This window comes from Microbacterium sp. IO18 (assembly GCF_049099505.1).
GTDB lineage: Bacteria > Actinomycetota > Actinomycetes > Actinomycetales > Microbacteriaceae > Microbacterium > Microbacterium aurugineum.
Genome location: NZ_JBMJAF010000002.1, coordinates 666,693 through 778,806, shown reverse-complemented (window position 1 = coordinate 778,806; position 112,114 = coordinate 666,693). Strand labels below are relative to the sequence as shown.

General features: G+C 69.1%; 107 protein-coding genes and 1 tRNA gene (1 of these 108 running past the window's edge). 63 read left to right on the top strand and 45 right to left on the bottom strand.

The features are described from left to right. Positions 1–594: the 5' portion of a carbohydrate ABC transporter permease gene (locus tag ACLF6J_RS15505; RefSeq protein WP_134352305.1), read on the bottom strand. It extends 306 nt beyond the left edge of the window; 594 of the gene's 900 nt are visible here — the first part of the coding sequence; the start codon lies at positions 592–594; its stop codon lies off the left edge, out of view. Between the two features lie 328 nt (positions 595–922). Here ACLF6J_RS15505 and ACLF6J_RS15500 point away from each other — a divergent pair, with 328 nt between their 5' ends. Then, complete coding sequence (locus ACLF6J_RS15500; protein WP_134352304.1) at positions 923–2,434, top strand: alpha-N-arabinofuranosidase; 1,512 nt, start codon at positions 923–925, stop codon at positions 2,432–2,434. A gap of 46 nt (positions 2,435–2,480) precedes the next feature. Here the strand turns inward: ACLF6J_RS15500 and ACLF6J_RS15495 are convergent, their stop codons facing one another. Further along, positions 2,481–3,065 (bottom strand): antibiotic biosynthesis monooxygenase, encoded by a 585-nt coding sequence (locus tag ACLF6J_RS15495; RefSeq protein ID WP_134352303.1) that lies wholly within the window; start codon positions 3,063–3,065, stop codon positions 2,481–2,483. A 475-nt stretch (positions 3,066–3,540) separates the two neighbouring features. On the opposite strand from ACLF6J_RS15495, the gene ACLF6J_RS15490 reads away from it, so the two are divergent. From ACLF6J_RS15490 to ACLF6J_RS15475, 4 genes are all read left to right on the top strand, one after another. After that, positions 3,541–5,043: a CoA-acylating methylmalonate-semialdehyde dehydrogenase gene (locus ACLF6J_RS15490; RefSeq protein ID WP_131493969.1), complete on the top strand. Its 1,503-nt coding sequence runs from the start codon at positions 3,541–3,543 to the stop codon at positions 5,041–5,043. A gap of 39 nt (positions 5,044–5,082) precedes the next feature. Next, positions 5,083–6,288: an acyl-CoA dehydrogenase family protein gene (locus ACLF6J_RS15485; RefSeq protein ID WP_134352302.1), complete on the top strand. Its 1,206-nt coding sequence runs from the start codon at positions 5,083–5,085 to the stop codon at positions 6,286–6,288. Further along, positions 6,285–7,172 (top strand): 3-hydroxyisobutyrate dehydrogenase, encoded by an 888-nt coding sequence (mmsB, locus tag ACLF6J_RS15480; RefSeq protein ID WP_134352301.1) that lies wholly within the window; start codon positions 6,285–6,287, stop codon positions 7,170–7,172. Before ACLF6J_RS15485 ends, mmsB begins: the two co-directional genes overlap by 4 nt. A 109-nt stretch (positions 7,173–7,281) precedes the next feature. Further along, positions 7,282–8,058, top strand: a complete 777-nt coding sequence (locus ACLF6J_RS15475; RefSeq protein WP_131493975.1) for an enoyl-CoA hydratase-related protein — start codon at positions 7,282–7,284, stop codon at positions 8,056–8,058. 96 nt (positions 8,059–8,154) lie between these two features. On the opposite strand, the gene ACLF6J_RS15470 is transcribed toward ACLF6J_RS15475, so the two are convergent. From ACLF6J_RS15470 to ACLF6J_RS15460, 3 genes are read right to left on the bottom strand one after another with little or no spacing between them, the layout of a single operon-like run. Further along, on the bottom strand, positions 8,155–8,598 hold the full coding sequence (locus ACLF6J_RS15470) for a YdeI/OmpD-associated family protein (protein WP_134352300.1): 444 nt from the start codon (positions 8,596–8,598) through the stop codon (positions 8,155–8,157). Then, a complete protein-coding gene (locus ACLF6J_RS15465; RefSeq protein WP_134352299.1) occupies positions 8,595–9,065 on the bottom strand; it encodes an SRPBCC family protein in 471 nt (156 codons plus the stop codon). The genes ACLF6J_RS15470 and ACLF6J_RS15465 overlap by 4 nt, the downstream gene beginning before the upstream one ends. A 1-nt stretch (position 9,066) precedes the next feature. Then, positions 9,067–9,603 carry a MarR family winged helix-turn-helix transcriptional regulator gene (locus ACLF6J_RS15460; protein ID WP_047522251.1) on the bottom strand — a complete coding sequence of 179 codons (537 nt, stop codon included), beginning with the start codon at positions 9,601–9,603 and terminating at the stop codon, positions 9,067–9,069. A gap of 176 nt (positions 9,604–9,779) precedes the next feature. Between ACLF6J_RS15460 and ACLF6J_RS15455 the strand changes: the two genes are divergently transcribed. Genes ACLF6J_RS15455 through ACLF6J_RS15440 form a run of 4 tightly spaced genes read left to right on the top strand, consistent with a single transcriptional unit; the run spans position 9,780 to position 14,393 of the window. Next, positions 9,780–10,556, top strand: a complete 777-nt coding sequence (locus ACLF6J_RS15455; RefSeq protein ID WP_134352298.1) for an electron transfer flavoprotein subunit beta/FixA family protein — start codon at positions 9,780–9,782, stop codon at positions 10,554–10,556. Between the two features lies 1 nt (position 10,557). After that, entirely contained in the window at positions 10,558–11,529 is a 972-nt protein-coding gene (locus ACLF6J_RS15450) for an electron transfer flavoprotein subunit alpha/FixB family protein (RefSeq protein WP_131493985.1), read from the top strand. A gap of 2 nt (positions 11,530–11,531) precedes the next feature. Next, positions 11,532–13,193, top strand: coding sequence for a cytochrome b/b6 domain-containing protein (locus ACLF6J_RS15445; protein WP_134352297.1), 1,662 nt, complete (start codon positions 11,532–11,534; stop codon positions 13,191–13,193). Positions 13,194–13,241: 48 nt separating this feature from the next. Continuing rightward, a complete protein-coding gene (locus ACLF6J_RS15440) occupies positions 13,242–14,393 on the top strand; it encodes an acetyl-CoA C-acetyltransferase (protein ID WP_131493986.1) in 1,152 nt (383 codons plus the stop codon). A 78-nt stretch (positions 14,394–14,471) separates the two neighbouring features. On the opposite strand, the gene ACLF6J_RS15435 is transcribed toward ACLF6J_RS15440, so the two are convergent. Beyond that, the gene (locus ACLF6J_RS15435) at positions 14,472–14,981 is read right to left on the bottom strand and encodes a GNAT family N-acetyltransferase (RefSeq protein WP_165875492.1); all 510 of its coding nucleotides are present in this window, start codon (positions 14,979–14,981) and stop codon (positions 14,472–14,474) included. A 131-nt stretch (positions 14,982–15,112) separates the two neighbouring features. Here ACLF6J_RS15435 and ACLF6J_RS15430 point away from each other — a divergent pair, with 131 nt between their 5' ends. The 10 genes from ACLF6J_RS15430 to rocD all read left to right on the top strand — a co-directional run bounded on the left by ACLF6J_RS15430 (position 15,113) and on the right by rocD (position 26,992). Next, on the top strand, positions 15,113–15,673 hold the full coding sequence (locus tag ACLF6J_RS15430; protein WP_047523568.1) for an acyl-CoA thioesterase: 561 nt from the start codon (positions 15,113–15,115) through the stop codon (positions 15,671–15,673). A 172-nt stretch (positions 15,674–15,845) separates the two neighbouring features. After that, positions 15,846–17,399: a Re/Si-specific NAD(P)(+) transhydrogenase subunit alpha gene (locus ACLF6J_RS15425; RefSeq protein WP_131493990.1), complete on the top strand. Its 1,554-nt coding sequence runs from the start codon at positions 15,846–15,848 to the stop codon at positions 17,397–17,399. Beyond that, on the top strand, positions 17,396–18,793 hold the full coding sequence (gene pntB, locus ACLF6J_RS15420; protein WP_131493992.1) for a Re/Si-specific NAD(P)(+) transhydrogenase subunit beta: 1,398 nt from the start codon (positions 17,396–17,398) through the stop codon (positions 18,791–18,793). The genes ACLF6J_RS15425 and pntB overlap by 4 nt, the downstream gene beginning before the upstream one ends. 104 nt (positions 18,794–18,897) lie before the next feature. Further along, on the top strand, positions 18,898–22,548 hold the full coding sequence (locus ACLF6J_RS15415) for a bifunctional proline dehydrogenase/L-glutamate gamma-semialdehyde dehydrogenase (protein ID WP_134352295.1): 3,651 nt from the start codon (positions 18,898–18,900) through the stop codon (positions 22,546–22,548). Between the two features lie 90 nt (positions 22,549–22,638). Continuing rightward, positions 22,639–22,971, top strand: coding sequence for a hypothetical protein (locus tag ACLF6J_RS15410; RefSeq protein ID WP_134352294.1), 333 nt, complete (start codon positions 22,639–22,641; stop codon positions 22,969–22,971). 118 nt (positions 22,972–23,089) lie between these two features. Then, entirely contained in the window at positions 23,090–23,524 is a 435-nt protein-coding gene (locus ACLF6J_RS15405; protein ID WP_134352293.1) for a hypothetical protein, read from the top strand. Then, positions 23,524–23,754 (top strand): helix-turn-helix transcriptional regulator, encoded by a 231-nt coding sequence (locus ACLF6J_RS15400; protein WP_047520335.1) that lies wholly within the window; start codon positions 23,524–23,526, stop codon positions 23,752–23,754. Before ACLF6J_RS15405 ends, ACLF6J_RS15400 begins: the two co-directional genes overlap by 1 nt. Beyond that, a complete protein-coding gene (locus ACLF6J_RS15395; RefSeq protein ID WP_134352292.1) occupies positions 23,751–24,746 on the top strand; it encodes an NAD(P)-dependent alcohol dehydrogenase in 996 nt (331 codons plus the stop codon). The genes ACLF6J_RS15400 and ACLF6J_RS15395 overlap by 4 nt, the downstream gene beginning before the upstream one ends. 168 nt (positions 24,747–24,914) lie before the next feature. Next, positions 24,915–25,793 (top strand): dimethylargininase, encoded by an 879-nt coding sequence (ddaH, locus tag ACLF6J_RS15390; protein WP_134352291.1) that lies wholly within the window; start codon positions 24,915–24,917, stop codon positions 25,791–25,793. Then, positions 25,790–26,992: an ornithine--oxo-acid transaminase gene (gene rocD / locus ACLF6J_RS15385; protein ID WP_134352290.1), complete on the top strand. Its 1,203-nt coding sequence runs from the start codon at positions 25,790–25,792 to the stop codon at positions 26,990–26,992. The genes ddaH and rocD overlap by 4 nt, the downstream gene beginning before the upstream one ends. A 13-nt stretch (positions 26,993–27,005) precedes the next feature. Here the strand turns inward: rocD and ACLF6J_RS15380 are convergent, their stop codons facing one another. The 3 genes from ACLF6J_RS15380 to ACLF6J_RS15370 form a co-directional block, all read right to left on the bottom strand. Beyond that, complete coding sequence (locus tag ACLF6J_RS15380; protein ID WP_047520327.1) at positions 27,006–27,293, bottom strand: hypothetical protein; 288 nt, start codon at positions 27,291–27,293, stop codon at positions 27,006–27,008. Between the two features lie 62 nt (positions 27,294–27,355). Then, positions 27,356–28,690, bottom strand: coding sequence for an MFS transporter (locus ACLF6J_RS15375; RefSeq protein WP_052193302.1), 1,335 nt, complete (start codon positions 28,688–28,690; stop codon positions 27,356–27,358). Positions 28,691–28,695: 5 nt separating this feature from the next. Beyond that, positions 28,696–29,136 carry a MarR family winged helix-turn-helix transcriptional regulator gene (locus tag ACLF6J_RS15370; protein ID WP_134352289.1) on the bottom strand — a complete coding sequence of 147 codons (441 nt, stop codon included), beginning with the start codon at positions 29,134–29,136 and terminating at the stop codon, positions 28,696–28,698. A 64-nt stretch (positions 29,137–29,200) separates the two neighbouring features. On the opposite strand from ACLF6J_RS15370, the gene ACLF6J_RS15365 reads away from it, so the two are divergent. The 4 genes from ACLF6J_RS15365 to ACLF6J_RS15350 all read left to right on the top strand — a co-directional run bounded on the left by ACLF6J_RS15365 (position 29,201) and on the right by ACLF6J_RS15350 (position 32,987). Then, a complete protein-coding gene (locus ACLF6J_RS15365) occupies positions 29,201–29,938 on the top strand; it encodes a copper homeostasis protein CutC (RefSeq protein ID WP_134352288.1) in 738 nt (245 codons plus the stop codon). A gap of 35 nt (positions 29,939–29,973) precedes the next feature. After that, the gene (locus tag ACLF6J_RS15360) at positions 29,974–30,825 is read left to right on the top strand and encodes an alpha/beta fold hydrolase (protein ID WP_131494368.1); all 852 of its coding nucleotides are present in this window, start codon (positions 29,974–29,976) and stop codon (positions 30,823–30,825) included. A gap of 114 nt (positions 30,826–30,939) precedes the next feature. Further along, positions 30,940–31,989 (top strand): lipoate--protein ligase family protein, encoded by a 1,050-nt coding sequence (locus ACLF6J_RS15355; RefSeq protein WP_131494363.1) that lies wholly within the window; start codon positions 30,940–30,942, stop codon positions 31,987–31,989. Then, positions 31,968–32,987, top strand: coding sequence for a DNA-methyltransferase (locus tag ACLF6J_RS15350; RefSeq protein WP_134352287.1), 1,020 nt, complete (start codon positions 31,968–31,970; stop codon positions 32,985–32,987). The genes ACLF6J_RS15355 and ACLF6J_RS15350 overlap by 22 nt, the downstream gene beginning before the upstream one ends. Here ACLF6J_RS15350 and ACLF6J_RS15345 read toward each other — a convergent pair. Then, on the bottom strand, positions 32,973–33,542 hold the full coding sequence (locus ACLF6J_RS15345; protein WP_134352286.1) for a TetR/AcrR family transcriptional regulator: 570 nt from the start codon (positions 33,540–33,542) through the stop codon (positions 32,973–32,975). The two genes, ACLF6J_RS15350 and ACLF6J_RS15345, sit on opposite strands and share 15 nt — an antisense overlap. Positions 33,543–33,690: 148 nt before the next feature. On the opposite strand from ACLF6J_RS15345, the gene ACLF6J_RS15340 reads away from it, so the two are divergent. Both ACLF6J_RS15340 and ACLF6J_RS15335 read left to right on the top strand, forming a co-directional pair. Then, on the top strand, positions 33,691–34,998 hold the full coding sequence (locus ACLF6J_RS15340) for an MFS transporter (protein WP_134352285.1): 1,308 nt from the start codon (positions 33,691–33,693) through the stop codon (positions 34,996–34,998). 29 nt (positions 34,999–35,027) lie between these two features. Continuing rightward, on the top strand, positions 35,028–36,530 hold the full coding sequence (locus ACLF6J_RS15335) for a carboxylesterase/lipase family protein (RefSeq protein WP_134352284.1): 1,503 nt from the start codon (positions 35,028–35,030) through the stop codon (positions 36,528–36,530). Positions 36,531–36,552: 22 nt separating this feature from the next. Here the strand turns inward: ACLF6J_RS15335 and ACLF6J_RS15330 are convergent, their stop codons facing one another. Genes ACLF6J_RS15330 through ACLF6J_RS15320 form a run of 3 tightly spaced genes read right to left on the bottom strand, consistent with a single transcriptional unit; the run spans position 36,553 to position 38,796 of the window. Further along, on the bottom strand, positions 36,553–36,900 hold the full coding sequence (locus ACLF6J_RS15330; protein ID WP_134352283.1) for a cupin domain-containing protein: 348 nt from the start codon (positions 36,898–36,900) through the stop codon (positions 36,553–36,555). Continuing rightward, entirely contained in the window at positions 36,897–38,300 is a 1,404-nt protein-coding gene (locus ACLF6J_RS15325; protein ID WP_134352282.1) for an NAD(P)/FAD-dependent oxidoreductase, read from the bottom strand. The genes ACLF6J_RS15330 and ACLF6J_RS15325 overlap by 4 nt, the downstream gene beginning before the upstream one ends. A gap of 28 nt (positions 38,301–38,328) precedes the next feature. After that, positions 38,329–38,796, bottom strand: a complete 468-nt coding sequence (locus tag ACLF6J_RS15320; RefSeq protein WP_047520308.1) for an Lrp/AsnC family transcriptional regulator — start codon at positions 38,794–38,796, stop codon at positions 38,329–38,331. A 99-nt stretch (positions 38,797–38,895) separates the two neighbouring features. Here ACLF6J_RS15320 and ACLF6J_RS15315 point away from each other — a divergent pair, with 99 nt between their 5' ends. After that, positions 38,896–40,347, top strand: coding sequence for a gamma-aminobutyraldehyde dehydrogenase (locus ACLF6J_RS15315; RefSeq protein ID WP_134352281.1), 1,452 nt, complete (start codon positions 38,896–38,898; stop codon positions 40,345–40,347). 27 nt (positions 40,348–40,374) lie between these two features. Here ACLF6J_RS15315 and ACLF6J_RS15310 read toward each other — a convergent pair whose 3' ends face one another. Continuing rightward, positions 40,375–40,899: a GNAT family N-acetyltransferase gene (locus tag ACLF6J_RS15310; protein WP_134352280.1), complete on the bottom strand. Its 525-nt coding sequence runs from the start codon at positions 40,897–40,899 to the stop codon at positions 40,375–40,377. A 50-nt stretch (positions 40,900–40,949) separates the two neighbouring features. Next, positions 40,950–41,642 (bottom strand): M23 family metallopeptidase, encoded by a 693-nt coding sequence (locus tag ACLF6J_RS15305; protein ID WP_244093517.1) that lies wholly within the window; start codon positions 41,640–41,642, stop codon positions 40,950–40,952. A gap of 553 nt (positions 41,643–42,195) precedes the next feature. Between ACLF6J_RS15305 and ACLF6J_RS15300 the strand changes: the two genes are divergently transcribed. From ACLF6J_RS15300 to ACLF6J_RS15290, 3 genes are read left to right on the top strand one after another with little or no spacing between them, the layout of a single operon-like run. Then, positions 42,196–43,344, top strand: coding sequence for an ROK family transcriptional regulator (locus ACLF6J_RS15300; RefSeq protein ID WP_134352278.1), 1,149 nt, complete (start codon positions 42,196–42,198; stop codon positions 43,342–43,344). A 44-nt stretch (positions 43,345–43,388) separates the two neighbouring features. Beyond that, positions 43,389–44,318, top strand: a complete 930-nt coding sequence (locus ACLF6J_RS15295) for a polysaccharide deacetylase family protein (RefSeq protein WP_131494353.1) — start codon at positions 43,389–43,391, stop codon at positions 44,316–44,318. Beyond that, positions 44,315–45,640 carry an MFS transporter gene (locus ACLF6J_RS15290; protein WP_134352277.1) on the top strand — a complete coding sequence of 442 codons (1,326 nt, stop codon included), beginning with the start codon at positions 44,315–44,317 and terminating at the stop codon, positions 45,638–45,640. Before ACLF6J_RS15295 ends, ACLF6J_RS15290 begins: the two co-directional genes overlap by 4 nt. Positions 45,641–45,643: 3 nt before the next feature. On the opposite strand, the gene galE is transcribed toward ACLF6J_RS15290, so the two are convergent. The 3 genes from galE to galT are packed head-to-tail and all read right to left on the bottom strand — an operon-like array spanning position 45,644 to position 49,066. Next, positions 45,644–46,624 carry a UDP-glucose 4-epimerase GalE gene (galE, locus tag ACLF6J_RS15285; protein ID WP_131494351.1) on the bottom strand — a complete coding sequence of 327 codons (981 nt, stop codon included), beginning with the start codon at positions 46,622–46,624 and terminating at the stop codon, positions 45,644–45,646. A 49-nt stretch (positions 46,625–46,673) separates the two neighbouring features. Next, positions 46,674–47,867 carry a galactokinase gene (gene galK / locus ACLF6J_RS15280; protein ID WP_134352276.1) on the bottom strand — a complete coding sequence of 398 codons (1,194 nt, stop codon included), beginning with the start codon at positions 47,865–47,867 and terminating at the stop codon, positions 46,674–46,676. Then, on the bottom strand, positions 47,864–49,066 hold the full coding sequence (galT, locus tag ACLF6J_RS15275) for a galactose-1-phosphate uridylyltransferase (RefSeq protein ID WP_134352275.1): 1,203 nt from the start codon (positions 49,064–49,066) through the stop codon (positions 47,864–47,866). The genes galK and galT overlap by 4 nt, the downstream gene beginning before the upstream one ends. 142 nt (positions 49,067–49,208) lie before the next feature. On the opposite strand from galT, the gene ACLF6J_RS15270 reads away from it, so the two are divergent. The 6 genes from ACLF6J_RS15270 (at position 49,209) to ACLF6J_RS15245 (ending at position 56,094) form a co-directional block, all read left to right on the top strand. Next, positions 49,209–50,165 carry a LacI family DNA-binding transcriptional regulator gene (locus tag ACLF6J_RS15270; RefSeq protein ID WP_134353895.1) on the top strand — a complete coding sequence of 319 codons (957 nt, stop codon included), beginning with the start codon at positions 49,209–49,211 and terminating at the stop codon, positions 50,163–50,165. Positions 50,166–50,502: 337 nt separating this feature from the next. Continuing rightward, positions 50,503–51,666, top strand: coding sequence for a Gfo/Idh/MocA family protein (locus tag ACLF6J_RS15265; protein WP_134352274.1), 1,164 nt, complete (start codon positions 50,503–50,505; stop codon positions 51,664–51,666). Between the two features lie 8 nt (positions 51,667–51,674). Further along, a complete protein-coding gene (locus ACLF6J_RS15260; RefSeq protein ID WP_134352273.1) occupies positions 51,675–52,856 on the top strand; it encodes a dihydrodipicolinate synthase family protein in 1,182 nt (393 codons plus the stop codon). Continuing rightward, on the top strand, positions 52,853–53,731 hold the full coding sequence (locus ACLF6J_RS15255; protein ID WP_134352272.1) for a sugar phosphate isomerase/epimerase family protein: 879 nt from the start codon (positions 52,853–52,855) through the stop codon (positions 53,729–53,731). The genes ACLF6J_RS15260 and ACLF6J_RS15255 overlap by 4 nt, the downstream gene beginning before the upstream one ends. Before the next feature lie 186 nt (positions 53,732–53,917). After that, on the top strand, positions 53,918–54,988 hold the full coding sequence (locus ACLF6J_RS15250) for a LacI family DNA-binding transcriptional regulator (protein ID WP_081996904.1): 1,071 nt from the start codon (positions 53,918–53,920) through the stop codon (positions 54,986–54,988). Next, positions 54,985–56,094, top strand: coding sequence for a glycerate kinase (locus ACLF6J_RS15245; RefSeq protein WP_134352271.1), 1,110 nt, complete (start codon positions 54,985–54,987; stop codon positions 56,092–56,094). The genes ACLF6J_RS15250 and ACLF6J_RS15245 overlap by 4 nt, the downstream gene beginning before the upstream one ends. Before the next feature lie 17 nt (positions 56,095–56,111). On the opposite strand, the gene pgm is transcribed toward ACLF6J_RS15245, so the two are convergent. Then, a complete protein-coding gene (gene pgm, locus ACLF6J_RS15240) occupies positions 56,112–57,755 on the bottom strand; it encodes a phosphoglucomutase (alpha-D-glucose-1,6-bisphosphate-dependent) (protein WP_134352270.1) in 1,644 nt (547 codons plus the stop codon). A gap of 45 nt (positions 57,756–57,800) precedes the next feature. Between pgm and pheA the strand changes: the two genes are divergently transcribed. After that, positions 57,801–58,784 (top strand): prephenate dehydratase, encoded by a 984-nt coding sequence (gene pheA, locus ACLF6J_RS15235; RefSeq protein ID WP_134352269.1) that lies wholly within the window; start codon positions 57,801–57,803, stop codon positions 58,782–58,784. 101 nt (positions 58,785–58,885) lie between these two features. On the opposite strand, the gene ACLF6J_RS15230 is transcribed toward pheA, so the two are convergent. The 3 genes from ACLF6J_RS15230 to ACLF6J_RS15220 form a co-directional block, all read right to left on the bottom strand. Further along, positions 58,886–59,095, bottom strand: coding sequence for a hypothetical protein (locus ACLF6J_RS15230; protein ID WP_047520283.1), 210 nt, complete (start codon positions 59,093–59,095; stop codon positions 58,886–58,888). Positions 59,096–59,245: 150 nt separating this feature from the next. Next, a complete protein-coding gene (locus tag ACLF6J_RS15225) occupies positions 59,246–60,166 on the bottom strand; it encodes an endonuclease domain-containing protein (protein ID WP_134352268.1) in 921 nt (306 codons plus the stop codon). Between the two features lie 214 nt (positions 60,167–60,380). Next, on the bottom strand, positions 60,381–61,418 hold the full coding sequence (locus ACLF6J_RS15220) for an LLM class flavin-dependent oxidoreductase (RefSeq protein ID WP_134352267.1): 1,038 nt from the start codon (positions 61,416–61,418) through the stop codon (positions 60,381–60,383). A 54-nt stretch (positions 61,419–61,472) separates the two neighbouring features. Between ACLF6J_RS15220 and ACLF6J_RS15215 the strand changes: the two genes are divergently transcribed. Then, positions 61,473–63,203 carry a cation:proton antiporter gene (locus ACLF6J_RS15215; RefSeq protein ID WP_134352266.1) on the top strand — a complete coding sequence of 577 codons (1,731 nt, stop codon included), beginning with the start codon at positions 61,473–61,475 and terminating at the stop codon, positions 63,201–63,203. A 66-nt stretch (positions 63,204–63,269) separates the two neighbouring features. On the opposite strand, the gene ACLF6J_RS15210 is transcribed toward ACLF6J_RS15215, so the two are convergent. From ACLF6J_RS15210 to ACLF6J_RS15185, 6 genes are all read right to left on the bottom strand, one after another. Next, on the bottom strand, positions 63,270–64,709 hold the full coding sequence (locus tag ACLF6J_RS15210; protein ID WP_208526480.1) for a dicarboxylate/amino acid:cation symporter: 1,440 nt from the start codon (positions 64,707–64,709) through the stop codon (positions 63,270–63,272). A 125-nt stretch (positions 64,710–64,834) separates the two neighbouring features. Further along, positions 64,835–65,287, bottom strand: a complete 453-nt coding sequence (locus ACLF6J_RS15205; RefSeq protein ID WP_134352265.1) for a TA system VapC family ribonuclease toxin — start codon at positions 65,285–65,287, stop codon at positions 64,835–64,837. Next, complete coding sequence (locus ACLF6J_RS15200) at positions 65,284–65,529, bottom strand: CopG family transcriptional regulator (protein WP_134352264.1); 246 nt, start codon at positions 65,527–65,529, stop codon at positions 65,284–65,286. The genes ACLF6J_RS15205 and ACLF6J_RS15200 overlap by 4 nt, the downstream gene beginning before the upstream one ends. A 39-nt stretch (positions 65,530–65,568) precedes the next feature. Beyond that, on the bottom strand, positions 65,569–65,805 hold the full coding sequence (locus ACLF6J_RS15195; protein WP_134352263.1) for a helix-turn-helix domain-containing protein: 237 nt from the start codon (positions 65,803–65,805) through the stop codon (positions 65,569–65,571). Next, the gene (locus tag ACLF6J_RS15190) at positions 65,802–66,440 is read right to left on the bottom strand and encodes a hypothetical protein (protein WP_134352262.1); all 639 of its coding nucleotides are present in this window, start codon (positions 66,438–66,440) and stop codon (positions 65,802–65,804) included. Before ACLF6J_RS15190 ends, ACLF6J_RS15195 begins: the two co-directional genes overlap by 4 nt. After that, positions 66,440–67,063 (bottom strand): hypothetical protein, encoded by a 624-nt coding sequence (locus ACLF6J_RS15185; protein WP_134352261.1) that lies wholly within the window; start codon positions 67,061–67,063, stop codon positions 66,440–66,442. The genes ACLF6J_RS15190 and ACLF6J_RS15185 overlap by 1 nt, the downstream gene beginning before the upstream one ends. A 176-nt stretch (positions 67,064–67,239) precedes the next feature. Between ACLF6J_RS15185 and ACLF6J_RS15180 the strand changes: the two genes are divergently transcribed. The 4 genes from ACLF6J_RS15180 to ACLF6J_RS15165 all read left to right on the top strand — a co-directional run bounded on the left by ACLF6J_RS15180 (position 67,240) and on the right by ACLF6J_RS15165 (position 71,913). Continuing rightward, the gene (locus ACLF6J_RS15180; protein ID WP_047520266.1) at positions 67,240–69,771 is read left to right on the top strand and encodes an ATP-dependent Clp protease ATP-binding subunit; all 2,532 of its coding nucleotides are present in this window, start codon (positions 67,240–67,242) and stop codon (positions 69,769–69,771) included. Between the two features lie 177 nt (positions 69,772–69,948). Continuing rightward, the gene (locus ACLF6J_RS15175) at positions 69,949–70,449 is read left to right on the top strand and encodes an amino-acid N-acetyltransferase (protein WP_047520264.1); all 501 of its coding nucleotides are present in this window, start codon (positions 69,949–69,951) and stop codon (positions 70,447–70,449) included. Between the two features lie 70 nt (positions 70,450–70,519). After that, the gene (locus ACLF6J_RS15170) at positions 70,520–71,164 is read left to right on the top strand and encodes a hypothetical protein (RefSeq protein ID WP_131492236.1); all 645 of its coding nucleotides are present in this window, start codon (positions 70,520–70,522) and stop codon (positions 71,162–71,164) included. Positions 71,165–71,502: 338 nt separating this feature from the next. Continuing rightward, a complete protein-coding gene (locus tag ACLF6J_RS15165) occupies positions 71,503–71,913 on the top strand; it encodes a dehydrogenase (protein WP_134352260.1) in 411 nt (136 codons plus the stop codon). Between the two features lie 57 nt (positions 71,914–71,970). Here the strand turns inward: ACLF6J_RS15165 and radA are convergent, their stop codons facing one another. Continuing rightward, complete coding sequence (radA, locus tag ACLF6J_RS15160; protein ID WP_134352259.1) at positions 71,971–73,338, bottom strand: DNA repair protein RadA; 1,368 nt, start codon at positions 73,336–73,338, stop codon at positions 71,971–71,973. 101 nt (positions 73,339–73,439) lie between these two features. Between radA and ACLF6J_RS15155 the strand changes: the two genes are divergently transcribed. From ACLF6J_RS15155 to cydC, 5 genes are read left to right on the top strand one after another with little or no spacing between them, the layout of a single operon-like run. Continuing rightward, positions 73,440–74,114 (top strand): helix-turn-helix domain-containing protein, encoded by a 675-nt coding sequence (locus ACLF6J_RS15155; RefSeq protein WP_047520253.1) that lies wholly within the window; start codon positions 73,440–73,442, stop codon positions 74,112–74,114. Next, on the top strand, positions 74,101–75,516 hold the full coding sequence (locus ACLF6J_RS15150) for a cytochrome ubiquinol oxidase subunit I (protein ID WP_134352258.1): 1,416 nt from the start codon (positions 74,101–74,103) through the stop codon (positions 75,514–75,516). Before ACLF6J_RS15155 ends, ACLF6J_RS15150 begins: the two co-directional genes overlap by 14 nt. 13 nt (positions 75,517–75,529) lie before the next feature. Then, positions 75,530–76,558, top strand: coding sequence for a cytochrome d ubiquinol oxidase subunit II (cydB, locus tag ACLF6J_RS15145; protein WP_047520250.1), 1,029 nt, complete (start codon positions 75,530–75,532; stop codon positions 76,556–76,558). Then, entirely contained in the window at positions 76,555–78,213 is a 1,659-nt protein-coding gene (gene cydD / locus ACLF6J_RS15140) for a thiol reductant ABC exporter subunit CydD (protein ID WP_134352257.1), read from the top strand. The genes cydB and cydD overlap by 4 nt, the downstream gene beginning before the upstream one ends. After that, a complete protein-coding gene (cydC, locus tag ACLF6J_RS15135) occupies positions 78,210–79,877 on the top strand; it encodes a thiol reductant ABC exporter subunit CydC (RefSeq protein ID WP_134352256.1) in 1,668 nt (555 codons plus the stop codon). The genes cydD and cydC overlap by 4 nt, the downstream gene beginning before the upstream one ends. 18 nt (positions 79,878–79,895) lie before the next feature. On the opposite strand, the gene ACLF6J_RS15130 is transcribed toward cydC, so the two are convergent. Beyond that, positions 79,896–80,672, bottom strand: a complete 777-nt coding sequence (locus ACLF6J_RS15130; RefSeq protein ID WP_131492242.1) for a hypothetical protein — start codon at positions 80,670–80,672, stop codon at positions 79,896–79,898. Between the two features lie 132 nt (positions 80,673–80,804). Between ACLF6J_RS15130 and ACLF6J_RS15125 the strand changes: the two genes are divergently transcribed. Together ACLF6J_RS15125 and ACLF6J_RS15120 are read left to right on the top strand one after the other, a co-directional pair. Then, complete coding sequence (locus ACLF6J_RS15125) at positions 80,805–81,851, top strand: hypothetical protein (RefSeq protein ID WP_134352255.1); 1,047 nt, start codon at positions 80,805–80,807, stop codon at positions 81,849–81,851. A gap of 54 nt (positions 81,852–81,905) precedes the next feature. After that, a tRNA-Ser gene (locus tag ACLF6J_RS15120) sits at positions 81,906–81,996 on the top strand. A 425-nt stretch (positions 81,997–82,421) separates the two neighbouring features. Here the strand turns inward: ACLF6J_RS15120 and ACLF6J_RS15115 are convergent. The 12 genes from ACLF6J_RS15115 to ACLF6J_RS15060 all read right to left on the bottom strand — a co-directional run bounded on the left by ACLF6J_RS15115 (position 82,422) and on the right by ACLF6J_RS15060 (position 95,617). After that, on the bottom strand, positions 82,422–83,510 hold the full coding sequence (locus ACLF6J_RS15115) for a zinc-binding dehydrogenase (RefSeq protein WP_134352254.1): 1,089 nt from the start codon (positions 83,508–83,510) through the stop codon (positions 82,422–82,424). Continuing rightward, complete coding sequence (locus tag ACLF6J_RS15110) at positions 83,507–84,178, bottom strand: TetR/AcrR family transcriptional regulator (RefSeq protein WP_166804661.1); 672 nt, start codon at positions 84,176–84,178, stop codon at positions 83,507–83,509. The genes ACLF6J_RS15115 and ACLF6J_RS15110 overlap by 4 nt, the downstream gene beginning before the upstream one ends. Before the next feature lie 94 nt (positions 84,179–84,272). Beyond that, entirely contained in the window at positions 84,273–84,776 is a 504-nt protein-coding gene (locus ACLF6J_RS15105; protein WP_134352252.1) for a DUF3237 domain-containing protein, read from the bottom strand. After that, the gene (locus ACLF6J_RS15100) at positions 84,773–86,017 is read right to left on the bottom strand and encodes a flavin-dependent oxidoreductase (RefSeq protein ID WP_134352251.1); all 1,245 of its coding nucleotides are present in this window, start codon (positions 86,015–86,017) and stop codon (positions 84,773–84,775) included. The genes ACLF6J_RS15105 and ACLF6J_RS15100 overlap by 4 nt, the downstream gene beginning before the upstream one ends. A gap of 55 nt (positions 86,018–86,072) precedes the next feature. Further along, positions 86,073–87,695: an amidohydrolase gene (locus ACLF6J_RS15095; protein WP_134352250.1), complete on the bottom strand. Its 1,623-nt coding sequence runs from the start codon at positions 87,693–87,695 to the stop codon at positions 86,073–86,075. Between the two features lie 58 nt (positions 87,696–87,753). Then, entirely contained in the window at positions 87,754–88,221 is a 468-nt protein-coding gene (locus tag ACLF6J_RS15090; protein WP_134352249.1) for a DUF3237 domain-containing protein, read from the bottom strand. Beyond that, positions 88,218–89,924, bottom strand: coding sequence for a nickel ABC transporter ATP-binding protein NikE (nikE, locus tag ACLF6J_RS15085; RefSeq protein ID WP_134352248.1), 1,707 nt, complete (start codon positions 89,922–89,924; stop codon positions 88,218–88,220). Before nikE ends, ACLF6J_RS15090 begins: the two co-directional genes overlap by 4 nt. Then, positions 89,921–90,784: an ABC transporter permease gene (locus ACLF6J_RS15080; RefSeq protein WP_134352247.1), complete on the bottom strand. Its 864-nt coding sequence runs from the start codon at positions 90,782–90,784 to the stop codon at positions 89,921–89,923. The genes nikE and ACLF6J_RS15080 overlap by 4 nt, the downstream gene beginning before the upstream one ends. Beyond that, on the bottom strand, positions 90,781–91,728 hold the full coding sequence (locus ACLF6J_RS15075; RefSeq protein ID WP_134352246.1) for an ABC transporter permease: 948 nt from the start codon (positions 91,726–91,728) through the stop codon (positions 90,781–90,783). Before ACLF6J_RS15075 ends, ACLF6J_RS15080 begins: the two co-directional genes overlap by 4 nt. Before the next feature lie 30 nt (positions 91,729–91,758). Further along, positions 91,759–93,408: an ABC transporter substrate-binding protein gene (locus tag ACLF6J_RS15070; protein ID WP_421076911.1), complete on the bottom strand. Its 1,650-nt coding sequence runs from the start codon at positions 93,406–93,408 to the stop codon at positions 91,759–91,761. 119 nt (positions 93,409–93,527) lie between these two features. Further along, on the bottom strand, positions 93,528–93,962 hold the full coding sequence (locus ACLF6J_RS15065) for a DUF3237 domain-containing protein (protein ID WP_134352244.1): 435 nt from the start codon (positions 93,960–93,962) through the stop codon (positions 93,528–93,530). After that, positions 93,959–95,617, bottom strand: coding sequence for a CocE/NonD family hydrolase (locus ACLF6J_RS15060; protein ID WP_134352243.1), 1,659 nt, complete (start codon positions 95,615–95,617; stop codon positions 93,959–93,961). The genes ACLF6J_RS15065 and ACLF6J_RS15060 overlap by 4 nt, the downstream gene beginning before the upstream one ends. A 146-nt stretch (positions 95,618–95,763) precedes the next feature. Between ACLF6J_RS15060 and ACLF6J_RS15055 the strand changes: the two genes are divergently transcribed. The 4 genes from ACLF6J_RS15055 (at position 95,764) to ACLF6J_RS15040 (ending at position 97,934) form a co-directional block, all read left to right on the top strand. Further along, positions 95,764–96,333, top strand: a complete 570-nt coding sequence (locus ACLF6J_RS15055) for a TetR/AcrR family transcriptional regulator (protein ID WP_134352242.1) — start codon at positions 95,764–95,766, stop codon at positions 96,331–96,333. Positions 96,334–96,652: 319 nt separating this feature from the next. Next, entirely contained in the window at positions 96,653–96,964 is a 312-nt protein-coding gene (locus ACLF6J_RS15050) for a hypothetical protein (protein WP_134352241.1), read from the top strand. 9 nt (positions 96,965–96,973) lie between these two features. Continuing rightward, positions 96,974–97,381: an SdpI family protein gene (locus ACLF6J_RS15045; protein WP_134352240.1), complete on the top strand. Its 408-nt coding sequence runs from the start codon at positions 96,974–96,976 to the stop codon at positions 97,379–97,381. Positions 97,382–97,466: 85 nt separating this feature from the next. After that, a complete protein-coding gene (locus tag ACLF6J_RS15040) occupies positions 97,467–97,934 on the top strand; it encodes a hypothetical protein (RefSeq protein ID WP_134352239.1) in 468 nt (155 codons plus the stop codon). A gap of 134 nt (positions 97,935–98,068) precedes the next feature. Here ACLF6J_RS15040 and ACLF6J_RS15035 read toward each other — a convergent pair whose 3' ends face one another. Further along, positions 98,069–99,265: a 4-hydroxybenzoate 3-monooxygenase gene (locus ACLF6J_RS15035; protein ID WP_134352238.1), complete on the bottom strand. Its 1,197-nt coding sequence runs from the start codon at positions 99,263–99,265 to the stop codon at positions 98,069–98,071. Between the two features lie 87 nt (positions 99,266–99,352). Continuing rightward, on the bottom strand, positions 99,353–100,105 hold the full coding sequence (locus tag ACLF6J_RS15030; protein WP_047520228.1) for an IclR family transcriptional regulator: 753 nt from the start codon (positions 100,103–100,105) through the stop codon (positions 99,353–99,355). 117 nt (positions 100,106–100,222) lie between these two features. On the opposite strand from ACLF6J_RS15030, the gene pcaH reads away from it, so the two are divergent. The 10 genes from pcaH (at position 100,223) to ACLF6J_RS14980 (ending at position 109,572) form a co-directional block, all read left to right on the top strand. Continuing rightward, the gene (gene pcaH, locus ACLF6J_RS15025; RefSeq protein WP_194239289.1) at positions 100,223–101,044 is read left to right on the top strand and encodes a protocatechuate 3,4-dioxygenase subunit beta; all 822 of its coding nucleotides are present in this window, start codon (positions 100,223–100,225) and stop codon (positions 101,042–101,044) included. Continuing rightward, complete coding sequence (pcaG, locus tag ACLF6J_RS15020) at positions 101,041–101,601, top strand: protocatechuate 3,4-dioxygenase subunit alpha (RefSeq protein ID WP_134352237.1); 561 nt, start codon at positions 101,041–101,043, stop codon at positions 101,599–101,601. The genes pcaH and pcaG overlap by 4 nt, the downstream gene beginning before the upstream one ends. Before the next feature lie 36 nt (positions 101,602–101,637). Beyond that, positions 101,638–102,921, top strand: coding sequence for a lyase family protein (locus ACLF6J_RS15015; RefSeq protein ID WP_134352236.1), 1,284 nt, complete (start codon positions 101,638–101,640; stop codon positions 102,919–102,921). Next, on the top strand, positions 102,918–103,682 hold the full coding sequence (locus tag ACLF6J_RS15010; protein WP_134352235.1) for an alpha/beta fold hydrolase: 765 nt from the start codon (positions 102,918–102,920) through the stop codon (positions 103,680–103,682). The genes ACLF6J_RS15015 and ACLF6J_RS15010 overlap by 4 nt, the downstream gene beginning before the upstream one ends. Beyond that, on the top strand, positions 103,679–104,092 hold the full coding sequence (pcaC, locus tag ACLF6J_RS15005; RefSeq protein ID WP_134352234.1) for a 4-carboxymuconolactone decarboxylase: 414 nt from the start codon (positions 103,679–103,681) through the stop codon (positions 104,090–104,092). The genes ACLF6J_RS15010 and pcaC overlap by 4 nt, the downstream gene beginning before the upstream one ends. Next, positions 104,089–104,838 (top strand): 3-oxoacid CoA-transferase subunit A, encoded by a 750-nt coding sequence (locus ACLF6J_RS15000; RefSeq protein ID WP_047520221.1) that lies wholly within the window; start codon positions 104,089–104,091, stop codon positions 104,836–104,838. Before pcaC ends, ACLF6J_RS15000 begins: the two co-directional genes overlap by 4 nt. Beyond that, a complete protein-coding gene (locus tag ACLF6J_RS14995) occupies positions 104,835–105,470 on the top strand; it encodes a 3-oxoacid CoA-transferase subunit B (RefSeq protein ID WP_047520218.1) in 636 nt (211 codons plus the stop codon). Before ACLF6J_RS15000 ends, ACLF6J_RS14995 begins: the two co-directional genes overlap by 4 nt. Then, positions 105,467–106,636 (top strand): thiolase family protein, encoded by a 1,170-nt coding sequence (locus ACLF6J_RS14990; RefSeq protein WP_134352233.1) that lies wholly within the window; start codon positions 105,467–105,469, stop codon positions 106,634–106,636. The genes ACLF6J_RS14995 and ACLF6J_RS14990 overlap by 4 nt, the downstream gene beginning before the upstream one ends. A 120-nt stretch (positions 106,637–106,756) precedes the next feature. Next, positions 106,757–108,064 carry a C-glycoside deglycosidase beta subunit domain-containing protein gene (locus ACLF6J_RS14985; protein ID WP_134352232.1) on the top strand — a complete coding sequence of 436 codons (1,308 nt, stop codon included), beginning with the start codon at positions 106,757–106,759 and terminating at the stop codon, positions 108,062–108,064. 29 nt (positions 108,065–108,093) lie between these two features. Then, the gene (locus ACLF6J_RS14980) at positions 108,094–109,572 is read left to right on the top strand and encodes a C-glycoside deglycosidase beta subunit domain-containing protein (RefSeq protein ID WP_134352231.1); all 1,479 of its coding nucleotides are present in this window, start codon (positions 108,094–108,096) and stop codon (positions 109,570–109,572) included. A gap of 14 nt (positions 109,573–109,586) precedes the next feature. Here ACLF6J_RS14980 and ACLF6J_RS14975 read toward each other — a convergent pair whose 3' ends face one another. Beyond that, complete coding sequence (locus tag ACLF6J_RS14975; RefSeq protein ID WP_347876902.1) at positions 109,587–110,516, bottom strand: LysR family transcriptional regulator; 930 nt, start codon at positions 110,514–110,516, stop codon at positions 109,587–109,589. A 235-nt stretch (positions 110,517–110,751) separates the two neighbouring features. Here ACLF6J_RS14975 and ACLF6J_RS14970 point away from each other — a divergent pair, with 235 nt between their 5' ends. Continuing rightward, a complete protein-coding gene (locus tag ACLF6J_RS14970; protein WP_244093514.1) occupies positions 110,752–112,077 on the top strand; it encodes an ABC transporter substrate-binding protein in 1,326 nt (441 codons plus the stop codon). The last annotated feature ends 37 nt before the right edge of the window (positions 112,078–112,114 follow it).

Genomic DNA, 112,114 nt, shown 5'->3' with positions numbered 1-112,114 from the left:
CGCACCGTCGATCGACGCCGCCTCGTAGTACTCGGTCGGGATCGCCTGCATGCCGGCGAGGAAGTACATCGTGTTCACGCCGGCCCATCTCCACAGCGCCAGGAGGAGCAGTGCCGTGAGACCGGTGAGGTCTTCGCGCAGCCAGCGGACGGGCCCGAAGCCGAAGAACTCGACGACCTGGTTCATCAGACCCGAGTCGGTCTCGGAGAACATCAGTCGGAAGATGATGCCGGCGACCACGACGGACGTCAGAGCGGGGATGAAGAGCGAGGACTTGAAGAAGTCCTTGATGCGGCTGTTGCCCAGTCGGGAGTTGATGATCGCCGCCAGCACCATCGGGATCGGGACGAGGATGACCAGGGTGAGGAGCGTGTAGCGGATGCTGTTGAACATGGCCTTCCAGAACACCTGGTCGCGCCAGAGCCGCTCGTAGTTCTCCGTACCGATGAACGTGGCCTGACCGTAGAGCACCTCCTGGAAGCTCATCGTCACCGATCGGCCGACGGGAACCAGCCAGAACACGAGCACCGTGAGCACGAAGGGCAGGATGAACAGGTAGGGAGCGAGACGCTGGTTGTAGAGCAGCTTCTTCATGCGCCGCGACCCCTTCTCAGCGTTCCGGAATTCACAACGATGTAAACGGGCTGACAGTGCGGCGCGACACCGTGCGGGCGATGCGTGCTCGTGAGGCCGTGGGGGCGTCGGGCTGGTTCTCGATCAGTCATGGCAGCTTTCTTCCTCGAACTCATGCCTGGGTGGCGTTTCTCGCCGGAGCTTCGGGTGGCGCGGAGATGTCGATGCTCCATGAACTGGGTCGTTTGCTCCGCCTCCACCTGTCTTCGCTGAACAGGTTATGCTCCTGCCGACAGATTTACAACGTTGTATATTGGTGACGCACACGTCCTCACTCGGAAGAGCACCCATGCCATCGGCCCATCTGACCATCGACCCGCACTTCGTCACCGGGCGCATTCAGCGTCGACTGTTCGGCGGCTTCGTCGAACATCTCGGCCGCCACGTCTACGACGGAATCTACGAACCCGGGCATGAGGCCGCGGATGCGGAGGGGTTCCGCCGTGATGTCATCGACCTCGTCCGAGAACTCGGCGTCTCGACCATCCGCTATCCCGGCGGCAACTTCGTTTCGGGGTTCCGATGGGAAGACTCGGTCGGCCCTCGTGAACAGCGGCCCCGGCGCCTCGACCTCGCCTGGCACTCGACCGAGACGAACGAGGTCGGGCTCCATGAGTTCGCCTCGTGGCTCGACAAGGTGGGCAGCGACCTCATGATGGCGGTCAACCTCGGCACCCGGGGAACGCTGGAGGCACTGGATCTTCTCGAGTACGCGAACATCCGAGGAGGGACGGCGTTGAGTGAGCGGCGTCGAGAGAACGGGCGCGACGAGCCGTTCGGTGTCGAGATGTGGTGCCTGGGCAACGAGATGGACGGTCCGTGGCAGCTCGGCCATCGCTCTGCGGACGACTACGGCAAGGTCGCCTCACAGGCGGCCAAGGCCATGCGACAGATGGACCCCGATGTCACGCTCGTCGTCTGCGGGTCATCGAGCCGGCACATGCCCACGTTCGGCGAATGGGAGCGCGTCGTGCTCGGGCACACCTACGACGACGTCGACTACATCTCCTGCCACGCCTACTACGAGGAGAAGGGCGGAGACCTCGACTCGTTCCTCGCGTCCGCCGTCGATATGGATCGCTTCATCGAGTCGGTGGTGGCGACGGCTGATCACGTCGGGGCCGTACGGGGCAGCACGAAGAAGATCGAACTCTCCTTCGACGAGTGGAACGTCTGGTACCTCGACCGGTTCCGCGACGTGGACAAGATCTCCGGCATCGACAACTGGCCGATCGCTCCGCGTCTGCTGGAGAACGTGTACTCGGTCGTCGACGCGGTCGTCTTCGGCAACCTCCTCATCTCGCTGATCAAGCATGCCGATCGGGTCACGAGCGCGTCGCTGGCGCAGCTGGTGAATGTGATCGCGCCCATCATGACCGAGCCGGGCGGGCCCGCGTGGAGGCAGACCACGTTCTACCCCTTCTCGATCACGTCGCGCCTGGCCCAGGGGGACGCGCTCGAGCTCAAGCTCGACGCGCCCTCCTACCGCACCGCACTGTACGGCGAAGTGCCACTCGTCGACGCGGTGGCGACACACGACTCCGAGACCGGGCGCTCTGCCGTCTTCCTGGTGAATCGGAGCACGACGGAGGCGATCACGGTCACCGTGGACATCGCCGGACTTGGCGACGTCGGGGTGTGCGAGGCGCACACCCTGAGCGATGACGACGTGTACGCCGTGAACACGCTCGCCGACCCGGAGCGCGTCACCGTCCGCGACAACGACACGGTCGCCCTCGAAGGAGGACTGCTCACAGTGACTCTGCCGCCCGTGTCCTGGTCCGCCATCGCTCTCGGCTGAGCTCGCCGGCCCGGGGTGATCGCGTTCCGAGTGCGCAGGGGTCTCGTCAGCGTGTGAGCCAGCTCCGCAGGGACCGGGTCACGAAGGGCAGCACCCAGTAGGCCATGATGGGGGTCAGCACGAGGGTCGTCACGAGCACCCTCAGCCAGATCGGGAGACCGTCCCAGCCGGGAACGGGACTCAGGGCGTAGGTGAAGGCCAGGTTGACCGGGAAGAAGCCCAGCCAGATCGAGGTCGCCTGTTTCCACCGCGGAGGCGCGGGCGCGACGGTGACCGTGGCGGTGCCGCCCTCGGAGGACGGGAGCGTGATGGTCCCGGTGGTCGGCTCGTCGAACCAGCCCTCGATGCCGGTGCGCCGTTTCGAACGCTCGCTCCGCACGAAGCCCTCGCCCATCGACAGCCACCAGGTGCGTTCGGCCGACTGCTCCCACGCGACCAGCGACTCCTCGCTCGCGAAGCGGTAGAGCATGTGCCACACCTGCGAGTCCTCGCCGGCGCGCACCCAGCCGGAGCCGAGGAAGCCCGGATACTTCGTCGCGAGGTTCACCCCCGTCTGCACCCAGGCGGTCGCCTCGGTGATGCGGCCGGGGTCGACCTCGCGGCGGATGGACACGGTGACGGGCTCGGACATGATGCGGTCCTCGGAGAACGGACGCCCGGGGTCGGGGCGTCGAAGCGGATGCGCCAGGGTGGCAGCGCACGGTCGATTCTAGGTGGATTCTCGCGGCGTTCGAATCGCGCACCCGGTCGGATTCTGAGGTGTTTTTCGACCGGCTGCGGGATTCGAAACGCCCCAGGGATGCCGCGTCCACGAAGAGGACCCCCGCCGACCCGATTCGGCGGGGGTCTCGCGGCGTGGGAGCCGCGACGGGAGCGAGAGTGCTCACCGTGCGCGCGGTAGACGTGACACCCGATCCGGTCTGAGTCTCTGTCCGCGCATCTGCAGTTGTACCCGGGGGAGATGGCCGGCCGGTGAACGCGGTGCGAACAACCCCGACGGATGAGAAGACCCACGCGGGACAAAATGCTAGGACGTCCTAGTAAATCTCCGGAGGCCAGAGTAAACTCCTCAATGTGCCAATGACGGCACGGAGGGATGTCACACAATGACTCGTACCATCGCCCACTTTGTAGGCGGATCGCTTCTCACTCCCGACTCCGGTCGCTTCGCCGATGTGTTCGATCCGAGCACCGGTGCCGTGCAGGCGCGGGTGCCGCTGGCGTCGGCCGAGGAGGTCCGCCGGGTGATCGCCAACGCCGAGGAGGCCCAGGTCGCCTGGGCCGCGACCAACCCGCAGAAGCGTGCGCGGGTGCTGCTGCGCTTCCTCGACCTGGTGCAGCGCGAGATGACGCCGCTCGCCGAGCTCCTCGCGAGCGAACACGGCAAGACGGTCGACGATGCCAAGGGCGACATCCAGCGCGGTCTCGAAGTCATCGAGTTCTCGGCCGGGGCTCCGCACCTGCTCAAGGGCGAGTACTCCACGGGCGCGGGGACCGGAATCGACGTCTACTCGATGCGGCAGCCCCTGGGCGTGGTCGCCGCGATCACTCCTTTCAACTTCCCCGCGATGATCCCGCTGTGGAAAGCGGGGCCCGCGCTCGCGGCGGGGAACGCCGTCGTGCTCAAGCCCAGCGAGCGCGATCCCTCGGTGCCGGTGCGCCTCGCCGAGCTCTTCCTCGAAGCGGGACTTCCCGCCGGGGTGCTCAACGTCGTGCACGGTGACAAGGAGGCGGTCGACGCGCTGCTCACCGATGACCGCATCCGGGCCGTCGGGTTCGTCGGGTCCACACCGATCGCCGAGTACATCTACGGCACCGCGACGGCTCACGGCAAGCGGGCGCAGTGCTTCGGCGGCGCCAAGAACCACATGATCGTGATGCCGGACGCCGACCTCGACCAGGCGGTGGATGCGCTCATCGGTGCGGGCTACGGTTCGGCCGGAGAGCGCTGCATGGCGATCTCGGTGGCCGTTCCGGTGGGACAGGAGACGGCCGATGCTCTCGCCGCCAAACTCACCGAACGTGTCGCCCAGCTGCGGGTCGGGCCCTCTCTCGCGGCGGACGTCGACTACGGGCCGCTGGTCACCCGCGCGGCGGTGGAACGGGTCGAGGGATACATCCAGCAGGGCGTCGACGAAGGAGCGACCCTCCTCGCCGACGGCCGCGGCTTCACCGTTCCCGGTCACGAAGAGGGGTTCTACCTCGGACCGACCCTGTTCGACCACGTCACGACCGAGATGGCGATCTATCGGGAAGAGATCTTCGGCCCGGTGCTCGTGATCGCCCGTGCTGCCGACTACGAAGAAGCGCTGCGCATGGCCTCGGAGCACGAGTACGGCAACGGCGTCGCGATCTTCACGCGCGACGGTGACGCCGCACGCGACTTCGCCGCCCGCGTCGAGGTCGGGATGGTCGGCGTGAACGTGCCGATCCCGGTGCCGATCGCGTACTACACGTTCGGCGGCTGGAAGCGCAGCGGGTTCGGCGACCTCAACCAGCACGGCACCGACGCCTTCCGGTTCTACACGAAGACCAAGACGGTGACGAGCCGCTGGCCTGCGGCGGGCATCCGCGACGGCGCCAGCTTCGTCATCCCCACCATGCACTGATCCGCACCGTCCGGCACGAAACTCCCACAAGGAACCACGATGACCATGACCACCGTCACCACCACCGCCGAAGAGCGCGAGGCGATCATCGGCGCCGTCCGCGAGTTCGCGGAGACCGAGCTCGCCCCGCACGCCGCGGAGCGCGACGAGAAGCACCTGTTCCCCCGCGAATCGCTGAACCGTGCCGGTGAGCTCGGCCTCGGCGGCATCTACGTGGACGAGGAGTTCGGCGGCACCGGCCTCAGCCGCCTCGACACCGTCGCGATCTTCGAGGAGCTCGCGAAGGGCGATCCTGCGGTCGCGGCCTACATCTCCATCCACAACATGGTCGTGTGGATGATCGACACGTACGGCGACGATGCGCAGCGTGGGCAGTGGCTGCCGGCGCTCACCTCGATGTCCGAGTTCGGCGGGTACTGCCTGACGGAGCCGGGCGCGGGATCGGACGCCGCGAACATCGCGACGAGCGCGGTCCGAGACGGCGACGACTTCGTACTCACCGGCGTCAAGCAGTTCATCTCGGGCGCGGGCGAGGCCGCCGTCTACGTCGTCATGGCGCGCACCGGAGAGCCGGGCGCGCGGGGGATCAGCGCGTTCCTGGTGCCGGGCGACGCCGAGGCGTTGAGCTTCGGGGCGCCGGAGAAGAAGATGGGCTGGCATGCGCAGCCGACCCGCCAGGTGATCCTCGACGGCGTGCGGGTTCCGGCCTCCGCCATGCTCGGCGACGAAGGGCGTGGGTTCGCCATCGCGATGTCGGCCCTCAACGGAGGTCGGCTCAACATCGCGGCCTGTTCGCTGGGCGGCGCGCAATGGGCGCTCGACAAGGCCGTGCAGTACGTGCACGAGAGGATGGCCTTCGGAGAGCCGCTTGCCGAGAAGCAGTCGATCCTGTTCGCGATCGCCGACATGCGCACCGACCTGCACGCCGCACGCCTCATGGTGCGCGACGGCGCGCAGGCGGTCGATGAGCATGCACCCGACGCGACGATGCGCTGTGCGATGGCCAAGCGCTTCGCGACCGATGCCGGATTCGACGTCGCGAACCGGGCACTGCAGCTCCACGGCGGCTACGGGTATCTGCAGGACTACGGCATCGAGAAGGTGGTCCGTGACCTGCGCGTGCATCAGATCCTGGAAGGGACCAACGAGATCATGCGGCTCATCGTCGGTCGCGAGATGCTGCGACCTGCGGGTTCCGCCTCCCTCCAGCGCGGCGGCGGAGACCAGATGCGGAGCGGGTCATGACTCGCGTGGCCTTCCTCGGCCTCGGGCACATGGGGCTCCCCATGGCCAGGAACCTCGTCGCCGCCGGTCATGAGGTGCACGGCTTCGACCTGGTGCCCGCCGCCGTCGAGACGGCGCAGGCGGCGGGGATCCCGGTTGCGGCGAGTGGAGCGGATGCGGTGGCCGAGGCGGACGTCGTCATCACGATGTTCCCCGCCGGAAAGCACGTGATCGAGGCGTATCGCACCGAACTGCTCGCCGCTGCGCGTCCGGGTACTCTCTTCATCGAGTCGTCCACGATCGCCGTCGATGAGGCGAGGGCGGCCCACGCGCTCGCGCTCGCCGCGGGGCACCGCAACATCGATGCCCCGGTCTCGGGAGGTGTGGTGGGTGCCGAGAACGGCACGCTCGCCTTCATGGTCGGTGGCTCGGACGAGGACTTCGCCGCAGCGCTGCCGCTGCTGGAGGTCATGGGCGCGCGGATCGTGCACTGCGGCGGGCCCGGGCTCGGCCAGGCGGCGAAGGTCTGCAACAACATGGTGCTCGCGGTCTCGCAGATCGCGGTGGCCGAGGCGTTCGTGCTGGGGGAGCGACTGGGCCTCGAGCACCAAGCGCTGTTCGACGTCGTGTCGCAGGCATCCGGGCAGTGCTGGTCGGTCACGACGAACTGCCCCGTTCCCGGCCCGGTTCCCACGAGTCCGGCCAACCGCGACTATCAGCCGGGCTTCGCCGGGGCGCTGATGGCGAAGGACCTCGGCCTCGCGCTGCAGGCGATCGAACAGACATCGACCGACGCCAAGATGGGCCGTCTGGCGCAGGAGCTCTATGCCGCCTTCGCCGCCGGTGACGGTGCGACCCGGGACTTCTCGGGCATCATCACGGATATTCGCGACGATCGCGTGTGAGCACTGCGTTCGAATCGCGCAAATGGTTCTCTTCGCGGTGCGGATGGAGTCATTTGCGCGATTCGAAGGCCAGGGTGAATGCTGAAAGAGATCCGACGGAGAGGGCGACATGACCGAATACGAGACGATCCTGGTCGAGCAGCGCGGACGAGTGGGGTGGATCACCCTGAACCGACCCGGCGCGCTGAACGCGTTGAACAGCCGACTCGCGGAGGAGGTCACCGCGGCCGCCGTCGCCTTCGACACGGACGACGCTGTCGGCGCCATCGTGGTGACCGGGTCCGAGAAGGCGTTCGCGGCCGGCGCCGACATCAAGGAGATGGAGAGCATGTCCGCGGCGGAGATGCTCGAGACCGACCACTTCGGCGTCTGGCATGACTTCGCCGCGGTGCGCACCCCCGTGATCGCGGCGGTCTCCGGCTTCGCCCTGGGCGGTGGCTGCGAGCTCGCGATGATGTGCGACATCATCCTCGCCGCGGACAACGCGAAGTTCGGCCAACCGGAGATCAACCTCGGCGTCATCCCCGGGATGGGCGGTACGCAGCGCCTGATCCGTGCGGTCGGCTACTACAAGGCGGCCGAGCTGGTGCTTTCCGGACGTTTCATGGGGGCGGAGGAAGCCGAGCGCGCAGGTCTCGTGTCGCGTGTCGTTCCAGCATCCGAGCTCCTCGCCGAGGCGGCGACGCTCGCCGACTCCATCGCCGCGAAGTCGCTGCCGTCCGTCTATGCGGCGAAGGCCGCGCTGGATGCGGCGATGGAGACGACCCTGGCCGACGGCCTCGCGCACGAGAAGCAGGCCTTCGCGGCGCTGTTCGACACCGCCGATCAGAAGGAAGGGATGTCGGCGTTCCGGGAGAAGCGGTCGCCGGACTTCCAGAACCGCTAGGTGCCTGTTCGCAACTCCTCAGAAAGGAGTGCGTCGCGCGGGAAACGGCGCTCCGCGCGGTGCTCGTCGGAGATTCCTGAGGAGTTGTGAACGCCCTCAGCCGGAGAGGGCGTCGAGGACCTTCGCGATCCGGCGTTCGCGCGTTGCATCCTGTTTGGCCTCGGCCACGCTCCGCGCGTGCTCCTTGCGTACGGAGTACGACAGTGCGTCGAAGCGTGCGCGCACGGCAGGGTCGGCGTCCAGGGCTGCAGCGAGCTCGGCGGGGATGTCGACGGTGCGCTCAGCTGAATCCACCCGGATCACGGCATCGATCTCCTGCCCGATCTCCACCCCGAGTTCGGCGCGGACGGCCTTGCTGAACCCGATCAGGTTCTCGTCGCCCATCCGCGCCAGTCGCAGGCGGGCGGTGCGTCCGTCGATGGTGACGGCGACCGGGAAGGCTTTCCCGGCACCGAACGACGCGACCTGCTCGTCCGTGAGCAGGATCGCCGCGGCGGGGCCGCGGCCGGTGAGGATGGTGTGCAGACGCAGTTCGCTCATGCCGACAGGGTACGCCCGGGGTCCTCGATCTCGGCGGCCAGAATCGTGTTGCGTTCGCTGATCAGGCGGCGCATGTACGCGCCGAGGAACAGGGCGTCGACGATCCGGCCGAGCGGACCGAAGGGTGACCGGAACGTCACCGTGTCCCGCATGAGCGTGCCGGACGGATGCGCAGCGAACCGGTGCTCGTGCAGGAACGCTGCGAACGGGCCGGCGATCTGCCGGTCCGAGAAGCCGTGGGGCGGATCGATGTCGAACACGACGGAACGCAACCGGAACGGGACGCCGAAATGACGTGCCCGCCACGTCACGGTCGACCCCTCCGTGAACGATCCCCCCGCCGGTGCCTCCACCATCGACTCGCCGTGTCGAGCCATCGAGCGGACGTGCAGCTCAGGGTCCAGCGACGCGGCGAACACGGCAGCGGGTGGTGCGGCGATGAGCGTCTCGAGGACGAACCGGGGCATGTCAGAGCGGCTCGGGATGCGGGCGAGGGTCCGCGAAGTCTCCCGCGGCCTTGCGGAGCCGCGCGACGATCGCGACGAGTTCTGCGGCGTCGTCTCCGCTCATGCCGGGATCGACGAAGACCTCGGAGTTCAGGGACCGGGTGGCGCGTTCGACCAGTTCCCGCCCGGCATCCGTGAGGGCGAGGAGCGCGGCCCGACCGTCGTGCGGGTGCGGCTCCCGCACCACGAGCCCATCGCGGACCAGTCGCTCCGCCGTGCTCGTGACCGTGGTCGGGTGCACTTGAAGGCGAGCGACGACACTCGACAGGGGGAGGCGTCCGGCGCGGCTGAACGCGAGCAGACGCAGCACCTCGAACCGGGCGAAGCTGAGTGCGAACGGCTTGAGCGCCGCATCGACGCGGGCGAGCAGGAGCTGTTGGGCCCGCATGACCGAGGTGACGACAGCCATGCCGTCGGCGGCATCCGTCCACCCGTGCGCGATCCACTGCCGCTTGGCCTCGGCGAGCGGGTCAACGGGGAGCGGGCGGGGTCGGGTCACCTCTCTACGGTACCGGCGGCGGCGTGCGGCGGACGGAGCGTGGGGGATACCGCAGCCGGAGTGTGGGGTATGTATACATTGTCGGGGAAATTCTGGGGTCCCGACCGTGGTTTCCTCTGCTTTTGGCTACATAGAGGCCCATGCGGATAGACTCAGCGTGTCGTGAGGAGCAATCGATGAAGATCTTCGTCTTGGTCAAAGAGGTGCCCGACACCTATGGCGATCGCAAACTGAATCTCGAGACCGGGCTCGCTGATCGCGCCGCCGGAGATGTCGTCCTGGACGAGATCACCGAGCGTGCTCTCGAGGTCGCCCTCCGTTACGCCGACAAGAACGACGGGACCGAGGTCGTCGCCCTCTCGATGGCTCCGGCCGGCTCGACCGCTTCCGTGCGTCGGGCGCTCGCGATCGGCGCCTCGTCGGCCGTGCACGTCGCCGATGAGGAACTCGTGGGTGCCGATCTCGGCCTCACCGCCGAAGTGCTGGCCGCCGCGATCCGCCGCGGGAGCCCCGACCTGGTGATCACCGGGAACCTGTCGACCGACGGCTCGGGCGGTGTCATCCCGGCCATGCTCGCCGAGCACCTCGGGTTCGCGCAGGCCACCGCTCTCACGTCGGTCGAGATCACCGACGACGGCGTCTCCGGGGTCCGCGGTGCGGATGCCGGCAGTCAGCCGATCACGGCGTCGCTGCCCGCAGTGATCTCGATCACCGAGGCACTCCCCGACGCACGCTTCCCCAACTTCAAGGGCATCATGGCGGCGAAGAAGAAGCCGCTGGAGGTGCTCTCGCTCGCCGACCTCGAGGTCTCGGCGGATCCGTCCGCAGCGCCGCGAACCATCATGACCGCGGTGTCGGAGAAGCCTCCGCGCGCGGCCGGCGTGAAGATCACCGATGAAGGCGATGCCGCCGACAAGCTCGTCGACTACCTCGTGCAGAACAGGTTGGTGTGAGATGACTTCTTCCGAGAACCCGATCCTCGTCCTCGTCGACGTCGACCCCTCCGGCTACGTGGCGACCAGCACGGCCGCGCTGATCGGTGCCGCGTCGACGGTCGGTACGCCCGTGGCCCTGATCGTCGGCGGGAGTCCTGCGGCGGTCGATCAGGCCGCCGCGGCCGGAGCATCCGTGGTGCTGACGGCCGACGGAGACCCCACCGCGCTGACGGTCCCGATCGTGGACGCTTTGCAGGCCGCGGCAGCCCAGGTGCGACCCGATGCTGTGCTCATCTCGAACTCGATCTCCGGTCGAGACGTGGCGGGACGATTCGCGGTGCGCACGAAGAGCGCGCTGTCGGTCGACGCGGTCGGTGTCTCCCGCGACGAGGAGGGTGTCGTCGCGCACCACTCGGTCTACGGCGGCGCGTATCTGGTCGACTCCGCTCCGACATTCGGAACCCCGGTGATCACGGTGCGTCAGGGCGCGGTCGATGCGCGTGCCGAGGCGGTGCCGTCGCACTCGGTCGAGGTGCTCGATGTCACCCCGTCCGGGGTCGTCGCCGCGACGGCCGGTCCGGTCGAAGCGGTCGAGGTCGCCTCCTCCCGCCCTGAGCTGCGGGGCGCCACCCGTGTCGTCTCGGGCGGACGTGGTCTCGCCTCCAAGGAGAAGTTCGTGCTCGTCGAAGAGCTCGCCGACGCGCTCGGAGCGGCGGTCGGTGCCTCCCGGGCCGCCGTCGATGCCGGATACATCCCTCAGTCGCACCAGGTCGGACAGACGGGCGTCTCGGTCTCTCCGCAGCTGTATGTCGCTCTCGGCATATCCGGAGCGATCCAGCACCGTGCGGGCATGCAGACGTCGAAGAACATCGTCGCGATCAACAAGGACCCCGAGGCGCCGATCTTCGAGGTCGCGGACTTCGGCATCGTCGGCGACGTGTTCACCGTGGTGCCCCAGGTGATCGCGGCGCTCGAGGCGCGGAAGAACTAATCATGGCGACGCGGATGCTGCGACGCGGTCTGCCGCGGGTGCCGGGCGGGGACCCCTGGCCCCCTGCGGATGCCGTGGCCGTGGAAGCGGCCGACGCTCCCGGGCCTTCGGACGTGTCGCTCCCGGAGGCGGCCGTGCCGGTCGCTGAACCCGTCGCGGCCGAGGTCGCGCCGGAGGCGGACGCGCTCGCACCGCGTGCGGGGTCCGTGAACGGAGCCGTCGCGGCGACGGCGGGTGTGATCGCCTCCTCCTCGGGCATCCGGCGAGGGCTCCCACGCGTGCCCGGGGGTGAGCCGTGGCCACCGGCCAGTGGTGCGCAGGCTCCCATCGCAGACGAACCAGCCGAGGAGGCCGTGCCCACGCCGGCACCCTCGGCTGCGGCATCCGCCTCGGCTGCGGCATCCGCCCCGGTCGTGTCGGACACCGTGGGCGCTGCTGCGCCGGTGTCGACGCCCGCGCCCGCGCCCGCCGCGACGCCGGAGGCGCACGCCTCCTCGGCGACCGGCGTTCGACGGGGGCTGCCTCGTGTCGTCGGTGGTGAGCCCTGGCCGCCCGCCGGCATCACTCCGATCGTCCCCGCAGCCGCGGCCCCTGTCGACGCTGCTGCTACCGCTTCTGCGCTTCCTGTCGCTGCCGAGCCCCCTGCCTCCGCGGCCGTGCCGGTCCCGACCGCTGCTGTCGCCACCGTCGATACGCCGCTGGCGTGGAAGCGCACGGTGTGGGACGGCCGTGCACCGCGGCACGTGGCTGCGGCCCCGGAGCCCGCACGTCGTCGTCCGGCCTGGACCCAGGCGATCGCCGTCCTGTTCGGGGCCGCTGCGCTCGGAGTGCTCGCCGGAGCCGCCATCGCGCTGGTGCGCACGCTCCTGAGCTTCCCGTTCATGCAGGACTTCCTCGCGGCCTTCCCCGGTGAGTACGAGCCGGCTATCGCGGTCGCGCCCGGATTCGCGCCGTGGGTGAACTGGGCGCACTTCTTCAACATGTTCCTGATGGTGCTCATCATCCGCTCCGGACTGCAGGTGCGCACGGAGAAGCGTCCGACGGTCTTCTGGACGCCCCGCGGCAATGCGAAGGGCAAGATCAGCCTGAACCTGTGGTTCCATCAGGCGCTCGACATCCTGTGGCTCGTGAACGGCGTCATCTTCGTGGTGCTGCTGTTCGTCACCGGGCACTGGGTGCGCATCGTGCCGACGAGCTGGGAGGTCTTCCCGAACGCGTTGTCGGCGGCCCTGCAGTACGTCTCCTTCGACTGGCCGCATGAGAACGGCTGGAACAACTACAACAGCCTGCAGCAGCTCGCGTACTTCGCGACCGTGTTCATCGCGGCTCCCCTCGCGGCGATCACCGGTTTCCGGATGTCGGGGCTGTGGCCGAAGAAGGCCGAGAAGCTGTCGAAGGCGTATCCGGTCGAATGGGCTCGTGCCCTGCACTTCCCGATCATGCTGTACTTCGTGGCGTTCATCATCGCGCACGTGGCGCTGGTGATGCTGACCGGATTCCTGCGCAACCTGAACCACATGTTCGCCGCGCAGGATGCCGCCACCTGGACGGGATTCTGGGTCTTCGTCGTCTCGATCGTCGTGATCGCCATCGGCTGGGCGGCCGCCCGTCCGCTGGTGCTCGCTCCGATCGCGAAGGTCTTCGGAAAGGTCTCGGGGCGCTGACACGACGACGTTGACGCAGCGGCGTCGCCGCACGACGGAAGGAGATCCATGGCAGAGGCATTCATCGTCGACGCGGTCCGCTCGCCTGTCGGTCGGCGCGGGGGATCGCTCGCCGGAATCCACCCGGCGGATCTGGGCGCACACAGTCTGACCGCGCTGGTCGAACGCACGGGCATCGACCCCGGCGCGATCGATGACGTCGTGCTCGGTGCGATCGATGCGATCGGCGGGCAGTCGGGGAACGTGGCGCGCACGGCCGCCCTGGTCGCCGGATTCCCTGAGCACGTGCCCGGGGTCACGATCGATCGCCAGTGCGGCTCGAGCCAGCAGGCTGTGCACTTCGCGGCGCAGGCCGTGATGAGCGGGATGAGCGACCTCGTGGTCGCCGGCGGCTTGCAGAACATGTCGCAGGTGCCTCTGACCGCCGCGGCGACCGTGGGTGAGGCGTACGGCTTCACGACGCCGTACGCGGAGTCCCCCGGGTGGCGGGCGCGCTACGGCGATCAGGAGATCTCGCAGTTCGCCGGTGCGGAGCTGATCGCCGAGCAATGGGACATCTCCCGCGAGGAGATGGAACAGTTCGCCCTCGAGAGCCACCGTCGCGCAGCCGTCGCGCAGGACGAGGGTCGCTTCGCGAATGAGATCACGCCGTTGAACGGGCTCGACCACGACGAGGGCGTGCGCCGGGACACGAGTCTGGAGCGGATGGCGGGACTCGCTCCGTTGCGGGAGGGCGGGCGGATCACCGCTGCTGTCTCATCACAGATCAGCGATGCTTCCAGCGCCGTACTCATCGCGAGCGAGAGGGCGGTCCGCGAACACGGGCTCACACCTCGCGCGCGCATCCATCAGATGACGGTGCGGGGCGCGAGCCCCGTGCTCATGCTCACCGCGCCCATCCCGGCGACCCGGAGAGCTCTGGAGCGTGCGGGCCTCGGTGTCGCCGATATCGACCTGTTCGAGGTGAACGAGGCGTTCGCCCCCGTGGTGCTCGCCTGGATGCGTGAGCTGGAGGCTCCGCATGAGAGGGTCAACGTCAACGGGGGAGCCATCGCGCTCGGTCATCCGATCGGGGCGACCGGCACGAGGCTGTTGACGACGCTGCTGAACGAACTCGAGCGCACCGGCGGGCGGTACGGCGTGCAGGCGATGTGCGAGGGCGGTGGCGTCGCCAACGTGACCATCATCGAGCGCCTCTGACCTGTTGCATGCGGGATCAAGAACGTGCCTGCGAGGGACGTGCGAGGTGCGAAATCGATCCCGCACGGGCCCGCCGCGTCAGGGTCGGACGAAGCGGACCTCGGTCAGCGTCTCACCGAGGAACGGCTCGGTGTGTGATGCGCCGTCGAGGTGGAAGCCGTTGCGCGTGTAGAAGCGGTGCGCACGGGGGTTGTCCTCCGCGACCCACAGGTACAGCGGCTCGTCCTTCTCGACGGCGGCGTCGAACAGCTTCTGGCCGATGCCGGTCGAGTGCCACGCGTCGAGCAGGTAGATGAAGTAGAGCTCGCGGAACGCCGGAGCATCCTTGTCGCGGGCCGGTCCCGAACCGACGAAGCCGACGATCTCGCCGTCGACGAGCGCAGCGTTCATCTTGAAGTCGGGGCCTTGCGAGGCCCAGTGCGTCCAGAGCTCGGCCATCCGCCGCGGCGAGACCTTCTCGAGCGCTGCCTTGCTGATCAGGTGGTCGTAGGTCTCGTGCCAGCACTGGGCGTGCACGCGACCGAGGGCTTCCGCATCCACATCACGGACCGGACGGACGATGACTTCAGGCTGGGCTTCGGCGCTCATGTTCGTGACTCTACGCGCGGCGTCCGCGAACAGGAAATCGAGCGGAGGCCCACGGAGACGGGGCGTCACAGGATGGAGGGTTCGCACAACGATGTTCGTGATTCGTGCGCGTCTGGCTACGATCGATCCTCGTGAACGTGATCTGGCGGACCCTTCTGGTGATCCTCGGCGCTCGTCGCCGCGTGCGACGGGGGAAGACCCTCGACCCGACGGCGGTGGGCAGCATCACCCTGACGACGTTGCCGACCGACCTCGACATCCTGCGCCATATGAACAACGGTCGCTACCTGTCGCTGTTCGACCTCGGGCGCTGGGACCAGCTGATCCGCACCGGGCTGTTCGACGCCATGAAGGACCGCGGCTGGTACGCGGTCGTCTCCAGCGAGACGGTCACGTTCCGCAAGTCGCTGCAGCTCTGGCAGCGGTTCGAGGTGCAGTCGCGCTTCATCGGGCACGACGACAAGGCCCTCTTCCTGGAGCACCGGGCCGTGGTCGACGGCGAGGTCTACGCCCGGGCGATCGTGCGTGCCCGGATGCTGCGTCGCACCGGGGGCACCGTCAGCAACGAAGAGCTCTTCGCCGCGGTCGGCAAGCCCGACGGCGTGCCGGAGATCGACGCCTGGGTGCACGACTGGGCCGCGGCATCCGCCCTCCCGCCCGTGCGCGTGAAGGCTCCGAGCGTCTGGGGCTGAGCCGCTCTCGCCGCGATCTCCTCCTCTGCTTTCCGTAAGAACCTCGCTTCTTTCCCCGTCACAGAGCCGAAAGAGGGCTGCTCCCGACCGCCCTCTCAGTACTCTGAGCGGGAAGTCAGGGGCGCGGACGCCCCGGTGATCCCGTCGACGCAGACGGGTGGAGGAGGAAGCAGTGGCAGTCATCGGCATCGTGCGGGAGCCTGCGGGCGAAGCACGGGTCTCGGCCACCCCGGCGACCATCGCGTCGCTCGGCAGGCTGGGACACACGGTCAGGGTCGAACGAGGAGCAGGAGCGGCGGCGTCGTTCCCCGATGCGGACTATGAAGCCGCCGGTGCCGTGCTCGTGGACAGGGCGGAGGCGTGGGGGAGCGAGATCGTGCTCGCGATCACGGCGCCCGGACCGGAGGAGATCGCCCTCCTCGCCGACGGGGCGACCCTCATCGCCCTGCTGTCGCCGGCACTGCGTCCCGACCTGGTCGAGTCTCTCGCCCAGCGCAGGATCACCGCGGTCGCCCTCGACGCGGTGCCCCGCATCTCGCGGGCGCAGTCCATGGACGTGCTCAGCTCGATGGCGAACATCGCCGGATACCGGGCGGTCGTCGAAGCCGCCCACGAGTTCGGCCGCTTCTTCACGGGCCAGGTGACCGCCGCCGGCAAGGTGCCTCCGGCGAAGGTGCTCGTCGCGGGAGCCGGAGTCGCGGGGCTCGCGGCCATCGGTGCGGCGTCGAGCCTCGGAGCCGTCGTCCGCGCCACCGATCCGCGCCCCGAAGTCGCCGACCAGGTGACCTCGATCGGGGGAACGTACCTCCCGGTCGACGTCGAGGTCGCCGCGTCCACCGACGGCTATGCGAAGGCGACGAGCGCGGACTACGACCGGCGGGCCGCCGAGATCTACACCGAGCAGGCGGCCGACGTCGACATCATCATCACGACCGCCCTCATCCCCGGGCGTGCGGCACCGCGCCTGATCACGGCGTCCGATGTCGCCCGGATGAAGCCCGGCAGCGTGATCGTCGACATGGCCGCGGGGCAGGGCGGCAACGTCGAAGGGTCCGTCGCGGGCGAACGCATCGTCACCGACAACGGTGTGATCATCCTGGGGTACACCGACCTGGCGTCACGCCTGGCCTCCCAGGCATCACAGCTCTACGGCACGAACCTGGCGAACCTGGTCGCCCTGCTGACGCCCGCGAAGGACGGACGGCTCGTGATCGACTTCGACGACGTGGTGCAGCGTTCGGTCACCGTCGTCCGCGACGGGGAGGTCACCTGGCCTCCGCCCGCCGTGCAGGTCGCCGCCGCGCCCGCTGCGAGAGCGGCCGCGGATCCCGTCGAGGTCGCCCCGCCGAAGAAGATGTCGACGGCGCGCCGGGTGACCCTGATCGTGCTGGGCATCGCCGCCCTCTTCGCCGTGAACGCGTTCGCACCCGCGCCGCTTCCGCAGCACTTCACCGTGCTCGTGCTCTCGGTCGTGATCGGCTTCTCCGTGATCGGCAAGGTGCACCACGCGCTGCACACCCCGCTCATGTCGGTGACGAACGCGATCTCCGGCGTCATCGTCGTCGGCGCGATGCTGCAGGTCACCTCACCGATCCCGGTCGTGCAGGTGCTCGCGACGATCGCCGTGCTGCTGGCATCCATCAACATCTTCGGAGGATTCGCGGTCACCCGCCGGATGCTCGCGATGTTCACCCTCGGGAACTCCGCGAAGGGTGGCCGTAAATGACCATCGACGCGTTCGTCGGAGCGGCGTACATCGTCGCCGCCCTGCTGTTCATCCTGAGTCTCGCCAGCCTCAGCCGCCACGAGTCGGCACGCGCGGGGGTGGTGTACGGCATCGCCGGCATGACCATCGCGCTCGTCGCGACCGTCGCCCTCACCGTCGCCGACGCCTGGAGCACCGGCGCGTTCCTCGGTCTCGGCCTGCTGGTGGCCGCCGTGCTGGTCGGCGCAGCCATCGGGCTCTGGCGGGCCAGGGTCGTCGAGATGACGGGGATGCCCGAGCTCATCGCGCTCTTGCACAGCTTCGTCGGTCTGGCAGCCGTGCTCGTCGGCTGGAACGGCTACCTCGCGCACCCGGAGCTCGCCCCCGAGCTCGTCGGCATCCACAACGCCGAGGTCTTCATCGGGATCTTCATCGGCGGCGTGACCTTCACCGGATCGATCGTCGCCTACCTCAAGCTATCGGCCAGGATGTCGTCCGCGCCGCTCATGCTCCCCGGCAAGAACGGCCTGAACGTCGGCGCGCTCGTCGCCTTCGTCGCGCTCACCGTGTGGTTCGTGAACGACCAGCAGCTCTGGCTCCTGATCGCGGTCACCGTGCTCGCGTTCGCCCTCGGCTGGCATCTGGTCGCTTCGATCGGCGGTGGCGACATGCCGGTCGTCGTCTCGATGCTCAACAGCTACTCGGGCTGGGCGGCCGCCGCGGCGGGTTTCCTCCTCAACAACGACCTGCTGATCGTCACGGGTGCGCTGGTCGGCTCGTCGGGTGCCTACCTGTCGTACGTGATGTGCAAGGCCATGAACCGCTCGTTCCTCTCCGTCATCGCGGGCGGTTTCGGGATCGCCGCACCGTCCGCGGACGACACCGAGTACGGCGAGCACCGCGAGATCACCGCCGAGGGGGCGGCCGAGATGCTCGTCGCCGCGGGCAGCGTCGTGATCACGCCCGGCTACGGCATGGCCGTCGCTCAGGCGCAGTACCCGGTGGCCGATCTGGTCCACAGGCTCCGCGAACGCGGGGTGGACGTGCGGTTCGGCATCCACCCGGTGGCCGGGCGCCTTCCCGGTCACATGAACGTGCTGCTGGCCGAGGCCAAGGTCCCGTACGACATCGTTCTCAGCATGGACGAGATCAACGACGACCTCGCGTCGACCTCGGTGGTGCTGGTGATCGGGGCGAACGACACCGTGAACCCGGCTGCGGCCGAGGACCCGGGCAGCCCCATCGCCGGGATGCCGGTGCTCAAGGTGTGGGAGGCCGAGAACGTCATCGTGTTCAAGCGCTCGATGGCCGCCGGCTACGCGGGGGTGCAGAATCCGCTGTTCTTCCGCGACAACGCCTCGATGCTGTTCGGTGATGCCAAGCAGCGGGTGGAGGACATCATCGCTGCGCTGTGACCTCGGTTTCGAATCGCGCGATCGACGCCATCCGAGAGGGAAAAGCGACCGATTGCGCGATTCGAACGGCCGAGGGATCCTGCTCCCGACCTAGGCTGAAATCCATGGCCGACACCCCGCCGGATGCCGTGGCATCCGCACCCCTCGCAGACCGCGCCGTCGAGCTCGCTCGGCGGTGGGCGATCGAGGCCGCGGCCGTCGAACCCGACCCCGCGGCCGCCCGGCTCGCGGGGGTGCTGCAGGACGCGAACGGCCTCCCGTTCACGCTCGGCTTCGTCGACGGCGTGATGCGCCCCGAAAGCCTGACCGCTGCCGCCTCGCAGTTGCGCCGGATCGCTCCGATCGTGCCCGAGTTCCTCCCGTGGTACCTGCGTTCCGTGGTGCGCCTCGGCGGGGGAGTGGCCCCCCTCCTCCCTGCACCCGTCGTGCCGATCGCCCGCAGGGTGCTGCGCGACATGGTCGGGCACCTCATCGTCGACGCCCGCCCCGCGAAGCTCGGCGCCGCCATCGAGCGGATCGCCGCGGACGGTTCGCGGCTCAACCTCAACCTGCTCGGCGAGGCGGTCCTGGGCGAAGCGGAGGCGCGGCGTCGTCTCGACGGCATCCACGAGCTCATCCAGCGACCGGACGTCGATTATGTCTCGGTCAAGGTGTCCGCCATTGTCAGTCACCTGTCGATGTGGGCGTTCGACGAGGTCGTCGACGAGGTCGTCGAACGGCTTCTGCCGCTGTACCTCACGGCCGCGGGGGACGGCACGTTCATCAACCTCGACATGGAGGAGTACCGCGACCTCGATCTGACCATCGCGGTGTTCACGCGCCTCCTGGAAGATCCGCGTCTGGCCGGACTCGAAGCCGGGATCGTGTTGCAGGCCTACCTCCCCGATGCGCTGCCCGCCCTGCAGGAGCTCACCGCTTGGGCGCAGGATCGCGTCGCGCACGGCGGGGCCCGCATCAAGGTGCGGCTGGTCAAGGGTGCGAACCTCGCGATGGAGCGGGTCGAGGCGCGGATGCACGGTTGGGAATCCGCGACCTACGACACGAAGCTCGACACCGATGCGAACCACCTGCGCTGCCTGGACTGGGCACTGCGACCCGAGCACACGGCGGCGGTGAAGATCGGTGTCGCCGGACACAACCTCTTCGGCATCGCCTACGCCTGGCTCCTCGCCGGTGAGCGCGGTGTCCGGGACGCCGTCGAGTTCGAGATGCTCCTCGGGATGGCGCAGGGGCAGGTGCAGGCCGTTTCCCGCGAAGTCGGTCCGGTGCTGCTCTACGTGCCCGTGGTGGAGCCCGCCGAGTTCGACGTCGCGATCAGCTACCTGGTGCGGAGGCTGGAGGAGAACGCCTCTGCGGAGAACTTCCTCTCCGCGGCGCTCCGGCTCGGCGAGGACGAGTCCCTGTTCGTGCGCGAGCAGGACCGGTTCCTCGATGCACTCGATCGCGCTGCCGATCCGACTCTCCGCACCGGACCGCGTCGCACCCAGGACCGGCACGCCCCCGTGCACGAGTCCGTGCGGCCCGTTCCGTCGGTTCCCGCCCCGGAGACCGACCTCACCAAGGCGGTGCTCGGCATCTCCCGCGGATCCGACGACGGCGGACGGGAGGCCTTCCTCGAGACGGCCGTGTACTCCGCCCGCGAACTGGAGCACGACGCGGGCGGCGCTCCGGGGTTCGTCAACACGGCCGACACCGACCCCGCTCTCCCCGCGAACCGCGACTGGGCGCGCGAGGTGCGCGAGCGCATCCCCGGGTCCGATCTCGGCACCGCGACGGTCGCTGCCGGGCGGGTCGACGATGCCGCGGCGTTGGACCGGATCGTGCAGGGCGTCCGCCGCGCCGCTCCCGCCTGGGGCGGACGACCCGCTGCGGAGCGGGCCGAGGTGCTGCTCCGCGCGGCGGCAGCACTCGAAGGGCGGCGGGCGGATCTCATCGAGGTCGCTGCCTCGGAGACCGGAAAGGTCTTCGCGGAGGCCGACGTGGAGGTGAGCGAGGCGGTCGACTTCGCCCGCTACTACGCCGCGAAGGCACGCGAGCTCGACGCGATCGCCGGGGCCGTCTTCGTGCCGTCATCCGTGACCGTGGTCACCCCGCCGTGGAACTTCCCCCTCGCGATCCCGGCGGGCGGGGTGCTCGCCGCGCTCGCCGCCGGTTCCGGCGTGGTCTTCAAGCCCGCCCCGCAGGCACGTCGTTGCGCCGCCGTCATCGCGGAGACGCTGTGGCAGGCCGGCATCCCTCGTGATCTGCTCGCGCTGGTCGACGTCGAAGAGGGCGATCTCGGTCGCGACCTCATCACGCACGAGGCGGTCGATCGCGTGATCCTCACGGGGGCGTGGGACACGGCGGCGCTGTTCCGCTCCTGGCGTCCGGACCTCCCGCTGCTCGCGGAGACCAGTGGCAAGAACGCGATGATCATCACCCCGTCCGCCGACCTCGATCTCGCGGTCGCCGATCTCGTCAAGAGTGCCTTCGGCCACGCCGGTCAGAAGTGCTCCGCCGCCTCGCTGGCGATCCTGGTGGGCCCGGTCGGCCGGTCCCCGCGGTTCGCGCGCCAGCTCGCGGATGCCGTGCGCTCGCTGCACATCGGTCCGCCGACCGATCCGCTGGCCGAGGTCGGGCCGGTGATCGAGCGACCTCACGGCAAGCTCGCCTGGGCGCTGAGCGAGCTCGAGGGGGAGGAGCAGTGGCTGATCGAGCCTGCGCTCGCCGAGGGCGATGACGGCAGCGGACGACTGTGGCGGCCCGGTATCCGCGTCGGAGTACAGCCGGGGTCGCGCTTCCACACGGAGGAGTTCTTCGGCCCGGTGCTGGGGGTCATGCATGCTCCCACCCTCGCGAAGGCCATCGAGATGCAGAATGCCGTCGCCTACGGCCTCACCGCCGGGCTGTACACGCAGGACCCGGACGATCTCGCCCTGTGGCTCGATCGGGTCGAGGCCGGGAACCTGTACGTGAACCGCGGCATCACGGGCGCGATCGTGCAACGGCAGCCGTTCGGTGGGTGGAAACGGTCTTCGGTCGGTCCCGGCGCGAAAGCGGGCGGGCCGAACTACCTGATCGGACTGGGGTCGTGGCGCTCGCAGGCGGGCGGCCCGGCGTCCAGCACGCTGCACCTGCGCGGACTCGACTCCCGCATCACGGCTCTGATCGAGTCGGCGCAGTCCTCGCTCGCCTACGAGTCGTTCGAGTGGCTGCGTCGATCGGCGCTGTCCGATGCGCTGGCCTGGGACCGCGAGTTCGGGCAGGTGCGCGACGTGTCGCACCTCGATGTCGAGCGGAACCTGTTCCGCTACCGTCCGGTGCCGGTCGAGGTCCGCGCGACGGCGGATGCGGGACTGCAGGAGCTGCTGCGCGTCGTCATCGCCGGTGTGCGCGCCGGAGCGGCGTTCGTCCTCTCGACTCCGGTCGGGCTGCCCGCCGATGTGCGTCGCGCGCTCGGCGATCTCGACGCCCCCGTGTTCTTGGAGAGCGACGACGAGTGGCTGCAGCGCCTGCAGCGGCAGGACGCTGGTCCCGAGGGCGTCGCGCTTCCGGTGGCCGACCGCGTGCGGCTGGTCGGCGGTCGTGAGGGGGTGGCCGCGCTGCGCGCGAAGCTCGCCACGGCCTCCGCCGGCGATCCCGACCTCGCGGTGTACGACGGCGAGGTGACGGGCGCGGCCCGCATCGAGCTGCTGCCGTTCGTGCACGAGCAGTCGATCTCGATCACCGCGCACCGCTACGGCAACCTCGACCCGTGGAGCAGCGACGTGATCTGAGTGCGCGAAGGTATCGTCCGACGCTGATCCCGCGCGACACTCGGCGGGATCGGCAGCGCCGCCGATGCCGTAGTGCTCTAGGTTCGTCATATGCGTCGTCTTCTGGCCCCGGTCGCTCTTCTGGGGGCGTTGCTTCTGAGTGGATGTTCGCTGCTCGGCGATCCCGCGCGCGACCCCGAGGTGCGTTTCGAGGAGACGATCGCCGCCGTCGACCTCTCAGTGCGGGAGAGCGTCGATGTCGAGACGGCGGACTATCTCGCCGATGAGGGCATCCTCGAGATGGTCGCAGCGGAGCTGATCGCGCTCTGTGATGACGAAGAGATGGCGGGGATGAGCATCGTGCTCTTCACGAACTACGGCATGGACGAGGCTCTGCTCGCCGGGTGGGAAGCGGCGTGCCCCGGTCGGGACTTTCCTGGCTGACCCCGGCACGCAGCGCTCCACCCGCGGCATGGGATCGCCCGGATGTAAAGAATTCTTGACACCTACGCCTCTCGGACGTACGCTGAGTGTGTCAAGAATCTTTTACATCGGAGGCGTCATGGTCTACGAAGAACGCAATGCCTGGTCGGGGCTCATCGTCAGCCCGATCGTGATGGTCGTGTACGTCGTGCTGGTGCTTCAGCAGGCCGGAGGAGGAGCGCTCACCGACGTCGACTGGTTCCCGCTCATGCTGTGGGTGATCGGTGGCGGAATCGTCGCGACCATCGTCCTCAGCATCGTCTGGGGGATCATCGCCGGGATGACGGATCCGGACGGGGTGGGTCGCTCGGACATCCGCGACCGCGACATCAGCCGCATGGGCGGACGGGTCGAGCAGGCCTTCGTCGTGGTCGCGGGACTCGGAGTCATCGCGCTGTGCGCCGTCGGAGCCGACGTCTTCTGGATCGCGAACACCATGTTCGCGGGCGTCGCGGTGTCGGCGCTCGTCGGCGGCATCGCGCGGGTGATCGCCTACCGGCGAGGACTCGTCTGATGGTCAAGCCCACCCGCGTCTCGAACACCATCCGTGTGCACCGCGAACAGGCAGGACTCACCCAGGCCGAACTCGCACGCACGGTCGGTGTGACGCGCCAGACGCTCATCGCGATCGAACAGCAGAAGTACTCGCCGACGCTCGAGCTCGCCTTCCAGATCGCCCGCGCGTTCGGTGTGGGCCTCGACGACATCTTCGAGTATCCCGACACGTCAGGAGCATCCGCATGAACCGGTCGATGCAGGCATGGTCCCGGGAGACCTTCGGGGCGGCCGACGGCGTGACGCTGCAGAGCATCCCCGTCCCGACGCCCGGTCGTGGGGAGGTGCTGCTGCGGGTGCGCGCCACAGCCCTGAACGCGGGCGATGTGCGTCTCCTCCTCGGTGATCCGCTGCTCGTCCGGCCGGTGTACGGCCTGACCCGTCCGAAGCATCCGGTGCGCGGTATGGAGGTCGCCGGCACCGTGGTCGCACTCGGGCCCGATGTCGTGGGCGCGGAGCTGGGGGAGGACGTCGTCGGAGAGCTCGTCGGCGGCGGAGGCCTCGGCGAATACGTGAGCGTCCCGGCCTCACGGCTCGTGCCGATCCCGCCCGACATCGCGCCCGAGTCCGCCGCGTGCCTTCCGGTGGCCGGGGGGACTGCGTGGCAGGCGCTCGACCTCGCCGGGGTGGGGCTCGCGCATGCCGGGACGCCGCGCGTCCTCATCATCGGCGCCTCGGGTGGTGTCGGTACCTTCGCCGTGCAGCTCGCGGCGCTCCGTGGGGCCGAGGTCTGGGCGACCTGCCGTGCCCGCAACGCACCGCTGGTCGAGCGGCTGGGCGCCGTTCGCACCTTCGATCACCGGGAGTCCCCGCTGGCCGACCTCCCCGCTGGACGGTTCGACGCGATCGTCGACATCGCCGGGGGGATGCCGCTGCGGGAGCTGAAGCGCCTCGTCGCTCCCGGAGGCACCGTGGTGCTGGTCACGGGAGACGGCGGACACGTGCTCGGCCCGATCCCCCGGATGCTGCGCGCGGTGTTCCTGTCGATCGGATCGCGGAGCATCCGTCCCCTCGCCGCGACTCCGCGTCCGGAAGTGCTCGCGAAGCTCCTCGAACTCGTGGCCGACGGACGTGTGGTTCCCGTGGTCGAACAGGAGTACCCCTTCTCGGAGGCCGCCACCGCCCTGTCCCGCATCGCGGCCGGTCATACGGTCGGCAAGCTTGTCGTCACCGGCTCCTGATCCGACCCGCGCGGTGCTCTGGCGGCATACAGGCGGCGGGTGACACAATGGACCCCGGCGTGCCCGAGTCGCATCTTCCCCGACGCCCGCTCTGAACGAGCGAAGGGTCGAAGGACCGCCGGGCCCCTGGACAGCGTCCGCCGCGCCCGTCCTCCGAGGAGAGCACCCATGTCGACGCCTGAAGCCGCCGTCTCCCCCGCCCCCGCCCGCACCGCGCACCACCGCCGCTACCTGATGTGCAAGCCGGAGCACTTCACGGTCAACTACTCGATCAACCCGTGGATGGAGCCGACCAGGCCGACCGACACCGCCAACGCGGTCGCGCAGTGGCAGAAGCTCCACGATCTGTACATCGAGCTGGGCCACGAGGTCGAGCTCATCGATCCGCTCCCCGGATACCCCGACATGGTCTACACGGCCAACGGCGGGTTCCTCATCGACGGTCGCGCCTACGTGCCCGAGTTCCGCTTCGTCGAGCGTCAGGGCGAGTCCCCGGCCTTCGCCGACTGGTTCCGTGACGCGGGCTTCGACACCGTGATGCCGAAGGAGGTCAACGAGGGTGAGGGGGACTTCCTCCTCGTCGGCGACGTGATCCTGGCGGGCACCGGCTTCCGGTCGACGGGAGACAGCCACCGTGAGGTCGGCGAGGTCTTCGGCCGCGAGGTCGTCTCGCTCACCCTGGTCGACCCGCGCTTCTACCACCTCGACACCGCCATCGCCGTGCTCGATCCGGTGCAGGGCACGGAGAACGGCGGCCCCGAGCGCGCGAACATCGCGTACCTCCCCGGTGCCTTCGACGACGCCAGCCGCGCGATCCTCGAAGAGCGATTCCCCGACGCGATCCTCGTCTCGGATGAGGACGGTTCGGTGTTCGGCCTCAACTCTGCGAGCGACGGCTACAACGTGGTCATCTCGCCGCGTGCGAAGGGCTTCGAGAAGCAGCTGCGTGAGCGCGGATACAACCCGATCCTGATCGACCTGTCCGAGCTTCTCCTCGGCGGTGGCGGGATCAAGTGCTGCACGCTCGAACTGCGGGGTGCGAAGTGACCGCCCTCGACGAGACCACCACCGCGGGCACCGAGCCGCACGTCGCGCACAACTATCACCCGCTGCCGGTGAACATCGCCCGCGCCGAGGGTGCCTGGGTGACGGATGTGGAGGGCAAGCGCTACCTCGACCTGCTCGCTGCGTACTCCGCCGTGAACTTCGGCCACCGGCATCCGGCCCTCGTCGCGGCGCTCACCGAACAGCTCGGACGCGTCACGCTCGTCAGCCGCGCGTTCCAGAGCGACCGGCTCGAACCGTTCGCCGCGGCACTCGCCGAACTCGCGGGCAAAGACCTCGTGCTGCCGATGAACACCGGGGCCGAGGCCGTGGAGACCGGCATCAAGGTCGCCCGCGCCTGGGGATACCGCGTCAAGGGCATCGCCGAGGGCAAGGCGCGCATCATCGTCGCGGCCGGGAACTTCCACGGTCGTACGACCACCATCGTCAGCTTCAGCGACGACGAGACGGCTCGCGACGACTTCGGTCCGTACACGCCCGGTTTCGACGTCGTGCCCTACGGGGATGCGGACGCGATCGCCGCGGCCATCACCGACGAGACGGCGGCCGTGCTCGTGGAGCCGATCCAGGGCGAGGCGGGTGTCGTGATCCCGCCGGAGGGCTACCTGCGCCGCATCCGTGAGATCTGCGACGAGAAGAACGTGCTGTTCATCGCCGACGAGATCCAGGCGGGCCTGGGACGGGTGGGGGAGACCTTCGCGTGCGACCGGGAAGGTGTCGTCCCCGACCTGTACCTGCTCGGCAAGGCCCTCGGCGGCGGCCTGCTCCCGGTCTCGGCCGTGGTCGGCGACGCCGACGTGCTCGGCGTGATCCGGCCCGGCGAGCACGGCTCGACCTTCGGCGGGAATCCGCTCGCGGCGGCCGTGGGCCTGCGTGTGGTCGAGATGCTGCAGACCGGCGAGTTCCAGGAGCGGGCGCGTGCGCTCGGCGCTCACCTGGATCAGGCGCTTCAGCCGCTGATCGGCCACGGTGTGACGGCCGTGCGCATCGCCGGTCTCTGGGCAGGAGTCGACATCGACCCGGCGAAGGGTACCGGCCGCGAGATCGCCGAGAGGCTGCTCGAGCGGGGTGTGCTCGTCAAGGACACGCATGGTCAGACGGTCCGCATCGCGCCGCCGCTCGTGATCCGCGCGACCGAACTCGACTGGGCGGTGGAGCAGCTCAAGCTCGTGCTGGCCTGAGCCCCTGCCGCGCTCAGGCGGGCGGGGAATCCGGGTCGAGCGTCTTCAGCGAGTCCTCCTCGGCCTCGTTGTCCGCGTCGAGCTGCTCCTCGGTGTTCTCGTCACCGCCGAGCGCCGAGCGATGGCCCTGACCTGCGTCGCCTTGGATGGCGCCACCGGTCGACTCGCCCCGGGAGCTGTCGCCCTGGATCGCTCCGCCGGTGCCGTCGCCCTGGCCAGAGTCCTCGTCCGGGACGGCGGTTTCCGGTGCGCCCTCTGCCGGGTCCGTCGAGTGGGGGGTGCGTTCCGTGTTCTCATCCATGCGACGACGATACGTACGGCCGGGGCAGCCGTGGAGGGCGTTGACAAACCCGGCGCGGAGGGTCAGCGATCGTCGTCGCGGTTCTTCGGGCTGCGAATCGGCGTGGTCACGGCGGCTTCGTCGCTGAACTCGATCGGGTCCACCTCGACGACCCGCAGCGGACGGGTCTCGTCGAGAGTGAGCAGGAATCGACGGTTCTCGGCGCGACGCAGACGCCCGGAGGTCGCGACCCAGATGACGCCGATCGCGCACGCGACGAATCCGGCTGTGCCACCGAGCATGATGGCCGCGCGCGGTCCGAAGACGTCGGCGACCCACCCGGCGATCGGCGCTCCCACGGGCGTCGATCCCATGATCACCGCCATGTAGAGGGCGAGCACGCGTCCGCGCAGGGTCGGTTCGGTCGTGATCTGCACGTAGCCGTTCGCGGTCGTCAGCAGGGTCACGATCATGAACCCGGTGAACGTCAAGGTGACGGCATAGGACGCGTAGGTCGGCATCGCGGAGGAGACGAACGCCGCGATGCCGAACCCTCCGGCCGCGAGGATGACGACCCGCACCCTGGCCCTGTCGCGGCGGGCTGCCAGCAGTGCGCCGATGAGGGAGCCGATCGCGAGAACGGAACTGAGGACGCCGTAGCCGTCGGCCCCGGCACCGAACTCGAGCGCCATGGTCGAGGCGAAGATCGGGAAGTTCATGCCGAACGCGCCGATCAGGAACACCGTGACGAACACCACGCGCAGATCGCTGCGGCCCCATACGTATCGGAAGCCGTCGGCGAGGCCGCCGCGACTGCGGCTCTTGAGGCGGGGTGCGAGGAGGCCCGTGCGCAGCATCGACAGGGCGAGGATCATCGCGAGGAAGGTCGCGGCGTTCACGATGAAGACCCAGCCAGAACCGATCGCGACGATCAGCAGACCGCCGACCGCCGGGCCGATCATCCGCGCCAGGTTGAACGACGCCGAGTTCAGGGCGACGGCGTTGGAGGTGTCGCCGGTCGAGACCATGTCGGAGACGAAGGCCTGTCGGGCGGGAGCGTCGAAAGCGTTCACGATGCCGAATCCGAGGGCGAAGCCGAACATCATCGGCAGCGTCATCAGGCCGTTCAGCAGCAGCACGCCGACCGCGACGGCCAGGGCGAGCAGCGCCGACTGGGTGGCGAACAGGATGTGTCGTCGGTCGAACCGGTCGGCCACCCAGCCGGTGAGGCTCACCAGCACGAGCGGCGGCCCGAACTGCAGGGCCATCGTGACGCCCATCGCGGTCGCGTCGTTGTCGGTCAGCTCGGTCAGCACGACCCAGTCCTGGGCTGTCGCCTGCATCCAGCCGCCGACGTTGGAGACCAGGGCTCCGGCGAACCAGATCCGGTAGTTGATGTTCGCGAAGGAACGGAACATCGCGCTCATCGCTCCACCACCCGTCGCATCAACGCGCTCGCTTCGCGCAGCGTGGTGAGTTCGTCTTCGGTGTAGTCCACCTCGCGCAGCATGTCGGCCAGCAGCTCGTCGCGCCGCCGGATGGTCTCGGCGACGATCTCGATGCCGGCGTCGGTGATGTCGACCTGCACGCGTCGACGGTCGTCTTCGTCGGGGGTGCGCACGACGAAGCCCTGTTCCTCGAGGCCGTTGATCGTGCTGGTCATCGAGGGTGCTGTCACCCGCTCGCGTTCGGCGAGGGTCGAGATCGTGCGGCGACCGTTCATGCGCAGGTCGGCGAGCACCGCGAGCTGCGCGTCGCTCATCGAGTCCGCGGCCCGTGCGCACCGGAGGCGCCGAGCCAGGCGGAAGGTGGCCATACGCAGGTCTGTGGCGGTGAGGTGGAGGGATTCATCGGGCGCAGACATTACTTAGATAGCCTATCTAATTTTCTGGCGCTCGGGTGCGGCCGAGGCCGGGCACAATGGAGGGGTGACCCGAACGATCGCTCTCGAAATCGCCGTGCAGGACCCCGCAGGAGTGCGCATCGCCGCAGAAGTCGGCGCCGACCGCGTCGAGCTCGCGACGGCCCTCGCCCTCGGTGGGCTGACCCCGTCGCCCGCGACCGTCGAGCTGTCGGTCGAGGCGGCCGGACAGACCGGCCCCGAGGTTCATGTGCTGATCCGGCCGCGCGCCGGCGGTTTCCACTACTCCGAGGATGAGCTCGCCGTCTCCGAGCGCGACGTCCGCCACGCGATCAGTGCTGGTGCGAGCGGGGTGGTCATCGGCGCGCTCGACGCCGAGGGACGCCTCGACCTGTTCGCCATGGCGCGGCTTCGCGACGCGGCCGGGGGAGCCCCCGTCACGCTGCACCGTGCCATCGACATGACCGCGGACCCGGTCGCGACGCTGCGCAGCGCCCGCGAGCTCGGTCTGCGCCGAGTGCTCACCTCGGGGGGTGCGTCCGCCGCGATCGACGGCATCGACACCCTGCGTGCTCTCGTCGCCGCAGCCGAGGGGGAGATCGAGGTCATGGCAGGCAGCGGGGTCGACGTCGACAGCGCCCCCGTGCTCGCGGCCGCCGGCGTCGACGCGCTCCACTTCTCCGCCAAGCGGGCCGTGCTCGAAGACGGCGGCGTGCGGATGGGATCGGCCTCCGATGGGGTCGGCGGCTACGAGGTGACCGACCGCGACACCGCGTTCGCGATCCGGGATGCGCTCGCGCGGTAGCCGCTCCTCCGTGCTCTCGATAGGCTCGCACCGTGATGGATACCCGCGAGTTCACCGATGCTTATGGCGTCGACATCGTCTATGACGTCCATCCTGCGGACGGGACGCCCCGCGGAGTCGTGCAGCTTCTGCACGGCGTCGGGGAGCACGCCGGGAGATACGGCGCCCTGATCGGGGCTCTCACCACCGCCGGCTTCCACGTGTACGCCGATGACCACCGGGGCCACGGCCGCACCGGCATCCGTCAGCACGGCGGCCCCGAGAAGCTCGGACGCCTGGGCAAGGGCGGGTTGCGCGCGGCCGAGGAGGCCGTCTGGCAGCTGACGGGCATCATCCGTGCGGAGAACCCCGATCTGCCGCTCGTGCTGCTCGGGCATTCCTGGGGCTCGTTCCTGGCGCAGATGCTCGTCAACGACCATCCCGAAGCCTGGGACGCCGTCATCCTCTCCGGGTCCGCACTGCGGATGCCGGGGTCGCTCAACGCGGCGCCCCTCAACGCCCGGTGGGCCGGCGAGGGGGCCACCGGCCTCGAATGGCTCAGCCGTGACCCGGCCGTGTGGGCCGCTTTCGACGAGGATCCGCTGACCACCGACGTCCCGCTCCTCAAGCTCTTCGGTCCGATCGAGGCGGCGAAGCTCTACGGTCGGCCCGCGAAAGACCTCGGCCACGACATCCCGATGCTGCTGCTGGTCGGGCGCGACGACCCGGTGGGCGGCCCCCGCAGCGTGCACAAGCTCGCCGACGAGTACCGCAACCGGTCCGGACTCACCGACGTCACGACGCTGGTCTATCCGGACGCGCGCCACGAGATCTTCGCGGAACTGCAGCAGGACGAGGTGCGAGCCGACGTGCTCTCCTGGCTCGACAAGCACATCCCGGCGCGCTGACGCCTCCTTCCCCGGCGGTGCGGGATCGAAAACGCGCCTGAGGGGCCGGTGCGAGGCGCGAAATCCATCCCGCACGGGCCCCGCGGGCGGAGTTCCGCGCCTTAAGCTGGAACCGTGCACGGTGAATACAAGGTTCCAGGCGGAAAGCTCGTCGTCGTCGACCTCGAGATCGAGGATGACCGGATCGCTCGCTTCCGCCTCGCCGGCGACTTCTTCCTCGAGCCGGACTCGGCGCTGGACGACATCGACGCCGCCGTCAACGGGATGCCCGCCGAGTCGGATGCCTCGGCCATCGCCGCCGCCGTCCGCGGAGCTCTGCCCGACGGTGCACAGCTGCTCGGATTCACCCCCGAGGCCGTCGGCACCGCGGTGCGCCGCGCGCTCGTGACCGCTCCGGGATGGCGTGACTTCGACTGGGAGATCGTGCACGACGCGGCCGTGTCGCCCCGGATGAACCTGGCGCTCGACGAGGTTCTCACCTCACGCGTCGGCGAGGGACGACGTCGTCCGACTCTGCGCATCTGGGAATGGGACGAATCGGCCGTCGTGATCGGGTCGTTCCAGTCCTACCGGAACGAGGTCGACCCGGAAGGGGCTGCGAAGCACGGGTTCGACGTCGTCCGCCGCATCTCCGGCGGCGGGGCGATGCTCATGGCCGCCGGGCAGATCATCACCTACTCGCTCTACGTGCCGGCGTCCCTCGTCGCGGGCATGACGTTCGCCGACTCCTACGCGTTCCTCGACGACTGGGTGCTGCAGGCCCTGCGGTCACTGGGCATCGACGCGGTCTACCAGCCGCTCAACGACATCGCCAGCCCGACCGGCAAGATCGGGGGTGCCGCGCAGAAGCGACTCGCGAACGGGGGAGTGCTGCACCACGCCACCCTCTCCTACGACATCGACGGTCAGATGATGACCGAGGTCCTGCGCATCGGGCGCGAGAAGCTCAGCGACAAGGGCACCACGTCGGCGGCCAAGCGGGTCGATCCGCTGCGCACGCAGACCGGGCTCGAGCGTGCGGAGATCATCGAGCGCTTCAAGGACACCTTCCGCTCGCTGACCGACGCGGAGACCGGATCGGTGACAGCGGACGAGTACGCCGACGCCGAGGCCCTCGTCGCTTCGAAGTTCGCCACCGAGGCATGGCTGCATCGGGTGCCGTGACGGCTCCGGAGTCTGACCTCCCGACCCCGATCACCGGTGCGGTCACGATCATCGAGGGCGACAACCTCGTGGTCGCGGCCACTCTGCCGTCGGCGTCGTTCACGCTCGTGTACCTCGATCCGCCGTTCAACACCGGTCGCACGCAGGAGCGCCAGGTCGTGACCGTGCGACGCTCGTTCACAACTCCGCAGGAATCCGAGGCGGTCGCGGAGCCCGGTCCGGAATCCGGCGGTGCCGAGGGTGTGAGCAGTGCAGAACTGAGGAGTTCTGAACCGGGGCCCGCCGTGCCCGAGACCGAGGTGCGCCACGGATTCCACGGCCATGCCTACGAGCGGGTGCGCGGAATCCTCCGTGCCTACGACGACCGCTTCGACGACTACGGTGCCTTCCTGATGCCGCGGCTCGAGGAGGCGTGGCGACTGCTCGCCGACGACGGCACCCTCTACCTGCACCTCGACTACCGGGAGGCGCACTACGCGAAGGTGATGCTCGACGCGGTGTTCGGGCGCGACTGCTTCCTGAACGAGCTGATCTGGGCGTACGACTACGGCGCGAAGTCGCGCAGTCGCTGGCCGACCAAGCACGACACGATCCTGGTCTACGTGAAGAACCCTCGGGCGTACGTCTTCAACTCGGACGAGGTCGACCGCGAGCCGTACATGGCCCCCGGGCTCGTGACTCCCGAGAAGGCGGCTCGCGGCAAGCTCCCCACCGACGTGTGGTGGCACACGATCGTGCCGACGACCGGGCGCGAGAAGACCGGCTATCCGACGCAGAAGCCTGAAGGGATCCTCCGGCGGATCGTGACGGCCTCGAGCCGCCCGGGCGATCGGGTGCTCGATCTGTTCGCGGGCAGCGGGACGACCGGCGCGGTGGCATCGGCGCTCGGTCGCGATGCCGTGCTCGTCGATGACAACCCCGAGGCGATCGGGATCATGAGGGCGCGGATGCCGCACGCCGAGGTGACACACCTCGACGCGGGGTCACACCGGGCGTAGCAGCACGAGGAACTGCTCGATCTCGGCGGCCATGTCGAGGGAGGGATCGAGCATCCACGCGGTCTGGAGCCCGTCGGCCAGGGCATGCAGCGAGCGGACGACCCAGGCCGGATCGAGGTCGGCTCGGAGGAGACCGGCTTCCTGGTCGGCGGCGACCTGCGCGCGCGTGAAGGCTTCGATGCGGTCGGTGCGCTCACGGAAGTAGGCATGCGCGGGGTGCGCGGGGTCTCCGGCCTCCGCGGCCAGCTGCGCATACAGCTGGACGAGGCCCGGCACGGATGCGTTGTGACGCATGATCGCGAGGAAAGCTGCGGAGGCGTCTTCGGCCGAGTACTGCTGCTGGTCCCGGTCGTCTCGGGCGCGCAGGATCGCGACGAACAGCTCTTCCTTGGAGCCGAAGTAGTGCAGGAGTCCGGCGGGGCTGAGTCCCGCTGCATCCGCGATCTCGCGGACGGAAGCCTTCCGGTATCCGTGTTCGGCGACGACGGCGAGCGCCGCGTCGAGGATCTCCTCGCGCTTCGCCACGCCCTTGGCGTAGGCCCCTCGTGTCGACATGGCCCCAGGGTATCCGTCGTGTCCGGATCACGAAAACCAAACATCGTTCGTGAATGTCTTGCGGCAGGGGTGACCGATCTGCCAGCATGTCCGATGAATACCGAACATCGTTTGGTATTCATACACAACCGCTCAACGAGGAGCCGACATGTCCCTTCCCCCTCTCGACCCGGCCGCCGAACTCGCCCCGACCGGCACGATCCGCTCAACCCCGCCCGCAGCCGGAGAACCGGCGGCGAGCCCGCCCGCGAACCGGCGACTGCTGCCCAGCCTGCTGATCGCCTCGCTCACCCTGTTCGCCACCTACGGCGGTCTCATCGCGATCCTCCTGCCCAGCCAGGTGCTGATGATCGACGAGGCGAACAAGGTCGGCAACCTCGCCGTCGTCACCACGATCTCCTTCGTGTTCACGCTGTTCGCGCAGCCGATCGTGGGCGCCTTGAGCGACCGCACGCGCTCGCGCTTCGGGCGCCGTGTGCCGTGGATGGTGCTCGGCGCCATCGTCGGCGGTGTCTTCCTGTTCGGCATGGGGTCCCTGACGGACATCCTCTGGATCACGGTGCTCTGGGTGATCATCCAGGTGGCGCTGAACTTCTTCCAGGCGCCCCTCACCGCGATCACCGCCGACCGCTTCCCGCGCTCGAAGCGCGGCGGAGCGAGCGCGATGATCGGACTCGGCACGCAGGTCGGCATGACGGTCGGAGTCATGCTCGCCGGTACCTTCGCCGCGCAGATCGGCGTCGGCTACGCGGTGTTCGGTGGAGCCGTGATCGTGGTGGCGCTGCTGTTCGCGTTCGTGAACCGGGACTGGTCCTCGCAGCACGCTTCGGTCGATCCGTTCCGCTGGAGTGCGTTCTTCAGGGGCTTCTGGATCGATCCACGCCGTCACCCGGACTTCGCGTGGGCGTTCACGGCTCGGTTCCTGCTGATCCTCGGCTACTTCGTCGTCAGCGCCTATCAGCTCTACATGCTCACCGACTACATCGGGCTGCCGCTCGCGGATGCGCAGGGCGCCGTCGTCACCCTGACCCTCGTGGCGTTCGTCCCGACGCTGATCGCGATCGGCCTGTCCGGGTGGTGGAGCGACAAGGTCGGTCGTCGCAAGGTGTTCATCTACGTCGCCTCCGCGGTGATGGTGGTGGGTCTGGCGATGCCCGTGCTGCAGCCGAACATGACGGGGATGATCCTGATGAGCGTCATCAACGGCATCGGGTTCGGTCTGTACATGTCGGTGGATGCCGCGCTGATGACCGAAGTGCTGCCGAACGAGGGGGTGTCGGCGGGCAAGGATCTCGGCATCCTCAACGTCGCGACCAACGTGCCGCAGGCGCTGAGCCCGGCGATCGGCGGAGTCATCATCACGTCCCTCGGGGGCTATGCGATGCTCTTCGTCTTCGCGATCGTGTTCGTGATCCTCGCCGCCGTCGCGACCGCACCGATCAAGGGAGTGCGCTGATGACCAGGAATGACCGGGAGAATGCTGTGATGACCGATACCGAGTTCGAGACGGCCGCCGATTTCGTCGAGGTGGACACCACCGCAGGACGGGTGCGTGGTCGCTGGCGCCGGACGACGGGAGGGCGGGGCAACCCGCGGACGGCGGCCTTCCTCGGCATCCCCTTCGCAGAGGCACCGACCGGCCCGTTGCGCTTCCAGGCTCCGGTGCCCAAGGCGCCGTGGGACGGCGTGCGGGACGCGCTCGAGTTCGCCGCCACCGCACAGCGCGGCGACCCAGGGGTGACGCTCATCCCCGAGCCGAGCATCGAGGGCGACTCCACGCTCAACGTGAACGTCTTCACCCCGAGCCCGGAGGCCACCGAGCAGGGGGCCGGTCTCCCGGTGCTCGTCTGGATCCACGGCGGCGGCTACTTCGCCGGCTCCCCGGCGAGCCCCTGGTACGACGGCCGGAACTTCAACCGCGACGGCGTGGTGACCGTGTCGCTCTCGTACCGTCTGGGATTCGACGGCTTCGGGTGGATCGAGGATGCGCCGTCGAACCGCGGTGTGCGCGACTGGCTGCTCGCCCTGGAGTGGGTGCAGCAGAACATCGCCCGCTTCGGCGGGGATCCGTCGCGGGTCACGATCGCCGGGCAGTCCGCCGGGGGTGGGGCCGTGCTGACCCTGCTCGGCATCGAGAAGGCGCAGCACCTGTTCCACGGGGTCTACGCGATCTCCGGAGCCCTCGCCGATGTGGCTCCGGCGCGCGCGGAGGAGTTCGGTAGGGGGCTCGCCGCGTCCGCCGGGGTGGAGCCGACCGTGGCCGGGTTCTCGTCCCTCGCCGAAGACCGCATCCTCGAACTGCAGAAGAAGGCCACCGAGCTCGGCCCCGAAGCTCTCGGCAGCGTGGTGGAGGACGGCCTCCCGCTCGGCCCGGCCGTCGACGGCGATCTGCTCGTGCGTCCTACCCGGGAGTCGATCGCCGCGGGTGTCGGCGCGGACAAACCTCTCGTGCTCGGCGCGACCGATGACGAGTTCACCATGGTGTTCGCGGGGGCCGAGAAGAAGCTGCGTTGGGTGCCGCGGTCGCTTCTGTTGAACCGGCTCGGGCTGCCGAAGAGCGCGCGGCGGGCGTACCTGGCCGCCAACGCCGACATCACCGGACTCGGCAATGCCCGCGTGGGCGGTCGGCTGCTGACCGACCGCATGTTCCGCACGGCGCTGCTCAAGGTCGTGGCCGACCGCGGTGACGCGCCGACCTGGCTGTACCGGTTCTCCTGGCCGTCCGGACACTTCGGCTTCGCCGAGCACTGCCTCGACGTGCCGTTCTTCTTCGACTGCCTCGACGGTCCGGCCATGGAGCCGCTCGCCGGACCGAACCCTCCGCAGGAGCTGGCCGATGAGGTGCACGGGGCCGCCGTCGCCTTCATCACCACCGGCGACCCGGGCTGGCCGCGTCATCACGGGGCCGCGGGCATCGCACGGGTCTACGACGTCCCCACGCGCGACGTCGCTGACGCCTATGCCTCCGTGCGACCGCTGCTCGGCTGACATCGGCCGACGCACCGGGGCGTCAGGCGACGTAGACCTTGCGCAGCGTCTCGGTGACGGTCCAGGTGGTGCGCATGCCTTCCGCGAGGCGCACCACCGAGCCGGGGCCGACCTCGAGATCGGGCAGCCCGGACGAGGCGAACGCGATCGTGGCACGGCCCGACAGCACGACGAAGACCTCGTCGGTCTCGGTGTCCGTGACGGTGCCCGGCGTCATCTCCCAGATGCCCACCTCGACACCGCCGAGGGTCGCGAGCTCGTGCACGGCGGTGGTCGGAGCCCCGGCGATCACCTCGTCCGCGGGCAGAGGAGCATGCGCGAGGTCCAGGGCGATGGCATCCACTCCGCCGCCCGCAGCGAGGCCGCTCATGAGTCGAAGCCCATGCCGAGGGCGTCGAGCGTCTTGAGGAAGAGGTTGCGCTTGCCCTCGTTGTGGTCGGCTCGATCCATCGCCGCGCGCACCAGGTTGACGCCGATCGAGGCGGCGGGCTCGGGCGGGAACGGAATGGGCTTCTCCCGCACCATCCGCAGCTCGGTGCGCTCGGTCTCTTCGCCCGCGAGCTTGTCGAGCATCACGTCAGCGGCGAAGCGCGCCGCGCCCACACCGAGACCGGTGAAGCCGGTCGCATAGGCCACGCGTCCCTTGCGCGCGGTGCCGAAGAACGCGCAGAACCGACTGGACGAGTCGATCGCGCCCGCCCACCGGTGCGTGAAGCGCAGGCCCGCGAGCTGCGGGAACGTGGTGAAGAAGTGCGAGGCGAGTCGGCGGTGGCTCTCGATGCGGTCCTCGTACTCCGGCCGCACTTTGCCGCCGAAGTGGTAGATCGCGTCGTAGCCGCCGAACAGGATGCGGTTGTCGGCGGTGAGGCGGTAGTAGTGGAACTGGTTCGCGCTGTCGGCGAGGCCCTGTCGGTTCGACCAGCCGATCGCAGCGAGCTGTTCCGTGGAGAGCGGCTCGGTCATCAGCACGTAGTCGTACACGGGCACGGTCATCAGGCGATTGCGCTTGAGGAGGGAAGGGAAGACGTTCGTGCCGAGCGCGACCGCATCGGCGACCACCCGGCCGTTCGGGGTGACGAGGGCGATGGGGCTGGACCCGTCGCCCTCGATCGCACGCACCAGGCTGTGCTCGTAGATCTCGACGCCGAGGTCGGCAGCCACACGTGCCAGCTCGACGCCGAGCTTCGCGGGGTGCACCATCGCACATCCTTCGCGGTCCCAGTCGCCGGCGAGGAACGTCTCCGAGTGCACCTCCGCCTGCACCGCCTCGCGGTCGAGGAATCCGGGTTCCTCGCGGAACCGGTCGACCTGGTGCGGTTCGACGGCGACGGCGAGCTGTCCGGTGCGCTCGAACTCGGCGTCCATGCCGTAGCGCGCGATCGTCTCCTCGATGCCGTCGAGGTTGGCGTGCCCCAGCTCTTCGAGCCGGTCGATCTCCTCCGGCCAGCGGTTCACACCGTTCTCGTGGCCGTGCGTCAGGCTCGACTCGCAGAAGCCCCCGTTGCGGCCGGACGCGGCCCACGCGATCCGCGACGCCTCCAGCAGGACGACGCGTCGTCCGGGGTCGCGTTCCTTGGCGCGCACGGCGGTCCACAGGCCGGCGTACCCACCGCCGACGATCGCGAGATCCGCGCGGACCGTCCCGTTCAGGGAGGGATGCGTCGGCCGATCGACGTCGTCGAGCCAGAACACGCGGAGAGCCGTCTCGCGCAGGGAGTCGTCGACGATTCCCTGCGGCGGACGTCGGCGTTCGAAGACGGTGGTGCCCATGTTCACTCCGATGTGAGGGGGGTGCGCCTCAGCGCGTTCCCCAGTTGTAGAGGTCTTTGTAGAGGCCCGCGTAGAGCAGGCTCTCAGTGTGCGCGATGCCGGGGATGGTCCGGATGCGGGTCGCGATCAGGTCGATCAGGTGCTCGTCGTCCTCACACACGGCTTCGACGAGGATGTCGAACGTCCCGAGCGTGACCACGACGTAGGCCAGCTCCGGGATCGTCGTGAGTTCTTCGGCGATGGTGCGGGGGTCGCCCGACACGCGGATGCCGATCATCGACATGCGCCGGAAGCCGAGCTGCATCGGATCGGTGACCGCGACGATCTGGATGACACCCGCTTCGGTCATCCGCTGCACGCGCTGCCGTGCGGCGGCCTCGCTCAGACCGACCTCGCGTGCGATCTCCGCGTAGGGACGGCGGCCGTCCTCCTGCAGCAGTTCGACGATGCGCTTGGAGATGTCATCCAGTGCGGGCTGGGCAGGCTTCGAGCTCATGTGTCGATATTGTCAGCTATGAGGCTGATCTGCAACTGATTCAGTTGAAATATCGGTCCACATCTTCAGATTCCGCACCCGACGCGCTAGCATGACGCCATGCCCAGCACTCTTCTGAAGACCTCCGCTCCCTTGCAGAACTTCATCGGCGGACACTTCGTGCCCGCGAACGGCTCGGGGCGGATGCCGCTCATCGATCCTGCCACCGAGGAGATCTACGGGGAGTCGCCCGTCTCGGCCGCGGCCGACGTCGACGCCGCCTACGCCGCGGCGTCCGCGGCCTTCCCGCTCTGGCGCGACACGACGCCCGCCGACCGACAGCTCGCGCTGTTCCGCATCGCCGACGAGATGGAAGCCCGCGCGGAGGAGTTCGCCGACCTCGAATCGCAGGACACCGGCAAGCCGCGGGCGAGCCTCGTGGCCGACGAGATCATGCAGTCGGTCGATCAGCTGCGCTTCTTCGCAGGGGCCGCTCGGAGTCTCGAAGGACGAGCCGCAGCGGAGTACCTCGGCGGCCACACGTCGTTCGTCCGCCGCGAGCCCGTCGGTGTGATCGGGCAGGTGACGCCCTGGAACTACCCGCTGAACATGGCCGTGTGGAAGATCGCCCCTGCGCTCGCCGCCGGCAACACCGTCGTGCTGAAGCCCGCTGAGTCCACTCCGCTGACGACGTTGCTGCTGGCGGAGATCGTCGCCCGGCACACGCCGGCCGGCACGTTGAACGTCGTGCTGGGCGATCGCGACACGGGTGTCGCGCTGGTGGAGCACCCGACCCCGCAGATGGTCGCGATCACCGGCTCGGTGCGTGCGGGGATGGCGGTCGCGCGGTCGGCGGCGAGCGACGTCAAGCGCGTGCACCTCGAACTCGGCGGGAAGGCGCCCGCGATCGTGTTCGCGGATGCGTCCCTCGAGAAGGCCGTGGAGGGCATCATCACGGGCGCCTTCTTCAACGCCGGACAGGACTGCACGGCCGCGACCCGCGTGCTGGTGCATGAGTCACGGCATGACGAGCTCATCGAGGCGCTCGTCGCGCGGGCGCGAAGCCATGCGCGCACGGGCGGTCCGCGGGAGGACGGCGTCCTCTACGGCCCGTTGAGCAGCGCCGCACAGCTCGCGCAGGTGCAGGGCTTCATCGACCGCCTCCCCTCGCACGCGAAGATCGAGACCGGTGGTCGCCGTCAGGGGGAACAGGGCTACTTCTGGGAGGCCACGATCGTGTCGGGCGTGCGGCAGGAGGATGAGGTGGTCCAGGGAGAGGTCTTCGGGCCGGTCCTCACGGTCCAGTCGTTCTCGGAGGAGAGCGAGGCGTTGGAGATGGCGAACGATGTGCCGTACGCGCTCGCGTCCTCGGTGTGGACGACGGATCACGCCCGCGCGATGCGCTTCTCGCGCGACCTCGACTTCGGCTGCGTGTGGATCAACACCCACATCCCGTTCGTGTCGGACATGCCGCACGGAGGGTTCAAGCACTCGGGCTACGGCAAGGACCTCTCCCAGTACGGCTTCGACGACTACACCCGCATCAAGCACGTGATGAGCGCCCTCGACTGACGCCCACCCGCGCCGGAGGCCCTGCGATCAGGGTGCCAGCAGCTTCACGCGGCGGTGCTCGCAGAGGGTGAACCCGGGGCGCTCCTCGATCTTGATGGCGCCGTCTTCGATCCAGCCGTGGCGCGCGTAGAACGTGTCGGCACGCACGTTCCCGTCGAGCACCCACAGGTAGGCGCGCGCGTGTCCGGCGTCGGCCATGCGCTGTTCGGCGGCGCCGAGGAGCGCGTGTCCCGCGCCCGTCGACCAGGCATCGGGATCCGCGTAGATCCCGTACACCTCGGCGTCGGCCAAGCCGTCGGGGTCGCGGCCGGAGCCGAACGACGTCCACCCGAGGATGCGGTCGTCGCGTTCGGCGACCAGGAGCCCGAGAGTCGTGGGCAGCGGATCCGTGATGAGGCGACGCCAGCCCGTCGCGCGTTCGGCGATGGAGAGCCCGTCGAGCACGGACTGGTCGATGAGCCCGCGGTAGGCAGCCTGCCAGGACCGTACGTGCACGCGAGCCACCTCGTCGGCGTCGTCGACGCCCGCTTCCCGGACCACCAGCGGACTCATCCGTCCACCCTAGGGGAGGGGCGAAAGGCTTTCCGTGGCAGGGGTGCGCCTCAGCTCACGTTCTTCTCGAGCCACGGCATGGGATCCACCGCGACCGTGTTGATGTGGACTTCGAAGTGCAGGCAGGAGCCGAACACGTACCCGGTCGATCCGACGTCGCCGATGTACTGACCGGCCTCGACGCAGTCGCCGACCTCGACCGCGCGGGTGCCGTAGTTCAGGTGCGAGTAGACGGTGCTCACGGCCTGGCCATCGACGATGCTCTCGATCTGGATCGTCACTCCGTAGCCCTGATAGCTCTCGGTGGAGCGGGAGACGCAGCCCGTCATCGCGGCGTTGATCGGCGTGCCGACCCCCGCGGCGAAGTCCTGGCCGAGGTGCGACCGGCCGGGGCGGGAGGCGCCGAAGCCGTCGGTGAACGTGTAGGTCCCGTCGGCCATCGGCATCACGACGCGGTCGGCGACGGGGATCTCCATGGCACTTCCGAGAGGCATGCCGGCGGCGATCGCGGCGGCGACGGCACGCGAACGCGTTTCCTTGATCTCCTCCGGCGTCGTCGCGGCGAAGTTCCCTCGAGGCGCGATCTCCGCGCGGATCTCGTCTGTCGAGGTGTACGACTGCGCGAAGTCGCTCGCGGCGGTCGTGACCTCGGCGGAGGCGGCGGCGATCGAAGTGATCTCCGGGTTGAACGCGGGCAGTGCTGCCCCGGTGATCATCGCGCCGACCGCGAGTGTGGCTCCCACAGCCTTGGCCTTCGCCCACGGGCGCGTCGCTCTGCGGGGACGGATCCGCGGGGCCGAGGCCTTCCGCCGACGGGGCCGCGTCGCGCTCGGGGGCTGCTCAGTCGGTTCCGGGGATGGCGTCGGGGGCTGCTCGCGGGCGGCGCGCGGGCGGGACTCGGCCGGCGATGCCGGGGGCGGCGATGACGGGCGAGGGGTGTCCGTGTGCGGCGTGTTCGCGGTGCGGGTCGGCTGCTGTGCGGCGTTCGCGGAACGGCGCAGGTCACGCCGCAGAAGCGGTCGAGACGTGCCGGAGGTTTCTGTGGGGGCTTCCGAGGCGTCGTGAGCGCTCTCGGGCGGCAGGGAATTCGTGACGGGATCCTTCCGGAGGGGAGGTGTGCGTGGCGGGCGATCCCCCCGGATGCCGCCGTTACCGATCTGTAATCTAAGCGGCGAACCCCGAGAGCGTCAAATCGAGGGCGGAAAGGAGCGGCGAACCATCGACGAGTGCGACGCGATGTGGCATGCTTGCGGACACCGCGTCGAGGACGCGCGAGCGAGGGAGACGCCGGAACGCATGTCCAGACCACTCGCGGGACCGCAGGGCCTGCTCCGCACGCTCAACGGCCGCGCGATCCTGGAGGCCCTGGCGCGCAGCGGTCCGCAGACCCGCGCGGAGCTGATGTCGACGACCGGTCTCTCCCGCACCGCCGTCACCCAGGTGCTGCGGATGCTCGAAGGGGCAGGAGCCGTCGCCGCGGCCGGCGTGGATCGAGAGACCCGCGGACCCGCAGCCGGACGGGTCGCCCTGCATCCGCGACTCGGCTTCGCCGCCGCCGTGCACATCGACCACCACGCAGCGCATGTCGTCCTGGTCGACGCGAGCGGGACCGTGCGCGCCGAGCAGCACGCTGCGCTCACGTCCACCGAAGACCGCGTCGCGCACATCGTCGACCTCGTCGACCGCTGCCGTCGTGCGGTCAAGGCGACGAAGGACGCCGTCCACCTCGCTGTCGTCGGCGTCCCCGGCATCGTCACCCCCGATGGCGGCATCCGGGATGACCTCGGCCCTGACGGCGGCGCCTTCCGCACCGCGCTCGCCACGGCCCTCGACTGCCCGGTCCGGATCGAGAACGACGTCAACCTCGCAGCCCTCGCCGAGCTCACCGCCGGTGCGGGTGGCGATCTCGCCAGCTTCGCGCTGCTCCTGCTCGACGACGGACTGGGAGCGGGCATCGTGGTCGACGGAGCGTTGCACCGCGGATTCTCCGGTGTGGCGGGCGAGGTCATGTACCTGCCGCAGCCGCCGCTCCCGATCGGTGCACCCATCGTGAGCGATGCCGTCGTCCGCGATCTCGCTCTCAACGAGGGGTGCGACCCCGACGCCTCCCTGGCGGAGCACCTCGAGGCCGCTGCGCGCGGGGACGCGGCCTCGGCCCGGGTCGTGGAGGAGATCGGACGACGCATCGTGCTCGTGGCCGGCAGCGTGGGCCTGGTGCTCGACCCCGAAGCCTTCATCCTGAGCGGCCGGGCAGCACACCCCGCGCTCGTGGCGGCGATCGAGCGCATCGCCGAGGAATACGCTGCGCAGCTCCCGCTGCGATTCCTCGTCTCCTCGTTCGGACCCGAGGCGCCGCTCGTCGGTGCCGTCGGCGAGGCGGCGTCCACGCTCCGCGGCACCCTGTTCACCCGCATCCTCACGCCGGCCGCGAAGCCCGGACGCTGAGGGTCGCCGCCCGTCCCCACCGCCCCTTTCCGACAGGATCACCGATGACCCTTCCCTCCGACCTCGCCGACCGTCTCGGCCTCGCCCCCGGCGCACGAGCGATCATCCTCAACGCGGATGACTTCGGCATGTGCCATGCGGCGAACACCGCCATCGTCGACCTCCTGGACGCCGGCCGGATCGACTCGGCGACCGTGATGGTGCCATGCTCGTGGTCCCCGGAGGCGCTCGCCTTCGCCGCCTCCCGCCCTGACCTCGACATCGGTGTGCATCTCGTGCTCACGAGCGAATGGTCTCGCTACCGGTGGCGGCCGCTCACCGGCACGGACACGAGCCTGGTCGACGCGGCGGGCTTCTTCCCGATGGACGTCGCGTCCGTCGAGCAGGCGGCGTCGGAGGAGGACGTGGCAGTCGAGCTCGCCGCCCAGCTGCAGGCCGCGCTCGATGCCGGTGTCGATGTGACGCACCTCGACAATCACATGGGCTCCGTCTACGGACTCGTGACCGGACGCGACTTCCTCCGTCCGGTGTTCGAGCTCGCCGCGCGTCACGGGCTTCCGTTCCGGTTGCCGCGCAGCATGGACGGCGTGGGCGAGGACGCGGCCCTGCAGGCGACGCTCGATGCCGCAGCTGCCGCGGCCGATGCATCCGGGGTCGTGATCATCGACAGGTTGTGGTCGCATCCGTTCCCGCTCCTCGGGGAGGGCACGCCGGAGGAGGAGACCTACGAGCAGGTACGGGACGGCTTCATCGCCCTGTTGCGCGCCGTTCCGGCCGGCGTGACCGAGATCTACCTGCATCCGATGGTCGACGACGAGGAGCTGCGGTCAGCGGTCGACTTCAGCGCGACGAAGCGCGGCTATGAGCTGAGACTGCTCCGCGACCCCGCTGTGCTGCAGGCGATCGAGGATGAGGCGCTCGTGCGCGTCGGCTGGCGCGCCCTGCGTGACGTGCAGCGGGCAGGCGTCCGATGACCTCGGTGGGCGAGCGCCTGCGCGACCGCCGTCTCGACGCGGCTCCGACCCGACGGCAGGCGATCGCGTTCGGAGCCTCCGGCTTCCCGACGCAGCTCATGGCGCAGACCTTCTCCGCATTCGTCGTCTACTTCTACGTCTCGCACCTCGCGGTGCCGGCAGGGTGGGTGGCCGTGGCGATGATCGCCCACGGCATCCTGAACGCGGTGTTGAACCCCGTCGTGGGGGCGATCTCCGACCGGCTGCGCACCCCCTGGGGCCGTCGCATCCCGTGGGTCGGGCTGGGCATCGTGCCGCTCGTCGTCGCGTTCACGCTGGTGTGGATGCCGCCCGAACTTCCCGTCGCCGGTCTCATCGTCTGGTTCCTCGTCGTCGTGGCCGTGTACGACATCGCCTTCGTCGTCGTGGTGCTGAACATCTCGGCACTGTTCCCCGAGATCTTCCGCACCACGGAGGAGCGCGCCCGCGGCAACGTCCCCCGGCAGATCTTCGCGATTCTCGGCATGGTCCTCGGCACGGCTGGCGCCCCCGCCCTGTACGGGGCTCTCGGATGGCCGGGTATGGCGCTCGTGCTCGGCGCGGTCTGCCTGGTGCTGCTCGCGTGGTCGTTCTTCGGCGGGATGATCGAGCGCCGGGTGCCCGAGGCGGCGTCGGAAGCCATGCGGTGGAAGGATCAGCTGACCTACACCTTCCGCAACCGGGCGTTCGTCCCCTACGTGCTGGGCTCGCTGTTCGTCCAGACCTCGATCGCGGTCATCCTGGCCGCGGTCCCCTTCTACGTGCGGTACTCGCTGCACGCCGAGGAAGGGGAGGGGAGTCTGCTCCTCGGGGCGATCTTCGTCACGGCGATCCCCTCGATCGTGCTGTGGAGCGCGGTCGTCCGTCGCACGTCACCGCGCACCGCCGTGCTGTGGAGCGTCGCGGTGTTCGGCGTCGCCGTGCTTGGCTACCTCGCGCCGTCGACCGTGCTCGGGGCGTCGCTGGTCGGAGTCGCCGTGGGGGTCGGCGTCGGCGGACTGCTGCAGCTGCTCGAGGTGATGCTCGCGCAGATCATCGATGACGATGCCGTGCGCACCGGGCACCGACGGGAGGGCGCCTACTTCGGAGTGAACGGTTTCGTGGTGCGCGGTTCGGTCGTACTGCAGGCGGTCGTGGCCGCGGTGGTGCTGACGGCTTCGGGGTTCGACGCCACGCTCGGCGATGCCCAGCCCGAAAGCGTCGACGGGGGTATCCGTCTGATGCTCGCGGTCATCCCGCTCGGATTCACCGCCCTCGCGTGGCTGTGCTTCTGGCTCTATCCGATCCGCACCCGCGACCTCTGAGCCCTAGAGGGACGCCGCCTTCCGCGCCTCCCAGCCCGTGCGCACCATCTCGTCGACGGTGTATCGCATGGTCCAGTCGAGGTCGCGCGCGGCGAGCTCCCCGGTGGCCACGATGCGGTCGGGGTCGCCAGGACGGCGGGGTCCGATCTCGGGGGTGAAGTCGATGCCGGTGACTCGGGCGACGGCATCCATGATCTGCGTGACGCTGAGGCCGTCGCCGGATCCGAGGTTGTATGCGGTCTCGATCGGTCGTCCGTCGGCGAGGCGCTGGGCGGCGGCGACGTGCGCTGCCGCGATGTCGCCGACGTGCACGTAGTCGCGCACGTTGGTGCCGTCCTCGGTGTCGTAGTCGTCGCCGAAGATCTTCGGCGTCCTGCCCTCGAGCAGTGCTTCGAACACGATCGGGAAGAGGTTGTGCGGGCTCACGTCGTAGACCGTGGGGTCGGCCGAACCCACGACGTTGAAGTACCGCAGCGAGGTGTGGCGCAGCGGGTGTGCGGAGTCGGCCGTCGCGATCGCCTGGTCGCGCAGCAGCCATTCCCCGATGAGCTTCGACTCTCCGTACGGACTGGCCGGCTTCTTCGCCGTGTCCTCGACGACCAGCGCGACATCAGGAGTGCCGAAGACGGCGGCCGAGGAGGAGAACACGATGTTCGAGACGCCCGTGGCCTCCATGGCCTCGAGGATGATCCGGGTGCCCTCGACGTTCTGGGCATAGGTGTGCAGGGGGCGCTGCACCGACACGCCCGCGTACTTGTACCCGGCGACGTGGATCACGCCTTCCGCGTCGTGGTCGCGCAGCGCTTTCTCGACGAGTGCGCGGTCGAGGATGCTGCCCCGCACGAACGGGACGCCCTCGGGGACGAACGGTGCGACCCCGCTGGACAGGTCGTCGAGGACGACGGGGGTCATCCCCGCGCTCGCGAGGGCGCGGACGACGTGGGCACCGATGTAGCCGGCACCGCCGGTGACGATCCAGGACACTGCATTCCTCTCCTGCCGCGGAATCTTCGCGGCCCGATGGCTCATTCTGTCAGGCGTCGCGGTGAGGTCCTGCAGAAGGGGTGACGGTGAACAGGTGCGGTGCCGCGAACCGGGCCGCGACGAAGGCCGCGTTCACCGCTGCGGACACGGTCTCGACGGCATCTTTTTCGATCAACGCGATCGCCGCACCGCCGAAGCCGCCGCCGGTCATCCGCGCCCCCAGTGCCCCCGCCGCGAGTGCGGTGTCGACCGCGGTGTCGAGCTCGGGGGTCGAGATCTCGAAGTCGTCACGCATCGACGCGTGCGAGGCGATCAGCAGGTCGCCGATGGCCCGCGCGCCGTCCGTGCGGAGCGTATGCACCGTGTCGACTACGCGCTGGTTCTCCGTCACGACGTGCCGCACACGGCGGAAGGTCTCCTCGTCCAGTTGTTCGCGGGCGCGGGGCAGGTCAGCGATCGATACGTCGCGCAGTGCGGGCACCCCGAGGGCTGCGGCTCCGCGCTCGCAGGAGGCGCGACGATCGCGGTAGCCACCGGTGGAGTGGGCGTGCTTCACGCGCGTGTCGATCACGAGGATGGCGAGGCCCGCCTCGGCGATGCCGAGCGGCACGAGTTCGGTCTCGAGCGAACGGCAGTCGAGGAAGAGAGCGGTGTCGGGCGCTCCCAGCATGGACGCCATCTGGTCCATGATCCCGGTGGGTGCGCCGACGGCTTCGTTCTCCGCGCGTCGTCCGATCCGGGCGAGGGCTCTGCCGTCGAGGCCCGTGCCCCACAGCTCGTCGAGCGCGGAGGCCGTCGCTCCCTCGATCGCGGCGGAAGAGGAGAGTCCGGCTCCCACCGGCACATCGGAGGCGATCGCGATGTCGACACCACGGAACGGGCCGTCGCCGGTAGCGGCCTGGCGCAGCGCCCACGCGACGCCGAGCGGGTAGGCCACCCATTCGGGAACGGCCGGAGACGCGCCGGGCGCGGTCGGGAAGAGCCGGTCGAGTTCGTCGAGGCCGACCTCGACCGGATCGGAGGCGAAACGGGAGCTGACCCGCACGCGGCCGCGGTCGTCGTCGCGGCGGCCGACCGCGGCGAAGGTTCTCTGCGGGATGGCGAACGGCAGGACGAAGCCGTCGTTGTAGTCGGTGTGCTCGCCGATGAGGTTCACGCGGCCGGGCGCGGACCAGACACCGTCCGGTCGCCGTCCCGTGAGCTCGGTGTAGAGCGCTCGCGCGTCGTCGCGGGCCGTGGTCATGCGGATGCTCCTTCTCCGGTGGTGGTCGGCGACGCGCGCTCGATGGCCTCGCGCAGGCGAGCAGCCCCCGCTTCCGGCGGGACTTCGGCGGCCCAGGCCCACATCGCGGCCTCGGAGCCGGCCAGGAATTTCAGTTTGTCGGCGGCGCGGCGCGGACTCGTGAGCTGCAGGTGCAGGCGCACGGTGTCGCGTCCGACGTGCACCGGTGCCTGATGCCAGGCGGCGATGTAGGGGGTGGGGGAGTCGTAGAGGGCGTCGACGCCGCGCAGCAGGCGCAGGTAGAGCGGAGCCAGCTCGTCGCGCTCGGCCGCGGTCGTCTCGGCGAGGTCGGGAACGTGGCGGTGCGGCATCAGATGCACCTCGAGCGGCCAGCGGGCGGCGAACGGCACGAAGGCGGTCCAGTGCTCGCCGCGGAGGACGACGCGCTCCGACGCCTGCTCGGATTCGAGGATGTGCTGGAACAGGTCGGGGGCCGTCCGGTCGATCGACTCCAGGACGCGGGTGGTGCGGGGAGTCACGTACGGGTAGGCGTAGATCTGGCCGTGCGGATGCGGCAGGGTCACGCCGATCGCCTCGCCGCGGTTCTCGAAGGGGAAGATCTGCTCGATGCCGGGCAGTGTCGACAGGGCAGCGGTGCGGTCCGCCCAGGCCTCGATCACGGTGCGGGCGCGGGTCTCGGACTGCGTGCCAAAGGAGCCGGAGTGCTCGGGGCTGAAGCACACGACCTCGCAGCGTCCGACGGCGGCACGGGTGCGGCCGAGGCCCAGTGCGGAGAGGTCGTCCCGTCCGCGTGGTGCATTGGGCGCCTGGGGGGCACCGCCCACGGCTTCGCTGAGCGCGGGGCCGAACGCGGGGGAGCGGTTCTCGAACACCGCGACGTCGTATCGCGAAGGGACCTCGGACGGGTTCCCGGGGGTCTGCGGCGCCAGGGGGTCGGCGTCGGCGCCCGGCATCATCACGCGGTTCTGTCGATTCGCGGCCACCGTGATCCAGTCGCCGGTGAGCACGTCGAGGCGCATGGTCGCGGTGTCGGGGCGCGGGTCGAGCACGCGGGCGTCGACCGCCCGCTCGGCGCCCAGAGTCGTGCCGGGTTCGTCGTAGTAGAAGAGGTCGCGGCCGTCGGCGAGGGTGGTGGTGCGTTTGACGACGCCGGCGCCGAGGGCCTCGGTGCGCAACTCAGGAAGATCGTGCGTGTTCACGTAAACATGGTACGCGCAGGGCCGTGATAACGTCAACATGACGGAGTTGTGAACCGGTGGACGGAGAGACAGGGTGAGCGAGCGCGGCGAGGTCGAGGGCCTCAGGGCCGATCGGCGGCGCCCCTCCACGGGGCGCGTGTCGATGGCCATGGTCGCCGTCCGCGCCGGGGTCTCGGGACAGACTGTCTCGCGCGTCGTCAACGGCAGCCCGCGGGTCGACCCCGACACCCGTACCCGGGTCGAGCGTGCGATGGCGGAACTCGGCTATCGACCCCACCGCGCCGCTCGGGCGTTGCGCACCGGCCGTTCGCAGACCATCGGGCTCGTCGTCACCACCCTCGCCACGGTCGGCAACTCACGGATGCTGCAGGCCACCGCCGAAGCCGCGGCCGAACGCGGGTACGCCCTCACGCTCGTGACCGCTGCCGCCGATGTCGCCGAGGCCTTCGATCGACTCGCCGAGCAGGAGGTCGACGGTGCGATCGTGCTGAACGAGGCCTCGGCGCTCGTCCCCGGTGCACAGCCGCCCGCCGGACTGCGCCTGGTCGTGGTGGACGCCCCGACCGAAGCCGGGTTCGCGTCCGTGCACAGCGATCATGCCGGTGGTGCCTCCGCTGCCACGGCCCGACTGCTCGCTCTCGGCCACGACACGGTGCACCACCTCGCGGGACCAGCCGACTCCTTCGCCGCAATCGAGCGTGAGCGCGGATGGCGCGAGACCCTCGTGATCGCCGGAGTCCGCCCGCCCCCGGTGGTCCGCGGCGACTGGAGTGCGGACTCGGGGTATGCAGCGGGCGGGGAGTTGCGGGCGGCGTCCGCCGTCTTCTGCGCCAACGATCAGATGGCGCTCGGCCTGCTGCGCGCGCTCGCCGAAGCGGGGCGACGCGTGCCGGACGACGTCGGGGTCATCGGATTCGACGATGTGCCGGAGGCGGCGAACTACCGTCCTCCGCTGACCACGATCCGCCAGGACTTCGCGGCTCTCGCACACCGGGCCGTGTCGTCGCTCGTCGCGGCGATCGAGGGTGCTGCGGGAGATGCGGTGTCGGTCATCGTCCCGACGGAGCTCGTCGAGCGCGCCAGCACATCCTCGCGCTGACGCGTCCCTGCTCCCTCCTCCCCTTCCTCCCCGCCCCTCCCGCTCCTCCCGACACCTCCTCCTGTGTCGAGACCCCCTCCTGTCGTCGACGCCCCCTCCTGATGTCGTGCGCGCGAGGGGGTCTCGGCGCGCACGGGGGGCGTCGACGGAAGTGGTGAGGCAGGGCCGGGATCCCGGATCGAGGCGCGGGGCTGCCGAACCGGAGCGGGGCGCGGGGCCGCCGGGTCGGATTGCGTGGTTGCACTCGGGCGGAAGCTCATGACATGATCTCGGAAAGCGCTTTCCGGTCCTTCGGATCGGAACCACGACCAGCCGCCCGAGACAGAAACGGAACACCATGGCACAGGCGAACACCCGCGAGATCGGGATCATCATGAACGGCGTCTCGGGGCGCATGGGCTATCGGCAGCACCTCGTGCGCTCGATCCTCGCGATCCGCGATCAGGGCGGCATTGAGTTGTCCGACGGCTCCCGCATCACCGTGAAGCCGATCCTCGTCGGCCGCAACGAGTCCAAGCTCGCCGAGCTCGCCGCGAAGCACGGCATCGAGGACTGGACGACCGACCTCGACGCCGCGCTCGCTGACCCCCGGTGGGAGATCTACGCGGACTTCCTGGTGACCAAGGCGCGCGCCTCCGCGATCCGCAAGGCCATCGCCGCGGGCAAGGCGATCTACACCGAGAAGCCCACCGCCGAGTCGCTTGAGGAAGCACTCGAACTCGCGCGCCTCGCGAAGGAAGCCGGCGTGAAGACCGGGGTCGTGCATGACAAGCTCTACCTGCCGGGCCTGCAGAAGCTCAAGCGTCTGATCGACTCGGGCTTCTTCGGTCGCATCCTCTCGGTGCGCGGCGAGTTCGGGTACTGGGTCTTCGAGGGCGACTGGCAGCCCGCGCAGCGCCCGAGCTGGAACTACCGCACGGAAGACGGTGGCGGCATCATCACCGACATGTTCCCGCACTGGAACTACGTGCTGGAGAATCTCTTCGGCGAGGTCAAGAGCGTCTACGCGCAGGCGGCCGTGCACATCGGCGACCGCTGGGACGAGCAGGGCGAGTACTACACGGCGACGGCCGAGGACGCGGCCTACGGCATCTTCGAGATCGAGGGCGGCGTGATCGCCGAGATCAACTCCTCCTGGACCGTGCGCGTGAACCGGGACGAGCTCGTCGAGTTCCAGGTCGACGGCACCCACGGATCCGCGGTGGTCGGGCTGTTCGGCGCGAAGATCCAGCCCCGCAACGCCACCCCCAAGCCGGTGTGGAACCCTGATCTCGAAGACACCCGCGACTACGACGCGGACTGGCAACAGGTGCCGACCAACGATGTTTTCCTCAACGGCTTCCGCCAGCAGTGGGAGGAGTATCTGGTGTCGTACGTCGAGGGCACCGACTACCCGTTCGACCTGCTCGCGGGCGCCCGTGGAGTGCAGTTCGCCGAGGCCGGTCTGACCTCCAGCGCCGAGGGCCGCAAGATCGCCCTCGAGTCGTTGACCCTGGATTGAGGCGCACGATGGCCACGCTCCGACTCCTGCACCCGACAGGCGCGACCACCGACGTCGCTCTCAACGATGTCGGTGCCTGCACGCGTCCGACCGCACCGCTGCGGAGCCGCGTCGCATACGCCGCCGCACACGTCGTGCCCAAGGTGCACGCCGACAACACCCCCGGGCAGCCCGCCGACATCGACTGGGACGCCACGCTCGCGTTCCGCCGCAACGTGTTCTCCTGGGGGCTCGGCGTCGCCGATGCGATGGACACCGCGCAGCGCAACATGGGCTTGGACGCCGCGGCCACGCGGGAACTGATCGCTCGCAGTGCAGAAGTCGCCCGCGAGGAAGGCGGCTCGGTGGTGGTCGGCGTCAACACCGACCACATCGCCGAGTCGAGGATCTCCCTCGACCAGGTGATCACGGCCTACACCGAACAGCTGCACTTCGCCGAGGAGCACGGGGCCGGTCCTGTGCTGATGGCATCCCGGCACCTCGCCCGCGCGGCGACGGATGCCGCGGACTACCGTCGTGTGTACCGCGAGGTGCTGTCCCGGGCGACGACCCCCGTCGTGCTGCATTGGCTCGGAACCGCCTTCGACCCTGAGCTCGCCGGCTACTTCGGGGCAGACGGCTGGCAGGAGGCGTCCGAGGTGCTGCTGCAGATCATCGCCGAGAACCCGGGGAAGATCGCGGGAGTGAAGATGAGTCTGTTGAACGCGGAGTCCGAGATCTCGGTGCGCGCACGGCTTCCCGAAGGCGTGCGGATGTTCACGGGCGACGACTTCAACTACGTCCGTCTGATCGGGGGCACAGCGGAAGGGATGACGCCGGGCGACGACATGCACTCCGACGCCCTCCTCGGCGCGTTCGCGGCGATCACCCCGGTGGCTTCGGCGGCGATCCAGGCTCTGGACGCCGGTGACCAGGAGGAGTATCTGCGCATCCTGGGCCCGACCGAAGCGCTCAGCCGGCAGATCTTCGCCGCCCCCACGTTCTATTACAAGACGGGCGTGGCCTTCCTCGCCTGGCTGAACGGGCATCAGCCCGCGTTCCAGATGGTCGGTGGCCTGCATTCCGCGCGTAGCCTGCCGCATCTGAGTCGCATCGTCGAGCTTGCGAACACCTCGCTCGCGCTGGAGCAGCCCGACCTCGCGCAGGAACGGTGGCACCGCATGCTGCGCGTGAACGGAGTGGACGCATGAGCCCTTCTTCGCAGACCCCCGACCCGCGCCTGTCGATCAACCAGGCGACGATCAAGCATGCCGATCTCGCCACCGCGCTGCGGGTCACGGCCGACGCGGGGGTGCGATCGATCGGCCTCTGGCGGGAGCCCGTGCATGCGGTCGGCCTCGACGTCGCCGCGCGGATGCTGTCCGACTCGGGCCTGCGCTTCTCGACCCACTGCCGGGGCGGCTTCTTCACCCTGCCGGCCGGTGCGGACCGGGAAACGGCGTTGGATGACAACCGCAGGGCGATCGAGGAGACCGCAACGCTGGCCGCGGCCGGTGCGGAAGGCTCGACCGCCGTGCTCGTGCTCGTCGCGGGCGGATTGCCTGCGGGATCACGCGACCTGATCGGAGCGCGGGAGCGGGTGCGCGATGCGATCGGTGGCCTCGCTCCCGAGGCGGAGGCGGCGGGGGTGACGCTCGCGATCGAGCCGCTGCATCCGATGTACGCGTCGGATCGCGCCGTCATCTCGACGCTCGGGCACGCACTCGACATCGCCGCTGACTTCGCGCCCGAGGTGGTCGGGGCCGCCGTCGACACGTTCCACATCTGGTGGGATCCGCAGGTGCTCGAACAGATCGCGCGGGCGGGCAGGGAGAACCGGATCGCGACCTATCAGGTGTGCGACTGGAAGACGCCCCTCGCCGCCGACGTGCTGCTCTCCCGGCACTACACAGGAGACGGGGTGATCGACTTCGGCTCACTCACCCGCGCGGTCGTCGCGACCGGGTACGACCGCGACATCGAGGTCGAGATCTTCAACGCCGAGATCTGGGCGGATGCCCCGGAGAGCGTCGTGCGCCGCACGGCGGAGACATTTGCGGCTGCCGTCTCTCCGCACCTCGCATGAGGTCCGATCCGGAGGTTCGGCGTACCACCTGTCGGGAGCGCGCACGGATGCAGGGCGCACGGGCGGCTTTCCGTCCGACATCCATGCATCGGCCCGACATCCGTGCATGGGGCGTCGGTGCGTCGGCGGGCCACCCGTGACCCCCGAGGTCGGCGCGGTACCGGGCGGGGAAGTAGGATCTGGGGCATGACAGAGCCCGCATCGTCGGCGGAGCGGCCGGCGCCGACCAGGGCCCAGCGTCACACGCGGGGACCCGCACCCACCCTGCACGACGTGGCTCGCGAGGCCGGTGTATCGCTTGCGACCGCCTCCCGTGTGCTCAACGGATCGGAGCGCAAGGTCGCCGAGTCGTTCCGTGAGCGTGTCGAAGCGGCGGCCGCGGAACTGGGCTACACCGCGAACGTCTCCGCCCAGGCGACCGCCCGTGGCACCTCGCCCGTCATCGCCCTGCTCGTCGCCGACATCGCCGACCCCTACTTCGGTCTGATCGCCTCGGGGGTGGCGCGCGGTGCCGACGAGCACGGGCTCGTCGTCACGGTCGCCATCACCGACCGTGACCCGGCCCGGAAGGCGCGCATCGTCCGAGCTCTGCGGGGTCAGCGGCCGCGGGGCCTGATCCTCGCCGCCTCCGGCACGCAGGACCCGATCGAGGCCGATGTCGCCCACGACCTCGCCGAGTTCTCGCGTCTGGGTGGCAGGGTGGTCGCCTTCGGGCCGGGCTCCGGCGTGGAGCGGAGTATCGAGATCGACAACCGCTCCGGAGCCGAGGCGCTGGGTCGACGGATGGCCGAGCGGGGGTATCGCTCGGCGATCGCGCTCGGTGCTGCCGAGGGCGTGTGGACCTCGGATGATCGTCTGGCCGGGTTCCGCGCCGGGTTCGAGGCTTCAGGAGGAGCTGTCGTGCGCACGCTGCGTGGCGGCTTCCTCCGTGAATCAGGCGCGGAGAGTATGGCCGCGGCGCTCGCCGATGGTGTGCCCACCGGCACCCTGGTCTTCGCGATCACCGATGTCGTCGCGATCGGCGCGATGTCCGCGATCCGCGACGCCGGTCGGGAGATCGGCGCCGACATCGCGGTCTGCGGCTTCGACGACGTGCCCGCGAGCAGCGACGTCTCCCCGGCATTGACGACGGTGCGTGTGCCGCTGAGCGAGGTCGGCTACCAGGCCTTCCGTGCGACGGTGGATGCGGACTGGGAGCAGGCGCCGCTGCCGCTCGACGTGGTCGTGCGCGCGAGCACCCCGGGAGTCCCGCGGTGACCCGGGTCGTGCTGGCCCCGGACAGCTTCAAAGGCACGATCACGGCAGCCGATGCCGCGGTGGCGCTCGCCGCAGGATGGGCGTCCGTCGACCCCGCGGCGGAGTTCGTGCACCGGCCCATGGCGGACGGCGGCGAGGGCACCGTGTCGGCGTTCGAGGCCGCGGTCCCGGGGGCCGTGCGGATGCCGGTCACGGTCGACGGGCCTGCGGGGCACCGGATCGATACCTCCTGGCTGCTGCTTCCCCCGACCGAGGATGCTCCCGCGGGGACGGCTGTCGTCGACCTCGGCTCGACATCGGGCATCGAGTTGCTGACGGAGCTGCGCCCCTGGGACGCGGACACCGCCGGGTTCGGGCAGGCCATGGCCGCCGCACTCGATCACGGGGTCTCGCGCCTCGTCGTCGGGATCGGCTCGAGCGCATCGACCGACGGCGGCACCGGCATGCTGTCGGCACTGGGGGCGCGGTTCCTCGATGCCGCGGGCGCTCCTGTCGCTCCGGGTGCACGGGGACTCGGAGACGTCGCCGCGGTCGACCTGTCCGGACTGCGCCCGGCTCCGGAGGTGCGCGTGCTCACCGACGTGACGAACCCGCTCGTCGGTCCGCGCGGGGCCGCCGCGGTGTTCGGCCCGCAGAAGGGACTGCGCACCCCCGACGACATCGTCCTCGTCGACGACGGGCTGCGCCGGCTCGCTGCACTGCTCGGCGTCGATCCGGACGGCGCGGGGAACGGCGCGGCCGGAGGGACCGGTGCCGCCCTGGTGGTGTGGGGCGGAGTCCTCGCTCCCGGCGCATCCGAGGTCGCGGAACTCATCGGGTTGGCCGAGGCGATCGCCGATGCCGATGTGGTCATCACCGGGGAGGGGTCCTACGACGGGCAGTCCGGCGACGGCAAGGTGCCCTCCTACCTCGCGGGTCTCGCCGCTGAGGCCGGGACACGCGCGATGGTCGCGGCCGGTCGCATCACCGAGGATGCGGATACCGCGCTGTTCGCGGCATCCGCCTCACTCACCGAGCTGGCCGGCTCGTCCGACGCGGCCCTCGCCGAACCGGCGCGCTGGCTGCGCGAGGCCGGCGCCGTGCTGGCCCGTTCCGCCGCAGCCTGAGACGTCGCCCGCGTGGGTCAGTCGCCGAGTGCGGCCGACACGACAGCGCGTGCCTCCGCCTGGACCTCCGCGAGGTGCTCGGGGCCGCGCAGGCTCTCGGCGTAGAGCTTGTAGACGTCTTCCGTGCCGGACGGGCGCGCCGCGAACCAGGCGTGCTCCGTCTGCACCTTGAGACCTCCGATCGCCGCACCGTTGCCGGGCGCGTGTGAGAGCTTCGCCGTGACCTCCTCGCCGGCGAGGGTGGTGGCCGTCACCGACTCGGGGGCGAGCTTTCCGAGCGTCGCCTTCTGCTCCGGTGTCGCGGGGGCGTCGACCCGCTGGTATGCCGAGGCGCCGAAGGCCTCCTCCAGCTCGGCGTACCGCTCCGAGGGCGTCTTGCCCGTGACGGCGATGATCTCGGCGGCCAGCAGGCACAGCAGGATGCCGTCCTTGTCGGTCGACCACACGGAGCCGTCCTTGCGGAGGAAGGACGCTCCGGCCGACTCCTCGCCGCCGAACGCGACCGAGCCGTCGAGGAGTCCGGGGACGAACCACTTGAACCCGACCGGGACTTCCAGCAGGCGGCGACCGAGCGATTCGGCGACGCGGTCGATGATCATCGACGACACGAGCGTCTTCCCGATCGCGGCATCGCGGGGCCAGTCCTGCCGATGCGAGAACAGGTAGTCGATCGCGACGGCCAGGTAATGGTTCGGGTTCATCAGCCCGGCGTCCGGGGTGACGATGCCGTGCCGGTCGGCATCCGCGTCGTTCCCCGTCAGTACGTCGTAGTCGCCCTTCTTCGCGACCAGCGACGCCATGGCCGACGGTGACGACGGATCCATCCGGATCTTCTCGTCCCAGTCCAAGGTCATGAAGCGCCAGGTCGGGTCGACCTCGGGGTTCACCACGTCCAGGTCGAGGTCGTGCATCTCGGCGATGAGCGCCCAGTACTCCACGGACGCTCCGCCCAGAGGGTCGGCGCCGATGCGCACCCCGGCCGTGCGGATCGCGTCGAGGTCGATGATGGACGGCAGATCCCGCACATACTCCTCGCGGAAGTCGTAGCCGGTGAGGGCATCCCAGTCGATGTCGGCGAAGCGCTCGAGCTTCACTCCCTCGAGCCCCGCGGCGATCAGGGCGTTCGCGCGGTCGGCGATCCATCCGGTGGCGTCGGTGTCGGCGGGTCCTCCGTGCGGCGGGTTGTACTTGAAGCCGCCGTCGCGGGGTGGGTTGTGCGACGGGGTCACGACGATGCCGTCCGCACGACCGGGGTCGTCGGCTGCGCGTCCGCGGTTGTAGGTCAGGATCGCGTGGCTGAGCGCGGGGGTCGGCACCCACGAGTCGCGGGCATCGACCCGCACGTCCACACCGTTCGCGAGCAGCACCTCGATGGCGCTGCGCTCGGCGGGCAGGGAGAGCGCGTGCGTGTCCCGACCGAGGAACAGTGGACCCGTGATGCCCTGGGCTGCGCGGTAGTCCACGATCGCCTGCGTCGTGGCGAGGATGTGATTCTCGTTGAAGCTGTTCGACAGGGAGGAACCGCGATGCCCGCTGGTCCCGAAGACGACGCGCTCGGCCGCGACCTCGGGGTTCGGTGTGCGGTCGTAGTAGGCGGCGATCAGTTCGTCGACGTCGATCAGGTCACTTTCCTCCGCAGGGAGGCCGGCACGGCTGGTCATCCTCTCAGTCTGCCCCCTGATGGGCGGGATCGCACCCGAGAAGTCATGCGTATCTCCGTCGTCGCGGCGAGGGCTAAGGTGAAACCCGTGACTGAACGCCGCACCTACAGCTATCTCGGCCCAGCCGGAACCTTCACGGAGGCGGCGCTCGATCAGGTGGCGGAGGCTCGCGGCCAGACCTGGCGCCCCGTGCACAACGTGGGTGAGGCGCTGGCCGACGTGCTCGAGGGCCGCAGCGATGCCGCCATGATCGCGATCGAGAACTCCATCGAGGGCGGTGTCTCCACCACGCAGGATGCGCTGGCGACCCTGCCGGGCCTGCGCATCATCGGTGAGTACCTGGTGCGGGTGAACTTCGTGCTCGTCGCCCCGCGTGGCACGACGCTCGACCACGTCGAGGTGATCGCGGCGCACCCCGTCGCCTACGCGCAGTGTCATGGCTGGCTCGGTGAGCACCTGCCCTCGCACTCGCACGTGCCGGCCTCGAGCAACGTGGCGTCGGCGATCGGCGTCCTCGACGGCACCCTCGCCGCGCAGGCGGCGATCGCGGCCCCGGGTATCGTGAGCCACTACGACGTCGACGTGCTCGCGGAGGGCATCGGCGACAACGCGCAGGCCGTGACCCGCTTCGTGCTGGTCACCCGGACGACCCGTTCCCCCGAGCCCACCGGCGCCGACAAGACCTCCCTGATCGTGGAGCTCCCGCACGATCACCCCGGTTCGCTCCTCGAGATGCTGGAGCAGTTCTCGACCCGCGGGATCAACCTCTCGCTCATCGAGTCGCGGCCGATCGGCGACGAACTCGGTCGCTACCGGTTCGTGATCGACGCGGACGGACACATCGAGCACGAGCGCATGGCCGACGCGCTGCTCGGCATCCGGCGCTTCAGCCCGCGCGTGGTGTTCCTCGGCTCCTACCCGCGTGCGGATCGCCAGATCGTGCAGTACCCCGACCGCTACTCGGACGACGTGTTCGTCGAGGCGCGCGACTGGCTGCGCGGCATCCTCTCCGGCGAGCCCGAGGTCTGACCCCCGCACCCCCGCACCAGTGAGGCTGTTGCGGGATCGAAAACGCGCCTCCGGGACGTCACGGAGGCGCGTTTTTCATCCCGCACGAGCGGGACTCGGGATCAATGCTCCTGGAAGCGTGGCCAGTCGCTGCCGGGAGCCATGCGCGCGTGCAGGGCGCCCTTCGCGGAAGCGAGGCTGGGATAGGTGCTGGCTTCGGCATCCGCTTCCGCCATCGTGACGTGGTATCCGTCGTCGTCGTGCCGGATGCTGCCGACCACTCCGTTGCGTCCGTAAGCGACCCAGAGTGCGAGCGTCTTGGTGGTGCTCATCCTCGGACCCCCTTTCTGCCGTCAGGGTACGCCGATCTGTGTGTTGTCGACACCCCTTGACGGGATCCGCGGCGCGGTTGCGGGATCGATAACGCACCTCCGCTGGCCGGTCGAGGAGCGTTGCTGATCCCGCACGGGAGGACGCGGGTGTCAGCGCGAGGAGATCGCCCGGCGGATGAGGGAGACGAGGGCGGCGCCGTCGTCCCGCAAGTCGAGCTCGGTGACGCGGATCACGATCCACCCGGCGGCTTCGAGGTCGCGCTGTCGACGGATGTCGGTGCGCCACTGCTCGCGGCTCGTGCGGTGTCCGTCTCCTTCGTACTCGATCGCGATGCGCCACTGCGGATAGGCGAGGTCGACGCGGGCGATCGCCCGTCCGGCGGCCCGGACGACGTGCTGGATCTCCGGCTCGGGAAGCCCTGCGTCGACCAGCAGCATCCTGGTCTCGGTCTCCTTCGGTGACTCGACTCCTCCGCGCACTCGGGGGAGAGCCCTGCGGATGCGCCCGCACCCGGGGAAGCGCCCCCACTCGTGGAGGCGCTGTTCGATCCTCTCGACGTCCACCGAAGGTCTGCCCTCGTGGAGGCCGGGGTAGTTGTCGGCCGCGGTGATCAGGGCCTCCAGGGCGACGGTCATCGGCACACGGGTCAGCTCCGCGGCGCAGAGGAAGAGCGCAGCCACGGGGTCGACCACCGGTACCCTTCCGATCTCCCAGGAGTGTGCTCGCCCCGACGCGATGCGACGACCGCGGATGCCGCCGGTGCGTGGGGGAGAGTGGCCCGTGTCCACTGCGATGTCCAAGGGTTCGGCCGTCGTCCAGCGAACCGGGAAGGGGATTCCCCAGAGCCGCAGCGCCGTCCGTCCGGCGAAACGCTGGCCCGGTCGCAACCGCGGCACGTAGCACTCCACGTGCTCGACGAAGCTGGCGGGCGCCTCCGCAGCGCGGACACCTGCATACGGCCGGATGAGATCGCGCGCGGAGTGCCGCTTGCGCCCGACTCCGGACGCTTCGGCATCGCGGACGGAGAAGTGCGCGCCGAGCTCGGCGGGGAGGGGGATCCGGTGTCGCATCCGCCCATGGTCGCTCGCGAGCTTCCGCTCCGTCCCGCCCTCCAGCCTTGCGCTCCGGCATCTGTGGACAACTGTCGCCTGTGGAGAGCGCCCGCTCCGGCTGCGGGATCAAAAACGCGCCTCCGGGTGCCCGGGAAGGCGCGTTTTTGATCCCGCAACCGAGCGGGGGGGGGGACGGGGGGGGACGGGGGGGACGGGGGGAGCGGGGGACGGGTCAGGCGGCGGCGATGAGTTCCAGGGACTGGGCTCGGCCGAGGGGGGAGTCCTTCGGCTCGGACTCGTACGCACCGGCGACCGGGGACAGCATGACCTCGTCGACACCGTGGCGCTCGGCGAAGCCGCGGACCTCTGCGGCCACGCTCTCTCCGGTGCCGACGAACCAGCGGGAGCGGGCGGCTTGGACGACCTCATCCGTGGTGGCGTCTGTCTCCGCGGCGAGTGCCTCCTCGACGGTCTCGAGCGCTCCCAGGGGCTGGTTCAGCCGCAGCCGTGCCATCATCCGCAGTTGCGGGAGCGCACGAGCTTCCGCTTCCTCCGAGGTGGGCGCGGCGACCGCGTTCACCGTGAGGAAGGTCTGGGGCTCCGGGCGCTCCTCGCTCGGACGGTAGCCCGTGCGGTACAGGTCGAGCGCGCGCTCGAGGCCCTGTCCCGAGAAGTGGTTCGCGAAGACGTAGGGGAGTCCGTGGGAAGCCGCGAGCTGGGCGGAGTAGTCGCTCGATCCGAGCAGCCACACCTCGGGGGACCCGGTCGCCGCCGGGGTCGCGCGCACGGTGTACTCGCCGCCCGAGGTGAACCGCACGGTGGCGCCGTCGCCCGAGAGGAGCGCGGCGATGTCCTGGACGTGACGGGGGAACTGCTCGACGTCACTCGTGGTGCCGGAGCCGCGGAGCAATTGCGTGATCACGGGGTCGCTGCCGGGGGCGCGACCGAGGCCGAGGTCGATGCGTCCCGGGGCGATGGCCTCGAGCGCCGCGAACTGCTCGGCCACGATGAGGGGCGCGTGGTTGGGCAGCATCACACCACCGGATCCGAGTCGCAGGCGCGTCGTGCGCGTCGCCGCAGCGGCGATCAGCACCGGGGGTGTGGTGGACGCGACCGCCGGCATGTTGTGGTGCTCGGCGAACCAGTAGCGGCGGTAGCCGAGGCGGTCGGCGGTCTCGGCGAGGGACAGGGAGGAGGCGATGGCCTCGGCGCTCGTCTGGCCGGTGCGCACCGGGACGAGATCGAGGACGGAGAGAGCTGTAGCGGACATCCTCTCCTGCAACGTCTCGCGGGGTGGCGTCATTCCCCCCGGTAGCGTTGCCGTATGGAAGCAGGCATCTTCTACGTCCTCGTCGGGTCCGTCGCCGTGGCCGCGTTCGCGCGTTGGAGAGGATGGCCGGCACCGCTGCTCGTGACCGTCGTGGCGCTCGCCGCGTCGTTCCTGCCGTTCGTGCCCGAGCTGGACATCGACGGACACCTGCTGCTCAGCCTGGTGCTGCCGCCACTGCTGTACTCAGCCGCGCTCGACGTGTCGTTCGTCGGCTTCCGGCGCAGCCTGCCGCAGATCCGTCGGCTCGGGATCTGGCTCGTGCTGCTCACCGCCGTCGCCGTGGGGTTCGTGGCGTGGTGGCTCCTGCCCTCGCTCACCCTTCCCGGCGCGCTGCTGCTCGGTGCGATCGTGGCTCCGCCGGATGCGGTGTCGGCCGCGGCGATCGGCCGTCGCCTCGGACTGCCCCGGCGCATCATGACCGTGCTCTCCGGCGAGAGCCTGATCAACGACGCGACCTCCCTCACGCTCTACCGGGTGTTCGCGGCCATCCTCGCCGGTGCGACGCTGACGGTCTGGGACGGCATCTGGCAGTTCCTCCTGGCGGTCGGCGTCGGCGTCGGCATCGGTCTGGTGTTCGGAGTCGTCCTGCACCAGCTGCGCACCCGCATCAGCGACCCGGTGGTGATCGGCACGTTCGGGCTCCTCGCCCCGTTCGGTGCCTACGCGATCGCCGAGCACCTGCTCGGATCCGGGGTGCTCGCGGTCGTCGCGATGGGGCTCTACGTCGGCTACAACTCGCCGCGCACCGACTACACCACGCGGCAGCAGGAGAAGCCGCTGTGGCTCTCGGCCGACCTGCTGCTGGAGAGCTTCGTATTCGCCTACATCGGTCTGCAGTTCCCGCGTGTGCTCAACGACCTGAGCAGCGAGTCGGTCGGGCGGATCCTGCTCCTGTCGGGAGCGGTGTTGCTCGTGGTGCTGATCGTGCGACCGCTCTACATCTATCCGACCAGCGCATGGGCGAACTTCCAGGATCGCCGACGGCTCGAACGCTGGGATCGCGGCGTCGAGACCGAGCAGTTCGAGAAACGACACAAGAAGTCCCGTCGCTGGGGGGACTACTCCACCGACGAGTTGCGCAGCCATATCGTGCGCGAGCGGATGGCAGGGCTGCAGCTCAGCTGGAAGGACAGTGCCGTCATCTCCTGGGCGGGGATGCGCGGTGTGGTGACCCTCGCGATCGCGGTCGCCGCCGCCGACCTCGCGACCCTCGACACCGAGGCGTCGCATGCCATCGTCGTCGTCGCCTTCATCGTGACCGTCGGCACGCTGCTGATCCAGGGGCTCACCCTCCCGCTGCTGATCCGCGGTCTCGGAATCGCGAGCGACGTCGACGAGGAAGAGGACCGGGAGGCGCTCGCCGCCGTCCGGGAGAAGAGTCGCGAGGCCGGCAAGGCCTACCTCGCGACGAAGCGTGTCGAATGGGAGGCGAAGTACGGCGAGGTCGACCTCGGGATCTTCGACGCGTTCACCAAGCGGATGACCCGGGTCGAGAAGGACACGGACGAGGTGCAGAAGGTGGAGGATTCCGCGAGTCGGCCCTCGCACGAGGACCTCGTCGCCCTGACGAAGGGCTGGCTGCAGGTGCGGCGCGAGATCCTGCTCGCCGAGCGGGATGCGGGCAACCTCGACGAGGAGGTCATGCGCGAGCTGATCGCCGCGATGGATGCCGAGGAGCTCGCGCTCGACACCCGGGGTGCCACGCGTCCGCAGAGCCGCGCCTGAGTGCCGGACGACGGAGCGCCCCGTCCCGGAGGGGGGCGGGGCGCTCTGCGTGAGGCGGAACCGCGGTCAGCGGGCGCCGACCGGCTCCTTGTCGGAGGAGGTGTCCGCTTCCGGGGCGCCCTCGTCGTCTCCGGAGTCGTCTCCGGAGTCGTCGGCGAAGGGGAGGCCTTCGCGCGGAGCGTTGTAGAGCTCCTCGTTCAGGATGCCTTCGCGCTTGGCGACGATCGTCGGGATCAGTGCCTGGCCGGCCACGTTGACCGCGGTGCGGCCCATGTCGAGGATCGGGTCGATCGCGAGCAGGAGTCCGACGCCCTCGAGCGGCAGGCCGAGAGTCGACAGTGTCAGGGTGAGCATCACGACGGCGCCCGTGGTGCCGGCGGTGGCTGCGGAGCCGACGACCGAGACGATCACGATCAGCAGGTACTGCACGAAGTTCAGCTCGATGCCGAAGAACTGGGCGACGAAGATCGCGGCGATGGCGGGGTAGATCGCCGCGCAGCCGTCCATCTTGGTGGTCGCACCGAGCGGGACGGCGAACGACGCGTACGAGCGGGGGACGCCGAGGTTGCGCTCGGTGACGCGCTCGGTGAGGGGCAGCGTGCCGATCGACGAGCGGCTGACGAAGGCGAGCTGCACGGCCGGCCAGACACCGGAGAAGTACTGCTTGATCGACAGGCCGTGCGTACGCACCAGGACCGGGTAGACGACGAAGAGCACCAGCGCGAGGCCGATGTAGACCGCAGCCGCGAACCAGCCGAGGGAGGCCAGCTTCTCCCAGCCGTACTTGATCACGGCCGAGCCGATGAGGCCGAAGGTGCCGATCGGGGCGATGCGGATGATCCACCACAGCACGCGCTGGATGACCTTCAGCAGCGACTCGGTGAAGATGAGGAACGGCTCGGCCTTCTTGCCGGCCTTGAGAGCGGCGATGCCGACGACGGCCGCCACCACGATGACCTGCAGGATGTTGAAGCCGACGTTCGACGAGAAGGTGCCCTCGACAGCGCCGGGCGAGGTGCTGACGGTGAGGCCGAGGAAGTTCTGCGGGATCAGACCGAGGAGGAAGTTCCACCAGGTGCCGACCGTGTACGGGTCGCCGGGCTCGAGGCCGTCACCGGCGCGGTTGCCGGGCTGGATCACGAGGCCGAGGACGATACCGATGATGACGGCGATGAAGGCGGTGATCGCGAACCAGAGGATCGTCTGACCGGCCAGGCGGGCAGCGTTCTGCACCCGGCGCAGGTTCGAGATGCTGGCGACGATCGCCGTGAAGATCAGCGGGACGACGGCGGCACGCAGCAGCGTGACGTACGAGCTGCCGATCGTGTCGAGGGTCGCGGACAGGCCGGTCGGGTTCTCGGCGGTGGCGCCGAATTGGCGGCCGATCAGACCGGCGGCGATGCCGAGGACGAGGGCGGCGAGGATCTGGAAGCCGAACGACGTCAGCAGCTTCCGGACCGGTCCGCGGGTGTCAGGCGCCTTCTGCGCGCGTGCGGTGGTGCTCATGGGGTGGGGACTCCAGGATCGCGGTGCGCCGGGTGCGCGCCATGAGGCTCAACGCTAGGACTCCCTGGGAATTCCCTGGGTGGATATGACGAAGGATGACGCGGTTCCTTCCGATGATCGTCGGCTCAGCGGGGACCGTCGGCACGCGCGTCCGTCGCCGGATCGAACCACCTGAGGTCGGGGAACCGGCCGAATCCGCGGTCACGCGTGGCGAGGCGTGCACCGTTCGCCAGAGTCAACGCGGCGATATACGCGTCGGGGACGAGGTTTCCGCGGATGCCCTGGTCGACCGCGGTGAGAGTTTCGAGCCGGTTCCAGGACGGTGCGCCGGCCGTGAGCCAGTGGGTGCGCGGAGCGGCGACGAGGCTGTGGGCGAAGGCCATCGCGGCGTCGATCGGTGCGGGCACGGTGGTGATCCGGGGGTGGGTGACGATGCGGACGAATCCGCTGAGGATCGTGTCGGAGACGCCGATCGCTTCGCGGGTCAGGGTCTGGTTGAGCCAGGGTGCGTAGGTCTGATGCTCTGCGGAGTCGGCGCGGAATGCGTAGACGAGGATGTTGACGTCGGGAACGATCATCGGATCGAGGTCTCTTCCAGTGCGTCCCACAGAGCGTCACGGTCGTCGATGTTGACGAGGAAGCGTGATGTGCGCGGGTCGCCGAAGGTCGGCAGGGGCTCGCTGGGCGCAGGGGATGGACGCTTCGCCAGGTGCTCGCGGAGGGCCTCTTCGATGAAGCTCGTGAAGGTCAGGCCCTCTGCGGCTGCGCGTGCCTTGGCTTCGGTCGCGAGTGCCTCGGAGAGATTCAACGTGGTGCGCATACAGATGAGCATACGCGTGTGCGCAGACATCTGCTCGGGTCAGCGCGAGGTGAGCACCAGCAGGTCGCCGACCTCGCAGTCGAGCGCTTCGCAGATCGCCCGCAGGGTCGAGTAGCGGATGGCGCGGGCGCGGTCGTTCTTGAGCACCGACAGGTTCACGATGCTCACCCCGACCGTGGCGCTGAGCTCCGTGAGGGTCATGCCTCGGTCGGCGAGCAGCTCGTCGAGCCGGCAGTGGATGCCGGTGAACTCGTCGTCGCTCTCCGCCGGGCTCACACCAGTCCCTCCGTCTCCTTCTGGAGCGCCGCCTTCTCCTGTTGGAGACGGATGCCGCGGCGGAACGCGACGGCGATCAGGCCGACGGTCACCCCGGTGGCGAAGATCGGCGCGATGGTCCAGAACTCGATCGGATGCACGGGCTCTCCGTCACCGATGCCGAGCGCGGTGGTCACGCCGTTGCGTCCCATCGTCTCGAGCATGACGATCAGGATGGGGGCGGCGACGAGTGTCCAGCCGATCACGTCGAAGGCACGTGCGTTTCCGCGAACGAAGAAGCGTCCGCGGAGGAAGTTCCAGGCGACCAGCGTCACTGGCGCGATGATCAGGACAGCTGCGAGAGTCCACAGAGCGATGGCGGCGATGATGGCGGTGACCGACACCACGTTCACATCGGTCGCGAAGACCATCGCATCCTGCGCGATGCCCTCGATGGAGAGGGCGCCGGAGTCGGTCGTCGCGGAGATCGGCTGCTCGTCGATCGGGATCGACCACGCGATTCCGGAGTCGCGGAAAGTGCTGCCGATGCGGAGCACCGTGGCGATGACAACCGTGATGAGCGCCGCGGCGGCGTAGACGATCACGGTGATGGCATCTGCCGTTTCGGAGCGGGTGGGGGTGGCGGTGCTGAGCATCAGACGAGTCCTTCCGTGTCACGTTCGAGGCGCCGACCGATCTCGAAGACACCGGCGATGAGGGCGAGGGCGAACGCCCAGCCGACCGGGGCGAGGTCGAACTGCACCAGCAGGGTCCACAGCACGTCCTCGACGCCGGGATCCGCGGCGGCCAGGTCTTGGACGACCATCGCCCGCCCGATCCCGCCGGCCAGCTGCCCGAGGAGCGCTCCGGCGAGCATCAGGCAGGCGGCGAGGCCGAAGATCCACCCGAGCGACGCACGGAAAGGTCGCGAGCGGATGAGGGACACCCCAAGCCACCAGACGCCCGCGCACAGTGCCATCGTGGCGAGTGCCGGGAGTGCGACCTCGAGGAGCAGCATCCAGCGGGCGCCGGTGGTCATCGTCGAGAACGTGACGAGGGCGGAGTCGACCGTTGCCGCGCTCACACCGGAGACGTCATCGAGTGCGGTCAGGTCGACGTCGTGGACCGGCATGAGCACCGCAGGCGCCGCGCCGAACATCTCGAACGCGGCGGAGGCGACCGCGAAGATCGCGCCGATCCCGACGCTCACGGCGCCGGTGGCGATGAGTCCGAGGGCGATCCCGTCGGCGAGTGAGGGGCGTCCTTGTCTGGTGAGCATCGCTGTCTCCTTGACGTTGGTTGTTATCGACATTCGTTAACATAACGACTGTCGATAACTCGGTCAACCCCCGGTATGCCCACGGCGAACACGGGCATACGCGCCCGATGTGGTGGTTACTCTCGATGTACAAGCGCTTCACGCGTCTTCGCCCCGTGCGAATAAGGAGTCACAGCATGTTCGAGAGATTCACGGACCGAGCCCGTCGAGTGGTCGTCCTCGCCCAAGAAGAGGCGAAGATGCTCAACCACAACTACATCGGGACCGAGCACATCCTGCTCGGCCTCATCCACGAGGGTGAAGGCGTCGCCGCCAAGGCCCTCGAGAGCCTCGGCATCTCCCTCGACGCCGTGCGCGAGCAGGTGCAGGACATCATCGGCCAGGGTCAGCAGCAGCCGACCGGGCACATCCCGTTCACCCCTCGTGCCAAGAAGGTGCTCGAGCTCAGCCTCCGCGAGGCCCTGCAGCTCGGCCACAACTACATCGGCACGGAGCACATCCTGCTCGGCCTCATCCGCGAGGGCGAGGGCGTCGCCGCTCAGGTGCTCGTCAAGCTCGGTGCCGACCTCAACAAGGTCCGCCAGCAGGTCATCCAGCTGCTCTCCGGTGCCCCCGGGCGCGAGCCGGCCTCCGTCGGCGCGCAGACGAACGACTCGCCGGCCGGTGCCCAGGGCGGCTCCGCCGTGCTCGACCAGTTCGGACGCAACCTCACGCAGGCCGCACGCGACAACAAGCTCGACCCGGTCATCGGGCGCGAGAAGGAGGCGGAGCGGGTCATGCAGATCCTCTCCCGGCGCTCCAAGAACAACCCCGTCCTGATCGGTGAGCCCGGCGTCGGCAAGACCGCCGTCGTCGAGGGCCTGGCCCAGGCGATCGTCAAGGGCGATGTGCCCGAGACGCTGAAGGACAAGCAGCTCTACTCGCTCGACCTCGGCTCGCTCATCGCCGGTTCCCGCTACCGCGGTGACTTCGAGGAGCGCCTGAAGAAGGTCACCAAGGAGATCCGCACGCGTGGCGACATCATCGTCTTCATCGACGAGATCCACACCCTCGTCGGTGCGGGTGCCGCCGAAGGGGCGATCGACGCGGCCAGCATCCTGAAGCCGCTCCTCGCCCGTGGCGAGCTGCAGACGATCGGTGCCACGACGCTCGACGAGTACCGCAAGCACTTCGAGAAGGATGCCGCGCTCGAGCGTCGCTTCCAGCCGGTGCAGGTCAACGAGCCGACGCTGCCGCACGCGATCAACATCCTCAAGGGGCTGCGCGACCGCTACGAGGCGCACCACAAGGTGCAGATCACCGATGGCGCCATCGTGGCCGCGGCGAACCTCGCCGACCGCTACGTCTCCGACCGCTTCCTTCCGGACAAGGCCATCGACCTGATCGACGAGGCCGGCGCACGCCTGCGTCTGTCGATCCTGTCGAGCCCGCCCGAGCTGCGGGAGTTCGACGAGAAGATCGCCGCCGTGCGCGAGCAGAAGGAGATCGCGTCCGAGGAGCAGGACTTCGAGAAGGCCGCCTCCCTGCGCGATGAGGAGAAGAGCCTCCTCGCCGAGCGTCTCCGCCTCGAGAAGCAGTGGCGTGCCGGCGACGTCGCGACCTCCGCGGTCGTCGACGAGGGTCTGATCGCCGAGGTGCTCGCTCAGGCCACCGGCATCCCCGTCTTCAAGCTCACGGAAGAGGAGTCCAGCCGACTCGTCTTCATGGAGAAGGCCCTGCACCAGCGCGTCATCGGTCAGGAGGAGGCGATCGCCGCTCTCTCCAAGACGATCCGCCGTCAGCGTGCCGGTCTCAAGGACCCGAAGCGTCCTTCGGGCTCGTTCATCTTCGCCGGCCCCACGGGTGTCGGAAAGACCGAGCTCGCCAAGGCCCTCGCCGAGTTCCTGTTCGACGACGAGGCCGCGCTGATCTCCCTCGACATGAGCGAGTTCGGCGAGAAGCACACCGTCTCGCGTCTGTTCGGCGCCCCTCCCGGGTTCGTCGGATTCGAAGAGGGCGGCCAGCTCACCGAGAAGGTGCGGCGCAAGCCGTTCAGCGTGGTGCTCTTCGATGAGATCGAGAAGGCCCACCCCGACATCTTCAACTCGCTGCTGCAGATCCTCGAAGAGGGTCGGCTCACCGACGGTCAGGGTCGGATCGTGGACTTCAAGAACACGGTCATCATCATGACCACCAACCTCGGTGCCCGTGACATCGCAGGCGGCCCCGTCGGCTTCCAGATCGAGGGCAACGACTCGACCAGCTACGACCGGATGAAGGGCAAGGTGAACGAAGAGCTCAAGCGGCACTTCAAGCCCGAGTTCCTGAACCGTGTCGACGACATCATCGTGTTCCCGCAGCTCTCGAAGGAGGAGCTGGTGCAGATCGTGGATCTGTTCACCAAGCGCCTCGGCGAGCGTCTGCTGGACCGCGACATGACGATCGAGCTGTCGCAGGCCGCCAAGGAGCGTCTGATCGAGATCGGCTTCGACCCGGCGCTCGGCGCCCGACCGCTGCGTCGCGCGATGCAGCACGAGGTCGAGGACCGTCTGTCCGAGAAGATCCTCCACGGCGAGCTCAACTCGGGTGACCACGTGAAGGTCGATGCGAAGGACGGGCAGTTCCTGTTCGAGCACGGCCCGCGCGGCGAGAAGGTCGCGGTCGGCGTCAACACCGGTGGCGGTGCGATCGCCGGCACTCCCGACCTGGCGGTCGCCAGCGGCGAGTAAGTCAGACAGAACCACAGAAGGGGCGGATGCTGCGGCATCCGCCCCTTTTTGTGTCCCGGTCCCTCCTGCGAAAACCCAGACGGGGTGCGATCGCCCGGGCGCGTCATACTCACGACGCGCCGCACCGCGAGCGAACCGTCTGGGTTTTCGCAGGGGCATGGGTCATAGGCTTGTGCCGTGAGCGAGTACATTGTCCGGCCGGCGCGCAGCGCCGACGTCATCGGCATCCGCAACCTCCTGCAGCCCCTCGTGGAGCAGCGCATCCTGCTCGGCAAGGACCTCGCGGTGCTCTACGGATCCGTGCAGGAGTTCGTCGTGGCGGAGGCGGACGGGGTGCTGATCGGCTGCGGTGCGCTGCACGTGATCTGGGAGGATCTGGGCGAGGTGCGCACCCTGCTCGTGCGCGACGACTGGTTGCATCACGGAGTCGGTCGGGCCATCGTCGACCGGCTGGAGGAGACGGCGCGGATGCTCGGGCTCTCCCGCCTTTTCTGCCTTACCTTCGAGGTCGAGTTCTTCAGCCGTCGGGGCTTCACGCCCATCGGGGAGCAGGTCGTCGACCCCGACGTCTACTCCCAACTGCTGCGCAGCGGTGATGCCGGTGTCGAGGAGTTCCTCGACCTCGCCCACGTCAAGCCCAACACGCTCGGCAACACACGCATGCTCAAAGTGCTCTGAGGTGCCTCCTGCTCGACGACCGTCCGTCGGCCTCCCGGGTTGCGCAGGTGCGATCGCTTAGCCTGGAGATATGCCCCGTCGTTCCGCTGCCGTCTACCGCCGTCGGCGACTGGTCGTCATCGGCGGGCTCGTCCTGCTCCTCGCGGCCATCGGTGTCGGGGTGTGGCTGCTGATCGCGAAGCCGTGGGCTTCCGCCGAGACCGGTCCGAAGCCGTCGGCGTCCTCCTCGGAGACCTCCACGCCCTCACCGTCGCCCGGGACGGCGTCTCCTTCTCCGGATCCATCGGCCTCGCAGACACCCGCGATCGTCGCCTGTGAGGCGAAGGATGTCGAAGTCGCCGCGGTGGCCGATGCGGAGACCTATGCCGCCGGAGTCCTGCCGAAGCTCTCGATCTCCTTGACCAACAAGAGCACGAAGGACTGCACGATCGACGTCGGATCGACGACGCAGGTGTTCACGGTGTCCAGCGGTTCGGATGTGTGGTGGCGCTCGACCGACTGCCAGAAGGACCCGAGCAGCATGATCGCGACGCTCACCGCCGGGACGACCGTCACGAGCAAGGATCCGGTGACATGGGATCGGACGCGTTCGAGCGTCGAGACCTGCGACCAGGAGAATCGTCAGCGCGCGCCCGGTGGGGGAGCCTCGTACCATGTCGAGGTGTCGATCGGCGGCTTCACGAGCCCCAGCACCGTGCAGATCCTGCTGTACTAGCGGCCTCCGTCTTCGAAGCGACCTCGACGGGAAGCATTCGAAATGCGTCGTCTTCTGCCCTGTGGGGTGCGAATCACGGCGATGTGCGCATCGTTCGCCGCATCATGCTGACAGGTGCTCATCTTTGGGATACCATTGAGGTGACTCTCCGCATCATGCGGCACAAGCCATCCCCAGTGGCGTCGAACTACAGCGTCCCCAGCGCTTCGACATCGCCGCTCGAGAGTCCGAGGGCCCTCTCGAGTACCCCAGTCCCCAATGTGGGACTCGAGAGGGCCCCAATCGTCTCCGCGGTCGATTCCGCGCGTCGCGCCCTCCTCCGTGAATAAGCTGGAGACATGGCAGCGAAGAAGGCGAAGACCTCGAAGAAGAAGCCCGCACCCGAGGACTTCCGCTCGGATGCCCTGGCTCAGGCTCTCGAGAAGCAGGATGTCGCTGCGGTCGCCCTCGCTCTGCGCCACGGCACCACGGTCGTGCCGCTGATCACCCCGGGCGCGCGCGACAACCCGCTCGACAGCGGCGAGGTATGGACGTACCGCGACCCGAAGACGGGTGATCTGGCCCTGCTGCTGTTCAGCGATGCGAAGAACAAGCCGGCCAACCTGCCGCCCGGCGTCGGGATCTACACCGCGGACTGGCTGCGCAAGTTCCTCTCCGCGCACCCGATCACGACGGTGTTCCTGGACATTGCCGGCCCGCACCCCATGCAGGCCGATCCCGCCGAGCTGCTCAAGGCGCTCGACGCCTGAGACGGTCTGCGGCAGGCGCATCGGCTCCCGGGCGGACCAGATCGGCTCCCGGGCGGATCAGAACGGCGGGATGTCGCGGTCGGATCGGCGTGAGGTGTTGCGCGCCCGCACATCGCCGAGCGCGGCACGGAGGGTCTTCGAACGGTCGTCGACGACCTGTTCGTATCCGAGTCGCGCCGCCTCGGACCGCCGCTGCGCGGCCTGGGTCACCGGGCGGATCTCGCCCGCGAGGCTGAGTTCACCGACCGCTGCGACGGTGCGCGGCACCGCGATCTGCTGGATGGAGCCGGCCACGGCGATCGCGATGGCGAGATCGGCCGCGGGCTCGGTGAAGCGCACGCCTCCGACGGTCGACACATAGACGTCGAGAGTCCCGGTGGGGATTCCGGCGCGGCGTTCGAGGATGGCCAGCACCATCGCCACGCGCGAGGAGTCGAGGCCGTGCACGATACGGCGCGGGTTCGGAGCATTGCTGGGCACGGTGAGGGCCTGCACCTCGACGGGGAGCGCGCGGCGGCCCTCGAGCGAGATGGCGACGCAGGTTCCGGGTTCGGTCGCGCCCTGAGAGAGGAAGAGCCCCGAGGGATCGGGGACCTCGGCGATGCCGTCGCCCGTCATCTCGAAGCAACCGACCTCGTCGGTGGGACCGAAGCGGTTCTTGAGGGCGCGGATGAAGCGCAGCGACGTCTGCCGATCCCCTTCGAAGTGGCAGACGACGTCGACCAGATGTTCGAGGACCCGGGGGCCGGCGACCTGGCCGTCTTTCGTGACGTGACCGACGATGATGATCGGCAGATCGCGGTCCTTCGCCACGCGGATCAGCGTCGCGGCGACCTCGCGGACCTGGCTCGGCTGACCGGCCGCGCCGTCGATCAGCGACGAGGAGATGGTCTGCACGGAGTCGACGATCACCAGCTGCGGCTTCACCTCGTCGATGTGCCCCAGGATGGTCGCCAGGTCGGTCTCGCTCGCCAGGTACAGCTCGTCGTGCAACGCTCCGGTGCGCTCGGCGCGCAGGCGGACCTGCCCCGGAGATTCCTCGGCGCTCGCATACAGGACCCGTCGCCCGCCGCGGGCTGCTTGGGCGGCCACCTCCAGCAGCAGCGTGGACTTGCCCACGCCGGGCTCGCCGCTGAGCAGGATCGCGGCGCCGGGGACCACGCCACCGCCGAGCACGCGGTCGAACTCTCCGACCCCGCTCGAGCGCCGCGGTGCGTCTTGCGTCGTGATCTGCGTGATCGGTCGTGCCGTCCGCTCGGCGCTCGGTGCGACCGGACCCACGCGGCGGAGGATGCCGGTCTGCGCCGCCTGTTCCTGCACCGTGCCCCACTGCTGGCACTCCCCGCAGCGTCCGACCCACTTCGCGGTCGTCCAGCCGCATTCCGTGCAGACGTAGGCAGGAGGAGCGGGTTTTCGGGTGGCCATGCTCTCAGGCTATCGGCGGGATCGGACATCCCTATCGGCCAGGTGTTTATTCACGGCCCGTACCTCTGGGTAAACCTGCGATCTCACGGAATACTGGTGACATGGCCAACGGCGGGCCCGTCTGCGGGCCGATCTCGAGCTACTCCCGGGTGCAGATCCTGCACTTGCTCTTCGAAGCGGGAAGTTCGCAGACCCGAGCCGCTGTGTCGATCGCGGAGCTGTGCGAGGCGACCGGACTCCACGCGAACACGGTCCGTGAGCACCTGCAGCGCCTGATCGAAGGCGGGTACGTGATCCCGACGATCGAGCACCGCACCACGCGGGGGCGTCCGCGCACGCTGTACAGCGCGGCCACCGGAGCCCCGGGTGCCTCCAGCCCGGTCGCGCGTGACAAGGCCAAGGCGGCTGCTCGTCGGGGCGACCTGATGCGCAGCATGCTGCCGGATTCGGCGCCCGACCTCGGCCGTGAAGCCACCTATCAGCTCGACGCGCTCGTGGAGCACCTGGAGGAGAGCGGCTTCGAGCCCGTGGTCGACGACCGCCGGCTCACGGTCGACCTCAGCCCGTGCCCGCACGCGGCGGGCCGTTCCGAAGACCGCCCGATGCTCTGCCGTGTGCACCTCGAGCTCATGCAGAGCGTGTTGAACGAGGCCGGTGGACCCCTCGAAGCCGAGTGCGTCCGCGATGCCGTCCTCGCATCGGACTGCACCGTCCAGCTGCGTGACAGCACGAGGCAGCGGCAGCACAGAACAGGAGTCGTGCATGGAATGGCTTGATCCGCTCGCGCTCGCCCGATGGCAATTCGGGTTGACCACGGTCTATCACTACCTCTTCGTCCCCCTGACGATCGGCATGGCGCTGGTCGCCGCGATCTTCCAGACCGCGTGGGTGCGCACCGGCAAGGTCCAGTACCTGCACCTGACCCGCTTCTTCGGCAAGATCTTCCTCATCAACTTCGCGATGGGCGTCGTCACCGGCATCGTGCAGGAGTTCCAGTTCGGCATGAACTGGTCGGACTACTCCCGCTTCGTCGGCGACGTGTTCGGTGCTCCGCTCGCCTTCGAGGGCCTGCTGGCGTTCTTCTTCGAGGCGACCTTCATCGGTCTCTGGATCTTCGGCTGGGACAAGCTCCCGCAGAAGCTGCACCTGGCCACCATCTGGTGCGTGTCGATCGGCAGCATCCTGTCGGCATACTTCATCATCGCGGCCAACGCGTTCATGCAGAACCCGGTCGGCTACACGTTCAACCCCGAAACCAACCGAGCCGAGCTCACCGACTTCTGGGCGCTGCTGACCAACCCGGTCGCGCTGGCCGCGTTCCCGCACACGATCTTCGGCGCGCTGATGTTCGCGGCCGGTGTCGTGATCTCGGTCTCCGCTTGGCACCTCGCTCGCGGACAGCACTTCGACACCATGCGCATCTCGCTGAAGTTCGGACTGTGGGCGATGATCGTCTCGACCGCGGGTGTCGTGCTCACGGGTGACCAGCTCGGCCTGGCGATGTACGCCGCGCAACCCATGAAGATGGCAGCGGCTGAAGCGACCTTCAACACGGTGTGCGGACCGGACGCGTCATTCAGCCTGTTCACCCTCGGCACCCCGGACGGCAGTTCCGAACTGTTCTCGATCCGCGTCCCCTACCTGCTGTCCCTGCTGTCGACGCACACGCTCGACGCGTGCGTGCACGGCATCAACGACCTGAACGCCGAGTACGCCCAGACCTACGCCGCCACCGGTCTGACGGACTTCGCCCCGATCCTGTGGGTCACCTACTGGGCGTTCCGCTGGATGATCGGCCTGGGCATGGCCGCCGCGCTCGTGGCCGTCGCCGGCCTGTGGCTCACCCGCAAGGGCGCCAAGAAGCCCCCGGCGCCGTGGATGTGGAAGCTCGCGATCTGGTCGTTCCCGCTCGCGCTCGTCGCCAACATCATGGGATGGGTCTTCACGGAGATGGGCCGACAGCCCTGGATCGTGTTCGGGCTGATGACCACGCAAGACGGCGTCTCGCCGGGCGTCAGCGGACTCGAGGTGCTGATATCGCTCATCGCGTTCACCGCGATCTACGCGGCCCTCGCCGTGGTCGAGGTCCGACTCATCGTCAAGGCCGCGCAGAAGGGCCCGGACACCGAAGAACAACCGCATGACGAGACGGCCCAGCTGCCGTCGGTCGTCTACTGAGGGGAGGAGCATCATGGATCTCGCAACACTCTGGTTCTTCATCGTCGCGTTCTTCTTCGTGGGCTACTTCGTGCTCGACGGGTTCGACTTCGGCGTCGGCATGTCGCTGCCGTTCCTCGGCAAGAACGATGTCTCGCGCCGTCAGGTCATCAACACGATCGGTCCGGTCTGGGACCTCAACGAGACGTGGGTCATCGTCGCCGGTGCCGTGCTGTTCGCGTCGTTCCCCGAGTGGTACGCCACCCTGTTCAGCGGTTTCTACCTGCCGCTGCTGCTGATCCTGCTCGCGCTGATCCTGCGCGGGGTGTCCTTCGAGTACCGGCACCAGCGCGACAGCGTGAAGTGGAAGGCCGGATTCGACCGGATGATCGTGATCGGGTCCGCCGTTCCCGCTCTGCTCTGGGGCGTCGCCTTCGGCAACATCGTGCAGGGGGTGGCGATCGATGAGAACCACATCTACGTCGGCGGCTTCTTCTCGCTGCTGAACCCGTACGCGCTACTGGTCGGCGTCACGACCTTGCTGCTGTTCTTCCTGCACGGTGTGCTGTTCGTCGCTCTCAAGACCGATGGCCAGGTTCACGAGGATGCGCAGAAGCTGGCGAAGAAGGCTGCTCTGCCGACGATCCTCGTCGCGGCCGGGACGGTGATCTGGACGGTGGCGATCGCGATGGGCCGCGAGGCTCCGCTGCTCTGGCTCGTCATCGGCACCGGGGTGCTCGCGGCGGTCAGCCTGATCGCGGCCGTCGGGTTCTCGCTCGTCCGACGTGACGGGTGGGCCTTCTTCTCCGGGATGCTCACGGTGATGTTCGCCGTGGTCATGCTCTTCTCGGCGCTGTTCCCGTTCGTGATGCCCTCGACGATCGATCCGGCGTACAGCCTGACGATCGCGAACGCATCCAGCACCCCGTACACGCTGCAGATCATGAGCTGGACGGCCCTGATCGCGATGCCGCTCGTGCTCGCGTACCAGGCCTGGACGTACTGGGTCTTCCGCAAGCGCGTCACCCGGAAGTCCATCGAGGGGGCACCGGCGCACGCGTGAAACCCGTCGATCCGAGACTGCTGCGCTACGCGGGTGCCGCGAGGGGATTCCTCGCGGCATCCGCGTTGATCGGCGTGGTCCAGACCGCGGTCGTGATCGTGTTCGCCTGGCTGCTGACGGATGCGGTGACCGGGGCGATCGCCGGGCGCGACGTCACGGCGTCCCTGCTCTGGCTGCTGGTCACGGCAGCCCTTCGCGGTGTGCTCATCGCCGCGTCCGATGCGGCGGGCACCCGTGCTGCGGCGAAGACCGGCATGCAGCTGCGATCCGCGTTGATCGCGGCGGTGGGTCGGCTCGGGCCGGGGTGGCTGGCGCAGCGGAACCAGACCGAACTCGCGGTGACCGCCGGCCATGGTCTGGAAGCGCTGGACGCCTACTTCGCACGCTACATCCCTCAGCTCGTGCTGACCGTCATCGCGACGCCCGTGCTGGTCGCGGTGATGTGGTGGCAGGACTGGCCGAGCGGTCTCACCGCTCTCATCACGCTGCCGCTGATCCCGCTGTTCCTCATCCTGATCGGGATGGCGACGCGCACGGTGCAGAAGCGCCAGTGGCAGACGTTGCAGCGGCTCGCGGCCCGGTTCGCCGACACGGTGCAGGGACTCTCGACGCTGCGGCTCTTCGGGCGCGACCGGCGCGCGGCGGACCGTATCGAGGTCACGGCAGACGAGTACCGGCGCGAGACCATGAAGGTGCTGCGGTTCTCGTTCCTGTCCGGGTTCGCGATGGAGCTGCTGGCCTCGATCGCGGTCGCCCTGATCGCCGTGTCGGTCGGGTTCCGGCTGTTGTCGGGGGACCTCACGCTCGAGGTGGGGCTGTTCGTGCTGCTGCTCGCGCCCGAGGCGTTCCTGCCGATCCGACGAGTGGGGGTGCAGTTCCACGCCGCGGCCGAGGGCGTCGCCGCGACCGAGGACGTGTTCGAGGTGCTCGATGCGGCGCGGACAGGTGCACGGATGCAGGAGCTTCCGACGGATGCCGGACGAATCGCCGTCGAAGCTTCCGACATCCGCCCATCCGTCCTGCAGGTGGACCGACTGGAAGGCGCGGCGCTCGTGGTCGAGGGGGTGCAGGTGCGCGATCTGCCCCCGGTGTCCTTCACCGCGACGCCGGGGACGATCACGCTGATCGAGGGACCCAGTGGCTCGGGCAAGTCGTCGCTTCTCGCGGCACTGCGGGGTGCTGCCGACTACGAGGGGGCGGCCGTGTTCGCCGGGCAGAGTCTTCGCGGGCTCGCTCCGGCCGGGTGGCTAGCCTGGGCAGGGCAAGCACCGGGGCTGATGCGCGGCACGGTCGCAGACAACGTCGCCCTCGGAGACCCGGCACCGGATGCCGGCCGCGTCCGTGCAGCACTGGATGAGGCACGCGCCGAGAGCATCGACGCGGCACTCGAACTCGGTGTGCAGGGGAGTGGGCTCTCGGGCGGTCAGGCGCAGCGGGTGGCCGTGGCGCGCGCGCTTTACCGGCAGCAGACCGATCCCGGACGCGTGCTCGCCCTGGACGAGCCCTCGAGCGCGCTGGACCCGGAGACCGAGGAGCGGTTGTGGCAGTCGTTGCGCGCGCGGGCGGATGCCGGAGCGACGATCCTGCTCGTGTCGCACCGGCGGTCGGCGCGCCGCATCGCGGATCAGGTCGTGGCGCTGGGGGTGGACGCATGACCGGACTGACGCGCGGACAGCGGGTCCGCAGCATCCTCCGGCTCGCGCAGCCGTCGGTCGGACGCTTCGTGCCCGGTCTCGTCTGGGGTGTGCTGTCCGCGGCGGCCGCCGTGAGCCTGCTCGCGGTCAGTGGCTGGTTGATCGTGAGCGCCTCGATCGTCGACTCGCTGGTTCCGCTGTCGATCGCCGTGGTCGGCGTCCGGTTCTTCGCTGTGTCGCGCGCCGTCACCCGTTACCTCGAACGTCTGAGCGGGCATGATGCGGCACTGCGTCAGCTCGCCTCCACGCGCGCCGACATGGTGCGTCGACTGATCCCGCTCTCGCCGGCCGGACTCGGCTCGACCGACCGCGGTCAAGTGCTCACGGCCCTCGTCGACGACGTCGAGAACCTGCAGAACCTCCCGCTGCGGGTGGTGCAGCCGCTGGGGGTCGCTGCGCTCGTCGCGGTGGGTGCCGTCGGTTTCATCGCGTTCGTCTCGCCGCCCGCCGCCCTCACCCTCGCCGTCTGCCTGCTGGTCGCCGCGGCCGCGGCGATCGGACTCGGCTGGGTGTTCGGCTCTCGCGCCGAAGCACTCGTGTCCGCGCGTCGGGCTGAGCTCTCGGCGGCGCTGGTCGATTACTTCGCGAGCCTCGATGTCCTCCTCGCGTATGGGGCGGAGGAGCAGGCGCGGGCACGGATCACCGTCGCCGACGGGGAGCTGCGTCGGCTCGTCTCCCGCGCATCGCTGGCGCAGGCCGTCGCTGCCGGGGTGGTCTCCGCGGTCGCCGGAGCGGCGTCGGTGTGGGCGCTCGCCGCCGCGGCGCCCGGCCTCGTCGACGGGGCGATCGACGGGCCGTGGTTGGCCGTGGCGGTGCTGGTGCCGATGGTGGTGTTCGAGATCTTCGGCGCCGTGCCGATCGCTGCGGCGTCGTGGCGGAGTGTCCGATCGAGTGCGGAGCGCATCGTCGACGTGCTCCCTGACCGGATGCCGCAGGAGCTGCGTTCCGACGCGGGCGAGGATGTCGAGGTCGACGGCACGCCGGTGGTGCGGATGCGCGACGTGCGCGCGTCCTGGCCGGGGGGAGCCCCGGCGCTCTCCGGCGTCGACCTCGATCTCCGACCCGGTGAGCGGGTGCTGGTGACGGGGTCGAGCGGGGCCGGGAAGAGCTCGTTGGCCGCGGCCCTCGTCGGTTTCCTCCGCGTGGAGGGCGAGTACCGGATCGGGGACCGCGACGCGTCGGAGTTGTCCGGTCCGACGCTGCGCCGGGTCATCGGCCTGTGCGAGCAGAGCCCGCAGCTGTTCGACGAGGACATCCGTCAGAACCTGCTCTTCGCGCGCGACACCGCGGATGATGAGGAACTCTTCGCCGTGCTCGACCGGGTGGGGCTCGGGGAGTGGGCGCGGGAGCGCGGCGGTCTCGATGCGCGGGTCGGCGACCGTGGCGCACTCGTGTCCGGCGGGCAGGCGCAGCGGATCGCGCTCGCCCGGGCCCTGTTGCGCGGTTTCCCGGTGCTGGTGCTCGACGAGCCGACGGCCGGGGTCGACCCCGAGGCGTCCGATGCGCTGCTGCGTGATCTGCTGGCGGCTGCGGGGTCGCAGTCCATGCTGCTGATCTCGCACGTGGTGCCGCCCGCGGGCACTGTCGACCGCGTGGTGCGACTCGACGGCGGACGCACGCTCTGAGTGAGGACCCCTCGCGGGTCAGGCGTTCATGTCGACGGGCGGTTCCATCACGATGCCCTGCGCTTCGAAGGCACGGCGGCGCTCTTCGATGCGGCGGTGCAACTCGACCTGTGCCTCATCGACGAACTGCGGATCGAGGTCGACGGTGGGCGGATGCGGGTCGCCGTGGTTCGCGGCGATGTACGCGTCGAGTTCGGGGCCGCTGGTCCAGGAGGTGATGAGCGCGTAGCGGGGTGCGGTGCCGCGATGCCAGACCGCGTGCCAGAAGCGTTGGGTGTCGACGATGATGCGCGAGCCGGCGCGGAGCGGCAGCCGGACCTCGGTCGCCGGGTCGAAGCGGTCGGCGCGCAAGATCAGCATCGACTCGGTGTCGTCGGACAGATTGAAGAATCCGCGGACGACCCAGCCGGTGCCCTCTTCGTTGAGGCGGTTGTTGTCGTCCTGATGCAGGTTGTAGATCGCATCGGCGTACTCGTTCGGCTGCAGCTCGATCACGCGGCACCGTCCGATGCCCGCGCCGGGCTCCAGTGCGCGACGCTGCAGGGTGGGCGCGATCGCCACCTGGGAATCGATCCACACGCCGTCCTTGTCGGTGCGCGGCGGCGTGTGGTTCCAGAAGCCGTTGCAGTCCACGTCGCCCGCGTAGCTGGCGAGCGGGGCGAAGCGCGTGACGCCGGAGGAGCGCCAGCGGACGTATTCCAGGTCGAGCCATTCGGCGGGGTCGCCCGGTGCGGAGTGATCGTCGAGGACGACGTAGCCGGTGTCGGCCAGCGCCTCCGAGGTGATGAAGCCCATACTGCGTACCCTTCCCGTCATCGCTGCCCCCACAGGCGGCGGGTTCTTAGGACATCCTAACTCTTCGGGCGTCCCGCCGCCCGGTGGCCGGCCGGAGAAAAGCGCGGAATTCCGCGCCGATATCCTAGGGTGATGACTCAGCCGCAGGGCGCCCTCCTCGTGGGCAGTGTGAACTTCGACGATGCCGAGACGACGATCCGCACAGCCGTGGATGTGCTCGGCGCCCGCCTCCGGCGCATCCCGGACGGCGAAGTCGGCAAACGATTCCACTGGATCATGTTCCAGCCCGATGTGATCGGCCAGGCCGAGGGGATCGAGCGCATCGGCGACGAACCCATCCCGTTCCCGGCCGGGATCGACGCCCGTGGTCTGCGCATCTGTGAGGGCGTGGACGCAGCGGGCATCGAACTTCCCGCGCTCGGATACGCGGCGGCCGCGATCGAGTCGTACGCGGTGTTCACGCGCCTCCGTGCGGAGGGGCTCGTGCCGGCCGAGGTGCGGTTCCAGGTGTCGCTGCCGACACCGCTCGCTGTGATCTCCTCCTTCTTCCGTGGGGACGACCGGGCGGCGATCGAGCCCGTCTACACCGCCGCGATCCTGCGTGAGCTCGAGGAGATCCTCGAGGCGATCCCGCACGATGACCTTGCTGTGCAGTGGGATGTGGCCAGCGAGATGGGCATCATCGAGCGAGCAGCCGGTTACGGAGCGGTCATGGAGGCCTGGTGGCCCGGTGATCCGTTCGACGGCCTCGTCGCGCGGCTGGCCGAACTGATCGACGCCGTGCCGGCAGGCGTGGAGGTCGGCGTGCACCTCTGCTACGGCGACGCGGGGGAGAAGCATTTCATCGAGCCGACCGATTCCGCGACCCTGGTCCGCTACGCGAACGCGGTCCTGGAGGCGACGGCGCGTCCCCTCACGTGGTTGCACCTGCCGGTGCCGATCGAGCGCGACGACGAGGGCTACTTCGCCCCTCTCGCCGACCTCGCCCCCGTCGAAGAGCTGTACCTCGGACTCGTCCACCGCGAAGACGGCGCGGAAGGAGCAGGGCGCCGTGTCGCCGCCGCCCGCCCGTTCGCGGAACGGTTCGGGGTCGCCACCGAGTGCGGCATCGGTCGTGCGCCCGCGGGATCGACCGAGGGCATCCTGCGCACACACGCAGAGGTCGCCGCCGCCTGGTGAACGTTCTGGGTGCCCGATTCGCGCGCTCGCCCGCTCTCGCGTAAGCTATTCCGCGGTGACGTGTCCGAGCGGCCGAAGGTGCAACTCTCGAAAAGTTGTGTAGGGTAACCCCCTACCGTGGGTTCAAATCCCACCGTCACCGCCATGGAAACCCCCCGAGAAATCGGGGGTTTTTCCGTATCCGGGGTGGGGTGTGGTGCATCTGTGGTGCAGATCTCGTCGGTGTCCCGATGGCATGCTTTGCAAGGACTCTCGGCGAGCCGTCCCGTGATGCGCGAGGTGCGATGTCGCGCGCCCCACGCGTCAGCAGTGTCGAGAACGGCCTGCCTGGACGCCACGCCTGCGATGCGCGTCCTTCCGACTTTTCCCGGAATAGCACTCTCGTTATTCAACTTTGGACCTAGCAAACTTGAGTAATAAGGAGAAAATCTCGGTATGGAATCTCCTGAGCTCGCTGGGACCCCGTGGCCTGAGACCGCGTTCGCCGTGCTTTCCCGTCGTCGTCCCTGATGCGGGTCGACCGTGCGTGGGAGGCCGCCCGATGGGCGTCCTCCCACGCACGAGGTCGGGTCAGAGCGAGGTGATGACGACGCGCGTGACGCTCGGGTCCTTGAGAGCGTCGTAGCCCTCGTTGACCTCGTCGAGCGCGATCTCCTTCGACAGCAGCGAGTCGAGCTCGAACCGGCCCTCGAGGTAGAGCTTCGCGTACATCGGGATGTCTCGCTTGGCCGTGGTCGAGCCCATGTAGACGCCCTGGATGCGCTTCTGAGAACCGATCAGTCCGACCTGATGCACGTCGATGTGCGAGGTGGGATCGATGACACCGATGAGGTAGAGGCCACCACCGGGCGCGGCCATCTCCAGCCCCTGTTCCGCCACGGTCTTCGTGCCGACGAAGTCGAACACCGCATCCGCGCCGTTGCCGGTGATCTCGTGCACGGCGGCGACCGGGTCGACCTCCGTCGAGTTCACGGCGTGAGTGGCCCCGAACTCCTTCGCCTTCGCGAGCTTGTCGTCGGCGATGTCCACGGCGATGATCGTGGTCGCACCGGCGATGACCGCGCCGTTGATGGCGTTCAGACCCACCCCTCCGGCGCCGATGACGACGATGGCGTCGCCCGCCTGCACGTTCGCGGTGTTGAGGACGGAGCCTGCGCCGGTGACGACGCCGCAGCCGAGGAGTGCCGCCTGGGCGAACGGAACTTCGTCCGGCACCGTCACGAGCTGATTCTCGTGCACGAGAGCCTGCTGGGCGAACCCGCCCAGCCCGAAGGCCTGCCCCACGGGTGCGCCGTTCTCGCTGAGCCGCGGCGCCTCGTCCGGTGCGCGGAGGGTCTTCTCCGGGTGGAGGCACTGGAAGACCTTGCCGGACAGGCACTTCTCGCAGGCGCCGCAGTACTGCACGAGGCAGCCGACGACATGGTCGCCGATTGCGATGTCCGTCACGTCCGGACCGACCGCGGCGACGACGCCGGCGAGCTCGTGTCCGAAGACGCCGGGTAGAGGGTTGCCCATCTCGAAGCGGGACATGGTGAGGTCGGTGTGGCAGAGGCCGGATGCCTTCACGTCGACGAGCACTTCGCGACCGATGGGCTGGGCGATGTCGATGTCCGCACTGACGAATCCTGCGCCGATCTCGCGGACGAGTGTTGCCTTCATTGCTGGTTCTTCTTTCTTCTGGGGCCGTCGGTGTCTCCGGCGGACGTGGGCTGGCCGGAGATCATCCAGCGCGGCATGAGCTGCGTGAGGTGCTCCGCGATCTCGTCGGGTCGTGCCGTGAGGTCGTCGAGGACCCAGGACGCGATGAGCCCGGTCGCGGCGTGCGCGATGTAGGTGGCGGCGATGTCCGGATCGATCCCGGGCGGCGGCGAGGTGATTTCGCGTATGTGCGCGAGGATCTCGACCTTCATCAGCTCCGCGACGCGCGACTCCGCACCCCGAGGCACCGCGACGCTGAAAGCTGCCGCGTAGAGCGCACGGTACGTCGCGTAGTGCTCGATCAGCGCGCGCTGCGACCGCGCCATCGCGGAGTCGTCGGTCGAGGCCGAGATGCCGTGCGCTCGGGTCTCGGCCGCGATGTCGCGGAACGCCTGCTCCTGCAGATGGAGGGCGAGATCGTCGATGCCCGAGAAGTGGGTGTAGAACGTGGCACGACTCACTCGCGCCTCGGCGACGAGACTGCTCACCGTGATCGCCCGGCCCGCGAGCGCCAACGATCTCACAGCGTCGGAGAGCCGCGTCTGGGTCGCCGCGACCCTGGGGTCCGACGAAGCACGGATCGAGTCTCGGACGGTTGCGATGTCTGCCGTCACGGCGCCGCGCATCATGCATCCAGCGTACATCTGTTTCTAGACAGACGTCTAGAAAAGTTCGTCGGCGCACCGCCTTTCGTCGACTGCGCTCACGGCCGCCTGAGCCGGCTCAGGTCACGCGGTAGGCGCGGTACCGCACGGTGCTCGCCTGTCGCTCGGCAGCGCAGAGGAACAGCGCACGCTGCAGATGGCTCAGCGCCGGCGATGCCGTCTCGACCTGCAGCGTGGTTCGGAAGTAGTACGAACCCGGATGCACGTTCTCACCGCGACGGAGTCGTTCGAGAATGTCGGGTGCTCCCGTCCGCAGGCCCCTGGCATGCAGCAGAAGCAGGTCGCCGTCGGTGGAGCGAGCGGAGTAGCGGCCGTCGATCTCGAAGGTGCCGTCCGGGCGGAGGATCTGCCAGTCGGCACCGCCTTCGAGGATCTCCGCGTTCACGGCGCCGAGGATCCGTCCGCCACGGATGGGGACCACTCGGCGATGGCCGACGCTCGTGTCGCCGTGGTCCTCCGGTGCTCCCAGCTCGACGACCACGTCGAACGCGGACTCCAGCGACGGCACGGGCAGGACGTCATGCGCCCGCAGCCCGGGGACGAAGGGGTCGGCGGGGATCATACCGTCGGCGTGAGCGTCGGGCGCTCGTTGAGGGCCTCAGGAAGAAATCCCGCGGCGGCTTTGTACTCGCGGGCGATCTGCTCGCGCTCGGAGAAGGGGATCACATCCTCGATGTCGGCGAAGCCATGGGGAGCGCGCTCGCGCGCCAGCTGCATCACGCGCTCCGGTCCCGTGGCGCGCGTCCCGGCGAGCAGCGCGGTCATCGCTGGCCGCCGTGCCTGCTCGTAGGCCGCGAGACCCTCGTCGATGTCTGCAGCCGTCGCTAGGTGGAAGGCGAGCGTACGCGCGTCGAGGATCGCCTGGGAACCGCCGTTCGAGCCGTTCGGGTACATCGCGTGGGCGGCATCGCCGAGGAGTGTGGTGCGGCCGAAAGTCCACTGCGGCAGGGCGTCGCGGTCGACCATCGGGTACTCGAGGATCTCATCGGCGGCGGCGATCGCCGCGGGCACGTCGAGCCAGTCGAAGCGCCAGTCCTGGAACAGCTCGGCGATCGGCGCGGGGTCGACCGTGCGGTTCCAGTCCGCGTCGCCGGTGCCGCCCACGCGGCGCTCGGCGATGAAGTTCACCAGCATCCGCCCGTCGGCATCGGCGAGCTCGAGGGGGTAGGCGACGAACTTCTGGTCGCCGTCGCCCGCCATGATCATCGTGCGCCCGTCGAGGAATGCGGGGATGCGCGTGACTCCGCGCCAGAGCGTGAGCCCGCTCCAGGGCGGCGCCCCCTCGGCGGGGTATCTCAGTGCGCGGAGCGCGGAGTGGATGCCGTCAGCGCCGATGATCACATCCGCCGTGGCGTCGACGGTGCCGTCCTCGGTCGCGAAACGCGCCGTCTCGGTGCCGTCGGCGTTCGAGTCGACACCGATCAGTCGGTGGCCCAGGCGGATCGGCTCGACGAGCCGCTCGGCGGCGAGGTCGCGCAGGGCCAGCTGCAGCCGACCGCGGTGCACAGACAGCTGCGGCCATCGGTACCCGGCGGAGGTGCCGCGCGGCTCACTCCAGATGGGCTGTCCGAGCCGGTTGTAGTACGCGAGCGTGTGCGGCTCCACGCCGAGTTCGGCGATGCGCGGTGCGACCCCGATCTCGGTCAGCTCGCGCAGGGCGTGCGGCAGCAGGTTGATGCCCACGCCGAGGCCGCGGATCGCGGTGCTGCGCTCGTATACGGTGACGCCGGTCAGCCCGGCCTCGTGCAGGCTGATCGCTGCGGCGAGTCCACCGATCCCTGCGCCGATGATGATGATCTTCATCGATCTCTCCTGATCTCTGCTGCCATCTGCAGCAGGTGTATGGGTGTTCCAGCTGTCAGTCGCGCGAGTGCACCACGGTGCCGCCGACGACCGTGACGGCGGTGCCGACACTGATGAGCGCCTCGGTCGGGATCGCGAACGGGTCGACGGTCGACACGGCGATGTCGGCGCGGGCGCCGACGCGCAGCATCCCTCCTCCGCTCAGCACGAGTTCGGCCGAGCCGCTGGTGTACGCGGCGAGAGCCTCGGTGAGGGTGAGGCGTTGGGTGGCATCGAGTGGTTCGCTCGGCGTGCCATCGGGTCCGGGGAGCGTGCGGTTGACGGCCACGTGGATCGCGAGCCATGGGTCGGCGGGCGACACGGGCCAGTCCGACCCCATGGCGATCGCAGCTCCGCTATCGGCGATCGCACGGAACGGATAGCCGGCGCGCATGCGGGCGTCGCCGATCATCGGCACGACGGCCGGGTCGACGGATGCCCACAGCCCCTGGATGTTCGCGGTGATGCCGAGCGGGCCGAAGCGGCGGGCGTCATCGGGGTGCACCATCGACAGGTGCGCGAAGTGGTGGCGCTGACCGGTGCCGTTGGCGCGGCGTGCCGACTCGACGGCAGCCAGTGCGACGCGCACTCCGCGGTCGCCCATGATGTGCAGGTGCATCGCGAAGCCCTCAGCGTCGAGCCCGACCGCGAGCGCCTCCAGCGCCTCGGCGTCGATGTGCAGCTCTCCGCTGCCCGCATGGCTGCAGTACGGCTCGAGCAGTGCCGCGGTCTCGCCATGAGGCACGCCGTCGACCATCGCCTTCGCGGTCGACGTGTCGAATCCGGCCGCGGCGTTCGCGGCGCGCAGCGCGACGAAGCGCTGGACCAGTTCCGGTACCTGCGCGGCCGTCGTGCCTGGGGGCACCCACAGCGCACCGGACGTGCGACTGCGCAGCGTCCCGTCAGCGATCGTCGCGCGGTACGCCGCCGTGCAGTCCGCCTTGCCGTTGTACTCGCCGAGGATCGCCTCGTGCCAGCCCGTGATGCCGAGCGTCCACAGGAACTTCTGCGCGTTGAGAAGTCCGGCGGCGATCTCGGCATCCGTCGTCGCGGGGATCACCCGCCCGACGAGCTCGGCCGCCGTCTCATTGAGGTACCCGGTGGGGTCGCCCTGCTCGTCGTGATGGATGTGCCCGTTCGGGGGCGCGGGCGTCTCGCGGTCGACCCCGGCGAGCTCCAGCGCGCGCGAGTTGACCCACAGCGTGTGGTGCCCGGCATCGCTCAGGGCGACCGGTCGGTCGGGCACGATCGCGTCGAGCATCTGCCGGGTCGGGTGCGGGAACAGCTCATGGCTCCAGCCGCCGCCGGTGATCCACTCAGCATCCGTCGCGTCTGCTGCGGCCACGATCAGCGAAAGCGTCTCGCCGACGCTCGTGGCCGTGGTCAGGTCGCAGCTGAGCCGCTCGACACCCGCGAAGGCCGCGTGGATGTGCGCGTCGACGAACCCGGGCAGGATGCCGCCACCCGCCGCCTCGATGATGCGGGTGTCGGGGCCCGCGAGCGCGCGGATCTCGGCATCCGTGCCGATCGCGATGATGCGCTCGCCGCGGATCGCGACGGCCGTGTCGGCGGTGCCCACGCGTCCGTCGAACACGCGGCCGTCGACGATGCACACGTCGGCGAGGGAAGTGCGGGTCATGGTCGTGCCTCTCGTCGGTGCGGCTGCGCCGCTCGGGTTCTGCTCGTCGATCATCTCGTCACACCACTCGGAACACGCGGATGACGACCTGGTCGTCTCCGGGGCGCGCGTAGCCGACGAACTGCGACTCTGCGAGCCAGCGCAGCGAGTGCTCATCCGTCTGGAACACGAACGCGGTGCGGTAGTACAGATCCCGCTCGGTGGGGTGCCCGCCCGCCTCGAACTGCGCGATCGCAGCCTCGTTCGCGCGCCAGTAGCCGCGGTTCACGACGTCGACGAGGTGCCCGTCGATCTCGATCAGGTAGTGCGCGTCGAGCTGGGTGGTCACACCGTGATCCACCCACCAGTCGCCGCCGCCGGGCACCACGCGCCCTTCGGCGCGCGGGCCCGAGAGCACGCCGCCGGTGATCGCGGTGAAATGCAGCTCGCCGCCCTCGCCGCGCCCGATCCGCTGCGGCGGGGTCACGTCGACGCGCAGCTCGAAGCAGTATTCGAACGCGGGGGTCATCAGATCCGTGTCGGTCATCGCCGTCTCCTCTTCGTCGGTCGGTCGAGCCCGATCGTGGGGATCGGGGTCGTGCGCACGGGAATGCGTCGCTGCGGCACCCAGCCGTCGCCCGGGATGGAGTCGAGCAGCAGGCGGGTGTATTCAGCCTGGGGGTTGTCGAGTACGGAGCCGGTATCGCCGCGTTCCTCGATGCGCCCGTTGCGCATCACGACCACCTCGTCGCACAGGCGGCGGATGACGGTGAGGTCGTGGGTGATCATCAGCAGGGCGACGCCGGTGTCGAGCCGGATGCGCTCGAGCAGCGACAGGATCTCGACCTGGGTGGTGACGTCGAGGGCCGACACTGCTTCGTCGAGCACGAGGATGCGCGGTTCGGCGGCGAGTGCTCGAGCGATCGCGACGCGTTGTCGCTGGCCGCCCGAGAGCGACCGGGGTCGTGCGTCGAGCAGGGCGGCATCGAGGTGCACCGACTCCATCAGCGCCGACACCCGTGCCGAGAGGGCCGCGCGGTCGTCGTCGCGGCGGTGCACCCGGATCGCCTCGACGAGGCATTGCCGCACGGTCTGGCGCCGGTCGAGCGACTGATACGGATCCTGGAACACCATCTGGACGGTCTTCGCGCGAGTGCGACGTTCGGCACCCGAACCGGCCGGCGTGCTCCAGTCGGCGCCGTCGACCCGCACGGTGCCGGTGTCGGCGCGTTCGAGGCCGCAGATCACGCGGGCGGTGGTCGACTTGCCGGAGCCGGATTCGCCGACGATGCCGAGGGACCCTCCCGCCGCGAGCGCGAACGACACGTCGTCGACCGCGGTCAGGATGTCGTGACTGCGGCCGTGCGCCGCCCGGACGCGAAAGGACTTCTTCAAGCCCTCGACGCGAAGCAGGGGGTCGGCCACCCCGGTCGGTTCCGACGCGGGAGCGGGAGGCGCCAGGGGCACGGCGTCGAGCGAGGCCGACATCAGGATGCGCGTGTAGTCCTCGCGAGCATCCGCTCGCATGCTCGCACCATGCAGCGTCTCGATCGTGCGTCCCTGCTTCATGACGACTACGCGATCGCACACGGCACCGGCGAGGGCCAGGTCGTGCGTGATGAAGAGGAGCGACAGGTCGCGGTGGCGGCGCAGATCACCGATCACGGCCATGACCTCCTCCTGCGTCGTCACGTCGAGGGCCGTGGTGATCTCGTCAGCGAGCAGCAGTCGAGGATCCATCGCGAGCGTCGAGGCGATCATCACCCGCTGCAGCAGCCCGCCCGACAGCTCGGCGGGCCGCTGTCGAAGCCGTCGGGCAGGAGAGGGCACTCCCACCTCGTCGAGCAGCTCGACGGCGCGGCGGTCAGCGGCCTCCTGGGTGAGCCCTGCGATGGAGACCAGCGCCTCGGTGAGGAAGTCGCCGATCGTCCGAAGCGGGTTCAGATGTGCACGCGGCGTCTGGAACGCCATGCCGATGCGCAGCGCCCGCAGCTCGCGGCGCCCTCGCTCGTCGAGGGATGCGAGATCCTTTCCCTCGACGCGGATCGTGCCCGCCGTGGTGAAGCTCTCGGGCAGCAGGCCGGCGATCGCGCGCACGCTGAGGGTCTTCCCCGACCCCGACTCTCCGACGAGGCCGACCGATTCGCCGAGGGCCACGTCGAGAGTGCAGTCGTGCACCAGGGTGCGCGGGCCGTCGGGCGTCGGCATCCCGATCTCGAGACCCCGCAGCTCAAGCACCGGTGCCGTCATCGTTCCTTCTCCTCTGCCCAGGTGGTGGTGCGGGCGCCGATGATGCCGACGGCGAGCACGGTGATGACGATCAGCAGTGCCGGGAACAGCGACTGCTCGGGAGCGCCCGCGAGGATCGCGGCCTGCCCGCCGGCGATCATCGAGCCCCAGTCGGCGGCGGGCGGCTGCTCGCCGAGGCCGAGGAACGAGATCGCCGCGAGATCGAGCATCGCGTACCCGAATCCGATGGTGGCTTGGGCTGCGACCACCGGGATCAGCGCGGGGATCAGGTGGCGGAAGCAGATGGCGGCGCTCGAGACGCCCTGCACCCGCAGCGCCGCGATGTACGGCCGGCCCAGTTCCCGCGAGGCGGCCGTCTGGGTCAGGCGCGCGACGACGGGGATGTACGCGATCGACAGCGCGGCGACGGGGGCGACGAGGCCCTTGCCGAACATGGCGACCGCGAGCACGGCGAGCACGAGGCCGGGGATCGCGAAGATCACATCGATCACCCGGGCGATCGTTCCGCGCACGAGACCGCCGAACCAGGCCGAGGTGATCGCGAGCGTCAGCCCGAGGGTAGTGGAAAGCGCCACGACGATCACCGGCGCCGTGACGCTCGCGGCCGCACCGACCAGCACGCGAGACAGGATGTCGCGGCCGAGGTCATCGGTGCCGAACAGGTGGTCGAGCGAAGCGGGGCCGTTGGTGGGTCCCGCATAGAGCAGATCGGGAGAGTAGGGCGCGAGCCACCGGCCGGCGATCGCGATCACCGCGATAACCGCGAGCACGACGACCGCCACGACCAGGAGTGGGTCGCGTCGTGCGAGTCGACGTGTGGCTGCGGGCATCCGACCCGCAGCGAGCTGACCGACGCTCATGCGTTCCTCCGGGTTCCCGTGCTGTCGGGGTCGATGGCAGCGGCCAGTAGGTCGGCGATCGCGTTGAGCACGACGAACAGGGCGACGAGCAGCAGTGAGACGACCTGCACGACCGGCAGGTCTTTGCGGGCGGCGGCCTCGGTGAGCAACGATCCGATGCCGCCGAGCCCGAAGGCCTGTTCGGCGATGGCCGAGGCGGCGAACAGCCCGGCGATCGTCGTGCCCGAGATCGCCAGGATCTGCGGCGCCGCATTGTGGAAGACGTGCCGGCGGAAGACGCGGCCCCACGGGATGCCTCGGACGCGGGCGGTCTCGACGTGCTCGGAGTGCAACTGGGCGACCAGGGCGCTGCGGGTCACCCGGCTGATGTACGCGATGAACATCAGCGCGAGCGAGACCGCAGGCAGTACCAGGTGCCAGAGCCGATCGAGTCCTTCGTCACCCGCCCCGAAGGTCGGGAACCAGCCGAGCGAGGTGGCGAAGATCCAGATCAACAGGATCGCGACGATGAATGTCGGCAGCGCCATGCCGAGTGATGTCGTGACCGACACCACCATGTCGGTGCGGCGGCCGCTGACGGCGGCGAGGATGCCGGAGCCCAGGCCGAACACCGCGATGAGCACGGTGGTCAAGAGCACCAGCTCGAACGTCACCGCGAACCGCGCCCCCACGAGCTCGGCGACATCCGTCTTGTAGACGAACGACCGGCCGAAATCGCCGGTGATGACACCGCCGAGCCAGTGGAGGTACTGCAGCCAGACCGGTTCATCCAGCCGGTACTCCGCGCGGATCGCCGCGATGAGCTCCGGGGTAGGACGTGCTCCGCCCGCCAGCGTCGACACCGGGTCTCCGGGCGTGAGCAGCAGCGCCGAGAAGATGATGACGCTGGCGAGGAAGAGCGTGAGCGCGAGTCCGCCCAGCTTGCCGAGCACCGTCCTGATCATGAGGGGATCCGTTCCGTCGTCGCAGACGACTCACTCGCCGCCGAGGGGCAGCGCCCAGGGGGAGCTGTAGCTCGCGACAGAGGCGGTGATGCCCGTGAGGTCGTCGGACAGGTAGGTGAGCTGGTACGCCCCGGCGAGGGTCACCTGAAGCTGATCGGGGGCGAAGATCTCTTGAGCGCTCACGAAGGCGTCGGCGGCGGTCGTGGCATCCGTAGCGGTGCGTGCCGCCTGGAGGTCGGCCGTCACCTCGTCGTTCGCGTAGCCCGACCAGTTGAAGATGCCGCCGATCTCGGCTGGCAGCATGAACAGCTGCGGGTAGCCGAGCACGCCGGGAACCTCGAGGTAGCCGGTCGTGGCGACGAAGTCGATGCCGTCGCGCAGCTCGGGAGTGTAGAAGAGCGCTCCGAAGTCCGCCGGCTGACGTTCGTCGATCGTGACGGTGAGGCCGATGTCCTTCGCCGCGCTCTGGACGATGGATGCCGTCTGCGAGAACTCCTTGGCGCCGGCAGGAACAGCGAGCACCAGCGGCACCGACCTGTCGATGCCGGACTCGGCGATCAGCTCTTTGGCCGCGTCGAGATCGACCTCGGGGGTGGGCAGGGCGTCGTAGGCATCCTGGTAGGTGTCCTTCGCCTCCATACCGCTCCATACGAACGGAGGGACGATCGTCTTCTGCACCTGGCCGAGGCCCTGCAGCACGGTGTCGATGTAGACGCTGCGGTCGATCGCGAGGCTCAGCGCCTGGCGCACTCTCGGGTCGGCGGCCGCGCTGTCGGAGGAGGCGGGCCCGAAGCTGTATGACGCGGTGGAAGGCCCGGCGATCAGGCGTCCTTCGCCGTCCTCGGCCTCGAAGCTCTGACGCGACCCGGGAGGCACGTTGAAAGCGCCGTCGATCTCGCCGGAGGTGAGAGCAGAGGTGAGGGTCGCGCCCTCGGTGACGAAGACGAAGCGGATGCGGTCGGTGAGCGGGGCGCCTTTCCAGTAGTCGGGGTTCGCCGTGACCGAGATCTCGGTGCCGGGCTTCCAGCCGTCGAGCTCGTACGGGCCGGCGCACATCAGGCCGCCGCCGGAGGTGCCGAGATCCTGGCCGACGGTGTCGCCGAAGGCCTTGCTCATGACGGCGCCGCCTCCGCCTCCGAGCGCATCGCGGAACGTGGTGTCTGGTGCGGTGAAGTGCACGATGACGGTGTCATCGCCCGAGGTCTCGATACTCGAGATGAGGGCGAAGGCGGCGTACCACTGAGAGGCGGGAGTGCGGTTGCGCTCGAGGCTGTAGGCGACATCGGCGGCGGTGACGGGGGTGCCGTCCCAGAACGTGACGCCGTCTCTGACCGTGATCTCGAACGTCACCGGATCGACCCACTCGGCCGTCTCGGCGATGCCTGACTCCAGAGTGAAGTCGGGTTCGACCGTGAGCAGGCTGTCGCAGAGGTTCGGGATGATGATGTTGGCCGACGACGAGGGGTCGAGCGTCTGCGGCTCGCCCTCGACGACCGCCCAGGTGACCTCGTCGACGGCGGTGGTGGCCGCCGGCAGGGAGGTCACGAGGGAGGAGGCATCGATCTTCTCGGGCGAGGAGTCGGTCGTGCCGGTGCGCGGGGCGCAGGCGGTGGCGGCGAGAACAGTCGCTGCCGCCAAGGCGGCGGCGACGGTGAACCGGCGTCGGATGGTGCGGGGCATGTCAGGTCCTCTCAGGTGCGTGCAGCGGGGGCGTCGTCGACCCCGCCGGGAGTAGGTGGTGCAGGCAGTGCTGGTGGAGCGGATGGTGCGGGTGATTCAGGTGGTGCGGGTGCTGCGGCTCATCTGACGACGTAGACGTGGATGCAGATCTGTTCGTCCTCGTCGCGGGCGAGGCCGATGAACTGGTTCCGGCTCAGCCAGCTGTGCGCCGGTGCGTCGGTCTGGAAGACGGGCGCGGTGCGGAAGTACGACGTGCCGTCTGGCTCTTCGCGGTAGTAGCCGCGGTTGAGGATGTCGATGGCCGCGCCGTCGTCGGCTCGCAGCAGGTAGCGCGCTTCGAGTTGGAAGGTGCCGTCACGCTCGACGGACCAGTCGCCGCCGCCGGCGATCACGGTGCCGCGCAGCAGCGGGCCGTCGACGGTGCCGCCGGTGATGGGGGTGAAGGCGAGCACCTCGTGCGGGCCGCGGCCCAGGTGGATGTCCGTGTCGACGTCGACACGGATCTCGAAGGCGTACTCGAGGATCGGCTCGGGCAGAGCGGAGGGTGCGGTCATGACAGCTCTCCATCCAGGACGGGAAGGTGGATCGTGAGGCCATCGGATCCACCGATGGTGAGGTGCTGCGCGTTCGTCGCCGTCGGGCCCCAGGCCCAGGGGTCGGCGCCCGTTCCGGTCTGCGGGACGAATTCGGGGTAGTCGCTGCTCGACACGTGCACCCGAAGGCGGTGCCCGGCGCGCAGCCGGTAGCCGACCTGACCGAGATCGAGGTCGAGGGTCGCCGCGGTCGTCGCATCGGCGATCTGACGCTGCCCGCGGGCGATGCGCAGTGCGGTGCCGTCGGGTGCGACATCGAGCAGTCGGACGAGCAGATCCATCACAGGCCCGTCCGAGCGGACGGTCGCGGTGGCGGTCACGGGGCCGGCGAGGTCGACGTCTGTCGCGACCGCAGCGGAGGTGAAGACGAGCACGTCGTCGCGAGTGCCGATCGGGGCCTCGTCGGGAAGTTCGAGGAGGAACGAGAAGGCATCCTCGGCGCTCGACGGAACGAGGTCGTCGGGGTCGTGGGTCCACGTCAGCTCGGTCGGCTGTGCTGCAGCATCCGTGGTCAGCGCTCCCTCGGCGGTCGCCACGAGTGCGAGGGTGCGGATGTCGGCGGGCGGCCACACCGCATCCGTTCGTTCTTCGTTCGTTCCGGCGAGATTCCACCGCACGGCGGGGATGTCGGCGGGAGCGCCGTTGCCGCGCAGGTACACCTCGAAGAACTCGAGCGTCGGATCGAGCGTGCGGGGGAGAAGCGCGCGGAGCTGCTCGTCGGTGCGCTCGGCGACGCGATCAGCCGGGTCGCTGAGCAGTTCGTAGCCCTCGTGGTCGATCGATTCGATGCGCAGGTGGTGGTGCGCGGCCCACGCCGGGTTCTTCGCGATGTCGGCGACGTCGGCCCACGACAGGGGCGAGCAGTTGTCCCACCAGCCGATCGTCTGCAGCGCCGGCACCGAGCGGGCGGCGAAGGGCGAGCCGAGAGGGAAGCGGGGCAGATGCACCGGACGCGGGTACCACTGATCGTAGGAGATCGATCGCTCTCCGGTCTCCGCGAGGAACTCCTCGACCTGGGCGGCGAAGTCGCGACGGGTCCAGTCCGGCTCCCACATGAAGGTGTCGTTGCCATGGAAGTGGCTCACGGGATACAGGTAGGTGATCGCCCATTCGACGTCGGAGATGCGCTCGCCGGGCGCTCGGCGCACGGGCTCGCCGAGGCGGGTGCCGGTGACGCGCGGCGAGATCGCCTTGAGCGCTGGATGTCCGCTGGCGGCGGCCGCCCATTGCGTGTAGCCGTAGTAGCTGTCGCCCCACATCGCGACCCGACCGTTCGACCACGGCTGCTGCACGACCCAATCGAGCGTGTCCTCGCCGTCGCGAACCTCGTTCACGAAGAGCAGCGCCTCGCCCTCGGAGCGGAACTTGCCCCGTACGTCCTGGGCGACCACGCGGTAGCCGTGCGACATCAGGTATTCGGCGATCAGCGGGATGTACGTGTAGCTGCCGCTCTTGTCGTAGGGGAGGCGGATGAGGATCGTGTCGCCGGCGCTCTCGCCTCCGTCGGCGGGGAGATAGACGTCGGCCGCGAGCAGCACGCCGTCTCGCATCCGGACGCGGGCGGGGCGCGCGAGATCGCTCTCGGGCTCCGGCGGAATGCGGGTGTAGCGGGTCATGACTCTCCTTCAGAACCTCGGCGCCGGGGAGACCGCGGTGCTCGATGAATCACAACCTAAGTCCGCCAAAGTTAATAGTCAAGTCTGACTAGACTAAAAACTTGTAACATCTATGTATCCTGCGGACGCAGGGAAAAGGGGGAATGATGGCACGTCCGACCGTGGCCGCAGAACGACGCGATCAGATCATCGAAGCCACCTTGCAGACCGTGGCACAGCACGGAATTGCTGGAACCTCACTCGATCGCATCGCCGAAGCTGCAGGCATGTCGCGCGGGCATGTGCGCCACTTCGTGGGCAACCGCGATCAGCTGCTCGCCGAAACGGCGCGTCATGTGTTCTCCGACGAGACGGGCACCCTGACCATCCTCCCCTCGACCCTCGAGTCGTTCACCGACGCGCTCGATTACCTGTTTGGCGAGGACTTCACCCGGTCCGACGCCGAAAATGCCGTCGTACTGGGGTTCGTCGAGCTCTCCCGCACCAACCCGGCGATCGCCGAGGTGCTCGCCGAGGCATATGGCAGTACGCGGTCCAGGTTGGCGGAGCTCGCGGCGTCGCAGTATCCGCACGCAGATGCGGCAGCTCGCGAGCTCGCCGCCGACGCCACCCTCTCGGCCGCCCTCGGCAATGTCTTCATGGGCGACTTCGACCCGGACAAGGTGCGAACGGCTCGTGTCCGACGGGCGGTGGAGACTCTCTTATCCGCAATATGAGCGGGGATTCTCCGGGCATATGCTGCCGGACGCCGTGTTCCGACCCGCACTCGTTGAGAACGCGAGCTGGCTCTCGATACCGACGCGAGTTATGGCCCTTGAGGGGCAGACTTCCGATCGGATGGGTCCCCTGAATAGTTGCGATAAGTGGTCTTATCGTCGGTAAAGGGCCAGACAGGGAAGTGAGTAGGGGCTGAGTTGGTGTGCGGCGTCTGAGCAGCCGTCGAGCGGGATCGCGGGATCTGCGCCGTCGCAAAGCAGCCGGGCCGAGTCGGAGGAGTTCGTGAGTGTGCGGAGGCCCGCTGATACCGTCGAGAGCATGTTCGTCGTCGGTATCGTCGCCGCTGTCACAGGGATCGTGCTGTTCCACGTAGCGCTTTCCCGAACCGTTCGAGCCAACGAGCGCACGCCGATCCCGTTCGGGAAACGCCCGCGGACGTCTCCGCGCGGATCCGCAGTGATGCGCGGCATCGGAGCGGGACTGATCGTGCTGGGCGCGGTCTTGGTCAGCGGCTACGGCTGGCAGTGGGTGATGATGATCGTCATCGCCGGTCCCGCAGCAGCAGTCACCGTACTGGCGATGCACAATCATCGGATCGCTCGTGCCGGACGCTCGGATGCGGTTTCGTAGGCTGCGACCATGGAAGTGATCGCGGCGGTGTTTTCCGGCCTGCTCCTCGTGACCGGGGCGGTCGTTGAGCTCGCCGCGCGGGGGTTACTACGTCGCAACCGTCTTGCCGGTATCCGTACCGTTGCCACCATGCAGAGCGATGCCGCCTGGACAGCCGCTCACCGATCCGCGTCCCTCACGATCTGGGTCGGATTTGCTGCGAGTGTGGTCGCGGCCATCGTGTCCTTCGCGGCCGATGGAATCGCATCGACGGTCGGAGCGATCGCCGTTGCCGCCATCTTCGTCCTCACCTCGGTGATCACCCTCGTTGTGGCGAATCGTGCAGGCAGGGCCGACCGACGGCAGATGGGAGATGCGAGCGATCATCGCGACGGAATCCGACCTCAACGCGTGAGCCCCGAGCGGCTTCGGCAATGATGTGCGACGTGGGGTGTGGCGCAGCTGTGCGAGCCCTCAATGTTCAACACTGAAAAGCGGACCCCGTGGGCGGTAGCCTCCGGGTGTGGGATTCTCGACCCTGGGCCTGATCATCAGCCTCGCTGTGCTCGCCCCCAACCTGCTGCTGGTGCTGTTCCCGCCACAGACCCCGCCGCCCGTCGCACATGTGCCACGCGCGCTCGGATGGATCGAACGCGCGGGTCAGGCCCTGTGCCTGGTGGTGCCCGCGATCACCCAGCAGGGCGAACTCGCCGGTTGGTGGGCGATCCCCACGTTCTGCGGCCTAGGTGGCTACTACGCACTATGGTCCCGCTACCTGCTCACGGGGCGGGAAGGGGCGACACTCTATCGGCCGTGGTGGGTGGTTCCCGTGCCGATGGCGGCCCTCCCGGTCGTCGTGTTCCTCAGCGCTGCTGCCTGGCTGAGTAATCCGTGGATCGCCGCCGCTGCTGTCGTCCTCGCCGTCGGCCACATTCCCGCGTCCGGGGTCATCGCACGGGCGCTCGCGCCCGCCGTCAACGACAACTCCTGATATCGCCAGACGGTGTTGCCTTGCTGCCACGCTCCGTAGCGACTGCCGGTGCGCTCGCGAACAGCGTGTCCGGGGTGCGGTGCATCACTATGCCGCGCTGGGTGCGCGCAAGTATGTCCTCGCCGCGAAGCCGTTCACGAGCGCCCGGGCGAACCTTCGTGCGGCCAACCCGTGTACGCCTCGGCGAGGAACGTCTGCCCCGCCTCCGACTCGACGACCGATCGCAGCTCGCCGATCTGGCGCCGACGGTCGAAGTCGCTCGCATCGCGTGCGGTGTGCAGCATGCTCGTCATCCACCAGGAGAAGTGCTGCGCTTTCCAGATGCGCTGCAGTGCCGTCTCGGCGAAGGCGTCGATGAGGCGGGCGTCGTTCTCGAGAAGAAGCGCCTGCAGAGCGCGGTCGAGCAGCACGACGTCGGCGACCGCGAGGTTCATGCCCTTCGCCCCGGTCGGCGGAACCGTATGGGCCGCATCGCCGACGAGCACCGCGCGCCCGTGCCGAAGCTCGTGCGCCACGAAGCTACGGAACCGGAGGACGTCGCGCTGGATGACGGGTCCGGTCGCGAGGGCGGTGCCCGGCACCCGCGCCTGCAAGGTCTCCCAGATCTCCTCGTCCGACAGGGCGTCCGGGGCAGCGTCCGGATCGCATTGGAAGTACATGCGCTGCACGGTCGCGCTGCGCTGACTGATGAGTGCGAAACCCTCGGCGGAGTTGCTGTAGATCAGTTCGTCCGCGCTCGGCGGGGCCTCGCACAGGATGCCGAACCACGCGAACGGGTACTCCCGGAAATAGCCGCCGGTCGACGAACCGGTGACCGCGGGGCGGACGACGCTGCGCGAGCCGTCGGCGCCGACCACGAAGTCGGCGTCGATCCGCACCGCGTCGCCGTCCGCAGTGGTCGCCGTCACCCACGGCCGATCGGTCTCGACGTCGCCGGCACCGGTGACCTCGGTCTCGAATCGGAGGTCCTGGCCAGCCGCGAGCCGCGCGGCGATCAGGTCCTTGAGCACCTCGTGCTGCGGGTACAACCAGACGCTCCGCCCCGTCAGTGACGGGAAGTCGATGCGGTGTCCCTCGCCCTCGAAGCGCAGTTCGATACCGTCGTGGCGGGTGCCGACCGCGAGCACCCGCTCGCTCGCGCCGGACTCACTCAGCACCCGGACGGTCTCCTGTTCGAGGATGCCGGCGCGGATGGTCGACTCGATCTCCGCACGGCTCCGGCGGTCGAGCACGATCGATTCGATTCCGGCCTCGGCGAGGAGGTGTGACAGCAGAAGACCTGCGGGCCCTGCGCCGACGATCGCGACACGGGTGCGGACGGTGGTGGTCATGGCGTCTCCTTCGACGGATGTTCGCCAGTCAGTGTGGGCGACTCCGTGGAGCCGGACTCACGCTCTACCGTTGAATGGGATTCTGCGTCATCGGCGTCCGCCGAGTGCGCGCTCGATCTCCCGTGCGGCGGCGAAGAGCTCACGGAGCGCGGGTTCGGTCGGTGCATCCCTTCGGAGCACGACCGAGAGCGCGGCCGCCACGTCACCGGTCTCGTCGTGGACAGGCACGGCCACGCCCGTGGATACCGCCTCGATGTAGCCGGGGGCGACGGCATGTCCGATCGTGCGCACCTCGGCGAGCTTGCGGCGGAGGAGCGACGGCTCCGTGATGGTCTCGCTCGTCACCGACATCAGCGGACCCGAGAGCACCCGCTCCTGCAGCGCGCGATCCGCGTAGGCGAGCAGCACGAGGCCGGAGGACGACGCGTGCAGCGGAAGGCGCCCGGCGATGCGTGTCACGTTCGATCCGGACTCGGGACTGCTCAACCGCTCGAGGAACAGCGCCTCGTCCTGTTCGAGGATCGCGAGCTGTGTGTGCTCGCGCACCCGCGACTGCACACGCTCCATCGACGGCATCGCCGCCTGTCGCAGCCGCAGGGCGTGCGACGACCGGGTGGCGAGCTCCCACAGCCGCATGCCGATGCGGATGCGCCGGTCATCATCGCGTTCCAGCATCCCCGCGTCCACCAGCTCGCCGACGATGCGATGCGCGCTGGAGGCGGGGAGGCCGGCGCGCCTGCCGATATCGGCTGCGGTCTGCACCGTGCGCGCCGGGGTGAAGGTCTCGAGGACGCGGATCAGACGCTCCGTCACGGAATCGCCTGAGGGGGAGTTGGCCATGCCGAGATCATGCCACACCCGAAAGTATCGACTCCCATTCAGTGGGAATGTGCCACCGATGCTGATCGGGAGGGAACAGGATGCTGTCATTGTCACCGCCGTGTCGAAGGAGACGCCATGACCTCTGCAGCCGGAACCGCCGTCGCGGCCCCCGAGACGCTGCTGGCCTCACCGGACCAGGTGACGCAGGCCAGCATCACACAGGAGATCGCCGACGTGCACGCCTCGCTCGCCGACCGCGCGGCGACGGGGGAGCGGCTTCCCGCCACGATCCGTGATTTCCGTCCGTACCGGTCGAGCATCCTGAGGCATCCGACCAAGAACCCCCAGCTCGTCGACCCGGAGACCATCGAGCTGCTCTCGCCCGCGTTCGGACAGCGCGATGTCGCGGCGATCGAATCGGACCTCACGATCCAGCACTCCGGTGAGCCCCTCGGCGAACGGATGACGGTGCGCGGGCGACTGCTCGACTCGTGGGGGCGCCCGATCGCGAACCAGCTCATCGAGATCTGGCAGGCGAACTCGGCCGGTCGATACATCCACCAGCGCGATCAGCACCCTGCTCCGCTCGATCCGAACTTCACGGGCGCGGGAAGAGCGGTGACGAACGACCACGGCGAATACCTCTTCACCACCATCAAGCCGGGCCCGTACCCGTGGAAGAACCACGTGAACGCCTGGCGCCCCGCGCACATCCACTTCTCGGTGTTCGGCTCTTCTTTCACCCAGCGCCTCGTGACGCAGATGTACTTCCCCGGAGACCCGCTCTTCGCGCTCGATCCGATCTACAACACCATCTGGCGGCAGAAGGACCGCGACGCCCTCGTCGGGGTGTACGACCACGACCTGACATCGCCGGAGTGGTCGACGGGCTACCGCTTCGACATCGTCGTCGACGGTCCCGATGCGACCTGGTTCGAACAGGAGGACGACGCATGACCGTGCCCGCGAGGACCCACCGGCCCACACCGGGCCAGACCGTCGGCCCGTTCTTCGCCTACGGCGTCGAGTATCCGAAGATGCACGAGGTCGCGTTCCCGCACGCGCCGGGAAGCATCCTGCTCGGCGGCACCGTGCGTGACGGAGCGGGGAACCCGATCCCCGATGCCTTCATCGAGATCTTCGGAGCGGACGCCGACGGCGCAGTGCCCCGTGTACGCGGAGCCTTCCGCCGCGACGACCACTCCTTCACCGGCTTCGGCCGGGCCTTCGCGAACGACGATGGTCACTACGAGTTCTGGACGAGGAACCCGGGTGCCTCCCCTGGGCGTGCGCCGTTCTTCGCCGCGATCATCTATGCGCGTGGTCTGCCCGACAAGCTGCACACCCGTATCTACCTGCCGGACGACGTCGCCGCGCTCGCCGCCGATCCGCTGCTCTCATCGCTGACCCCCGAAGAGCGGAACACCCTGATCGCGATCCGCACCGACGAGGGAGGGTTGCAGCACGACATCCGCCTGCAGGGCGAGGGGGAGACGGTGTTCCTTGTCTATTGAACGCATGAGCCGCGCCGTGCAGGAGAGAGGACACGGATGACTTCCTTCGACCTCGGACTGCTCTCCCCGCTCACGGTCGGGCATGATCGCCTCGTGGGCGACAGGGCGGTGCTCGATGCGCTCCTCGCCGCCGAGCGGGCGCTGGTCGCGGCATACGCGGACATCGGGATGCTGGCGTCCGACGAGCATACGATCATCGACGCGGTGTTCGACCACGTGATCGACGCGGACGCGCTCGCGGCGGATGCCGTCGCGGGCGGCAACCCGGTGATCCCCCTGGTCGGTCAGCTCAGGGCCCTCGTCGCCGCCGATCAGCGGGTGTGGGTGCACCGCGGCGCCACCAGCCAGGACATCATCGACACCGCACTCATGATCGCCGCCCGCGCCGCCGTCGACCGGCTGCGGGAGTCGCTGAGCAGAGTCACGGCGAACCTGGGCGACGTCGTCACGCGACACGGCGACACCGTGGTGGCGGCACGGACGCTCACGCAGCACGCCGTGCCGATGACCCTCGGCGCCCGCATCGCCACCTGGCGGCGCGGCATCGATCGCGCCCTCGTGCGCCTGGACGCGCTCACCCTCCCCGTCCAACTCGCCGGTGCCGCGGGAACACGCGCCTCGTTCCTCGAGATCACGGGATCCGCGGTCGACGCCCGGGCTCTCGTCACCGCGTTCGCCGCGCGGGTCGGCCTCGACGACGCCCCGGAATCCTGGCAGGTCACCCGGTGGCCCGTCACCGAACTCGGCGATGCGCTCGTGCAGGCGCTCGATGCGCTCGGCAAGATCGCCGGCGACGTCGCGACCCTTAGCCGCACCGAGATCGGAGAGCTCAGGGAAGGCACGCGTGGCGGATCATCGGCCATGCCGCAGAAGCAGAATCCGGTCGCGTCGACCCTCATCCGCTCGGCAGCACTCCGTGCCCCGCAGCTCGGCGCCACGCTTCACCTCGCGGCCGCGCTCGCCGCGGACGAGCGCCCGGCCGGTTCCTGGCATGCGGAATGGCCGACCCTGCGCGAACTCCTGCGCCTGGCGCTCGGCGCTTCGGCCCATGCCGTCTCACTGTCCGAGAACCTCCGGGTGGACGCCGGCGCCGCGGCGCACAACCTCGCGCTCACCGGTGGCCTGCTGGTCAGCGAACGTCTGGCGCTCGTGCTCCTTCCGCTGATCGGGCGCGACCGCTTCGACGCGCTCATCCGAGAGGCGGACGCGGGGGCGGACCTCGGTTCGCTGCTGCGCGCGCTCCCCGAGGCCGCCGACCTCGACATCGCCGACCTGATCGACCCCGCTGCCTACACCGGCGAGCTCGGAGACCAGTCATGATCACGATCGCCGTCACCGACCCAGTCGGCCCCGCCGATGCCCCGCTCCTCGTGCTCGGCCCCTCGCTCGGCACGTCGGCGATCGTCTGGGAGGGCGTCGTCCCCGCACTGGCACGGACTCACCGCGTGGTCCTCTGGGATCTGCCGGGGCACGGGGCGGCGCCCCCGGCGGATGCGCCTTTCTCCGTCGCGGATCTCGCCGATGCCGTCGCCGATGTCGGGGCTGACCGCATCCGCTACGCCGGGGTGTCCCTCGGCGGCGCCGTCGGTCTGGAGATCATGCTCCGGCATCCTGAACTCGTCGAGAGTGCCGCGATCCTCTGCTCCGGCGCCGCGATCGGAATGCCGGAGGGCTGGCATGACCGGGCGGCCCAGGTGCGCGCGCAGTCGACGTCGTCGCTGATCATCGGGTCCGCGCAGCGCTGGTTCGCGCCCGGCTCGGTCGCCGCGCACCCCGACATCACCGGACGGCTGCTGCACGTGCTGCAGGACACCGACGACGAGAGCTATGCCCTGTGCTGTGAGGCGCTCGCCGAATTCGACGTCCGGGACCGCCTCGGCGAGATCCGGACGCCGGTGCTCGCGGTCTGGGGCGCACATGACGCGGTGACGCCGGAGACCTCAGCCCGCGAGATCGCCGACGGCGTGCGCCACGGTCGGGCTCGCGGCATCGCGGAGGCTTCGCACCTCGCGCCGGTCGACGATCCCGTCGCGGTCGGGCAGCTGTTGACCGAGTTCTTCACGAAGGAAGGCCGATCATGACCGGACTCACCGATGACGAGCGCCGAGCGCAGGGGATGGCGGTGCGCCGCGAAGTGCTCTCCGATGCGCACGTCGACCGCGCGATCGCCGCGACCACGGACCTCACCGCGGACTTCCAGGACTTCATCACCCGGGTCGCCTGGGGAGATGTCTGGTCTCGTCCCGCACTCGACCGCCGGTCGCGATCGATCGCCGTGCTCTCCTCGCTCATCGCGCACGGGCACCACGAAGAGCTCGCGATGCATCTGCGCGCCGCACGGCGCAACGGTCTCACCATCGAGGAGATCCGCGAGGTGATCCTGCAGTCGGCCGTCTACTCCGGTGTCCCCGCCGCGAACACCGCGTTCCGGATCGCCGGCGAGGTCTTCTTGGCACAGCCCGGTGATCACGACGGCGAGGGCCGCTCGTGATCGACAAGACGGTTCCAGATGCCGTGACGGCAGTGGCAGGGATCGCCGACGGCGCGACCGTGATGATCGGCGGTTTCGGCCGGGCAGGACAGCCCGTCGAGCTCATCGACGCGCTCATCGCCCAGGGAGCGCGGGACCTCACGATCGTCGCGAACAACGCGGGGAACGGGGACATCGGTCTGGCGGCTCTGCTCGCGGAACGCCGGGTGCGACGGATCGTCTGCTCCTTCCCGCGTCAGCACGACTCCTGGGTGTTCGACGGTCTGTACCGGGCGGGGGACATCGAGCTCGAGATCGTCGCGCAGGGCAACCTGGCCGAGCGCATCCGCGCTGCGGGCGCGGGTATCGGGGCGTTCTTCTCTCCCACGGGCGTGGGCACGCAGCTCGCGGAGGGCAAGGAGGAGCGCACGATCGACGGCCGTCGCTTCGTGCTGGAGTACCCGATCTCCGCGGATGTCGCCCTCGTCAGCGCACGGGCCGCCGACCGCTGGGGCAACCTGGTCTATCGGGAGACCGCCCGCAACTTCGGACCCGTCATGGCCACCGCTGCGACCACGACGATCGTGCAGGTCGACGAGATCGTGCCCCTCGGGTCCCTCGACCCTGAAACCGTCGTGACGCCGGGGCTGTTCGTGGATCGGGTCGTCGCGGTCGGACGACGCGCCTGGCTCGATGGCGACGGCTTCACCGGAGGCGTCGACATCGAAGGGCGCCCGCTGGCCACCGGAGCGGAGAGTGGACGATGAGTACCCGGATCACCCGCGACGAGCTGGCGGCGCGCATCGCTGCCGACATCCCCGAGGGTGCGATCGTCAACCTCGGTATCGGCGCCCCCACGCTGGTCGCGAACTTCCTGCCGGACGACCTCGAGATCGTCCTGCACACCGAGAACGGGCTGCTCGGGATGGGGCCGGCGCCGGCATCCGATCGCATCGATCCCGACCTCATCAACGCAGGGAAGCAACCGGTCACGGCCCTCGCCGGAGCCTCGTACTTCCACCACGCCGACTCCTTCGCGATGATGCGCGGCGGGCACCTCGACATCTGCGTGCTCGGAGCGTTCCAGGTGGCGCAGAACGGCGACCTGGCCAACTGGTCGACGGGGGCACCCGGAGCCATCCCGGCGGTCGGTGGAGCGATGGATCTGGCGATCGGTGCGAAGCAGGTGTTCGTGATGACCGATCTGCTCGCCAAGGACGGCTCATCCAAGCTCGTGGACGACTGCACGTACCCGCTCACGGGAGTGGGGTGCGTCACACGCGTCTACACCGATCACGCGATCTTCGACGTCACGCCGGCAGGGTTCTCGGTGCGAGAGACGTTCGGCGAGAACACCCTCGAGACGCTCCGCGCTCTGACCGGATTGGAACTCTCATGACCGCCTCCTTCGTCTACGACGCCGTCCGCACCCCGTTCGGGCGCGCGGGCGGGGCGCTCGCCGGGATCCGCCCCGACGACCTCGCCGCCGTGACGCTCCGCGCCGTCGTCGAGCGGACGGGCATCGACCCCGCACGCATCGACGACGTGCTCCTGGGCGATGCGAACCAGGCCGGCGAGGACAACCGCGACGTCGCCCGGTTCGCCGCGCTCCTCGCCGGCTTCCCGACGACGGTGCCGGGCGCGACGGTCAACCGGCTCTGCGGGTCGAGCCTCGAGGCGGTGATCCAGGGGTCGCGGGCGATCGAGTCGGGCGATGCCGAGATCGTGCTCGCCGGGGGCGTCGAGTCGATGAGTCGCGCGCCGTTCGTCGTAGAGAAGTCGGCGAAGCCGTGGCCGGCGGTCGGCAACCAGCAGATGTGGAACACGGCGATCGGCTGGCGGATGACGAACCCCGCTCTGCCGAAGGAGTGGACGATCTCCAACGGGGAGTCCGCCGAGAAGCTCGCGACGATGTTCGGGATCTCGAGGGACGAGCAGGATGCCTTCGCGTTGCGCAGCCACCAGCGTGCAGCGCAGGCCTGGAACCGCGGTGTCTTCGCGGACGAGATCGTCGAGGTGCCCGGCGCTGCGCTCACCCGCGACGAGGGCATCCGCGAGGACTCGACCCTCGAGAAGCTCGGCGGGCTGCGTGCGCTGTTCGCGACCGAGGGCACGGTCACCGCCGGCAACTCGTCACCCATCAGCGACGGTGCCTCCGCCGTGCTGCTCGGGAGCGAAGGGGCCGTCGGCACCGAGCCGCTCGCGCGCATCGCGGGTCGCGGCGTGTTCGGCAACGACCCCGACGTGTTCGGCATCGCACCGGTCGAGGCCGCGAACCGTGCGCTCACCCGTGCGGGGCGCACCTGGTCCGAGGTCGACCTGGTCGAGCTGAATGAGGCGTTCGCGTCCCAGTCGCTGGCGTGCCTCGCGGGATGGCCGGACGTCGATCCCGAGATCGTGAACGTGCACGGCGGTGCGATCGCGATCGGGCATCCGTTGGGTGCATCTGGCGGGCGTGTCCTCGCGCGTGCCGCCCACGAACTCCGCCGACGGGGGAGCGGCGTGGCCGTCGTGGCATTGTGCATCGGCGTCGGTCAGGGCATCGCGCTGGTGCTCGAACGCTGATCGCGCGCTCTTCGATTCTGCTTATGCGGAGATAGACAACACTTATGCTGATTACAGGCATAAGGGCGATAGCCTGAGGGGGTCGCGACGACGCGACCCACGAAGGAGAGTCACCACTTCATGCTTCTCGAACGAGACATTCTGCAGGCCACCGGATTCCGCAACGTCCGTGACGGCGACGGAGCGATCACCGGCTTCCAGATCCGACTGCGGATGCCGTCGTACCGCGGAATGGCCGCGTCGCTCATCGACGGCGTCGCCGTCCGTGTCGGTTCGGTCGTCGACGTCCCCGCCGAGGTGCCGCTGTGGACTCTCGGCGGCACGACGTACACGCTGCAGGAGCTCTGGGACAGCGACGGCGTGCGTTGGCCGCTCGATGAGGCCGCCGTGGTGACGGTGCCGTTCCCCGGCGGCCTGCCCGACGGTATCCATGAGGTCTCGATCGAGCTGCGGTTGCGCATGTCGTACATCCCGATCGAGCACCAGCCGTCGACGTACCGGGAGACCCGGCACATCACGCTCACTTCGGAACTCGACGGCGGGCCCTTCCGGTACGGCGTCTCGCTGTACAGCTACATGACCGACTTCGGCACCGTGCTCGACCTCGAGACGGCCTTCGCACACGTGGCCTCCGTCGGTGCGACGGGCATCGAGATCCTGGGCGAGGGGCATATCGCGGGCTACCCGAACCCGACGACCGCGTGGCTCGACCGCTGGTATGAGCTGCTCGACGCTCACGCGCTCGAGCCCACCAACTACGGCTCCTGGATCGACACGCGCCTGCACTCGAGCGGTCCGAACGCCCGCGATCTCACGGGCGTCGAGGGCGCGGAGCTCCTCCAGCGCGACCTCCGGCTCGCGAAGCAGCTGGGATTCCGTTTCGTCCGTCCGAAGATCGGCGTGGTCACGAGCGATCTGGTTCCGCACCCGGCATGGACGGAGTCTGTCGAGCGGTCTCTCGACCTCGCCGCCGACCTCGACGTCATCATCGCGCCCGAGATCCACTCCCCGACCCCCATCAAGCACGAGGTCGTCGACGACTACGTCGACCTCATCGAACGCACGGGAACGAAGCACTTCGGCATCCTGCTCGACACGGGGATCTTCCAGGACCGGCCGATCGCGCTGAAGCCGGGGGAGCTGCCCGGTCAGCGCCCCGCCTTCATGGACGGCATCGCCGTCGATCCGGCCGACATCGCCGACATCGCGAAGTACGTCGTGTTCATCCAGGCGAAGTTCCACGACATCGACGAGAACCTGAACGATCTGCAGATCCCGTGGGAACCGGTACTCCGCGCCCTGAAGGATGCCGGATACCGTGGCTATCTCTCGAGCGAGTACGAGGGTGTGCGCGATCCGTGGCGTTCGATCGAGCAGATCCGCCGCCAGCACTCCCTTCTGCGACGCGTCGTCGCAGGCCTCGACTGACCGACCGCGCACCGGCGAAAGGACGTATCATGCCGAACGGACTCATCCAGGAGGACAGCCTGCGGGTGCATCCCGATGGCGCAGCCCTCGCCCTCACCCTTCCCTGGTACCGCAGCCTCTGGCTGTCCTCCGTGAGCACGATCGCGGTGACCATCGACGGCGTCGAGCTGCCGTCCGAGCGCTTGCGCTTCGAGCTGGACGGCAGGAGCTACGGCATCGACGAACTCCCGGACCAGAGCGAGACGCTCTGGTACCTGCAGAAGCACCCGCTCCTGGTGATCGCGCGCGACGAGCCCGTCGTCCTGGGTGAGGTGCACCGGGTCGACGTCGCCGCCGACCTACGGCTGCCCTACATGCAGATCGCCCCCGGTCAGGACGGTGGGCCGGGCATCTACGTGCCCAACATCGTGCGTCAATCGCTCGATCTCACGGTCACCGATGGTCCGGCGGCCCCGCCGGCGATGGTGGCGGCCGATGCGCCGCCGCCTCCCGCCACGGAGGAGGACCCATTCCGACTCGGTCTCACGCTCTACTCGGCCAGCGCCGAGTTCCGAGCCGGCTGGTTCGACTTCGACGGACTTCTCGACCGCGTCGCTGCCCTCGGCATCGGCCCGGGGATCGAGATCGTCGCATCGCAGGTGCTGCCGACCTATCCGGTCGTGTCCGATGACTTCCTGCGCACCTGGCGCGCCGCGTTCGACAGGCACGGATTCGTCGCCAGCTCGTTCGGGGCGAACCTCGATATGGGGCGTCGCCGTGACCGCGACATGACGCCTGATGAGGAGTTCGAGTTCAGCGAGCTCATGTTCCACGGGGCGAAGAAGCTCGGCTTCCCGCTCGTGCGTATCCAGAGCGCGAAACCCGACCTGCTGCGTCGCCTGCTCCCCGTCGCCGAGAGGCTCGAACTGAAGCTCGCGTACGAGATCCATGCGCCGCTCGGACCCAACGCCGAGCCGATCCTCGCGGTGCGCGAGACCTACGCTGAGCTCGACTCCCCGCTGCTGGGCTTCGTCGCCGACTTCTCGTCCACCATGCACGCGATGTCTCCCACCCTGCTCCGCGGGGTGCAGCGCGCCGGACTCGACGACGACGCGCTCGAGACGCTCCAGCAGATCTGGGCCACCGACGCCACGATGCGCGAGCGCCAGGAGGAGTTCATCGGGTACCTCCGTGGACGCGGCTTCGATCCCGGTCGGCTCGGTTCCTTCGCCCATCTGGCCTTCAACATGCACGGTCATGTGGCGCCGGCCGAGTGGGCGGACATCATGCCGCAGATCATGCACGTCCACGCGAAGTTCTACGACATCGACGAGGCGGGACAGGAGCCGGCGATCGACTATCCCGAGCTCGTGCGGGTGTTCGTCGAGGGCGGCTATCGCGGATTTTGGTCGAGCGAATGGGAGGGACACGCCTTCGCCGAGCTGGGGGAGGTCGACCCACTGTTGCTGGTGCGCCGCCAGCACGACCTCATCCGCGCGAGCATGCGGAGTGCGTCCGTCGCAGGCTGACGGCTCGTCTTCACTCAGTCCACGGAGGGCAGCGTGCGCGCGGCCTCGGCGAACAGCTCGCGCATCCAGGCGTGCTCGGGGTCGCGGCCGTGGACGGGGTGCCACCACAGCGCGTTGACGATCGGCGTCGCGGCGAACGGCAGGGGGACGACGCGAATGCCGGGGACGGCGGAGATCGTCGGGATCACCGCCGACTGCACGAGCCCGATCCGGTCGGTGCCGACGATGAAGTGCGGGAGCGAGAGGAAGCTCTCGACGACGACCGCGATGCGCGGTTCCACGCCCATCTGCTGGATCTGCCTCGCCGCGGAGGTGAAGGCCGTCCGCGACTGGAACGTCAGCACCCACGGCGCGTCCGCGATGCGCGCCATCGTGAGCTCTTCCGAGCCGAAGTGGTCGTCGTCGACGATCGCCACCCAGTCGTCACGCCAGAGGTCCGTGTACGGCATGTCGGTGACGTGTCCGTGCGGGATGACCATGCCGTCCACGGAGCGCAGTCGAGTGAGGGCATCGTCGACGATCGTCGGGTTGTGCAGCATGTAGCGGAATCGCACACCGGGGGCACGCTCGGCGGCGAGGGCCGACACCGCCCGTCCGATCGTCACGAATCCGTAGTCGGAACCGTAGATCGAGAACTCCCTAGTCGATTCCGAGGGGGACCACGAGGCCTGCGTCTCGAACACGCGTCTGGCTGACTCCAGCGCGGTCGAGGTGTGCTCGGCGAGGCGGACGGCGAGAGGGGTGAGTTCGTAGCTGTTGCCTCGACGAGCGAGGATCTGATCACCGAAGTGGATGCGCAGCTTCGAAAGCGATGCGCTCAGTGCCGGTTGGCTCAGATGCAGACGTTCGGCCGCGCGCGTGACGCTGCGCTCGGTGAGCAGGGCGTCGAGCGACACGAGCAGGTTCAGGTCGAGTCGGGAAAGCTGGGCATGATCGGTCACCACGATGTGATCCTCCGGGCCGAGAGCGGGTGCGGTCCACTTCGGAGTGTATCAATCGGAGCGATGGGGTCGCCGCTGGGTATCGACCTCGACTATGACCGAGGTCGACGGGGCACGGTGCATCGAGGGGAGCGCGACTTCGCTTATGCTCCACATCGAGAAGACTTATGTGTGTTTCTGGCTTATCGAGGTCATACTGAATTTCACAGCAGGCGGCTCAATGGACGAGACGCCGACGATGAAGTCAGAAAGGCTGATCATGACACAGCACGGTCATATTGTTCGGCGGCGTCGCGCAGCTCTTGTCGCGGTCCCCGTGATCGGTGCCCTCGCCCTGGCCGGGTGCTCGGGCGGTGACGACGCCGGTGGCGATGACGCGGGCGGCGACAAGGTCGAGTTCTCTCTCGCCTACTCCACTTCGAACAACCTGGACAGCCCCTTCGAGGCGCTCGCCGAGGCGTACGAAGAGGCGCACCCGAACGTGACGATCACGCTCAACCCGGTTCCCAACGACACCTACGGAGACACCCTCCGCACGCAGCTCCAGGCGGGCAACGCCTCCGACGTCATCCAGACCGAGGCAGGCAGCGGGCAGACCCGCTCGATCATCCCGCTGGGTGAGGGCGGCTTCCTCGAGCCGCTCGGCGACTATGCGCAGGACCTCATCCCCGACGGGGGCGAGTCGATGTTCGTCGTCGACGGCGAGACCTACGGTCAGCCGCTGGTCCTGCAGTACACCGGGCTCATCTACAACCAGACCACCGCGGATGACGCGGGCGTCGACGGCTTCCCGACCGACTGGGACGAGTTCATCGGGCTCTGCAAGGACATGCGCGACCAGGGCAAGACCGCTCTTCTCGTCGCGGGAGCGGCAGCGCCGAACGCCGGCATGCTCGCCATGAACATCTCGGCGACTCGGGTCTACGCGGAGAACCCGAATTGGAACGCCGACCGCATCGCCGGCGACACGACTTTCGCCGACACCGAGGGATGGAAGGACACGTTCCAGGCCATCATCGACCTGAACGAGGCCGGCTGCATCCAGGACGGCGCTGTCGGCGGCGGCTTCGATGTGCTGACCAACGGCATCACGAGCGGTGCGGGGCTCGGCTTCTTCGGTCCGCTCGGCTCTGCCTCCGAGCTGATGCAGGCAGCGCCCGACCAGGAGTTCGTGGCGCAGGCGTTCCCGCCCGAGGGCTCCGGTGACCAGGCCTTCGGCGTCGCCAGCCCGACGTACTCCCTGTCGATCACCGCATCCTCGAAGAAGAAGGATGCAGCGGCGGACTTCCTCGAGTGGGTGGCGGAACCGGAGCAGGCAGGTCTCTTCGCCGAGGTCTCCGGCGGTCTTCCGATCACCGGCATCGCCGACGTCGACTTGTCCGACACCGTCTATGCGCCCGTCCAGGATCTGCTCAAGAACGGTGAGTTCACCGCTCTGCCGAACCAGTCGTGGCCGAACGCCGCGGTCTACGAGGCGCTCGCCACGGGCGTGCAGGGAGTGCTGACCGGTCAGTCCACGGTGGACTCGGTCCTCGAGTCGCTCGACGCGGCCTGGGAGCAGTAAACACGACCAGCGGTGGCCGCCGTTCGCGGCGGCCACC

Coding starts and splice junctions, on each gene's coding strand:
- ACLF6J_RS15500 (WP_134352304.1), top strand. CDS start 923: ATGCCATCGGCCCATCTGACCATCGACCCGCACTTCGTCACCGGGCGC.
- ACLF6J_RS15495 (WP_134352303.1), bottom strand. CDS start 3,065: ATGTCCGAGCCCGTCACCGTGTCCATCCGCCGCGAGGTCGACCCCGGC.
- ACLF6J_RS15490 (WP_131493969.1), top strand. CDS start 3,541: ATGACTCGTACCATCGCCCACTTTGTAGGCGGATCGCTTCTCACTCCC.
- ACLF6J_RS15485 (WP_134352302.1), top strand. CDS start 5,083: ATGACCATGACCACCGTCACCACCACCGCCGAAGAGCGCGAGGCGATC.
- mmsB (WP_134352301.1), top strand. CDS start 6,285: ATGACTCGCGTGGCCTTCCTCGGCCTCGGGCACATGGGGCTCCCCATG.
- ACLF6J_RS15475 (WP_131493975.1), top strand. CDS start 7,282: ATGACCGAATACGAGACGATCCTGGTCGAGCAGCGCGGACGAGTGGGG.
- ACLF6J_RS15470 (WP_134352300.1), bottom strand. CDS start 8,598: ATGAGCGAACTGCGTCTGCACACCATCCTCACCGGCCGCGGCCCCGCC.
- ACLF6J_RS15465 (WP_134352299.1), bottom strand. CDS start 9,065: ATGCCCCGGTTCGTCCTCGAGACGCTCATCGCCGCACCACCCGCTGCC.
- ACLF6J_RS15455 (WP_134352298.1), top strand. CDS start 9,780: ATGAAGATCTTCGTCTTGGTCAAAGAGGTGCCCGACACCTATGGCGAT.
- ACLF6J_RS15450 (WP_131493985.1), top strand. CDS start 10,558: ATGACTTCTTCCGAGAACCCGATCCTCGTCCTCGTCGACGTCGACCCC.
- ACLF6J_RS15445 (WP_134352297.1), top strand. CDS start 11,532: ATGGCGACGCGGATGCTGCGACGCGGTCTGCCGCGGGTGCCGGGCGGG.
- ACLF6J_RS15440 (WP_131493986.1), top strand. CDS start 13,242: ATGGCAGAGGCATTCATCGTCGACGCGGTCCGCTCGCCTGTCGGTCGG.
- ACLF6J_RS15435 (WP_165875492.1), bottom strand. CDS start 14,981: ATGAGCGCCGAAGCCCAGCCTGAAGTCATCGTCCGTCCGGTCCGTGAT.
- pntB (WP_131493992.1), top strand. CDS start 17,396: ATGACCATCGACGCGTTCGTCGGAGCGGCGTACATCGTCGCCGCCCTG.
- ACLF6J_RS15415 (WP_134352295.1), top strand. CDS start 18,898: ATGGCCGACACCCCGCCGGATGCCGTGGCATCCGCACCCCTCGCAGAC.
- ACLF6J_RS15410 (WP_134352294.1), top strand. CDS start 22,639: ATGCGTCGTCTTCTGGCCCCGGTCGCTCTTCTGGGGGCGTTGCTTCTG.
- ACLF6J_RS15405 (WP_134352293.1), top strand. CDS start 23,090: ATGGTCTACGAAGAACGCAATGCCTGGTCGGGGCTCATCGTCAGCCCG.
- ACLF6J_RS15400 (WP_047520335.1), top strand. CDS start 23,524: ATGGTCAAGCCCACCCGCGTCTCGAACACCATCCGTGTGCACCGCGAA.
- ACLF6J_RS15395 (WP_134352292.1), top strand. CDS start 23,751: ATGAACCGGTCGATGCAGGCATGGTCCCGGGAGACCTTCGGGGCGGCC.
- ddaH (WP_134352291.1), top strand. CDS start 24,915: ATGTCGACGCCTGAAGCCGCCGTCTCCCCCGCCCCCGCCCGCACCGCG.
- ACLF6J_RS15380 (WP_047520327.1), bottom strand. CDS start 27,293: ATGGATGAGAACACGGAACGCACCCCCCACTCGACGGACCCGGCAGAG.
- ACLF6J_RS15375 (WP_052193302.1), bottom strand. CDS start 28,690: ATGTTCCGTTCCTTCGCGAACATCAACTACCGGATCTGGTTCGCCGGA.
- ACLF6J_RS15370 (WP_134352289.1), bottom strand. CDS start 29,136: ATGTCTGCGCCCGATGAATCCCTCCACCTCACCGCCACAGACCTGCGT.
- ACLF6J_RS15360 (WP_131494368.1), top strand. CDS start 29,974: ATGGATACCCGCGAGTTCACCGATGCTTATGGCGTCGACATCGTCTAT.
- ACLF6J_RS15350 (WP_134352287.1), top strand. CDS start 31,968: ATGGCTGCATCGGGTGCCGTGACGGCTCCGGAGTCTGACCTCCCGACC.
- ACLF6J_RS15345 (WP_134352286.1), bottom strand. CDS start 33,542: ATGTCGACACGAGGGGCCTACGCCAAGGGCGTGGCGAAGCGCGAGGAG.
- ACLF6J_RS15340 (WP_134352285.1), top strand. CDS start 33,691: ATGTCCCTTCCCCCTCTCGACCCGGCCGCCGAACTCGCCCCGACCGGC.
- ACLF6J_RS15335 (WP_134352284.1), top strand. CDS start 35,028: ATGACCGATACCGAGTTCGAGACGGCCGCCGATTTCGTCGAGGTGGAC.
- ACLF6J_RS15330 (WP_134352283.1), bottom strand. CDS start 36,900: ATGAGCGGCCTCGCTGCGGGCGGCGGAGTGGATGCCATCGCCCTGGAC.
- ACLF6J_RS15325 (WP_134352282.1), bottom strand. CDS start 38,300: ATGGGCACCACCGTCTTCGAACGCCGACGTCCGCCGCAGGGAATCGTC.
- ACLF6J_RS15320 (WP_047520308.1), bottom strand. CDS start 38,796: ATGAGCTCGAAGCCTGCCCAGCCCGCACTGGATGACATCTCCAAGCGC.
- ACLF6J_RS15315 (WP_134352281.1), top strand. CDS start 38,896: ATGCCCAGCACTCTTCTGAAGACCTCCGCTCCCTTGCAGAACTTCATC.
- ACLF6J_RS15310 (WP_134352280.1), bottom strand. CDS start 40,899: ATGAGTCCGCTGGTGGTCCGGGAAGCGGGCGTCGACGACGCCGACGAG.
- ACLF6J_RS15300 (WP_134352278.1), top strand. CDS start 42,196: ATGTCCAGACCACTCGCGGGACCGCAGGGCCTGCTCCGCACGCTCAAC.
- ACLF6J_RS15295 (WP_131494353.1), top strand. CDS start 43,389: ATGACCCTTCCCTCCGACCTCGCCGACCGTCTCGGCCTCGCCCCCGGC.
- ACLF6J_RS15290 (WP_134352277.1), top strand. CDS start 44,315: ATGACCTCGGTGGGCGAGCGCCTGCGCGACCGCCGTCTCGACGCGGCT.
- galK (WP_134352276.1), bottom strand. CDS start 47,867: ATGACCACGGCCCGCGACGACGCGCGAGCGCTCTACACCGAGCTCACG.
- ACLF6J_RS15270 (WP_134353895.1), top strand. CDS start 49,209: ATGGCCATGGTCGCCGTCCGCGCCGGGGTCTCGGGACAGACTGTCTCG.
- ACLF6J_RS15265 (WP_134352274.1), top strand. CDS start 50,503: ATGGCACAGGCGAACACCCGCGAGATCGGGATCATCATGAACGGCGTC.
- ACLF6J_RS15260 (WP_134352273.1), top strand. CDS start 51,675: ATGGCCACGCTCCGACTCCTGCACCCGACAGGCGCGACCACCGACGTC.
- ACLF6J_RS15255 (WP_134352272.1), top strand. CDS start 52,853: ATGAGCCCTTCTTCGCAGACCCCCGACCCGCGCCTGTCGATCAACCAG.
- ACLF6J_RS15250 (WP_081996904.1), top strand. CDS start 53,918: ATGACAGAGCCCGCATCGTCGGCGGAGCGGCCGGCGCCGACCAGGGCC.
- pgm (WP_134352270.1), bottom strand. CDS start 57,755: ATGACCAGCCGTGCCGGCCTCCCTGCGGAGGAAAGTGACCTGATCGAC.
- pheA (WP_134352269.1), top strand. CDS start 57,801: ATGCGTATCTCCGTCGTCGCGGCGAGGGCTAAGGTGAAACCCGTGACT.
- ACLF6J_RS15230 (WP_047520283.1), bottom strand. CDS start 59,095: ATGAGCACCACCAAGACGCTCGCACTCTGGGTCGCTTACGGACGCAAC.
- ACLF6J_RS15225 (WP_134352268.1), bottom strand. CDS start 60,166: ATGCGACACCGGATCCCCCTCCCCGCCGAGCTCGGCGCGCACTTCTCC.
- ACLF6J_RS15220 (WP_134352267.1), bottom strand. CDS start 61,418: ATGTCCGCTACAGCTCTCTCCGTCCTCGATCTCGTCCCGGTGCGCACC.
- ACLF6J_RS15215 (WP_134352266.1), top strand. CDS start 61,473: ATGGAAGCAGGCATCTTCTACGTCCTCGTCGGGTCCGTCGCCGTGGCC.
- ACLF6J_RS15210 (WP_208526480.1), bottom strand. CDS start 64,709: ATGAGCACCACCGCACGCGCGCAGAAGGCGCCTGACACCCGCGGACCG.
- ACLF6J_RS15205 (WP_134352265.1), bottom strand. CDS start 65,287: ATGATCGTTCCCGACGTCAACATCCTCGTCTACGCATTCCGCGCCGAC.
- ACLF6J_RS15200 (WP_134352264.1), bottom strand. CDS start 65,529: ATGCGCACCACGTTGAATCTCTCCGAGGCACTCGCGACCGAAGCCAAG.
- ACLF6J_RS15190 (WP_134352262.1), bottom strand. CDS start 66,440: ATGCTCAGCACCGCCACCCCCACCCGCTCCGAAACGGCAGATGCCATC.
- ACLF6J_RS15185 (WP_134352261.1), bottom strand. CDS start 67,063: ATGCTCACCAGACAAGGACGCCCCTCACTCGCCGACGGGATCGCCCTC.
- ACLF6J_RS15180 (WP_047520266.1), top strand. CDS start 67,240: ATGTTCGAGAGATTCACGGACCGAGCCCGTCGAGTGGTCGTCCTCGCC.
- ACLF6J_RS15170 (WP_131492236.1), top strand. CDS start 70,520: ATGCCCCGTCGTTCCGCTGCCGTCTACCGCCGTCGGCGACTGGTCGTC.
- ACLF6J_RS15165 (WP_134352260.1), top strand. CDS start 71,503: ATGGCAGCGAAGAAGGCGAAGACCTCGAAGAAGAAGCCCGCACCCGAG.
- radA (WP_134352259.1), bottom strand. CDS start 73,338: ATGGCCACCCGAAAACCCGCTCCTCCTGCCTACGTCTGCACGGAATGC.
- ACLF6J_RS15155 (WP_047520253.1), top strand. CDS start 73,440: ATGGCCAACGGCGGGCCCGTCTGCGGGCCGATCTCGAGCTACTCCCGG.
- ACLF6J_RS15150 (WP_134352258.1), top strand. CDS start 74,101: ATGGAATGGCTTGATCCGCTCGCGCTCGCCCGATGGCAATTCGGGTTG.
- cydB (WP_047520250.1), top strand. CDS start 75,530: ATGGATCTCGCAACACTCTGGTTCTTCATCGTCGCGTTCTTCTTCGTG.
- cydC (WP_134352256.1), top strand. CDS start 78,210: ATGACCGGACTGACGCGCGGACAGCGGGTCCGCAGCATCCTCCGGCTC.
- ACLF6J_RS15130 (WP_131492242.1), bottom strand. CDS start 80,672: ATGGGCTTCATCACCTCGGAGGCGCTGGCCGACACCGGCTACGTCGTC.
- ACLF6J_RS15125 (WP_134352255.1), top strand. CDS start 80,805: ATGACTCAGCCGCAGGGCGCCCTCCTCGTGGGCAGTGTGAACTTCGAC.
- ACLF6J_RS15115 (WP_134352254.1), bottom strand. CDS start 83,510: ATGAAGGCAACACTCGTCCGCGAGATCGGCGCAGGATTCGTCAGTGCG.
- ACLF6J_RS15110 (WP_166804661.1), bottom strand. CDS start 84,178: ATGATGCGCGGCGCCGTGACGGCAGACATCGCAACCGTCCGAGACTCG.
- ACLF6J_RS15105 (WP_134352252.1), bottom strand. CDS start 84,776: ATGATCCCCGCCGACCCCTTCGTCCCCGGGCTGCGGGCGCATGACGTC.
- ACLF6J_RS15100 (WP_134352251.1), bottom strand. CDS start 86,017: ATGAAGATCATCATCATCGGCGCAGGGATCGGTGGACTCGCCGCAGCG.
- ACLF6J_RS15095 (WP_134352250.1), bottom strand. CDS start 87,695: ATGACCCGCACTTCCCTCGCCGACGTGTGCATCGTCGACGGCCGCGTG.
- ACLF6J_RS15090 (WP_134352249.1), bottom strand. CDS start 88,221: ATGACCGACACGGATCTGATGACCCCCGCGTTCGAATACTGCTTCGAG.
- nikE (WP_134352248.1), bottom strand. CDS start 89,924: ATGACGGCACCGGTGCTTGAGCTGCGGGGTCTCGAGATCGGGATGCCG.
- ACLF6J_RS15080 (WP_134352247.1), bottom strand. CDS start 90,784: ATGAGCGTCGGTCAGCTCGCTGCGGGTCGGATGCCCGCAGCCACACGT.
- ACLF6J_RS15075 (WP_134352246.1), bottom strand. CDS start 91,728: ATGATCAGGACGGTGCTCGGCAAGCTGGGCGGACTCGCGCTCACGCTC.
- ACLF6J_RS15070 (WP_421076911.1), bottom strand. CDS start 93,408: ATGCCCCGCACCATCCGACGCCGGTTCACCGTCGCCGCCGCCTTGGCG.
- ACLF6J_RS15065 (WP_134352244.1), bottom strand. CDS start 93,962: ATGACCGCACCCTCCGCTCTGCCCGAGCCGATCCTCGAGTACGCCTTC.
- ACLF6J_RS15060 (WP_134352243.1), bottom strand. CDS start 95,617: ATGACCCGCTACACCCGCATTCCGCCGGAGCCCGAGAGCGATCTCGCG.
- ACLF6J_RS15055 (WP_134352242.1), top strand. CDS start 95,764: ATGGCACGTCCGACCGTGGCCGCAGAACGACGCGATCAGATCATCGAA.
- ACLF6J_RS15050 (WP_134352241.1), top strand. CDS start 96,653: ATGTTCGTCGTCGGTATCGTCGCCGCTGTCACAGGGATCGTGCTGTTC.
- ACLF6J_RS15045 (WP_134352240.1), top strand. CDS start 96,974: ATGGAAGTGATCGCGGCGGTGTTTTCCGGCCTGCTCCTCGTGACCGGG.
- ACLF6J_RS15035 (WP_134352238.1), bottom strand. CDS start 99,265: ATGACCACCACCGTCCGCACCCGTGTCGCGATCGTCGGCGCAGGGCCC.
- ACLF6J_RS15030 (WP_047520228.1), bottom strand. CDS start 100,105: ATGGCCAACTCCCCCTCAGGCGATTCCGTGACGGAGCGTCTGATCCGC.
- pcaH (WP_194239289.1), top strand. CDS start 100,223: ATGACCTCTGCAGCCGGAACCGCCGTCGCGGCCCCCGAGACGCTGCTG.
- pcaG (WP_134352237.1), top strand. CDS start 101,041: ATGACCGTGCCCGCGAGGACCCACCGGCCCACACCGGGCCAGACCGTC.
- ACLF6J_RS15015 (WP_134352236.1), top strand. CDS start 101,638: ATGACTTCCTTCGACCTCGGACTGCTCTCCCCGCTCACGGTCGGGCAT.
- ACLF6J_RS15010 (WP_134352235.1), top strand. CDS start 102,918: ATGATCACGATCGCCGTCACCGACCCAGTCGGCCCCGCCGATGCCCCG.
- pcaC (WP_134352234.1), top strand. CDS start 103,679: ATGACCGGACTCACCGATGACGAGCGCCGAGCGCAGGGGATGGCGGTG.
- ACLF6J_RS14995 (WP_047520218.1), top strand. CDS start 104,835: ATGAGTACCCGGATCACCCGCGACGAGCTGGCGGCGCGCATCGCTGCC.
- ACLF6J_RS14990 (WP_134352233.1), top strand. CDS start 105,467: ATGACCGCCTCCTTCGTCTACGACGCCGTCCGCACCCCGTTCGGGCGC.
- ACLF6J_RS14985 (WP_134352232.1), top strand. CDS start 106,757: ATGCTTCTCGAACGAGACATTCTGCAGGCCACCGGATTCCGCAACGTC.
- ACLF6J_RS14980 (WP_134352231.1), top strand. CDS start 108,094: ATGCCGAACGGACTCATCCAGGAGGACAGCCTGCGGGTGCATCCCGAT.
- ACLF6J_RS14970 (WP_244093514.1), top strand. CDS start 110,752: ATGAAGTCAGAAAGGCTGATCATGACACAGCACGGTCATATTGTTCGG.